Genomic DNA, 84,811 nt, shown 5'->3' with positions numbered 1-84,811 from the left:
CTGTTGTGCTTTTCGGTAACAGTAGGTTCCGTTGACGGAATGCCGTCTGATTTCCCGACTGACGGTGGCGGGATGACAACCGATGTTCTGTGCGATTTGGTTTAGGGGTAGGTTGCGGTAATGTCTGGAAATGTAGTATCTTTGGTGTGAGGTCAGTTGTGTGTAGGCCATATTGCAATCTTTCTTGTCAGGAAAGGCAGTATACTACCGCATACTGGCCTTTTCTGTTATTGGAAATTGCACTTGTTAGGCGAATGTAAGGGCCTTTGTCGATTGTCATCTTTTTGTAAAAATGGTATGTTGCAGAAAAATAACAATAATTCGGAGTTAATGGATGAAGAAAAAAGCATCGCAATATGTTTTGATCGCCCTGCTGGTGTTGGGCTTGGTGGCGAGTTTTCTGTACAGCCCGTCGTGGATGCAGCTTTGCTACGGCTTGGCGTTGTTTCTGCTCGGTATGCAGTGCATTGAAGAAGGCTTGCATAATGTTGCCGGCGGCAAACTGGCCAAATGGATGGAAAAATCCACCGCCACGCCGCTGAAAGGCGCATTGTTCGGCATGGGTGCGACCTTTGTGCTGCAATCTAGCACCTTGGTGTCGCTGCTGACGATTGCGTTTTTAAGTACCGGCATGATTCAGTTGGCGGGCGGTATCGCGATTATTTTGGGCACCAATTTGGGCTCGACCAGTGGTATTTGGCTGCTGGCTTTGGCCGGTCAAAGCGTGAGCTTGAGTCCGGCGGCGATTCCGATGCTGGTGTTCGGCATTGTGATTGGTTTTTTCAACAGCAAAACCAAAGCCATCGGCCGCGTGTTAATCGGCATTGCGCTGATTTTTCTGGGCGTGGACGCGATTAAAGAAGGCTTCCAAGCCTTTGGTGCAGGCATGGATTTCGGCAAAAGCCAAGTCGGTGGCATGGCTGAGCCGCTGATTTTCTTTGTGGTCGGCTTGTTGCTGACGGTGGTGTTGCAATCATCGCACGCCACGCTGATTTTGACGCTGGCGGCTTTGGCGGGCGGACAGGTCAGTCTGATGCAGGCGTTTGCTATTGCGGTAGGTTCCAACGTCGGCAGCAGCACCACCACTGCTTTGGTCGGCATGCTCGGCAGCGACCGCAACGGCCAGCGCTTGGCCTTGGCGCATGTGGTGTTTAATTTGGTGACGGCGGCGTTGTGTTTGCTGCTGTGGTGGCCGCTCACGCGCTTGGTATTGTTGCCCGGCGAATGGTGGGGCATGAGTCCGTTGCTGCAATTGGCGATGTTCCACACCTTATTTAACCTGCTCGGCATTGCCGTATTTTGGAAACTACAAGGCCGTTTTGCGGCGCTGTTGCAACGCTGGTTACCGGATAAAGCGGCGGAAGACGTGTTGCTGCCGGAAAACCAAGCCGTGTTGGCACCGCGCTACCTGCATGAAAACCTGCTGCGCGCCGACGATACCGCTTTGGTGGCGATTGAAAAAGAAGTTTACCATTTGGGTCGCGCCAGTATCGAAGCGATGTGTCATGCGATTTATGTGCCCAACGAGGCGTTTTACAGCGATGAGTCCGATGAGGGTAAAACTTTGTCTGCACCGCCTGCACCACTCGAACTGGATGCCACACAAGTTTACGAACGACAAATCAAACCGCTTTACAGCGCGATTTTGGACTTTGCCGGCAAGATGGATTTGGAAGAGGAAGAACAGCAGAAACAACTTAACCATGCATTCGCCGCTGCTTGGCAGATGGTTGAGATGGTTAAAGAAAGCAAGCACTTACAGAAAAACATGCAGCAGTACTTGACTGCCGGAGGCTCGGCCGCCGAACGCGATTATCTGCGCCTGCGCCGCCATGTATTCAAAACCTTGCGCTTATTCCGCCGCATTGGCGGCATGGAAGCGGGAGCAGAGCGCAATGACTTGATGCAGCAATTAAACGTGCATACCGAAACGCTGGAAACCTTCCGCGGCCGCGTGATGGTGAAGCTGAAAAATGAAGAGTTGAACGGCTGGCAAACGTCTTCGCTGCTGAATGACATCAACTATGCCCGCCGAATTGGTCGCGGCGCTTTGGAAATTTTGAGCCTGCAAAATACGCAGGTCACGGCAGAAAACGTGGCAGATAGGCCGTCTGAAGAATTGGCTGGGTAAATCTGTTTACAATACAACAAGCCGTCTGAAAAACCTTTTTCAGACGGCCTGTTGTTATCTGTTTACCGCTTAAATCTTACACGCACCGCCGACGCAGTTGTCGTCTTCGCTTTCCGCGTCCACACCGCCTTCAACTGCCACGCCGTCGAAGTCGCCGAGTAAATCGTCTAAGTTGTCCAAATCAAAATCTTGTTCGCTCATGGTTGGTCTCTTTATGGGGTGTTAAAAATCAAGTTAGCCATATTATTAGGCCGATGAGTGCAGTTATCAAGCGCACTTATCGGCCTTTACACTTAATGGCCGATAATGTCGGTCGCTTCTGATTTGTCGTGTGTGCCGAAACGGTCGACCAGCGTGCGGCTGGCTTCATTCAAGCCGATGACTTCGACTTCCGCACCGGCTTTGCGGTAACGCAACACCACTTTATCCAAGGCAGACACGGCGGTCACATCCCAGAAGTGGGCGTGGGTCAGGTCGATGGTGACGTTTTTTATGTCGTTGCGGCTGAAATCGAAAGCGGCGTTAAAATCATCGGATGAGGCGAAAAACACCTGTCCAACCACGTCATAACGTAAGGCTTGGCCTTCGCGCGATTCGCGTATGCTCATGTAGCGGCCGATTTTGTTGGCGAAAAACAGCACCGAGAGCAGCACGCCGGCAAACACGCCCAAAGCCAGATTGTGGCTGTACACCACAATGCCGACAGTCGCCAACATCACCACATTGAAGCCAATCGGGTGGGTTTTCAATTCTTTGACCGACTGCCAGTTGAACGTGCCGATCGACACCATAATCATCACCGCCACCAGCGCCGGCATCGGAATCACTTTCAGAATATCACTCAAAAACACCACCATAATCAGCAGGTAAATACCCGCCAGCAGCGTGGATAAGCGCGTGCGGCCGCCGGATTCGACGTTAATCACCGATTGGCCAATCATCGCGCAACCGGCCATGCCGCCGAACAAACCGCTCACAATGTTCGCCACGCCTTGGCCTTTGCACTCGCGGTTTTTGTCGCTTTCGGTTTCGGTCATTTCATCGACAATCGTCGCCGTCATCAGCGATTCGAGTAAGCCCACTGCCGCCAAACTCAAGGAATAAGGCAGGATAATCAATAAGGTATCTAAATTGAGCGGCACATCAGGCAACAGGAACACCGGCAGCGTGTCGGGCAGCTGCCCCATGTCGCCGACGGTGCGCACATCAATGCCGAGCCACACGGTTAAAATGGTCAGGCCGACAATGGTTACCAGCGGCGATGGAATGATTTTGCCCAGCGTCGGAATACGCGGAAACAGATAAATCACCGCCAAACCGGCCGCCACCAGCGCGTAGGTGTGCCAAGTAGTGTTTTGCAGCTCGGGCAGTTGCGCCATGAAAATCAAAATCGCCAGCGCGTTGACAAAGCCGACCACCACCGCCCGTGCCACAAAGCGCATCAGCGAGCCGAGCTTGAGCCAGCCGGCAATGATTTGAATCACACCGGTGAGCAAAGTCGCGGCCAGCATATACTGCAAACCGTGTTCTTTCACCAAACCGGCTAATACCAAGGCCATCGCGCCAGTGGCCGCCGAAATCATCGCCGGACGGCCGCCGGCAAAGCTGATGACTACCGCAATACAAAACGAAGCATACAGGCCGACTTGTGGATCGACACCGGCAATAATCGGAAAAGCAATGGCTTCGGGAATCAAAGCCAGCGCCACCACCAAGCCTGACAGCACGTCTCCGCGGACGTTGCCGAACCATTGTTGCTGCCAAGTGGGGACGGATGAAGAAAGTGTGGTCATGCGTGTTTCCTGTTGATAATTTGAATGAATATGTGAGATCGTCTGAAAGGCCGGTAGGGGGGTGAACCCACCATGATGGTTTGTTGGTTTATCATGCTGCTGTGTAAAGCGAAAAGGTGGGTTGACCCCCCCATACGTTGATGGGTATGGTTTGTTCATCAGGGATGAGTTCACCCGATTTCCGGCAAAACCTAAGGCCGTCTGAAAAGCAAATACTTGTTTTCAGACGGTCTTTATCCGAGGTAAAGCCTTATTTCGCGTCTTTAAAACCGCGTTTCAAATGCACCATCAACAAAGCCACAGCAGCGGGAGTCACACCAGAAATGCGGCCTGCCTGCCCCAGTGTTTCAGGGCGGTGGGCGTTGAGTTTTTGCTGCACTTCCGCCGATAAGCCTTTGACTTTGCTGTAATCAATGTCGTTCGGCAGCTTCAGCGTTTCAATATCGCGGCGGCTGTCGAGTTCTTCGTTTTGGCGGTCGATATAGCCTTGGTATTTCACTTGAATTTCGACTTGTTCCACCACATCGTTGTTTAACGTTTCAGACGGCGTGGCACCTTCCAGCGTCATCAGCGCGGTGTAATCGACATTCGGGCGGCGCAACAAGTCGTGCAGGTTGGCTTCGCGCGAAAGCTTTTGGCCGAACACGCGGATTTGTTCGCTTTCGGCCAGCTTTTGCGGCGTGTACCAAGTGGTTTTCAGGCGTTGGATTTCCTGCTCGATGGCATCGCGTTTCTCGTTGAAGGCACGCCATTGTGCTTCGGTGACCAAGCCGATTTTGTGGCCGTCTTCGGTGAGGCGCATATCGGCGTTGTCTTCGCGAAGCTGCAGGCGGTATTCGGCGCGGCTGGTGAACATGCGGTAAGGCTCGTTCACGCCTTTGGTAATCAAATCGTCGACCAATACGCCCAAGTAGGCTTGCTCGCGGCGCAGCAACAGCGGATCTTTTTCGCGCACATACTGCACGGCGTTGGCACCGGCCAGCAAGCCTTGTGCCGCCGCTTCTTCATAGCCGGTGGTGCCGTTGATTTGGCCGGCAAAGAAGAGGCCGGCAATGGTTTTGGTTTCCAAGCTGGCTTTGAGGTTGCGCGGGTCGAAGTAGTCGTATTCGATGGCGTAACCGGGGCGCAGAATGTGGGCATTTTCCAAACCTTTCATCGAGCGCACAAGGGCGAGCTGGATATCGAAAGGCAGGCTGGTGGAAATGCCGTTGGGGTAGTATTCGTGCGTGGTCAGGCCTTCGGGTTCCAAGAAAATCTGGTGGCTGTCTTTGTCGGCAAAACGGTTGATTTTGTCTTCGATAGAAGGGCAGTAACGCGGGCCCACGCCTTCGATTTTGCCGGTAAACATCGGGCTGCGGTCGAAGCCGGAGCGAATGATGTCGTGGGTTTGAAGGTTGGTGTGGGTAATCCAGCACGACACTTGGCGTGGGTGCAAATCGGTCGAACCGCGCACCGACATCACCGGCACAGGGGTATCGCCCGGCTGCTCGGTGAGTTGGGAAAAATCAATCGTGCGCCCGTCGATACGCGGCGGCGTGCCGGTTTTCAGACGGCCTTGCGGCAGATTCAATTCTTTCAGACGGCCTGACAAACCTTGTGCAGCTGGATCACCTGCACGGCCACCGGCGCAGTTTTCCAAACCGATGTGGATTTTGCCGGCCAGAAACGTGCCCGCCGTCAACACCACCGCGCGTGCTTTAAATTCCACGCCCATGGCGGTCACCACGCCGCTGGCACGTTCGCCGTCGAGCGTGATGTCTTCCACCGCTTGTTGGAACAAATCCAAGTTTTCTTGGTTTTCCAGCATTTCGCGGATGGCGGCTTTGTACAAAATGCGGTCGGCCTGTGCGCGGGTGGCACGCACAGCAGCGCCTTTGGAGGCATTCAAGCGGCGGAATTGAATGCCGGACATATCGGTCGCCAAGGCCATCGCGCCGCCGAGCGCATCGACTTCGCGCACCAAATGGCCTTTGCCGATGCCGCCGATAGACGGGTTGCACGACATTTGGCCGAGTGTTTCAATATTGTGGGTGAGCAGGAGCGTTTGCGCGCCCATGCGTGCGGCAGCAAGCGCGGCTTCCGTACCGGCGTGGCCGCCGCCGACGACGATGACGTCGTAAGTTTTGGGGTAAATCATGTTGGACATAGTAGATTGAGGTTTCAGACGGCCTGATGGAATGAAGGTGTGTGTTTGGGGTTTGCTTATGCGTGAGGCCGTCTGAAAAAGTAATAGAATTTAAAATAAACGTGTGATTGTACGCTGTTTTTCAGTCGGATTAAAGGCCATCTGAAACAGAATTTCAGACGGCCCGAAACCTTTGCAAAATCTTCATCTTTGGCACATTTCTTCGTTATGCGCTGCTCGAAAGCTTGCCTATCTAAGTGATATGTCTGCGCTTTCTGCGCTGCTCTCACTTCGAACTATACTCAAATCTGAAGTTTTGCAAAGGTCTCGGTCTTGAAATGGGTTTTAGCTTTCTCGGCGCAACAAGGCAAAACCTTCTACTTTATTGCGTGGGCGCGCGCCCTGCCAAAGTTTCGTCCAGCCTTGCGGTGCGGCGGTGTTTTGCGGCTGCTGCACCAAGCGGTAGCGGCAGCTTGGGTTGTCGGGTTGCAAATCCCAATTGCTGTATTGCGCCCAAGCGATGCGGCTGCGGTGGTCTTGTTTGTCCACGCTGATGCACTCATGACCTTCGCTGAATTGGTGGCGTAATTCAGGATAAAGCGATAATTCCATTTGTTTGACTACTGGCGCGTAACTCTTGGCGGCATCCAGCCACGGCAGCCATAAGGTCATCAGCAAAGCCCAAGTCAGCGTGACACCGGCTGCCCAGTTGGTCACGGCTTGGCGGCCGCGGATGTGTTTGCGGGTGATCGCCCACAGCCACAAGGGTGTAAACAAGGCTGCTACCGCCATGGGGAACGGGCTGATTTCAGGCAGGTAATACGGGCTGAAATACGCTGCGCGTTCGGCCAGTTTTGCCGGCCAGCCGTAATTCATGGCCGCAAAACCGACCCACATAAAAGCGGCCAGTAAGCCGAAGGCCATGATGCCGAACCAGTTGATAAATGCCGCCGCGCCACGACGTAAGCCGTTTAGTTGTGCCGCACCGAACAGCGCCAATGGCGGCATCAGCCAAATCAAATGGTCTTGGAAACGTTGCGGATTAAAGGCTAACAGCGCGGTCGCCAAAATCAACCATGCCAAACACAAACCACTCCAGCTTTGCGCGTTCATTTTGGTTCGGCTGAACGTCCACACCGCCAACGGCCAAGCGGGTAGGGCAAACCAGAGCAGGTTTTTCAGATAATAAGGCAGGTTAAAGGCCGTCTGAAAATCAACCAGTCCGCCGTAGGTGCCGAACAGATAAGCATCACGCCATGTTTCAAACCATTGCGGCTGCAAATACAACAGCAACAGCGGATACACCACCATCAGTGGCAGGGCGAATGCAAAGGCACCGATGAGGGTCAGGTAATAGCGCTTGAACTGCCATTGCGGATGCAGCACCAAGGCAAATGCCATCACGATTAAGGCCAAAGGCAATAAGAAACCGGCTGTCAGCGACAACAGCGCCCAACCGCCGCCCAACAGCAGCGCACCGACGATCACGCGCTTGTGTGCTAGTGAAAAACCACACAACACCATGCCCAGCGCGGCAAACACGGCCGATATGTCGCTGATAAAGTGCGCCATCTGCAATAAACCGATGCTGCCGATTAAAATCAGCACCACGCTGCGGCCGTGATGACGGCCTAAAAAATTAAAACCGGCAAAACCGCACAACAGTAAACCGATGGCGGTAAAAAACACGCTGGCAAAGCGCGTGGTGGCATACGCATCGGCTGCCCAAGGCGAGAGCAGTGCTTGAAAGGCGCCGGCTACCCATAAATACACCGGCGAAATATGGAAATTCTGCTGCTCGAATACATGCGCCACCAACGGCGAAGCGGTGCCATTGAGCAGGGCTTCGGTGGCGGTGAACAAACCTGATTCGTCGGGGTTCCACAAATCATGCGAAAATACGCCCGGCCACAACCAAGCGAACACCATCAGCAGCAAAAGCCAAGGTTTTTCGTGGGTTTTAGCAGGTTTGCGGGAATCCGGTGGCGTGTAGGTCAGCATGATGCGGCGGTTTCAAAAATCTAAAAGATGCGCTAGTGTAACAAATTACGGCCAAATCGGGGAATGCTTGAATGGAACGGTTTGGGCTATGCTTTCTTTCAGACGGCCTTTTTGAGCATGAGGCCGTCTGAATACAAAAAAGACTGCCAAAGCAGTCTTTTTTTTCATCGGGCAATTAGCGTTTGAACAAGTTGCCGAATTTGTTGTTGAATTTGTCCACGCGACCGGTGGTGTCAACGATTTTTTGTTGGCCGGTGTAGAATGGGTGGCACAAAGAGCAAACTTCGATGTTGAAGTTTTCTTTTTCCATCGCAGATTTGGTCACAAATTTGCTGCCGCAAGAGCAGGTCACGGTGATTTCGTGGTAGTTAGGGTGAATACCTTGTTGCATGTTGTTTCCTTTCGATTAAGCGGGCATAGGGGTTTTACCTATGCTTCAAGACAAGGGTGCGATTATTGCTATTTTTTGCTGCTTCGTCAAGCAGATATTGCGGCATTGGGTGGGTTTTGCAACAGGGCGGTGCGAATATTATCGAATGGCGGGCGAAACTTGTGTGGTATTGTGTGTCTAACTGAAATTGAATTTGGATTGATGATTTTGTAAGGAAATGCAATGAAAGCAAAGCTGTTTTTGGTATTGTTGAGAACACTCGGCAAATGGCTGCCGGCATCGTACAGCAAGCCGTTTGGTAAATTAGCTAAGAAAATCCGCGCGCGCTTGCCCGCCAAATTTCGCCGCATTTGGGCAGCAATATCAATATCGAAAAAGGGGCGTATGTGTTGCGAGACACGGTAGTCGGCGATCATTCGGGCATCGGGGTGGCCTGCGAAATCTGCTACGGCTTGACCATCGGCAACAATGTAATGATGGGGCCTGAATGCCTGTTTTATTCCAACAGCCACAAATTCGATAAAGAAACCAAACAGTTTTCCGGCTATACCGACACCAATCCGATTGTGATTGAAGACGATGTGTGGATTGGCCGCCGCGCCATCATTATGGGCGGCGTGACCATCGGCAAAGGTTCGATTATCGGTGCCGGTGCCGTGGTGACCAAGAGCGTGCCGCCGTATTCTTTGGCTGCGGGTAATCCGGCGGTGGTGAAGAAGAATTTATTGGATTAAATTCAACGACAATACAAAAGGCCGTCTGAACCCTAATATTTTCAGACGGCCTTTGTTTATTTATCAAACTTACTTGGCAACCACGCCGCAGTATTTGCGTGCGCCACCGCCACCCAATGCAGCAGGGTGGTCGCTGTAGTTATCTCCACCGGCGTGAATCATCAGCGAGCGACCTTTGAGCGAGTTGATTTTCTTAATGCGCGGCGCCACAACCGGCTGGATATGGCCGTTGGCATCCACCGCTAAGGCAGGCAAATCGCCCAAGTGGCCGCTGTCATCCCAAGGGCCTTTGTGTGCGCCGGTTTTCTTAGGATCCCAGTGGCCGCCGGCTGCCAAACCTTCTACCAGCTTACCGTCTTTTTCTTTGGCCGCACAGCTTGGGTTTTCATGCACGTGGAAGCCGTAAATGCCTTGTGCCAAACCTTCGATTTTCGGGGTAAACACCGCACCGTATTTGCTCTGGCTGATGCGCACTTCACCCGCCACTTTATCGCCGTTTTGCGCGTCCAGCAGCGACATCGGCACCACAATATCCGCCGGCGCGGCATAGGCGGCAGCGGTCATACTCAATAAAACGGCAGTCAGTAATGTCTTCATCAGTTTCTCCTTAATCTTTGTGAATGCGTATATTGGTTCAATATACTGATTTGATTATAACGGATTCTGTCAACAAGCCAACAGGCCGTCTGAAATTTTTCAGACGGCCTGTTCACGAGATAACGTTTTTAGCGTGTTCCCACACCAAAACGCCGATCCAGCACGCCATACAGCCAACCGGCCAAACCGACCACCACCAGCATACGCAACACATGAAACGCCGTTACCAGCGGCACACCCAGTTGCAACACTTTGGCAGTAATGGTCATTTCCGCCACGCCGCCGGGCGCGAGTCCCAGCCCTAAAGTGGGCAGCGGAATATCCGACCACGCGGCCAACAGTTGGGAGACGCCGGCGGTCAGCAACAAGCTAATGCACACCAACACAGCGGTAACCGACAACAATCGCGGTGCGGCACGGAAAAAATCAGGGCGGAATTTGGTGCCGAGCGACCAGCCGATTAAGAGTTGGCCTGCCCATGACAATTCTTTCGGCATGACCGACAAATGCACACCGCAGACGGTCAGCAACACCGCTGCCGCCAAAGGGCCGAATGTCCACGGGTTTGCCCAGCCGCGCTTTTGAAACAGCCAACCCATGCCGACGCAACAGGCAATCAGCAGCACTAGGCCGCCGTAATGGACGCCGCCTTTGTCGATAATGGACGTATCCAAGCCGTGATAATCCATAAAGCGGTAGAAAAATGGCACGATGGTCACCACCATCAACACCCGCAGCGAGTGTGCAGCCACCACTTTATCCACGCGTGTGCCGTGTTGTTCGGCCAAAGTCGCCATTTCACTCGCGCCGCCGACTGCTGCCGCAAACCACGCGGTTTTGAAATCGACACCGGCAAAACGGTGCAGCAGCAGCGTGCCGAACAGGCTTAAGATTAAAGCAAACAACATACCGGCGCCCAGCCACAGCGCATTGGTGCCAATCATGCCGACCATTTGCGGCGTGAAATACAGCCCCAGCGACATGCCGATGATGCACAAGCCGATTTTGCGACCAGAAGGCAGGGCGCGGATATTGACACCACCGATGGACAAAGTCGCACAAGCGAGCAGAGAGCCGAGCAGCCACGGAATCGGCAGGTTGAGCAGATTGGCCAACAGCGCGCCCGTGAGCGCGGCGGCAAAACCGGGCAGATAAGGAAGAAAACGGTTCATGGTTTGCGGGGGAAATCGTTATGGTTATAGGCCGTCTGAAAGTTTTCAGACGGCCTGAATGTTTTCATGATACCAAGAAAACAGCCACGCTGGATTCAGGCGGCTGTTGTCATGCGTTAGGCAGTTTGTTTGCGGCGACGCAACCAGCGGAAAACCGGCAGCAACACCATCAACAAGGCCAATGCCCACAATACTTTGGTAATTGGGCCATGGAACAACACTCCCAAATCGCCTTGCGAAATCGACAATGCGCGGCGCAGGCTGGACTCCATCAGTTCGCCCAATACATAGCCCAAAATCAAGGCAGATAATGGGAAATTGAGTTTGCGCAGGAAGTAACCCAATACGCCCAAGCCCACCATCAACACCAAGTCAAACGTGGTGCTGTGAATTGCGTATACGCCGACAAAGCTCACGGCAGCGATGGCCGGAATCAGGATGTAATTAGGGATGTTCAACAGCTTGGCGAAGAAGCCGACCAATGGAATGTTGAGCAACAGCAAAATCACGTTACCGATAAACAGCGACGCAATCAAGCCCCATACGATGTCGGGCTGCTCGCTGAAGAGCTGTGGACCCGGCGTGATGTTGTACAAAGTCAGCGCGCCCATCATCACGGCGGTGGTGCCGGAGCCGGGTACGCCCAAGGTCAGCATCGGAATAAACGAACCACAAGCCGAAGCATTGTTGGCCGCTTCAGGTGCAGCTACGCCGCGCAAGTCGCCCTCACCGAATTTGCCCGATGCGCCGGCGAGTTTTTTCTCGTTGGTGTAAGTCATCGCGCTGGCAATGGTGGCACCCGCGCCCAGTAAAATGCCGACCACAAAACCAACCACGCCGCTGCGTACCATGGTGCCGAAGGCAAACAGAAATTCTTTCACGTTAAACAGGGCGCGTTTGCCTTGTTCCAACGCTTTTTGGCCGCGTTCGGTGTGTTCCAGCATAATCAGGATTTCGCTGACGCTGAAGAAACCGATCACGATGGTGGTGAACTGAATGCCGTCTGAAAGGTTGACCGAGTCAAACGTGAAGCGGTACACGCCGGTTACGGCATCCACACCCACGGTGGCCAAAGCCAAACCGATTAAGGCGGCCACAGCAGTTTTAATCGGCTGATCGCCCACTAAGCCGCTCAAGCAGGTAATGGCAAACACCATCAGCACAAAATATTCGGCAGGACCAAACGCAATCGCCCAGTTGGCCAACAGCGGTGCGAACAACACCACGCCCAAAGTGGCGATGATGCTGCCGGTAAACGAGCTGACAGCAGAGAGCGACAAGGCAATGCCGGCTTTACCCTGTTTGGCTAGGGTCATGTCTTTCGGGTTCACGCCGGCAGCTTTGGCCACCATCGCGGTTTGCAGCCAATCTTGACCGCCCACGCTACCACCCGCACCGAAGCTGATGGATTTAGGATCTTTTTTCAGTGCTTCGGCCAAATCGTTCAAATTTTGCAAAGGCGAGTCGGCATTTACCGCCACCATGCCGTAGTCGGTGCCGACAGCCGCCAACCAGCGCACGTCGTTTTCGGTGTATTGACCGAATTTGCCTTGTGCCAAGTTCAACAGCGAACCGGTCGAGAAGGCCACAATCGCATCGCCGTTGGCCGGCTCGTTGGCCACGATTTTATTGTAGGCCACTGCACCCACGCCGCCCGGCATATAGGTTACACGCATTGGTTTTTTCAGTTGGTCGGTGTCTTTCAAGCCGGTTTGTGCCAGCTTACAAGTCAAGTCAAAACCGCCGCCCGGTTTGGCTGGTGCGATACATTCAGGTTTTTTGGTTCGCCCGCTTCAGCAGTGTCTTTGTTACAGCCGCTCAAGGCCAAAGTAGCCAAAGCGGCCAAGCTGATTGCAGCGGTAGTGGATTTGCGGAACATGTAGTCTCTCCTTACATTGAGGTAAAAGCTCGGCAGCGTTATCTTGTTGCGGCTTCTTTGTTGACAATCTTTGCGAAATTAAAAGAATCATCAAGTTTTATCAAGAAGAGATTAAAAATTTTAAGACCATTAAATCCATATAATTCAAAGGGAAATAAAAATTTCGTGCTAGAAAATGAGCAAGTGATTAGGATATTTTAAATCCTGTTAAGATAAAAATTAATGATTTTAATGATGGCTGCGCTGGTGTGATTGAGGCTGCTGTTGTCGCACTTAATGGGAATGGAGTGGATTTTTTATGTTGTTGTTTGTCATTGGTTTATATGGGTGAGATAAAGACATCGATGTCTTTAATGGTTTACCGGTCACAAAATATTAATATTTTGATGATTTCAGCAGAAGATTTGGCAAAATACCATAAAAAAGCTTCGTTTGGCCTGAAAAATATCAGACCAAACGAAGCTTTTCACCAACCGATTGAATCGGGGTCTGTCAGGTTTTAGCCACGGCGCCAAGTAGTCACGCCGGATTTGTCTTCCAGAATAATGTTTTCTGCCGCCAATACATCACGGATGCGGTCGGATTCTGCCCAATTCTTATCGGCGCGCGCCTGTTTGCGGGCTTCGATCAGCGCTTCGATTTCTTCGTTAGACAGGCCGTCTGAAACGCTGCCGCCTTGTAAAAACTCAGTTGGGTCGCGTTGCAACAGGCCGATGGTGCCGCCCAAATGTTTCAGGCAGGCGGCGAGGTCGGCGTTTTGCGTTTTGTTGACTTCATTTGCCAGCTCAAACAACACCGCCATGGCCTGCACGGTGTCGAAATCATCATCCATCGCGGCTTGGAAGCGGCGCACATAATCGTTGTCCGCATTAAAGCTTTCAGACGGCATGGTGTTTTTCAGCGCGGTGTACAAACGCGTCAACGAGCCTTTGGCATCGTCCAAATGCGCATCAGAGTAATTCAGCGGGCTGCGGTAATGCGCGCGCAAAATAAAGAAGCGCACCACTTCGGCATCATAGGCTTTCAACACATCGCGGATGGTGAAGAAATTACCCAGCGATTTCGACATTTTTTCGCCGTCGACACGGATAAAACCATTGTGCAACCAATATTTCACATGGCTTTCAATCGCTTTGCCGCCGTGGTTGTGGCCGCACGAATGACCGTGGGCACCAACGCTTTGGGCGATTTCGTTTTCATGGTGCGGAAACTGCAAATCCGCGCCGCCGCCGTGAATATCGAACGTATCGCCAAAGAGGTTTTCACTCATCGCCGAGCATTCAATATGCCAACCCGGACGGCCTTGACCCCAAGGGCTTTCCCAAGCCGGCTCGCCCGCTTTGGCCGCTTTCCACAACACAAAATCCAACGGATCGCGTTTGAAACCATCCACTTCCACGCGTTCGCCCGCGCGCAAATCATCCAGCGATTTGCCCGACAGCTGGCCGTAAGCGGCAAACTCGCGCACGGCGTAATACACATCGCCATTCTCTGCCGCATACGCCTTGCCCTTGGCAATCAAGCGCTCAATCATCGCAATCATCTGCGGAATATTTTCCGTGGCTTTCGGCTCGACATCCGGACGCAATACGCCCAAAGCCGCCGCATCTTCATTCATCGCTTCAATAAAACGCGCCGTCAACTCGCCGATGGTTTCGCCGTTTTCCGCCGCACGCACAATGATTTTGTCGTCAATATCGGTGATGTTGCGCACATAAGTGAGCGGATAATCACGTTCACGCAGCCAGCGCGCAATCATGTCGAACACCACCATCACACGCGCATGGCCGAGATGGCAATAGTCGTACACGGTCATGCCGCAAACGTACATGCGCACGTTGGCCGGATCGATGGGGGTGAAAGGTTCTTTTTGACGGGTTAGGGTGTTGTAGATGGTTAGCATGGTAAGTCATTAAAATGTAATTCGGGAAAAATCATAACCACGGTCAATAATGAATTCAGAAAACTCATTTTGCTCATTGGCTGCAGGAAATTCTCGTTTAATCTCGCTTCGGATATTTTCAAGTAACGTTTTTGCAATCGGTTGAATGCCGCGCAAAGCCCTTTCATACCATTCAATTAAATCATCTTCAGTAATAATACTTTGGATTTTATTTCTCCAGCCGATTTGACTAAGTAGCGACATAATCACAGGCTGTTCAGCTTTTTTACAAACAATCACAATTTTATCCGCACTAATTGAGCCTACAATATCTTCTGCCAATTCTTCATCTAAAGACAAGTGTTTGACTTGAATAGCCGAGCCAAAGTTTGACCACATGTCCAAACCTCGGTCGGCTGCATTGGTTACGCCTACCCGGTAAATTTTAGCCGGAATTGTCAAATTTTCTCGGTTGAGCGGTATGATTTTTTCGGCAAATTGCTGATATTCCTCCCATAAATGCAATTTTTCTTGTGGGAAACTAACAGTAACCGTTACGCCTAATTCAGCAATCAACGCATCAAATAATGCATAGACAATAATTTCGTAAATTTTATCGATGCTTCTTTTCAGCCCTGGCTCAAACCAAAATAAATTCAAAAAATCAACTAATTGAAAATTTGAACTATCATGAATGTTGCAATATTTAACAGCTTGATTCATTTGTGAAAAACGATTCAAAAAACATTGGTAGATATAACTCTCAACGTCTCCTTTTTCACGATTTAGGTCTGCCAACACAGCTAATTTTTCGGGAGGCATAGCATTATTTTCAAAGAGATTATCTTGGAATTTTGCTGATGATGTTGAAACTCTTCCTAAGAATTTCCTGCATATTTCATCACGCCAACGTTTGGATTGATTGCGATATGTTTCTAAATTCAATATATCCAATCTTTGTATACATCGGTCATGATAAAGAATTTCTGCAATCTGAATAGGCTTGTATAAATGGACTCGGGACTTTTTAATAATATTGTCTAAGGCTTGTTTTGCTTCTTGCTGGGTAACTGACATCATACTGCCTCTAATAAATCTAATTGCCCACGCTTTTCAAATTTACCTGATAAAGCTTGAATCATATTTTCTGCAATTGCTTCGATTACAGGAACAGAAACAGAATTTCCTGCTACTTTTCTGACTTGAGAATAAGGAATATTGATTTTAAAACTATCGGGAAACCCTTGAAGTCTTAACATTTCTCTCCCAGTTAACCTTCGTACGCCGTTAACTACCAAATAATTATAGCTTCCTCCTGCACGCAAAGCGCATGAGTAAGGTAAAGGAGAAATGTTCCCACCGATATTTTCATGCCATACTGACGGTATTGGAGCAGGTTTCTTCAAAGCAGCAAAACGCTTTTGTCTTAAGGATTCAGATAAGAAATAACTGGCATCGACCGTACTTTCTTCTTCTAAAATTTCATTCAACGGTCGATAAAATCCAACCGGTTCAGGAAATTCAAAATAAACATTTTCACGAAATCCGACAATATAAATCCGTTCTCGCTTTTGAGGTAGTCCGAAATCTAAAGTATTCAATACTTGATAATAAACCGTATAACCCAACTGTTTCAATGTAGCTAAAATAACATTAAAAGTACGGCCTGAGTCATGAGTAGTCAATCGTTTGACATTTTCAAGTAAAAATGCACGAGGTTTTTTAGTTCTCAAAATTTCAGCAATGTTGAAAAATAAAGTGCCTCTTGTGTCTTCAAATCCTAACCCTTTTCCGGCAATACTGAACGGCTGGCAAGGAAAACCTGCCAATAAAATGTCATGATCAGGAATTTTATCTGGGGGAATATCATTGATATCACCAAAAGGTATTTCACCGAAATTAGCCTCGTACATCTTTTGTGCATATTTATCCCACTCAGATGAAAAAACATTACTACATCCTTGCTTCTCAAATCCTAAGCGGATTCCACCAATACCTGAAAATAAATCTATAGTGCGATACATTTTATTAACCTTAAACTTTTTCAGATGGCATCAATCTCCGATGCCGTCTGAAACTTTATCACTCTGCCTTAAACACGCTGGTATCGGTTTGCGGCTGATTCTCGGCAATCTCCAACGCGGCTGCTGCTTTTTCTGCGGCGGCTTTTTCTGCGTCCAAACGTTTTTTCTCGTTCAAATACATGCTGATTTGGCGCACCAGGTCTTGTGTGCCTTGGTGTGCCAGGGCGCTGATTTTAAACAGGCGCGGGGTGTTCATGTCGAATTCGAAGCGGTCGTCGGGCGCGGGGTAGTCCCAGCCGATTTGTTCGAGGAACTCGGCGGTGCGGCGCTCGGCTTCTTCGTCATCGAGCATGTCGAATTTGTTCAGCACCAGCCAGCGCGGTTTGGCGTGGAGTTCTTCGTCGTATTTGCGCAATTCGTTGATGATGGCCAAGGCTTCTTCGGCGGGGTTGACGGTTTCATCAAACGGCACCAAATCAACCACATGCAGTAATAAACCGGTACGCGAGAGGTGTTTGAGGAAGCGGTGGCCCAAGCCGGCACCCTCTGCCGCGCCTTCAATCAGGCCGGGAATGTCGGCCATGACGAAGCTGTTGTTTTCGTCCATGCGCACCACGCCCAAGTTGGGGTGTAAGGTGGTGAACGGGTAATCGGCCACTTTCGGGCGGGCAGCGGACACAGCGGAAATCAGCGTAGATTTGCCGGCATTCGGCATACCGAGCAGTCCAACATCGGCCAACACTTTCAATTCCAATTGCAGCGAACGCGCTTCGCCTTCTTCGCCCGGTGTGGCTTGCTTCGGTGCGCGGTTGACCGATGATTTGAAATGGATGTTGCCCAAACCGCCTTTGCCGCCGCGTGCCAAACAAACGCGCTGGCCGTGGTGAGTGAGGTCGGCGACAATTTCGTCGGTATCGATGTCGCGAATCAGGGTGCCGACGGGCATGTGCAGGGTGATGTCGTCCGCGCCAGCGCCGTAACGGTCGGCACCGTGGCCTTTTTCGCCGTTTTTGGCTTGGTAGCGTTTCACAAAACGGTATTCAACCAAGGTATTTAAATTTTCATCGGCTTCAGCCCACACGCTGCCGCCTTTGCCGCCGTCGCCGCCATCGGGGCCGCCGCGCGGCACGAATTTTTCACGGCGGAAACTGGCCGCGCCGTTGCCGCCTTTACCGGCGACCACTTCGATTTTTGCTTCATCAATAAATTTCATTCGGTTCTCAATATTTTTAAAAGTTGTTTGGTGTTTCAGACGGCCTATGGTGAGATTGTTTAAATAAAAAAGCAGGCCGTCTGAAAAAATAATGGGTTGAGAGTTATTATAAAGGATAAGTCAAGGGCTTGTGTGCTTATCTTCAGCGTGCGGTTGGGCTTGCATATTTGTAAATGGAAACTAATATCAATATCATTTAATTAACCACGCACAACTGCACAGAGAAAGGAACGCACATGGCTTACACTTTACCTGAACTGGGCTACGCCTATGATGCTTTGGAGCCGCATTTCGATGAAATGACGATGAACATTCACCACACCAAGCACCATCAGGCTTATGTCAACAATGCCAACGCGGCATTGGAATCGCTACCGGAGTTTGCCGATTTACCGGCGGAAGAGCTGATTGCGCGCTTGAAAGAATTACCGACCGACAAGCAAACCGTGTTGCGCAACAATGCCGGTGGCCATGCCAACCATTCTTTCTTTTGGAAAAATCTAAAAACCGGCACGAGCTTACAAGGCTGTCTGAAAGAAACCATCGAGCGCGATTTTGGTTCGGTGGATGAATTCAAAGCTGAATTTGAAAAAGCTGCTGCCAGCCGTTTCGGTTCGGGCTGGGCATGGCTGGTGTTAGACGGCGACCGCTTGAAAGTGGTGTCGACCGCCAACCAAGATTCGCCGCTGATGGGCGAAGACGTGGCCGGCTGCAAAGGCTACCCGATTATCGGTTTGGACGTGTGGGAACACGCTTATTATCTGCAATACCAAAACCGCCGTCCGGACTACATCAAAGCGTTTTGGAATGTGGTGAACTGGGACGAAGCGGCGAAGCGTTTTGAAGAAAAAGCCTAATCGCTGATGGATTTAAAAAAGCCGAGACCTTTGCAAAATCGCCATCTTTGGCACATTTCTTCGTTATGCGCTGCTCGAAAGCTTGCCTATCTTTGTGATATGTCTGCGCTTTCTGCGCTGCTATAACTTTGAACTGTACTCAAATCTGGGGTTTTACAAAGGTCTCAGGCCGTCTGAAACTTTTGGTTTCAGACGGCCTTTTTATTGTCGCTTACTTCGCCAATTCTTGATCAATTTCTTGATAAAGCTTGTTGAAATCCGGCTCGCCGACGAAAGTTTTGAGGATTTCGCCTTTTTTGTTGATGAGCACGGAAGTGGGGTAAACCTGCGTGCCGAAGGCTTTGCCGACGATACCGTCGTTGTCATACATCACGGTAAACGGCAGACCGTATTCTTTGACGTATTGATGCACGCTCTCAATCGGGTCAATCGGCTCGGCAATGCCCAACACTTGGAAATCTTTGCCCTGATAATCGTTGGCCATTTTGATGACTTTCGGCATTTCGCTCACGCAGCCGGGGCAGGACGGGAACCAGAAATTGATAAAGGTTACCTTACCTTGCAGGCTGGCGTTGTTAACCGTTTGGCCTTGCAAATCGGTCAGGCTGAATGGCGGTGCGGATTTGTTGTCGGGAATCAGGATAAAGGCCAGCAATGCGCCGACAATGGCCACGGCGGCGAGGGTAATCAGTTTTTTCATGCGATAAAGGATTCGAGTGAGGTTAACAGGTTGTCGGGAAAGCGGATGCTGCGGCCGCTGGCGGCATCGACGGGCATCAGCGTGATGTCGGCTTCAATGGTGTTTTTGCCGCTGTGTATCAATTCGATGGTTTGCGTCAGCAGCAGGTGGCGCGCGGTTAATTCTTTGATGTGGCTGTGTACGCGCAATTCGTTGCCGTCAACAGCGGGGCGGCGGTAGCGGATGTCGATACGGGCGACAACCAAATGCACGTTGTCCAGCAGCGATAGTAAACCGCGTTGGTCGAGAAACGTCCAGCGCGCTTCTTCGAGAAACTCAAGATAGCGCGCGTGGTTGACGTGGCCGTAGCTGTCGATGTGGTAATTTCGGACGCGGATATTCATGGGTTTATGAGGCCGTCTGAAAATATAGGCGATGCGGGCTATGTGTTTTCAGACAGCCTATCAAAGAAATTAATTTAAATTCAAGGGTTGAAACGCTTCACGCGCCAATGGTTCGGCTTCCAAGTCGGTGATGACGGTGGAGAGCTGGATATCGAACCATTCGTTGAAAATATCGGCGTGCAAATCCGGCCACTCGCTTTCGTCTTCGCACCAGTCGGCCAGCTCGGCGGCGAAAATGTCTTCAAAGCGCGATTCGATTTCGTCCCACACTTCGTCGGAAGTTTCGCACGGGCGCACGAGATAGGCATTGGCATCGGCCTGTAAATCTTCCAAAGTCAAATCGGCCAGATGGTTGCCGGGCAGGGATTGCAGCCAGTTCCAAAATGGATCGAGCGGCACGAGTAAAAAGACGCTGCGGTTGACTTCGTACATGGTGGTTTCCTTTTGTTGAGTAGAGCGGTTGACCCGGTCTTTTTGCGCTGACCGTAATGGAATAATAGCCCAAAGGTGGTGTCATGCAAAGGTCTCGGCACATTTTTTCGTGATGCGCGGTGTGATGTTGAATGACACTCACATCGGGGTTTATAAAGTATTGAGGCCGTATGAACGCAATATAGGTTTCAGACGGCTCGAGACCTTTGCAAAATCCCTATCTTTGGCACATTTCTTCGTTGTGCGCTGCTACAACGTTGAACTGTACTCAAATCTAGGGTTTTACAAAGGTCTCGGTCTGTAAATCTTACGACAAATTAATCCAAGCGGATCATGTCGCTGTCGGCCGGCTGGAGATTTTCCCAGTCGTCTGTCGGGGCGGCGGTGTCGAGTTCGGCTGCTTCGATAGGCGCGTTTTGTGTGGTGCTGCCGCTGTCGACCAAATCATCGATGTCGATATCTTCGTCGGTACTTTGCACGGCTTGGCCGCCGGTTTGCTGATTGCGCACGCGCATGTATAAATCACGGGTGTAACTGTATTTGTCGATAGCGGCACCTTCCAAGCTGTCGGTCAAATCAAGCAGGCTTTCGCGGGTGTTGACAGCGTTGAGTGCGGTGGTGCTCCAGCGGCCGGCGCTGGTTTCAAACACGGCATTTTTTACCAGATAGGCTACGGTCACAGCGGTGCCTAAGGTGTCGCGCACAGTAGAAGGCCCCATCAGTGGCACAACAAAGTAATTGCTGTTTTTCCAGCCCCATGAAGCCATGGTGTCACCCAAGGAGTTTTTATTGTTCGGCACGCCGCCTGCGCCTGCCACGTCAATCAAACCGCCCAAGCCGAAGGTGGTATTCAGGCCGACACGCACCAAATCTTCGCTGGCGCGTTTGATGTCGAGACGCAATACGTTGCTGCCGAAGCTGACCACGTCACGCAAGTTGTTGAAGAAATTGCTCACGCCGGTGCGCACGGGCTGTGGCGTGACTTTACGGTAGCCGCGGGCAACAGGCGCCATGACATATTGGTCGGCTTTATCGTTAAACTTGGATACGGCGCGGTTGTAGGGCTCGTAAGGGTCGGCCGGATTACGTTCGGCAAAGGCCGGTTGGGCAGCGAATAAGCTGATGAGCAGCAGGGAAGCAGCAGTTTTTCTCATGGGGTCACCCAGTCTTTAATTTCGTACAAATCAGTCAGCGCACGCACTGATTCGGGAATGTGGCGCAGTTCGACGGCTTTGTTTTTTAAACGCAATGCGGTCAGCAGCAGCGACACGCAGGCGGAATCGGCGCGGCTGACATGGCTTAAATCAAGCGCGCTGGTTTCGTTCAGACGGCATTGCTGTTCGAATTGGCGGTAGGCTGAATCGGTGACGGTTTTGACGGTGATGTCACCGCTAAGATACAGCACGTTGTCGCGAAGTTCTGAATTCATGAGGTTTTGAGTCTATGCAGTTTGGCGTAAAAAGGCACGGCCAAAGCCGTGCGCTTAAGGATTATTTGCCGCTGTTTTTGGCTTTTAAGTCGGCAATCAGGCCGTCGATGCCTTTGGCTTTAACGGTTTCGCCGAATTGGTTGCGGTAAACGGTCACCAAGCTCGCGCCTTCAACGGCCACGTTGTACACGCGGTAGCGGTTGCCGCTTTGGTAGGTGGTGAAATCCATGTTGACCGGTTTTTCGCCGGCGGCGCTCACTTCAGCGCGCACGGTGATTTCTTTACCGTTGCGGGCAACCACCGGATTGTCTTTTACATTCACTTTGGCATTTTTGAATTTCATCATGGTGCCGGAGTAGGTGCGGATCAACAGGGTTTGGAATTCTTTGGTCAAAGCCTGTTTTTGCGCATCAGTGGCGGTGCGCCAAGGGTTGCCCACGGCCAGAGCAGTCATGCGTTGGAAATCGAAATAAGGCATGGCGTAGGCTTCGGCTTTGCGGCGGGCGGTGTTGGCATCGCCGCTTTTCAAGATGGTCAGAACCTGAGTCGCGTTTTGGCGGATCTGGTTCACGGCATCGGCAGGCGCGGCAGCCGCTAAGCTGATGCTCAATAAACCAATGCTCAAGGCGCTGAAGAATGCTGATTTTTTCATGATTTGTGTATTCCTAAATTAAAAATATTGTTGTGTTTATGGGGCAGAGTCTGCGTTGGCCGAAGTGGCTGCATCAGAGTCGCCAGATTGTTTTTCGGCAAAGCTGGTCATGAATTTACCGATTAAGTTTTCCAATACCATGGCCGAGCTGGTGACGCTGATGGTGTCGCCTTCGGCCAGATTGTCCATATCGCCGCCTTGCATCAGGCCGATGTATTGTTCACCCAACAGGCCGGAAGTGAGGATTTGGGCGGAAACGTCTGTGCTGAATTCGTATTGTTTGTCGAGATTCAGGGTCACACGTGCTTGATAGCTTTTCGGGTCGAGCGTAATAGCGGACACGCGGCCGACCAATACGCCTGCGGATTTAACCGGCGCATTCGATTTCAAACCGCCGATGTCACTGAAATCGGCATACACGGTGTAGGTTTGCTGCGCACTGCCCATGCCGGAGCCGCCTGCTACGCGGAAGGCCAAAAAGCCGACGGCCACCACGCCCAACAAAACAAACAAACCGACCCAAAATTCTAAAATACTTTTTTTCATTGTCGTTACTCAGTAAACATCCATGCGGTTAAAACAAAATCAATCGCCAAAATGGTTAGGGCGGAAGACACCACCGTGCGCGTGCTGGCGCGTAAAATCCCTTCGGAAGTCGGCACGCAGTGAAAACCTTGGTGCACGGCAATCAGCGTCACGGCGATACCGAAAGTCACTGATTTAATCAGGCCGTTGATGACATCGTAGCTGATGGTCATGTTGCTTTGCATTTGCGACCAGAAAATGCCGCTGTCCAAGCCCAGCCACTGTACGCCGACCAGATAGCCGCCGAAAATGCCGGCCACGTTGAAAATCGAAGCCAGTAGCGGCATGGAAAACACGCCCGCCCAAAAGCGCGGTGCCACCACGCGGGCAACGGGATCGACCGCCATCACATTCATCGCTTCAAGCTGCTCGGTGGTTTTCATCAGGCCGATTTCACTGGTCATCGCGCCACCTGCGCTGCTGGCAAACAAAATCGCCGCCAATACCGGCCCCAATTCACGCAACAGGGAAGCGGCCACCATATAGCCCAATACATCGGCGGCTTTGAATTTTGCCAATTGGGTGTAGCCTTGCAAACCGAGTACCATGCCGACAAATAAGCCCGAAACGGCAATAATCAAGACCGACATCACGCCGGCAAAATAAATCTGACGGATGCTCAGACGTGGGCGGGTAAATGCCGTGGCCGATTTCGCCAGAATTTGCAGCAGAAACAGGGTCACGCTGCCGAGAGATTGGATAAAGCCCAAGGTTTTTGAGCCGACGGATTGGATAAAATTCATATTTTTAAAACAGTTATCTTTCAGACGGCCTATTTATCAGGCCGTCTGAAACCGGAAAAAGGTTTAATGGTCGGGTGCATCGACCACAATGGTTTTCGCCAACATGTCTTCCAGTGAACGGCGGTTGTAGCCGCGCGAAAGCACCAAAAAAGCATTAATCAATATGGGCAGTCCGACCAAGCTGTTGATGGCATAAATCAACAGTTCGCGTTTGAACACATATTGCGCCGCTGTCAGTCGTTCTCCCGTTGCTTCCAACACCGGCAGAATCTTCATCAGCCGCTTGCCGACGGTTTGGCCGTGGCGGCGGATAAAATGAAGCTGCACGCCGAGATAAAACAGCAGCAACAGTAAAAAGGTGCCCAAGTTGATAAACAAAAAGGCATCCGTATTGAGCGTGTATTGGTCAGTCAGGCTGAATACGGCCACCATCACGATAAAACACACCGTTGCAAAAAATTGGTTAATCAACACCGCACCCAAGCGTTTCCATGGGGAAGCCAAGTTCAGGCCGAGTTTGGCAGCGGCTTCGTTGATGGCCACGGCTGTGGTGCCGGGGCGAATTTTATATTGGGTAGAAGGCATTGGCGTCTCCTTATGTTTCAGACGGCCTTCATCATGCATCAGGCCGTCTGAATCGTATTCTTAACCGCCCAATAAATCCTGCTGTAAAGTGGTTTGTGCCGGATAGCGGTAAGCCACCGGCCCGTCGGCCAAGCCGCCGACAAACTGCTGTACCCACGGCGAATCGAGTTCGCGCATTTCGGCAGGCGAGCCGCTGAACATGATTTCGCCGTGTGCCAAAAAAATCACTTGATCGACGATTTGCAGCGATTTTTCAATATCGTGCGTCACCATCACGCTGGTCGAACGCAGCGCGGTATTGGCGCGGCTGATTAAGTGGGCAATTACGCCCAACGAAATCGGGTCGAGGCCGGTAAATGGTTCGTCATACAGCAGGATTTCAGGGTCAAGTGCGATGGTGCGTGCCAAAGCCACACGTCGCGCCATGCCGCCGGAAAGTTCAGACGGCATCAGTTTTTCCACGCCGCGCAGGCCGACGGCATTGAGTTTCAGCAACACCAAATCGCGAATCACCGCTTCAGGCAGCTTGGTTAATTCGCGCATGGGAAATGCCACGTTGTCGAACACGGTCAAATCGGTAAACAGCGCGCCGTGTTGGAATAAAACCCCCATACGGCGGCGGTGTTCGTGTAATTCGGCGGCGGAAAACTTGGCCAAATCGCGGCCTTCAATCAATACCTGCCCCTGCTGCGGATGAATCTGGCCGGTAATTAAGCGCATCAGCGTGGTTTTGCCGCTGCCCGAGCCACCCATCACGGCCGCAAACGCCCCTTGCTCAATCGTGAAATTGATATTGCTCAGAATCGGGCGGTCGCCATAGGCAAAAGCCACGTCTTTCATTTCGATAAAGGGCGTCGGGTTCATAAACAGAATGCGGGTTGGATGTATTTTAATTACCCGCATTTTAATGCTTCTGATAGCTGAGGGCAATTTCAGACGGCCTTAAGGGCTTTAATAATTTGTTAAAACGCGTGAAAAGATAAGGCATTGGCGGATTTCAGCGGGTGGTAATCGTGCAACAGCATACATGAATGTATGTAATTGTGTGTCGGTTTGGTGGGGGTAAACAGTATTTTTTTTCGATGAAGTAAATACCAAAAGGCTGAGACCTTTGCAAAATCCCTATCTTTGGCACATTTCTTCGTTGTGCGCTGCTCGAAAGCTTGCCTATCTTTGTGATATGTCTGTGCTTTCTGCGCTGCTACAACTTTGAAGCATACTCAAATCTAGGGTTTTGCAAAGGTCTCAGGCCGTCTGAAAATATTGACGTTCAGACGGCCTTTTATTATCCGCAATTCAGATCACAAAGTCGCCAAAAAATCCGGTAAAGCAGACAAATCCGGCAAAATCGTCAAATGCGGGCTGGTGCGCAGTTTTTCTTCCGTATGCGCGCCGGTGGTGACCGCAATTGCCGGCGCGCCTGCGTTGGCGGCCATGTCCAAATCATGGGTGGTGTCACCAATAACCACGGTTTCAGACGGCATCAAACCGAGCTCGTCACATAATTTCAACACCATGTCCGGCGCGGGTTTCGACGGCTGTTCGCTGGCGCAGGTGGTGGCCAGCCAAAAGTCGGCGGTGCCGGTTTGGGCGATGGAATTGTCCAAGCCCGTGCGGCCTTTGCCGGTGGCTACGGCCAGCCAATAGTCTTGTGCTTTCAATGTTTCCAAGCAGGGGATGGCATCGGGGAACAGGGTCATGTTGCGGTTGTTTGGGTTTAAGTGATGCGCGGCATAGGTTTCCATGATTTCTTCCTGCTGGCGCAAGTTCAAATCCGGTGCAAGATGGCGCACGATGGTCGGCAGGTTGTAGCCGATAAGTGGACGGATCTGGTCGGCTTCAGGCGCGGCGTGGCCGTTTACGGTAAAACTTTCCTGCACGGTGGCGATAATCGGCAGGGTGGTGTCGGCCAGCGTGCCGTCCCAGTCGAAAATAACGAGTTTTGGTTTCATAATCGGTTCCTTTGTATTTTCAGACGGCCATGAAATCATGGGCAACAAGCATTTAAGGGATGGTGCAGAATGTTCAAGGCCGTCTGAAAAACCAATCCCATTTACTTATATTTTGGTACCGCGCGGCCATATAAACGGCCCAACAAATGGCATAACCGGCAGCATAATCAGGTCGCCGACAATGGCAAATGGCGTCAGAATAATCGTCGAGGTAAGACCTGTAGCAGTTAGCCCGACGTCACCTTTTTGGCTTTCAACACGGACGACTACCGGCGTTTCAAAACGATATTCAGAAGGCAGAGGGGTCTTCATGGCGTATATTTTCCCTTGGGTGCCGTTATAGCAGCGAGGTAAAGCAGTTTTTGCTGTTGTGTGGCAGGGGTGGTGGCAAGCTTGAAGCCTAATTGGGTCAATACTGCCGTTTCGCGTTTTTTCAATGCTGGATTGGTGTTCGGTTCAAAACGGTAAGCCAGACAGATACGCTCCTTGCCATCAACATGATCAGAATAGGCTGAAAAGGTATCAGGGTTTGAGATGTATGAGTATATCCCTAATTTTTTTGGGCGGTTTTCGCGATTGACCACTTCAAACTGTTTGCTCAATTCTGTTGTCCGTAAGACTTTGACCATCTCGTTGTCGGGCGTAATGTCGGTCACATAGGGCTTTTTTTTCGCGAGCATCACCAAGCGATTGGGCGGCAGGTTTTTGCTGTCGGGTTTGGTGAAGCCGAAAGAATAGATGTTTTCATCTGTGATGACGGTTTCAGGCACCGCGTCGATGTTGTCCAATGCGCGGCTGGTTAAGTGGCAGCCGGAAAGGGCAAATGTGGCCAATACAGCGACCGATAGCTTGGATAATGTGGATTTTTTCATGATGCGTCTCCTTTGTCGTGTTTGTTTTGTTCAGACGGCCTGATGCTGATTGTCCAACATCACGATAAATTGCGTCAATTCTTGCGGCAATTCGGCTTTTAAAACCAGCTTTTCGCCCGTGAGCGGATGGTCTAAATGCAGCTCGGAAGCGTGCAGAAACATGCGCTTGAGACCGAGCTTTTGCAGGCGTTTGTTGGCTTGGTAGTCGCCGTAGCGTTCGTCACCGGCGATGGGGCTGTGTTGCGACTGCATGTGCACGCGGATTTGGTGGGTGCGGCCGGTTTTGAGCGTGGCTTCAACCAAGGTCAGCGCAGACAGGCCGACTTGGTGCAGCAGGCCGTCTGAATAGCGTTTGAGCACGCGGAAAATGGTGTGTGCCGATTGGCCGTCGTCACTCACGCGCACCATTTTTTCGCCTTGTGCGCCGGTATATTTGAATAATGGCAGTTTGACGTGGAAACGGTCGTTGTTCAGACGGCCTACACCCAGTGCCAGATAGATTTTTTTCGGATGGTCGTTGCGGATCATTTCGTGCAGTTTCACCAAGGCGCTGCGTTTTTTGGCAATCATGAGCAGGCCGCTGGTGTCTTTATCAAGGCGGTGCACCAGTTCCAGATATTTGGCTTCGGGGCGGGCTTGGCGGATTTGTTCGATCACGCCGAAGCTCACGCCGCTGCCGCCGTGTACCGCCACGCCGGAGGGTTTGTTGATGACCAACAAGGCATCGTCTTCATACACAATCTCAAATTCGCGCGCAGGGGCGGCGGTTGTGTTTTCAGACGGCCTTTGTTTTTCGGCAATGCGGATGGGTGGAATGCGCAAAATTTGGCCGGCTGCGATGCGGGTGTCGGGTTTACAGCGCTTTTTATCCAGCCGCACTTCACCGGCGCGGATAATGCGGTGAATATGGCTTTTCGGCACGCCCTTGAGAATTTTTATCAGATAGTTATCAAGACGTTGGCCTGCTTCGTGTTCGGTAAGGGTGATTTGGCTGACTGAATCTTTGCGTATTGGGTGCATTTTCTCTATAATCCAAACATTCGTTTTCACCGTTTTGTAAACGGGCGCGCGGCATGAAGTTGCAGCCGACGCTGCCGCAGGGAAAATCCCTTTCGGAAAACGGATTTACTGTTAAAAATAGATTTTATATTAAAAACGCACTCTACAAAGCATTTCCTTCTGTTTATGCACAGCCAGTAAACGGAAGAGCGTAATTAAGTTTGAATTGATTTGCCCATCTCACAGAGCATAAGACGAACGGATTTTCAGGGTTTTACCCCGCCGCGCAGCAATCTGAAGAATAACAACAGGCAAACGATGAAGAAGATGACGGCTACCTGATTTATGCGGCTTGATGATGTTCAACCCGCGCTTGATTTTAGGCCTGACATACTGAAAAGATGGTATACAGGCGGCGGTATCTTTTATTTTGCGATACCGAATTGTTCTTTATGACCTTCTTTATCCGAACCCGACCGCACATGACCGTATTTTTTCAGACGGCATGAAACCTTGCGGAAATTCAACTCAAAAACTGATTACATCAGGACAAACAACCTGCTTACCGAGTTTTCAAATAAGCAGCGTGTCCCGCCTCGTGAGTGCCAGCCGGCTGCGTGAGGCCGTCTGAAAAGACGGTGCAGCCCAACGAGGTTACTATCATGAAACGTATGTTATTTAATGCAACGCAAGCCGAAGAGCTGCGCGTTGCGATTGTCGATGGCCAAAATCTGTTGGATTTGGACATCGAAACACTGGGCAAAGAACAGCGTAAGGGCAACATCTACAAAGGTGTGATTACCCGCATCGAGCCGTCGTTGGAAGCGTGTTTCGTGGATTACGGAACCGACCGACACGGCTTTTTGCCGTTTAAAGAAGTGTCGCGTTCGTATTTCCAAGATTACGAAGGCGGTCGCGCCCGCATTCAAGACGTGCTCAAAGAGGGCATGGAAGTCATCGTGCAGGTGGAAAAAGACGAGCGCGGCAACAAAGGTGCAGCCCTGACCACGTTCATCAGCTTGGCCGGACGCTATTTGGTGCTGATGCCGAATAACCCGCGCGGTGGCGGTGTATCGCGCCGTATCGAAGGCGAAGAGCGCGCCGAACTGAAAGCCGCTATGGCCGAATTGGACGTGCCGCGTGGCATGAGCCTGATTGCGCGCACCGCCGGTATCGGCCGCAGCGTGGAAGAATTGCAGTGGGACTTTGATTACCTGCTGAAACTGTGGCGCGCCATTGAAGAAGCGGGCGAAGCGCATAAAGATCCGTATTTGCTGTTTATGGAAAGCTCGCTGCTGATTCGTGCCATCCGCGATTACTACCGCCCCGACATCGGCGAGATTTTGGTCGACAATCAAGAAGTGCACGACCAAGTGTCTGAATTCATGAGCTATGTGATGCCGAACAACGTAGGCCGTCTGAAACTTTACGAAGACCACACGCCTTTGTTCTCGCGTTTCCAAATCGAACACCAAATCGAAAGCGCGTTCTCACGCAGCGTCAGCCTGCCGAGCGGCGGTGCGATTGTGATTGACCACACCGAAGCGCTGGTGTCGATTGACGTCAACTCCGCCCGCGCCACACGCGGTGCCGACATCGAAGACACAGCCTTCAAAACCAATATGGAAGCGGCCGAAGAAGTGGCACGCCAAATGCGTTTGCGCGACTTGGGCGGTTTGGTGGTCATCGACTTCATCGACATGGAAAACCCGAAACATCAACGCGATGTCGAAAACGTGTTGCGTGACGCGCTGAAAAAAGACCGCGCCCGTGTGCAAATGGGCAAATTGTCGCGCTTTGGTCTGCTTGAATTGAGCCGCCAGCGTTTGAAACCGGCTTTGGGCGAAAGCAGCCATGTGGCTTGCCCGCGTTGTGCTGGTACCGGCGTGATTCGCGGCATCGAATCGACCGCGCTGCACGTGTTGCGTATCATTCAAGAAGAAGCCATGAAAGACAACACCGGCGAGGTGCATGCACAAGTGCCGGTGGATGTGGCGACCTTCCTGCTGAACGAAAAACGCGCCGAGCTGTTTGGCTTGGAAGAGCGTTTGGATGTATCTGTATTACTGATTCCAAACATTCATCTGGAAAATCCGCACTACGAAATCAGCCGCATCCGCACCGATGATGTGGAAGAAGACGGCGAGCCGAGCTACAAACGCGTGGCCGAGCCAGCAGAAGACGAAAACGCCAAACCGTTTGGCAGCGAGCGCGCCAAAGCCGCCCGCCCTGAGCCTGCGGTCAAAGGCGTGCAGCACACTCAACCTGCGCCGACCGTAGCCGAGCAAAAGCCGGCCACTTGGTGGGACAACTTCAAAGCGTGGTTGGGCAAAATCTTCGGTGGCGAAACGACCCCTGCCGAGCCTGAAAAACCGGCGGAAGAAAAAGCCGAAAAACGCCAAGCGAACGGCAACCGCAACGGCAACAACAACCGCCGTCAGCAAAACCGCCGCCAAAATCCGCGCCGCAACAAGCGTGACGGCAGCAAGGTAGAAGTGCAAGAAGTCAGCGCCGAAGCCAAAGAAGCCAAAGCCGTTGACAGCAAAGCCGACAACAAGGCCGAAGCTAAAACGGAAGGCAAGGACAACAACCGCAATCGCCGCGAGCGCAACCGTTCGAATAAAGAAGAACGCAACCAAGCCGCTGCTCCAGTTGCCGCTCTGACCGATATGCCGTCTGAAACTGCCGAGCAAGCTGCACCGGCTGCCAACAAACGCAGTCGAAACAACCGCAATGCCAACAAAAACGTAGCCGTTGAAGCTGCAGCAGAAAACGCCGTGGTTGAAAATGCTGCTGTAGAAAACGTGGCAGAGGTTGCTGAAGCTGCACTGTCAACAGAAAAGCAGCCGCGTGAGCGCAACAACCGCAACCAACGCGACCGCAACAACAATCGCAATCTAATAGCTCTTAAGACGCTGTACAAGTTCAAACCTAATAGCTCTTAGAAACGCTGTACAAGTTCAAACCTAATAGCTCTTAGGAACGCTGTACAGGCCAAATCTAATAGCCTATAGGGATTAGGTTCAAGTTCAAACCTAATAGCTCTTAGAAACGCTGTACAGGCTATTAACTAATACCTAAGCCTAATAGCTCTTAGAAACGCTGTACAGGCTATTAACTAATACCTAAGCCTTAATGCTCTTAGAAACGCTGTACAGGCTAAACCTAATAGCTCTTAGGAACGCTGTACAAGTTCAAACCTAATAGCCTATAGGGATTAGTCTTCAATCCACACGGAACACGGTTCACGCTCGAACCGTGACAATATTTCATATTCGGTTTCGACCATGCTGCAGACAATAACCTGTTCAGGCTTTGAACAGGCTGTTAGACCAATTCCAATTCCAATTCCAATTCCAATTACGATTAGAATCAATTTCAATTTCAATTTCAAATTCGATTTCAAACTCATGATTTTCCCTAAAAATAAGCCCTAGGAAGTTATCCCTAGGGGGTTATATGTCTTAATCTTTAGAACGCAGGATTTAAGCCCTATGACGCTGTAAACGCGTATTAACGCCTAGGAGTTAGGAGCTAGGAGCTAGGAGCTAGGAGCTAGGAGCTAGGAGCTAGGAGCTAGGAGCTAGGAGCTAGGAGCTAGAAACTAGGAGCTAGAAACTAGGAGCTAGGAACTATGACGCTGTAAACGCGCATTAATGCCTAGGAACTAACAAGCAAAAAGAAAGCCCTAGGACTCAAATCCTAGGGCTTTATTTACACGGTTAGGCGTGTTCTTCAAGAGCTGCCAAGGCTAAAGGCTTGAAGGTAGCAAACCTAATCTTTAACTCAGGTTCTGTTATATTTGGGCTGTTACACAGGTCCAAGTTAATCATTATATCCACCAATTTCATGTAGGCTGAATTATACGCCAAATGATTTGAGAGAGGGGTTACACCTAACTGCTTCGCTTCTGCCCACAATTCAGCCCGTAGGGCCTTTTCTAGGGCTTGAATCTTGTGATACAAGTCTTGAGCTTCTTGTTTTAATTCCTGCATTTTATTCCTTTCGGGTTTGGTTATAGGGATATTTCAATATTACCCTTACCAAATCCAAAAGGCAAACGCCCGTAGGCGTGATACTCACGAACAGCAACGTAGAACTTACGACGCTGTTCAGCGTCCTTGATTGTAGCCGTGAACGGGTACAAATCTTGTACCGATTTTGGTGACGATTTATAAAAGACTGCAAACGTATCCCGTTCACCAGCTTCCTTTTTCGCCCAATTTAGGGCTTGATTCCAAAGGCGTTTAAATGCCGGATTATACAGACGGTAATTGTTCAGCTCGGCAAGGTAGTCGTTTTGATTAGGTACTGTCAGGCCTAATCTCTTGAATGGGCAATGCTTTGTTCCCTTGACTAAGGAAACCGCTCGGCGTGTTGAAATAAACTTAATCATAATCATTCTCATTTGGTGGGTTGCAAAGGAGCAGGGGAAATCCCCCGCTCTTGTTTTATTCGCCTAAAGATTTCTCATCATCTACCAAGTTTTGGTAGAATTTGATATACTTTTCTAAATTTTCACGCATCATGAGGTCTGCTGAAGTTACCTTGTCTAAGCGGTTTAAAACCGTCTTTAGACTGCTAACCATTTTTTCAAACTCACCTTTAGGCGGTCTGGTTACTTTTTCCGCTTCGAACGGGTTAATCAAGGTTTCGACTAAATTGATGCCGTCTTGGTTCATTTTAGACGATTTGATTGCAAAACCCTTGTCAGCTCGCCAAAGGGTGTTAGCTTTACGGCCGTCGGCCGTTTTTGCTGAAAGCAACGTTTTGAGTGTTACCTCATCGAGACGGGTAAAGCCTTCTGTAACAACCGCTTGCCAGTCTTCAGGGCGGTCTAACAACGCTTCTATTAAAGACGCTTTAAACGCTTCAAACAGCTCGCGACGCTTCTGCTTACGTTGCGCCATCAGCTCTTGTGCAGATTCAGCGATGATTGTTAATGCGTTTGCGGTGTTGACAAATTTTTCAGCGTATAACATAATATATTCACCTTTCAAAAAAAAAGTGTTAGTAAAAATCATGCGAAGGCATCGGTGTGCCTAACATGAGTGAAAAAAATATCACCCTAAACATTTCATCAAGAATGTTTAGGGTGATATTATCGCCCACCTTTAGAGAGCTAAAGGTTACATTACTCCTATAAAGTTCGCACTCTCTCAACGCGCTGACTCGGGAAACTTTACCCGCGCTGTTTTTCCCGCGTAAAACACGGGCAGGCATCGGACAAAGTCATCATGGCGTGATGCCCTTGTCAGGCGTGTATTGAAATATGCGAACTGTTAAAGAGCAAAAGCATGGAACAATTATAACTCAATGAATTGTTAACTTGCGTTAACATTGAGTAAAGCAATGTAAGGGATGGACTCCCTTGCCTTGCCTTGTTTCCATGTATGTATAATACGGCATTACGACTTTCTAAGCAAGAAAAGTATCAGCAATAAAATCAATGACTTAGGAAATAATTTACAAGTCATTGATTCTATTGCTAATAACCTATGGCCTAAGCTGTAGGTTATTATTCCTTTGTCATATGACCTGTAGCCTGTGACGTATATACATTTTTCTGACGTGTAGGCCTGCGCGTTATATAGGTCCCTCTCTAAAAATTTTAGATTTCTCCAATCTTTTTCCATGTCTCATGACATTGACCCACTACCCAAGTCCCTGTATAATAGTCCTAGAACCTAAGACCTAGGACTTACATCTCATGCCCAAACCATTAAAACTTAGTGAAGCGGTCGAACGACTCCGGCTTAAATTCCCCGATATAGAACTTGTGACCTACAGCGGGGCAAGTAAACCTTGCGTCATCCGCTGTAAGACCCACGGCATACAAACTGTGTCCTCGTACTCAGAAATCATGCGTTCGGTAGCAGGGTGCCCGGAATGCGGCACGCTGCACCGACATAAGCAAGCAGGGTATAGGTTTAAGCAAAGGGCAGTAGAATATGAGATGTTGAAAAAGCGAGTCGTGCAATTAGAGGCTGCCCTCGTAAAGCACGGTATCGAATTACCAAGAGTGGATAAGGATTGACAGATGGCTTACACATTTGAACAGGCGCAAGAGCAGCTGACACAAACATTTCCTGATTCAGGGTTTGAGTTGGTAGATTTCCGAGGTATTGCAGAAAAAGTCACCATCCGCTGCCCAAAGCATGGCGAACAGACTGTAGCCAGATTGTCGAACTTACTGAGGTCAGAGAAAGGTTGCCCGGCTTGCGGTGTAGAAAATAAAAAACAGGCTACCATTACCAGAAATAAAAATGACCAAGCCTTTTTAAAATCCTTGCGTGTTCTGGTCGAGGAAAACGCAGACGCGGAAAGTTTCAAAGAAGCCGCCATCCAGTACTTAGGTAACAAGGATAAGCCCAAACGAAGAAGGAGAAAGGCCGCACAACCTGAGATTCGGGTCGTGCATGATGAAGCCTTGGCCGACCGTCTTGTGGCTGAGCGCGTGAGACTTGATTTTTCCAGACAGGAAATTGCAGATAGGTTGGCAATCGAGAAACCGCTGCTTATGGCATATGAAACCGCTACGGAGCTGCTGCCTTCTAATCTTTTGGCTCAGATGGCAGGTTATGGTTACAACATCGATTACATTTTGACCGGTAAAAAGTCCTCGGTGGGGGTGGATCAACCTTTAAGCTCTGTTGCCCAGTCGCTGCAAGGGGATAGTAACAGTCAGGTAGGTGGTGATGTAACGGCGAATCACTACTGACGGAACCGTTTAACTGATAAGGATGTAGGAAATGGCAAAGCTTAAAGTGACGTTTGAAGAAGCGCAGGCGAGATTGGACAATAAATTCCCCGATTCCGGTATTAAACTGTTGACATTTGACGGAATGGATAGGGGTTGTGAACTGGAGCATCCTGAAATCGGGCAGTGTGGATTTACCCGATTTACGTCTGTGCTGGCTTACAGCAGTACGCAGGACTTGCTGTATGCGATGAAGCGTAAGGTGGTGAGGGCGCGAAAGGCTGAGCGTGAGGCAGAGTTGAGAGAAGGACCCCAATTGATGCTGCATTCGCGCAATGAGCCACTGAATGAAGATGATTACGTCGGCTTGAGGTTCTATAAGGATATTAGATTCGCGGCAGGTAGTGGGGCATTTGAGCAGGACGATTATAACGGCTACTATTTGCCATTTGGTAAATCAACGCTGTACCGCGCCGGTGTGAAGGCTTCTAAGGCGGTATGTTTTACGGTGCAGGGTAACAGTATGTGCCCGGCGATGCCTGACGGTACGACTATTGGGGTCGATTTAGATAGCAAAGTGGTGAAGGATGGTCAGGTTTATGCGTTTGTACAGGACGATTTGTTGCGGGTGAAGGTTATCCAAGTGATGCCGGGGCAGCAATTCAGGCTGTATAGTTATAACTCGGTTGAGTATCCTGCTGAAGTGGTCGAGATGTCGGAAATTGATATTGTGGGTAAGGTCTTTTGGTGGAGTGTACTGGTTTGAGTTATCGGGATAATGGGCTTCGGCCTATTATTTCTGTGATTTATCGGCTGTATAACGCGAAGATGCAGCGAGCGTCTAGAAGAAAATTGCTGGAAATGTGTTAAATAAAAATAGGGTGTTTAGCTCAATTGGTTAGAGCAGGGGACTCATAATCCCTTGGTTGTCGGTTCAAGTCCGGCGACACCCACCAAGCGGATATAACTCAAGTGGTAGAGTACCTGCCTTCCAAGCAGGATGTTGCGAGTTCGAGCCTCGTTGTCCGCTCCAAATAAATAAAAAGGGTTGCCTCAGGCAACCCTTTTTTGCTATCGAACTTTAAATGATGAGAAGAACGGAGGTAAAGCAATCCGGCCTTGCGGCAGGTGATGCACCATTTGCGATGCGATGTAGCAGTAGAGTAACGAGTGATGGTAGTGGTCGTTGCCTGAGGTTTTGACCCATGTATAGGAATCAGGTTCGGCGTTGTCGCCATCGCCGGTGAATACGCCGTAGTTGGAGGCTGTACGCTTCATATCCTTTAAGTGGGTGCGGAAGGTCTCCATCTCACTGTTGCGGACGATACCGATGGACCCGTTTCGGATTTCCGACATGAGGGTGTTTAAGGCCACGTTGCGGTTGACGTTGACTTGACGGACATCGAGCAGGGTTTTCTGCTTGTCTTCTTCACGGTCGATGACTTTGAATGCCTCTAAGTTCTTTGAGGTGACGTACACGGAGCCGTATAGATTGTAGATAGATTGCTGCAGTCGGTGAATGGTCTCTACGTAAGGCTGGCTGTCGGCAACGATGGTGGTCGGACGGTACTGCAAGATGTAACGCTGCAGCTCTTCCTCTAATACGGTGTAGTGGATGGTGTGTAGGCCGATGACGGTCATGCGGCCTTGTCCGTCTGTTATCGCTACGGTGAGGTGGCAGACGGTACCCATATCCAAGCCGAATACTTTGAAGCCTTGCAAGGGTTGCTGTCCGACCGATTCCATAATATCTAAGTCTCGGTCGTTGATACCTGTGTCCTCGTCCTCCATGGTTTGACCTAGGTGGTAGTTGACGAAGTTGACTTTGCGGCCAAAACGGGTGGACCAGAGAACTAAGTCGGACATGGAGATGATTTCAGGTGCGTCGGTCGGGTTGATTTGGAAGCCTTCGCCGTCAAAACCTGCGTCCATTGGGTTTTCACAGACCCAACTGCGGTTTTCGATACTTAAATCCGCCGGTTTGTGGCAGTGTGGGCAAAATAAAGTAGCTTCGCGCCAGCGGATTGAGCCGAGGTCGTTCTTAGTAATGGCCAATAAGTCGCCGTCGTAGTCGGGAATACGGACGTGCTGCAGGTAGTCCGGCAGGAACCAGTTGTTACAGTGGGTGCATTTGCAGTAGCTGTAATGGCGTTTGGTCGCGTTAAATTGGGCATCGATGCCGAAATTGGGCACGGTAGGGGTTGAGACGTAGTTCCACCAGCGGTATTTTGAGGCTGTCAGGCGGGATTGAAGTTTTTCTACGTTTTCAATGACAGAGAAATCTAACTCGTCTACGACAATAGCGTCTGCAGGTGTCGAGATTACACCCGCATCTGTATTGGTACCACCTAGGTACAAGAGGCTGTTACCCATTTGTTTGACGCTGGCGTTGTCCAAATTCTTGTTGATTTTGGCTTTAACGTATTCCGAGCCTTGGATTAGGGGGTCGACACGGGTCTTCATGACGCGTTGGGCGAACACGGCTGAAGGCAGGGTGTGGATGATTTTGAATCCGTCAATGATGTCCATTAGTGCCAGATTACGCATCAGCATGAGTTCGGAGATACCAACTTGAGAACATTTCTTCACGGCAATCAAAGGAGCTGTAGACTCTAGGATACGCTCCTGATATTCACGGCCTTTGAAAGAGACCTTACGGCCTCCCAACATAATGTTTTTTTGAATCCATGCGGCGACTTGTTCGATGGAGTAGTCCCCCAGTGCGCCGGATTTGATTCGGTTGTAAGAATCTAATAGGTTAATCATTTTGTGCTTTCCATTTCCATCGCTTTTTGCCGCAGTCGTAAATTCTAAACCAGTTGTTACGGGCGCAGTTTTCTTCTTCGGTCAGATTTGGGTCGTAATTGCTGAAACGTGTCTTCAATCTGCTGTGTTGGAAGTTGGCTTTGTGCAGTCGTTTGACCTTTACTTCGTCCACATAGGTGTAGTCTACGTTTAATTCCTTCTCTTTAACGAATCCGAGTGTTTCATATAACTTGCCGGTAAAGAGGTGGTTCCACGAGAAGCTGACCACTTCTTTGGGGTTATGCTGGCGGATGAAGTGCTTAAACAGTTTGCTGGCTCCGCCGGTGACAGCTTCTCGGCTGGCGAACCTCACCAATTCCCATAAATCCTCTTGGTAAGGGTTTTTCCTGTTGCTGGTCTTGGTTGAGAACGACATACAGGCAACTAACTCGTCTTCATGCCACAGGCCATAAGATACTTCAGGCGGAACGTAGCAGCCTTGGATGTGGTACTGCTCATAGAAGGCTACAGCTTCGGTAGGGTTAACAAGTCGGACTGTACAATTTCGACCATAGATACGACGACTGCTGCCTAGGGTATGACGTAACAGGTTTTTTACTGCACTGTTTCGGTGCCACCACTCGTCTTCATGGATAAATAATACCCGTTTGCCGTACTTTTCCGCTAACTTTAAGCGTTCAAGGTGCTGGTATTTATCCTGATTGAATTGGGTTGAGTGCCAGCGTAGGCCGTTGTACTCAATGTGTAACTTCAATTCGGGGATGTAGCCGTCAGACCGCCAACGACGGTCATCGGTTTGACCAATTCGGACTTCCCTTTTCAAATCAGGTCTCAAACTTTGGATAAAGTCCAACATCTCGTCACAGCTTCGACTTTTACCGTGCAGAACTTTGGCGCAGATAGGGCAACCGTGTCCGTCCAAGTGGTCGTTAGGACGCTGGTAAAACGAACCGTGGTACTGACAAATTATCTCAACGGGTGATTTATTCTGGACGTAATCTACAAGTCTGTAATCATATTTCTTACCATGTAGTGCTTGAGACTTAGCAATGAAGTCACTGGTATCACTTCTTCGGGCATTGGTTATCTTTATATGGGCGCAGCGTGGGCACCCCTGACCTGAGTAATGTTGTGTCAGGACTTGCTGAAATACGCCGTGAGTTGGGCAGATAATGTCCACTTTGGCACTTGCGCCTTTTGTGAAATCAGTCCGGCTGTAGTCATACCGGTCGCCATGTACTTTGACGCAGCGGTCTAACAGTTCGTCAGGTGTTTGTCGATGATAATCTGCTACTCTTAATTTGGCACACTGTGGGCAACCTTGTCCTGCTAGGTGTTTATCGGGGGCTTTCATGAACGACCCGTGCTGTGGGCAAATAATCTCTACTTTTTGAGAGTTATTCACATAAACTACCTTTGAGTAATCATACTTTGTACCATGTACTTCACGGGCCTCTGCAATAAACTGTTCAGTGGTTTTTGCACGTTGAGCTCTAATTTTGTTGCCTTTGCATTTAGGGCAACCTTGCCCTTTCATATGTAATCCTGCTTGCTGGAGAAACTCACCATGTTCGGGACAGATGATGACAACTTTGTCTTGGCGGTGCGTGTAATTGCTCTTGGAATAATCATATAGACCGTTGTGGACGCGGTTCGCCTTTTGGATGAATTCTTCGGTTGTTAAGCTTTTACCCATGTTGGTATCCTTATTAGTACACTAACTGATAGCAGGATAACACTATACATTTACCAAAGCAAGTTAATCTTCTAGGAATTCTTTGAAGGTTGCCAATACGTCTTCAGGGTTGTGAAGGGTTTTTAAGGTTTCTATCATGGCGCGTTCCAGTGTTTTGACACGCTCGATGTTGTATAGCTTCTCTTCCAGTTCGGCCAACTCCATCTTTAGTCGGACTAATTTGTCCAGTGCATTCGTGGCCGCGGACAGCACGGCCGCTGCACCGGCAGTAGCTTGACCTTCTAACAACAACTGCTGCGCTGCTTCGGCGGATTGGTTACATCGCAGGTAGTTCTCTACTAACGCCTTATTCAGGTCAACTTCCTTTACTTCACCTAAACCGGCATAGATGGTGTCGGCAAAGTTTTTTAACTCTTCATTTGTCCAACCTGTTGTATCTATTGTTTTCATGACTAAACCATTTATACATATAGTGTATAATATTATACACAAAAGGCATAAATAATGTTAAGATACTGAATATCTATCAAGCATTGGTTGTGATATGGGTTTAATGGGGAAATTGGGTGCGCCATTTCGAGGTTTGTGGGCTGCTAAGTCTACAGACCGCGTCAGTGCGCCTGAAAACTCTGTACCGAGTAAATTGGTAAAAGCCCAACAATCCCGAGCAAGATACTTTTCTAAATCATCTGCCGGTAGTGGCGACGCTCTGACAAAAACAGAACGCCGTTTGATTAATACAGACATTACGACCTACCGAAGCGGGTCGGATACGGATACGGTTATTCGAGATTTTTCGATTGCTTCTCCGGATTTATCTGCTTCTTTAAATGCTTATATCCGCACTGCGGTTACCGGTAATTATGTTTCAGTGGCCAAGAATCTAGATGGTACGTTTAACGCTGATGCCACGATGGCCTTGCAATCTATTCTGACACGGTTTGACGTGCTGAATAATTATGGGGAAGGGTTTAGCAATACACCTTCTATCCGCGCGCTTGCTGAATCCTTGGCAAGAGAGTTCAGACTTTACGGCGCAGCGGCAGTGGAGTTGGTATTGGATAAACAAAAGAACCCAATCCGTCTGCAACCGGTCTCTGTTTCTACATTGAAATTCGAGTTGGATAAGTCGGGGCAGATTTTCCCGACTCAGGAAATCGACAATACTAAAGTCAGCTTGGATATTCCTACGTTCTTTTACCGCTCTATCGATCAAGACCTGCTGACACCTTATGCGTTAAGTCCAATGGAAGCAGCTTTGCAGCCTGTGCTGTTTATGCAGGAGTTTATGAATGACTTACGCAGAGTGGTAAAACGGGCACTGTTCCCGCGGCTGAATGTTAAATTAAATTCCGCTGAGATATTGGCTGCTATGCCGCCTCAGTATCGGGAAACGCCTGAAAAGACCAATGAATATTTAAGCAGTGTGGTCGCGGATGTGGCAGACCATGTGAACGGACTGTCACCTGAAGACGCAATGGTGTATTTGGATACGCTGGAGATTGATTATCTGTCTCGTGGTAACGTCTCTCTGAATACCGAAATTGATGTGTTACAGAGTTTGATTAACGGTAAAGCTTCGACAGGTTCTAAGACGATGCCGTCTATCTTAGGTCAAGGGTCCTCGTCTAATAATATCGCTTCTACCGAAACGCTGCTGTTTATGAAGTCAGCTGAAGGTGTACAGTTTGCTTTGAATGACCTGTTCAGTCAGGCATTAACATTGGCTGTACGCATTTTAGGTTATGACGTTTTTGTTGAGTTTACCTTTGAGCGAATTGACTTACGGCCTGAAAGTGAGTTGGAAGCTTTCCGTTCGATGAAACAGTCAAGGGTGTTGGAGCTGCTGAGTTTGGGAATGTATTCGGATGCTCAAGCGAGCTTGGAGTTAATCGGGAAAATCCCTGACCCGAATGCACCGAAGCTGTCCGGTACGATGTTTAAGTATGGGTCAACCGATACATCTAACCCATATAGCGGAACATCACAGGGGACATTAAATCAAAATCTGAACTCTGACCAACCGACTAATGCTAAATCTCAAAATGGTGGGAAGAAAGGTAATTGATGAAACTTTATAAAGGGGCAATGTGGGCCGGTACGGAAGAGACACTGTATGCCGCACAAAATGCTTTAGACAAGATTGAAGCCAATCTGACAACTTTTAAACCTGATGAAGTTGATACCGGCAACCCTTTTGTGAAAACAGTAGGTTCAACCGCTATCATCAGCATTAAAGGCCCTTTGCTGAATGCCGATATTCCTGACGAGTTTGCGCGTTTTGTCGGAGTGACAACCTACCCCGGTCTGCAGCGAGCTGTACAGGCTGTTGAAACTGATTCGGACGTATCGCGTGTCATCTTGGATGTTGATTCAGGTGGCGGACAGGTAAAAGGCTTATACGACACACGTCAAGCGTTACTGCGATTAGCTGCCAGCAAACCGGTTGAAACTTTCGCCGGTGAGTGTATCGCCAGCGCGGCTTACTGGTTAGGTAGTTGCGGTAAGAGTATCACCGCATTGCCTGTGACAGTAGCAGGTTCCATCGGGGTAATCGCCGTCCACTACGATGAACGAGACGCTGCACGGGCGGAAGGCTATAAACCTTATGTATTGCGAGCCGGTGCGAAAAAGCACTTAGGTCATTCGATGGAGGAATTTTCTCCTGAGGCACAGGCTGAGATTCAGAAGTCATTGGATTTTACGCATAAGACATTCATGCAGGATGTTGCGGATAGTCGCGGTATGAGTTTGGCGGCTGTTTCCACTACGGTTGGAAACGGTCAAGTATTCTACGGTCAAGAGGCAGTGGATGTGGGTTTGGTTGACAAGCTCGGCTCTTTTGAATCGTTGATGATGAAGCAGAGTCAAAACTCTGTGTTTAATGTAAACCGAAGTGGTTATACCACTGCTGCCCAAGTATCAGATGTAACCGGGCAGGTCAATAACGGAGAATTTACCATGAATTTAGAAGAAGCAATGGTGGAAATTGGCCGTCTGAATGGTGAAGCGGAAACCTCGAAAAACGCGTTAGCGGCGATTGAGGCAAAAGCTGCCACTTTGGAGGCTGAGAAATTACAATTGGAAGTATCTAACAAAGCATTGGCTGCTTCATTGGCTGAAGCGAACAGCGAGAACGAAGGTTTTGCTGATGTTTTGAAAGCCAACATTGAAGCGAAAGCTTGCGCGCTGGGTACTAAAGTATTGATGCCGGAAACTTTGGCAGGATTGAAAACCATGAATGCCCAATTGGAAGGTGAGTTTCAAACCAAATTCCCTTCAGGTGCTGTAGCAGCAATTGCCCAACCTGAAGACAAGGAAGTCGCACAGGTTGAGATTGCTCCTTGGTTGAAACGAGTTAAATTGGAAAAAGGAGTTTAAGTATGGCGCAAGTAAATTTGGGTATCCAGTTGGATGTCAACACCCGTAATAATCAAGGTTGGAAATTGGGTACAAAAGAAAACCGTATCACTGATGCCGACATCCATAAAGCTGTTACCTTGGACGAATCTTTGGAAGGCACTTTGAAGTTGGCTGCTGAGGATGATGAAATCCGTGGTTTCATTGAATCTATCGAACCTGCTTCTGCTGATGGTCAAACTTTTGGTACCGTTGTTCGTCATGCTCCCGGTGTCCGTGTATGGGTAACCGGTTCAGGACTGACCAAGGGTAAAATGGTTGTAGCCGCTAAACAGACTGATGCCGGTGTAGCCAATGCCAAGGCTTTCCCACGTCAAGATTCACGTGGTTTGACCCCTGTAAAAGAAGGCAATCCTGAAACATTTAAATGGCAAGTCATTCGCGTTGTCGGCGCTGATGTCTTCCTGATTGAAGCAATTTAATAAGAGGTGATTATGACAACAGCAATTATTTACGGTAATAAAGGCCGTCAGGAAGTATCGGTTGATGCCAAGATTTATGAGAAAGCCCACGATGCCAAGTGTACCGTTCCTCAATATTTGGAACGTGAATTCGGCGCGGACGTAAACCCTGCCAAACATGGTACTGTTTTCTCACAAATGTTGGCTCAATGTAATATGAACCTTGAGAAAGACCGTGTAACCGGTTTGGGTTCTGCCACATTGCGTAATGTTTTGGACGGTTCTTACGCCCAAGGTATGGACGCGGCGATTACTAAAGAGAGTATCCCTTTGTCACGTATCTTGGCTCCTGCGGCAATCTTGGAATTGTTGGAGCTGAATCGTCGTGAAGACCGCTCTAGCGATGTTGCAGCGTTCAACTCTATGTTGGCGACCGATGTATCTATCAGCGGAAACCGATATGAGCAACCTGTATTTGATACTACAGGCGCTGATTTGCAAGAAGTGAGTCGTATTGGTCAATTGCAAGTGCCGAATATTGTGGGTCAATTGTTTGTGTCTGAACGTAGTGGCTCTATTCCGACTTATTCTTATGGTTTGGAAATTTCTGACGAAGCTGCTAAGAGCATGACCATTGACCAAGTGGCTATCTATTTGGAAGTGATGGCCAATGCTCAGTCGGGTGCTTTGGTTGATGCCCACATCAACGCATTGTTTAATGGCAACCCTGACATTAAACAAGGGCCCTTGGAATCCGTGAAGGCTAAAACGTTTGATGAAGCCGCTTCAGGCAAACTGACCCATCGTGCGTATGTGAAGTGGCTGCGTCAGAACCGCCGTTTGCGCAATATCTCGCATGTATTGTGTGATGAAGAGACTTACTTCAAGATTATTGACCGTGAAGGCCGCCCTACTGCTTCAACCTTGCATGTGGAAGATAAAGAAATTCACGCTTACGATGCCCGTGTGATGAACTACGGTTTTGAGGAGCCGCAAATCTTTATCGTCAATGATGGTGTGATTCCGACTGACACTTTGGTTGGTTTGGATAGCCGTTTTGCCATTGCTAAAGTCCGCAACAGCGAAGCTGATTACCGAGCAACTGAAGAGTTGATTATGCGTAAAGGTACTCAAATGCGCTTTGACGAAGGCAGCGTGGTTTACCGCTTGCATGAAAATGCATGGACAGCATTGGATTTGACCGCTTAATTTTTATTGGGGCGGATTTATACGATTGTATAAATCCGCTTATTAGGAGGTAAGGATGAAAGTTTACGCAGTAAAAGCACTACCCTTGTGGAACCCTGTTGATTGTGTGCTGATTGGCCAAGAGCCTGTTGAAGTTTCAGATAGTCCTTGGATTCGTGCTCAATTGCGCGTAGGGAATTTTGTAGAAGTCGTAGAAGCGGAAGAAGTTACGAAAAAGCCAACACGTACACCTAAGGCCGCCAGTAAATCTTAGGAGTTGAACGATGGCGGATTACCAAACTATCCCAGACCCTGCGGAAATCTTTGAATCAACGGTTGAACCGACCTACATCACCTTGGAGCCTTATGGGCAGTTGACCACGACTGACGAAATCAGGGCCGTATTCGGACTGTCTCAAGTAGAGTTGCCTGATGAAGTTTTGTCCCAACGGGTGTACAGCCGGGCGGCTTACAACAGTATGACGATGTTGGTACCTAGTCTGAACAATTTATGGGGTGAAGGAGAGGTTGCCCAAAACAATCTTCGACCTTTGGTAGAGGATTATGTTTTATACAGTATTGCGAACCAAATTTGCGATGTACTGCCGATTTTGTTGGCACGAACTATCTCCGATTCTAAAGCGACTTTCCAACGGTTTGATACGGATTTGCAGACTGTTATTAATAGTATCCGTCAACGGTTTGCATTGGCTTCAAAGGCATTGGCAGAGGGTGTGGAAACGACCTCAACACCTGCATTGATTCGCCCTACGTTGTTTGGCTCCGGAACCCCTAATTACGACCCTGTAACAGGTGAAGGTTAATGGCTGAATTACATCATGTATCCAATTATTTCGACAGAACACCTATGTGGGATGCCTACACGGGGCAGAAGTTGCGGGCTAAGTGTCAGGTAACACCTTGGGATACGCCGCGCCGTGATGGTATGACGACTATTAGACGAACGTTGTTTGTCAAAGCCGGTACGGTTTTCCCTTATCGGGGTGCAGTGGTGGTTGCCGGTCAGGTTTGGATTATCTCCCGACTGAATAATCCTGATACATGGGGTGAGAATATCGCCAGGGAAGGTTACGTGGCTCAGTATGCCCGAGTTGGTCGCTTGGCGGATACACAGGCGATGATTGATAACACCGGCTACCCTTTATATCTGTCTCGGGTTTGGGTGAAAGACGTGAAGGATATTACGACTACGTCGGAAGCCCAAGGTCAGTATTACATCTACTTCACTCATGCAGAACCTGTCAAGGTTGGTGGGTTTATCTTATCCGATGACCGCTGGCATATTGTCAGAAACATTATCAACGGCACTGCCGGATTGAGGGTGGCGGAGTGCAATGAATTGGAGGAAGACTGCATTGTGGATGTGGCGATTCATCTGGCCGGTGAGTACGACCCTGTCAGTGAGACGTACACCGATTCAGAGAGGGTGAATTTTAAATCCATTCTGATGAATTGGCGTGATGACTACTATCACAGTATGCCTAGTCGGGAGCCTGAACAGGTAGGTGATATGCGCTTAAGGATACCGCCTGAACATACAGACTTAGTCACTGAAGATACCCGACTACATTTGAAGGGGTATGAATGGAAGGTTGTAGAGTCTAGGTTGCATGAAGACGGGTCTGAATCTGCTGTTATTCGGAGAATTTGATGGCACGAACGGTCAAAATTTCGGTATCCACAAAGAAGCGTAACCCTAGAGCGGTGAACTTGTTGGTCAACAGATTGACAAAGAATGCGGAAGATTTAGTTTTGGAGGCTGCTGATGCTGCTATTGAAGCTGCTGTTAACTATACACCTAAGTGGTCTGGCACTGCTACTGCTGGTTGGATATTTACTACCGATAAGAACGAAGCTTATCAGGAAGAGGTAGCGAACGAAGACTTGAACTTTCCAGAAGGTATCAAGGATTTAAAAGCAGCTGCACTAAACCGTATGGTGATTGCTGAGGCAAAATCGCAAGCCAGACAACTGGTTAAAAGTATGTTGAAGAAGGATAAACGGGTTCAGATGTATTTGGTGAATACGGTTGCGCACTCGGAGTACTGGTTGGCAGAAAATCCGCCGATTAACTGGACTTTACGACATGTGAACAGTGATTACTACACGCTGTCTGATATTACCCGGGAAGCCAGCTTGGCTTACAGCTTGAAATCTGCGGATTTGGCTTATAAACGTTTCGGTTGGAGTTAATTCATGAGTGCGAGATTAGAGTTTAGAGACGCTGTTGCCCGTGCTTTTCAGGGCAAGTTTGCTAAGCGGCAGGATATCAGGGTACACCATGAAAATGGGTCGAATGTTGATATGAATAGTACGACTGTCCCTGTGGTGGCGTATGAGATTGTGTACCGTAACAGTCGTCAGGCGGATTTATCGGATAAACCTAGGAAGGTGGATACAGGAGAAATTCTGATAACCGTATTGGTGAAGGAGTTGTCAGGTGTCCGTTCGGCTATTCAATTAAGGGACGAGGCAGCAGAGTTGTTGGAGCGCTCTCGGTTTTCAGGTGCTTCAACCTCCATGGCAAGCTTACTGCCCAACTCTCATGCGGTTAAAGGTTGGGTGGGTTATCGTGCGGTTGTACCGTTTTGGCATTATCATTTTTAAATTAGAAAGGACTAAAGATGTCTATTAATAAGGTTGCATCTACCAGCTATGTACAGATGGCTTATATTCCTGAAATTGTTGCAGGTACAACACCTGATAAGGGTAAAGGTATTAATTTGCGCTTTACAGGGGAATCATTTAATCAGGCACTGACTGCGGAAGTGAGCGCTGAGATTGAGTCTTCACGTCAGACACGTTCACGCTTCCTGACTAACGCTGAAGTTGCCGGTGGTCTGAACTTCGAGCTGTCTGCCGGAGAGTATGACCCGTTCCTTGAAGCCTTGTTGATGGGTTCATGGAGTAAGTTTGGTAACAACGGGGTGTTGACTGCAGGTAAGGTGGTATTTGCTGCTAATGCGAAAACCATCACTTTTGGGAATGCCGTCAGCGGACTTGCGGCGGGTGACTATTTCTCTGTTCACGACGATAAAATTGAAGGCGTGAACCGCGGACCACACCGTGTTAAGTCGATTGACTCTGAGAAGAAGATTATTACCGTTTATGGTGAATTGAAAGACCAGATCGTTGAGGGCAGCAAGATTTATCACGGTAAGTTGGTCAACGGTGTGACTCCTAAATACTTTAGTATTGAAAAACAGTATACCGATGTGAAACAGACAACGGTATTCAGCGGTATGCAAGTTGGTAAGATGTCGGCTAACTTTAATATGCGCGCTGCGATTACAGGGTCGTTTGATTTTGTCGGCCGTTCTATGACAACCGGTACAGGCCGCCTGTTGGGCGACAAGGCTGCTTATACGGCCAGTCAGGACGGTTCGGTTATCGATACTGTATTGGGTATGAAGGATGTTCTGTTTAACGGTAAGACAACCAATGAACAATTGAGCGCGGGTATCACCGAACTGAGTTTGGAATTTGATAATAATTTACAAGGTTTGGGAGCTGTAGGGGTATTGGGAAATGTGGCTACTGTTGCCGGTACCATTAACTGCAGCGGATCGTTGACTATGTACATGAACGATTTGAGCTTGTATAAAAGTGTGCTGAATCAAGAACGCTTCCGTATCGAATGGTCTGTATACGACCGCGAAGGTCACGGTTATGCCTTCGTACTGCCTTCTGTGGAATTGGATTCCCCTGAAGCACAGGTTGGTCAGAAGGATGAAGCAGCCATGATTACGGTGAACTTCAACGCACTGATGGACCCTAAATTATCGAAGACAATGATTATCTACCGCTTCTGATTAAAAACTCCCGAAAGGGAGTTTTTAATCGTCTGACGCTGTAAATTATTTGTACAAATTTATACGGAAACTGTATAATCAAATTTTCCCTAGGAGACTAAAAATGAGTAAGACGAAAGTTAAAGGATTCAGTATTGCCCGTAACTTTAAAAATGATGAAGCTGCGGTGAATCACGGTGTTTGGCGTGATGTTTTTGACGGTTCGGCACGTTTGCTGGTTGCCCGATACAATAATGATGCACACACTGCCTACCTACGTACGGAGCGTGCTAAGGAAGCCAAGCTGTTGGAAAACAGTGAGAGTGATGAAGCTCAGACATTCCTTGAAGACTTGGGTAATCGAGCTTTAGCAAAACATATCTTAAAAGGTTGGGAGGGTATTTTAGATGAAGATGGTAAGACTGAACTTCCATTCTCAGAAGAAACTGCCTACAAGTTATTGACGGAATATGTTGAATTCAGCAACTTGGTATTCAGTTTGTCAATGGAAGTTGACCAATACCGTGCCTATGCAGAAGGTAAAGCTGTAAAAAACTAACCGAATGCCTCTTGTGGGAATCAAAGTGGGCAAGTCGGCTTGAACATTTACAAGCCATGCAAGATGCCGGTATGGAAGTCAGAGCTTTAAAGGAACGTCCTAAACTAAATCCTGACTACTACTGGCTGTATGAAGCTTACCACTTACTGTCCCCAAGTAGGCAACTCGGCTCAGTCGGAGAGTATTACATCCCTTTGACTGAGTATGAGGCTTACTTCAATATCGTCAATTTAACAGATGTGGAACAGCGGTCTTTGCTTGTTTCTGTCATCTCTAAAGTTGATGGTCAACTGCTTCAGGAAAAGTACAAGGAAACCACTAAGAATTAATGTCTTAGTGGTTTTTATGTATAAATTTATACGTAAATCGTATAAAATAGGTATAAATTAATCGGGGCACAGGTATGGACGATTTATACAATTTAAAGTTTAGTGTGGATGGACTGAACGAATCCATCAAAAAGTTGACGGAGTTTAATAAAACCTTAGCTAAGGTCGGTACAGACCAACGGGGTTTAACGGCTTATCAGGGGTCATTAAAAGAGACGGTTAGCAGCCTGAGCCAGTCTGTGGACAAACTGGCTCAGGAATCGTCCCGCATCTCTGACAACACATCTAAAATGATGGCTTCTATGGTCGCACAAGCTGAGGCGGCCGATAAAGCATTGACAAAGGTAACACGAAGCGCAAAGAAAGAGATTCAGGACACACTGAAAAACGTAAACTTTGACCAGTTTATGAATGGTGTCCGCAAGTTGAAAGCCGGAGCTGAGGTAACGACTCAAGAGTTAAATACTTTGGCCAAGACGGCTGCCAAACTAAAGGCTGTACATTTGGCAGTCAAATTCGACCTGTCTGATGAAACCGGAGTATCTAAGCTGCATCACGCGGTAGAAGATATTATGGGTAGTAAGGTCGCTACTTATGTTTCTAACGATGCGATTAGGCAGCACCAACGTTTAATTAATCTTCGCCAACAGGATTTAGAGTTGGCGAAGTTGATTGCTCAGGAAGAAAAAGAACAAGCTGCCTACCTCAAGCGTAATGAGCAGTTGCTCAAGCAGGAAGAGATGGCTCGCGCCCGAATCGCTAAGGCGCGGGAACGTGATGTAGCGCTGGCGTTTAAAGAAGCTGAAGCTAAGGAAAAAGCTCTTTTAAACGAGTTGAAATCGGCAGAAAAGTTAAACCAGTCCAACAACCGTAAAGTTGCCTCTTATGAGAAGCAGCTTAGTACTTTGCAACATGCGCTCAGGTATCAGAAAGGTTCGGCTGAATCTTTAGATAAGCAGTTGATTACCTTGAGAACCATTGAGGCTGAGTATAAACGGATTGCCGCCATGCAAGCCGGTGTATCCAAAAATTATGCCATACAGGAATTTACTAAGTCTCACGGGGTAGCAGCATACAGCGAAAATGAATCCAAACGCCGGAATGAGTTGTTGGCTTTAGGTGCGACCGAGTACAGCCGTCGCATTGACGACGCTAATAAAAAGCTTCAGCAGACTACCAAGTTAAGCCAAAACATTCACGGTATTTGGCGAGGCATTGCTGCGTCCACCGGCAACCTGTGGTTGTCTTGGGGTAACTTTGCCACGATGGCTGCCGGTTTGGCGGTCGGTGGGTCAGTGTTCCAATCCTTGAAGTTTGACCGTCAACTTGGTTGGCAGATGCAGTTGGTTGGGGTCGCTGCCGAGACTTCTGCTGAAGAGGTCAAACGTCTTCAGGATGAGGTCTTGCGACTAGGGTCTTCAGGCTCGCTTTATGGGCCTATTGAGCTGGCTTCTTCTTTACGCGTATTGGCGCAAGCCGGTATGAAAACCCAAGAAGCTCTTGCTGCTCTGCCAACAACTCTGAAACTGTCGCTGGTTGCTGAAGTAGATACTGAGAACTCTGCACTCTTCTTGGCCGGTTTGAAGTCTGCCTTTAACCTGACAGACTCTCAATTGCAGACTGCTGCTGACCAAACTGCCAAAGCTGCTGCCCTATCTCAAACGTCTATTGAACAGATGATGGAGTCGATGAAACAGGCTTCATCAGAGGCAAACAAATTCGGCCTGTCTGTTTCAGACACCTCCGCTGCCCTGGCTTTGCTGGCACGAGTAAACATTACCGGTTCGGCTGCAGGTACTGCAGTGAAGAACTTGCTGACAGACTTGGCAGGTCGTACTGTCCATTCACGCAAAGCTCTGGAAGAGTTAGGTATATCGGTTTACAACTCTAGTGGTATGTTGAAACCGTTCTCTAACATTATCCGAGAGTTGCAAGAACGCTTCCAAGGTATGTCGGACCAACAGAAACAAGGCTGGATGATCTCATTCTTGAACGAGCGTGGTATGCGTGCAGCCAACATTATTTTGAATACCTCGGTTGAGGAATTTGAAAAGTTGGCGGCGAATACAGCACGCGCCGGTGAGAATATGGGTTACACCACAACCCAAGCGGAATTGCTTGGAGAAACCTCTGAGGGTATGTTCCGTGGCATGACTTCGGCTTGGCAGACTCACTTCGCAGAAGTGGGCAACAGTGTGAATGACCCTTATAAACAACTGTTGCAAAGCATGACAGACTTAGCCAACTCTGAGAATCTGAAAGAGTTGACGACTGCGCTGTCAACAGGCTTCATCACGGCTGCGAAAGCTGCGGTAGGATTTACCTCGGCTGTTGCTACTATGGCACCTGTATTGCAGATGGCCGGTGCTTACATGGGGGTTGTAGGTACAGCTTCTGCTTTGAAGTGGGTAGCTGCGGTGAATGCCGGTACAGCTTCAGCAGGGTTGATGGCTTCGGCTTTGGTTAAATTGAGAGCGGTCTCTATGGCTTTGGTTGTCGGCAACCCAGTTATTGCCGCAGCCGGTGCTTTGGCGGCACTCGTTGTAGGGGTGTCTAAGGCGTATGACGCTTTACAACCTAAAGTAGCCAACATTAAAACAGAGTTCCAAAAGATTTCTGACGTGGCAGGTTCTGTCAGCAATAAGGTACTTGAGGATTTCAATACAATCGGTCGCGGTCTGAACATCGATAAGATGTTGGGTATCGGGTTTGATGCTGATAAATTCAACAAGTACAAAGAGTTGCAAGGTTCAATTGAGAGAGTCAGCAAAGAGTATGTATTGGCCATTGCCAGCAGCAATGAAGAGTTCCAAAACAATCTGACGAAGATTAAGACAGTTTCCACTAAAGAGTTGAACGACATCACTGAGTTGGAAAAGAAACTGGCTGAAGACTCCGCTAAAGAGCAAATTGAACAAAAGGTAATGGTACTTGACCGTACCAAATCTATTTTGACAGACCAGTTGGAGAAATTTGACCAACACCACTCTCATGTCAATAAATTGTCTGAAGATTCGATGAAGGTTCGTTTGGCTTTTGAGACCGAACTTCACCGTATTACGAAGGAATTGATGACGCAACGGACGACTTTGGCTATCGAACAGATTCGAGAAACAGCTGCCGAAGCCATCCGCCAACAGTCGGCATTGGAAGGCTTCTTTGGACGCGTAGCCAATACCTTCAACGGTAATGGACACTTTAACCAAAGCATCATGCGGGTATTGAACGCTGCCAAATCCGGCGACTATAAGGGGTTGACCGAGGTTGAGAAACGATCAGCAGGCCGACTGACTTCCGAAGCTGCAACAGGTGGGGCTATCAACTCCCGAAGTGCAGAAGCAGCATTGGTTGCATCAGGCGGAAAATTCAACCTACAAAGTCTGAAAGCCCTCCACAATTCTTTGTCTAACTCCACACAGAATGAGGCTTGGAGGCAGCAGGTCTTAGCGAATCCGCAAAGGGCTGCAATCCATGCCAAACAGGTTGTTGAATCTGCCGAAGCAGCGATTCAACACTTGCAACGGGAAGTTAACGATACTTGGTTCTCTGCGGTTAAACATGCCAAATACCAAGAGATTCAAAAGTTAAAGCAATTAAAAACTGCATTCAATAGCCGTTTGATAGCAGCCAACCAGATTGGCTTAGACCAAGGAGAAGAAGGGCGGGCAAGAAAGGTTGCAACCTCTGACCCTGAGGTCGTTGCACAAGGGTTGCCGGGACAATCAAGTAGAGCGTCCGGTGGACGGTCTGCCACTCAATCCCGAGCTGAGAGACCTGCACCTACTTACAACCCTGTAAATGTACAAAATCGAGAAGTAGCTTATCAAAAACGTTTGGTTCAAGCCCAAGACGCTGAATTGAAGCAACTTGAGTTTAGATTAGAACAGGACAAGTTAAAGAATGGTTTTGCCAGCCAAGAGTTGTTGATTCAGAAGCATCAGGCTGAGACCCGTTTGGCTCAGTTAAAGGTATCTCAAGCTCAAGAAGAGTTGGAGAAAGCCAAACTTCAAGATGAGCAAGCCTTGCTGAAGGCTCAAAAGGCCATGAACAACAGTAAGATGTCTGAAGCGGATAGGGCGAGAGCTGCGGCGGATTATAAAGCGTTGAGTGGACGTTCTTCTTTCGGGGCTTCCGGTTTGCGGTTGAAATCCCGAGAAGCCATTGAAGGCGGAAGAACTAAGGAGGGAACTTATGCGGCAGGGCATTTGTTCCAACGTATGTTTGGTAAAAATCTGGTGCATTTTGCGGCCTTTAATGACGGCTGGCATATGCGTAACCGCCCACGCAGCTACCACAATACAGGTTTGGCCTTAGACTTTACCCTTAAGACCCGACAACAAGGGGAAGAGGCGGTAGCCAAAATCAAGGCCATGATGGAATCCCTTGGGATAGCTGCTAAAGATTACTTTGTACAGTTTGAACGTAAAGGTGAGAAAGGTGCGACTGGTGACCACATTCACTTCCAGTGGCAGTCACTAGCTGCGGCAGCCAGATTTGCTGCTTTGCTGAAGTCAGGTAAAGTAGGTTCTGAGGTTCTTAATATTTTGAGTGGTGTCGGAGGTCAAGGTATCCAACAATCTTATGCAGCAGAAAAGGCACTACAGGCGCAACAGGCTGAATATGAGTTGCAACAGTTGCAGGTGAAGCAAGAGAAGGAGTTGCTGGCTCTGGAGTTGAGCCGTTTTGATGCCTCGACACGGTTAACAAATCAAAGGTCTGCCGAAGGTAGTCACCAGTTGGAAATCCGCAGGTCTTTAGGTTTAATCAGCGAGAAAGAGTACAACGACGAGAAACTCAAATTGCAAGTAGCCGGTATGCGACTTGAATTGGAACGAAAACTGCTGGAGTTAAAGTCCCAAGGTTATGCGGAAAACTCTTTTGAGTACCATCAGACCCAACAAGAGGGGTTGGATAACATCCGCCGTACGGAGGAAAGTGATGCAGCGCGTAGGGCACCTGCTGAGAATTGGCAAGACGGTGTGAGAACCTCGTTTAGAAGGTTGGCCGACGAAGCTGTTAATTACGGCAAGTTTGCCACAGATGCTTTTGAAACCGTCACCGGAGGTGTGACCAACAGTTTGAATGAATTGGCGTTAACCGGAAAACTCAACTTTAAGAGTATGTCGGCCAGCATCTTGTCGGACTTGTCGAAGATTTTCAGCCGAATGGCTGCGATGAAGTTGGTCTCTGCTATTGGCGGCGCGTTTATGAGTGCAGGTGCTTCAGCAGGTGCTTCTAACCCTACATTTGATGCTTTGTTTGCAAAAGGCGGGGTCATCGGGCAGCACGGGGTGATGAAAGCTTATGCGGCAGGTGGTGTGGTAAACAGTCCGACACGTTTTATCCATTCCGGCGGTAGAGGGTTGATGGGAGAAAACGGACCTGAAGGCATTCTGCCACTCAGCAGGCTGCCGAACGGGGATTTGGGCGTGAAAGCAATTGGTGTCGGGAATGCAGGTACTGTGGTTAACGCACCGGTTAATGTGGTTGTAACCGTAAATTCCGATGGAAGCAGTGACAGTGAAGTAAATGCTTCTGACTTCCAACAGTTAGGTAAAACTATTCAAAACACAGTAATACAGGTGTTGAATAAAGAACTTTTACCAGGGGGGGTTATTTATAAATCTATGAGGGGTCGAGCATGACGTTAAGCCAGTTGAAGTGGGATTTGTACTGGGCATATGGTAGAGATACTACTGTGATGTCAAAATGTGGTGACGGAACAGGGAAGTCCGCAGGTGTAGATCTGTATGAGGTAGTGCTGGCCAGTTCGCTACTGAAAAACATGGTAGCGCAACTGCCCAGCGGCGGCGATAAGTTAATCAAGGGTAAGTATGAGAGAGGTTATGAGAATCTAAAGTCTTTGGCCGAACTAATTGCTACCCACTTCGATTTACCCGAGCAAGCTGCCCAACTTTTTCTCTTGCGTTGGTTGGAGCTGCCTCACGAGCAGGAGTTGCAAAGTCTGACGGGCATTTTACAGTGCAGTAAATCTACAGTTACGAAAAAATGTAGAAAAGTATGTGTTTGGTTGGATAATTTGGAAATGAATGCTTTATATGAATTAAGAAGCAAAATCATTGATAATTAATAAGGAAACTGGTAAGATACAATTTGATAAATTAGTATTGTTGTAATAATAGCCTGCGAAAGCGGGCTATTATTTTGTAGAAAGTGTATAAATGAATACGTTTGCATGGATTCCTGATAAAGGCGTGGATAGAGAGCCTGATTTAGCCTTGAAAGAGGTTCAATTCGGTGAGGGTGTCGTGCAGGTGCAGCAAAAGTTTCTCGCTGCTCCAAAACATAAATTTAACCTTACCTTTATCCGAGAAAGCAGTGTAATCAATGAGATATATGATTTTCTGCTGAAGCAGAGGGGGAAGCGGTTTGTCTGGAAGTGTTATGACGGAACGACTTATGTGGTTCGATGTAAAACGATTAAACGCACTGAGACCGGTATTGTGGACACGCTGACGTGTGAGTTTAAAGAGGAGTATATGTAATTATGGCTAATATTCCACAACACACGGCACAAGAAGTGGAACAGTTGGATGTATCCGCCCGAGTTGAGTTGTGGGAACTTGACCTGCGACGAAACGGTGGAAAACTGCTGCGCTTCTGTAACCAACCCAATGAGAAACAGCAGTCTGTGGTTTGGAAGGGGCAGACTTATCAAGCCTATCCCATTCAAGGTGAAGGTTTCTCATTTAAAACAGAAGGGGCAACGGACAGACCTACTTTAATGGTCGCCAACTTACACGGCCTTGTTACTTCTGCGTTGGCGCAAGATGATTTTCTGATTGGCGCAACGGTCACGCGCCGTTTGGTACATGCGAAATTCTTAGATGCAGTTAACTTTACCAACGGCAATCCTTATGCCGACCCGCAGCAGGAAGTGGTGCAATATTTTGTACTGGAGCGTGTGGTATCGCTAACGTATGAATCGGCTACTTTTGAATTAACCATCCCGTCTGAGACGACAGGCGCAAGGCTGCCCAACCGCCGTGTAGTCGCTAATTTATGTGTTTGGCAATACCGTAAAGGGGCTTGCTCTTACTCAGGCGGCGCATGTGCTGATGAAAACGACAAGCCGACCAAGGATATTAATCAGGACAGATGCGGCAAACGTCTGAGCAGTTGCCGTATGCGTTTTGGGAATGACCCGTTGCCGTTTGGCGGATTCCCGGCAGCAGATAAGGTGAATAGCAGATGATTTTGAATGAGACAGTCAAGGCACGTATTTTAGAACATGCATCTGCTGACCCTGAGCGTGAAATCTGTGGTTTGGTAATAGAACATTCAGGCGGCTTGGATTATTTCCCGTGTCGCAATGCGGCGGACAATCCTGCTGAATTTTTTGCCATTGACCCTGATGATTGGATTGCCGCAGAAGAAGCTGCTGATGTGGTTGCGGTAGTTCATTCGCATATCAACGGTAAGCCTTATTTAAGTACGCAAGACCGTGTAAACCAGCTTCAGACGGGTTTGCCTTGGGTGCTGGTTTCAGACGGCCGGATACACGTGTTTGACTGCCGTCCAAAATTACTGGGACGGCCTTTTGTTTATGGGCAAGCTGATTGCTGCACACTGTCTCGTGATGCCTTGCATCTGTGTGGCGTGGATGTTCCAGATTCACACCGTTTCGGACTGGATGAAGATAGTGTGCGGCAGCGAATCATCAAGCACTTAAAGCTTTATGGGTTTGAAAAAGTGTTGGTTGAATCCATTCAGGCCGGAGATGTGGCGGTGTTTTCCATCGGCGGCGAAGCAAATCACGTGGGCTTTTATTTGGGCGACAGTACACTGCTGCACCATTTGACTGACCGACCGAGCCGGAAAGAGCATTTCGGCGGCTACCTGAAAAGTAAACTGCATTCGGTGTGGCGACACCCTGAATTTCAGACGGCCAATATCGAAGCAGCGTGGAATGATGTGGAGTTGTAAAGATGATGACGATTTATCTGCACGGGAACCTGAAGCAATTCGGCTCCCGTTTTGATTTGCATGTTGCTGATTCTGCCGAGGCGGTACGCGCTTTATGCAGCCAATTGCAGGGCTTTCGTAAGGTGCTGCAAGGCGGGCATTTTAAATTGCGCCATGGTAACCAAGTCATTATGCCCGAAGGCTTGGAAAAAACCTTGAGGGAGCAAGGGCATAAGACCTTGCATATCACACCTGTTGTGATGGGTGCAGGCGGTAGAAGCAGCGGTTTGCTGCAAGTTGTGATTGGGGCGGCATTGGTTGTTGCTGCATTTTGGACGGGCGGTTGGTCGTTAACCGGGTTAAGTACACTGGGTACGATAGCTGCCAGCATGGGTTTCTCCCTGATATTGGGCGGCGTGTCGCAAATGTTGACAAAAACGCCCAGTGTTGGCGATGTGAAGGATTCAAAAAACCTACAATCCAGCGCGTTTTCAGGCTTGCAGAATATGGCGGCAAATGGGCAGCCTGTACCGCTTATTTACGGTGAGGTGTTGGTTGGCTCGTTGGTGATTTCGCAGGGTATCACGTCTTATTCGACTCAAAGCGGCAATTCAACTGGGTTTACAACGCCGAAGTGGTTGGTACCAAAGGAACGTAAGGCCGGTGAGGGTGCTGTGGAGCGGACCCGTAAGATAGTTTAAAGAGTTATTAGGAGTTTGATATGGGTGGTAAATCGGGAGGCAAGGCTTACACGCCGATAGAGCATCCAGATAACCTGCAGTCAGCGCAGGTTGCGGAAATCATTGATTTATTGGGTGAAGGTGAAATTGCGCAAGAATTAGATTTGAAGCGTATCTACTTGAACGATACCCCTGTTCAAAATGCTGACGGAACATATAACTTTAAAGGTGTGGAAGTTGTTGCGAATAAGGGTACGCGCGACCAATTGCCGCTTGAAGGTTTTGAAAACACGCTGCGAACAGTGGGTGTTGGCGCACGTGTAAAGAAAGCCAAACCGATTGTGCGCGAAATCACCGACCCGACTGTGACCAGTCTGATTCTAACCTTGGGTGTGTCGGCTTTGGTGAGTACAACAGATAAAGGCGACCGCCTGACCACATCGGTTAGTATGCTGGTGGAATTTATTAAGGGCGGCACAACGGTTTATCTGGAACAGGTAACTTTCGACGGTAAAACAACTTCTCAATACCATGCCGATGATGTTTACGAAAACCTGCCTCAAGTACCGTTTTCTATTCGCGTTTCCCGAGTGGACGAAGATTCGACCAGTGAGCGTTTACAGAACGATACCTATTTTGCGGCTTACACTGAAGTGATTAATTCCAACCTATCTTATCCACACTCAGTGGTAGTAGGTATTAAGTTGGATTCCGCCCAATTCGGCAATCAGATTCCGACACGCAAGTATTTGGTCAAAGGTATGACCATCAGTGTACCTGAAAACTATGACCCTGAAACGCGTACTTATGATGGTATATGGTCGGGTGCATTCAAACCTGCTTGGACGAACAACCCTGCATGGGTGTTCTACGATGCTGTCACCAATGACCGCTACGGCTTAGGCGAAAAACTCAACGGTTTTGAAGTCGATAAGTGGGCACTGTATCAAATTGCCCAATACTGTGACGAGATGGTCGATGACGGTTACGGCGGTAAAGAACCACGAATGACGTGTAACCTGCATATTACAGATGAACGTGATGGGTACGAAGTGCTGAGCGACTTAGCCAGCATTTTCCGTGGCATCAGTATGTGGACGGGCAGTGTGTTAACCGTGTCGAATGACCGTGTGACTGAGCCTGTGGCGATTTACACCAATGCCAATGTGGTTGATGGCACGTTTAGTCGCAGCTTTGTAGCCAAGCGTGCGATGACCAGCGTCGTGCATGTGTCTTATTTGGATAAGCGTGAGATGTTCCGCCAAAAAACGGAATATGTTTCAGACGATGAGTTGGTTAAACGCTACGGGGAAAACGTTAAGTCTGTTGTGGCCTACGGTTGTACGTCACGCGGTCAGGCAGCGCGCTTAGGCCGGTGGATGTTGGAAACGGCAAAACGCGAACGGCAGACTATCACCTTTACCGTTGGTGCAGAGGGTTTGAAACACCTGCCGTTTGATGTGATTCAGGTGTCGGACAAGTATTGGGCTGACGAGATGGTCGGCGGACGTGTTGTGGCCGTTAAGGGTAAAACGGTGACACTGGACGTTGAGGTTAAAAGCGCGGTCGGTGGCACGCTGATTTACATGACTCAGTCAGGTCAGAAAACCTTGAGTATTGTGGGTTTATCAGCAGATAAGAAAACCATCACGGTAGCGGAAACACCTACCGGTTTGGTATCGGAGGCTGTTTGGTCGATGATTCCGTCAACAGGGGTGAAGCCGCAATTATTCCGTTGTTTGGCGATTGAAGAGAATACTGAAGCTGGCACCTACAGTGTGGTTGCTGTGGCGCATGACCCTGACAAAGACGCGATGGTTGATACCGGTGTGAAATTCACCACAGGTGGGCGTACCAGTGCCTACACCATGAAGCCTGAGGTGTATAACCCTACTGTAGAAGTTAACGGTAAAACCATGTCATTTACATTTGATTCAAATGTATCTGGTGGTAATGTCGAGTATGAGTTTACAGTTTACCGTGACGGTAAGATTGTTAAAAGTCCTGTAGTCCAAAGTTCGCCTAAATTTAATATGAGTGGTTTGGCTAATGGTAAATATGTGGTCAAAGTACGGGCTAAAGGCGATTACGGCTACTCGAACTATCTTGAGTATGGGTTCACTGTCGATTACAACATCACCGGTTTACGGGCTATTCCAAAAACTTTGGCGATTGATTTGGTATGGAATTGGCCTAGTATGGTTGTTTCTAACCTTGCGGCACAGATTTGGTATGCGAAGGTTGATGACCCGAACAAAGCCACGCTGTTGGCCACGGTACCGCATCCGCAAAACACTTATACCCTAAGTGGTGTAGGGGTGACTGATACCTATTACTTTTGGGCGCGAGGTGTATCGGAAACGGGAGAATATGGTGAATCTACCCCATCTGTGCGTGGTAGGGCGGACAAGGACCCAGCGCCGATTGTGGCGCAAATGCAGGGGGCAATTACCAAGTCTGCTTTAAGTCAGTCTCTACTTGAGCAGCTCAACAGCGACATGACTGAAGCGGCCGCCGATGCGGTTGCAGGAGAGGCTCAACAGCGTATTCGAGCTCTGAAAGCCGAAGCAGATGCCCGAACCAAGGCTATCAAAGCCGAACAAGCCGCACGGATGGCAGCGGTTAAAGCAGCGTCGGACAAGGCGGCGAGTGATTTGCTGGAGAAAGCTGACCAGTTAGGTACACGCATCACGACAACCGAAAACGTCAACAAAACCCAAGCGCGGCAAATCCGTACCGTTACCGCCGCGCAGGGTAAGACTGCTGCGGGTTTGGAAACGGAAAAGAAAGCCCGTGCAGATGGTATAGTTGCCGAAGCGAAAAAGCGTGAAACGCTGGCCGCGCGCGTGGGTAATGCGGAAGGTGCGATTAATGAAGAAAAGCGCGTACGCGCTGAAGCTAACCGTGTGCAAGCTGAAAAGACTTCACAATTGACATCACGCATTGCCGGTGCGGAAAGTGGTATCACCAAATTGCAAAAGACTGTTTCGGACAACGAGAAAGCCCGTGCGGAAGAGACTAAGCAATTGACTGCTCGGTTTGACAGGATGAACGTCGGTGGACGTAATTACCTTAGAGGTAGTGTAGATGCTGCTAAGTGGTGGTATTACACAAAACCTAAAGGTGATAGCGTTGCGGTAATTACTGATGACTATATCGCCATGACTAATGCAGCAACTTCTAATTACTGGAAGCAATTGCAGCAGTTTGGCTATGCTTTCCGTAATCGTGGTATTAACCCTGCGCTGAATGAGTTGGCAATTGGCGATGATGTGGTTATCAACGGCTATGTGAAAAATACTTCAACTCAATCGGTTACGTTCCATTCGATTCTGCGTTATGACGTGACCTCAGGATCTACTTCTGAAGGTTTAACTATCTCGCAAACTGTGGAAGCTAATAGCGATTGGACTTACTTTGAAATCAAAAGGAAGGTGGGTGGGAGCTTACCGAAAAATTATATAGGCAACCGCTTTATCCTGCTGTGTAGTGATGCATTTGATGGTGAGTTATCCTTTAAAAAGTTGAAAGTTGCTAAAGGCACAGTTGCTTCAGACTGGACACCTGCCCCTGAAGACTTGGAAACCAAAGCTGCTGCAACCGAAGCGGCTTTAACCGAATTTAAATCGGCTCAGGCTACTAAGGATACCGCTACTACCAAGAAAGTTAATGAAGCTATCTCAAAAGTGGGTAACGCTGAAGCCAAGTTGACGCAAACGCAGGAAACGCTTGCAGACACTAAGGGCAAGGTGCAATCCCTTTACACCTTAAAAGCTGAAACGCTAGCAGGTGGCCGAAAAGCAGTATCGGGCTTGATGATGGGGGCGGACGGACAGACTGCTGACAGTCAAATCTTGCTGATGGCGGATAAAGTCGGGTTTGTGCAGCCGCATACCAGCAAGATTATCCCGATGATGACCGTTACGCGTAATGGTATGGCACTCAACGGTGACTTGGTCGCTGACGGCACGATTTTGGGTAGACATATTGCGGCGAAGCAGACGATTAGTGCGCCTATTATTAACGGCGGCAAGGTATCAGCCTCCAGCTTTTTAGGCGGTAACATCAATATCGGCAATGGTAACTTTACTGTCGATTCCAACGGTAATATGACCGCGAAAAACGGTCGCTTTGAAGGGACGGTGAGGGCGGATAGGGTTGAGGGGGTGTTGGTAGAGGGAATTGAGTTTAAAAGGAGAGACCTTGGCGTAGTCCATAGACATTCGGGTATTAAGAACAAAATGCCTTACAAAACTATAGTTGCCCACTCTGAATATACTTTTACTAAGACAGACCCAAGGGAGGCCAGACTAATCTTTGAACCTATTTTTTTGGATTATGAGCACGGTACTACTGAAAGGTCTAAAATATCTTCGTCTGGAGTTGTCTATATTAATGGCGTAATTGCCCCTAAATCTGTAGCCGAATATAGAGGCAGTAATACGTTCTTAGGAGGTAGAGTGCACTTTGCACCCGGGGAGGGGAATCGTAGTTTACGATCCTTAAACCTACCAAAAGGCTACTGCACAATTAGGATATTGGTAGCCGGGGTGCAGGTTAAACAGGCTTACTCATTTAGCACCATTGACGAAATTAAAGACATCACACGCGCTCCTACGGATAATATAATTGACGCACTATTAATCTATAAATACCCTAGCCAGCTCGCAAATGCGGGCATTTTATGACCAAAAGAAAGGAAATTTATGACAACTAAGCAGCAAATGATTATCGGCATCAAGGCCGATGTTGAAGATGTGAACACCGGTGTTCCGGCATCGTTTCATATTATTTCGGGTGTTCACCTTGACTTAACCAACAAATACTACACGGCCACGGTTGACAGCTATTACAACCAAGACTTGTACGACAAGGGTAAGCGCGCATTGGGCAGCGTGTCATTTTCGCTGTCTGAAGATCCGCCGCGTGGCGTGGATGTGATTGATTGGGCACTGACCTCATTGGTTGATAGCGACAATCCCAACCCGCATCAATTTACCGGTGCGGAGTTGGTTAAAGCTGACTTGAGTGAGTAATCAATACAGGCCGTCTGAAATTCAGACGGCCTTACCTTTATGGGAAACCCAATGTCTGAACCTTTAATTACACCTGCTGCCGTTTATACCTTTGGCGGCGTGGTTTCCGCCGGTACGCTGCTGGGTATGCCTGCCGATGCCGTTGCGCTTGGTGCGATTGCTTCGGCGGCTGTAACCATGATTTCAGAGCCGAAAAGCCGCTGGATGGCTATTGCTTACATCATCATTGGCGGCTTGCTTGGTGGTGCGATTGCGCCGTCAATCGTGCATATCTTGGTTGGGCAATATGCCAGCCAATCGCCTGCGCTGATTGAGCAGAAAACAACTTTGGCACAAGTGGCCGCACCTGTGTTTGTCGGCTTGATGTGGCAGCTTGTTATCAAGATTGTGCGTGTGTTGTGGCCAGCTTTTGAAAAGAATGCTGACCGCATTGTGAGTCGCATGCTGGATTTTGTTTTGAACCTGCGAATTAAATCGGGAGGTGATAAATGATGATTTCGATTCTTGCCGCCGCACCCTCGGCGATAGTGGCTTACATGATGATTTGCCGACTAAACGCCAAGAAGCGCCGTTTATCGGACTTAGAAGGTTGGGCATTCCTGCTGCTGCTTGGTGGTGCTGTTTACACGGTTTATGCCGCAATCTCATACGGCAAAATGCCGTCAATGGGTAAGTTGTTTTTAGATTTCGGTATTTGCCTTTACTTTGGCAGTCGCACGACTCGCACGTCGCGATGGCTGAAACGCCGCTTGCCTAATGTTTAATACAGCCGTCTGAAATTCAGGCGGCTTTTATGGGGATTTGAAATGGCTAAATATGGTAGTCGAGGCGCGGATGTACGCGCCTTGCAACACGCTTTAGGTGTATATGTTGACGGCAGCTTTGGCAGCAAAACCAAGCAAGCCGTGATTGCATATCAAATGGAAAACCGACTTGTTGCTGACGGGATTGTCGGCGCGAAAACATGGGAGGTGCTGTTACCGCAATTGAAATCGGTTGAATCACGTAAGGTTAACCGTGATGTGTTCTTCGCTGAATTGCGTAAGTCTTTGTTTAAAGGCGGTTTTAATCAATCGCAGGTTGATGGGATTAATACCCTGATTGATGTATTTGAAAGCAGCAAAATCGGCGTGAACCATTCGGCGTACATGCTGGCAACAACGTATCACGAAACCTCTTACACAATGCAGCCAATTGTTGAGCGTGGCAGTGTGCGCTATTTTGACAAATACGATACAGGCCGCCTTGCCGCCCGACTGGGCAATACGCCTGAAGCTGATGGCGATGGTTATAAATACCGTGGGCACGGCTATGTGCAGCTTACTGGTACGGCTAATTATCGCCGCGCCGGTAATAAACTTGGTATTGATTTGCTAGGCAATCCTGACTTGGCACTTGACCCTGTTCATGCTGCTGGGATTATGGTTTTCGGCATGGTGGAAGGTTGGTTTACAGGTAAAAAATTGTCTGATTATATCGGCGATTACACGGCAAACTATGTCGCTGCTCGCCGCATCATTAATGGTGTGGACAAGCAATACAAAATCGCCGCTGAAGCGGTTGCGTTTGAATTGGCTTTGCGCCGCGCGAAAGGGTAATAGAAATGGATAGGGGTGTAGAGTTTTGCCAGCGTATGATTAAAGAGTGGTCTGAAAAATCCCGACAGGCTAGTGAAGATGCCGATTTAAAGGCGTTTGAACAAGCTGAGTTGGAGTTGAAGAATTACCAAACTATGTTGGCCTATTATGAGAAGGGTTGAACCTTAAAGAAAACCGTACACCTTTAAGGTGTACGGTTTTATCCACCTGAAGGTAGTTGAATCACCCTCAGATTAATCCTGAGTATTGTCATAAAAGCCGTCTGGGTTTCAGACGGCTTTGTTCAATCTATTAATAAATAGAATCATAGTTTCAACACACAGGTTTAAAGTGGCTGCCACTTGGTACTGATAATACTGTTGAAAGATAGTGATGTCAAGACTAAACTTGATTCACCATTTTTGCACCATTTATTTTTTGTTATTTGTAAGTTATTGATAAATATATATAAAATTTAAATGTATATCTTATCGAGCATGGGCGCGACGGAAAGGCGGCGAGTGGGTAGGATGTTTGTGGTCATGTCAAGGTGTTAAGCGGGTGCAAATGGGCATGATTATAACAGAGATGACGGCAGCAAAATGGCTGGCGCTGACGCTATCCGGGCGGAATTGTTTTGTAAGGATAGGTTACCGATTAAGTGAATATTTCAACGAAGTTTGATTTAAAACATGTTTCTTTCTATGTAATCTTATGTAGTTATATAAATATGTTAGTATTTGTCAAAATAAAATATTTATTAAATAATATTATGTTTTATATAGTAAATATTTTAAGTTTTTGAATAAAATTTATTTATATATGCTTGTTTATCTCTTAATATTTGAAAAGGACATGTCATGAAAGCGTTGAAATCGTTTCTGATATGGGGCTTGGTGGTGTTGGCAGGGGTATTTGCTTTCGCCACTTTAGCACTCAGTCGCGGCGAACACGTCAGTGCTATTTGGCTGGTGGTGGCTGCGGTATCGGTATATTGTATTGCCTATCGTTTTTACAGCCTTTATATCTGTAAAAATATTCTGCAGCTCGACCATCGCCGTATGACGCCGGCGGAACGCAACAACAACGGTGTCGATTATGTGCCGACCGATAAAAAAGTATTGTTCGGCCATCACTTTGCTGCAATTGCGGGTGCAGGTCCGTTGGTAGGGCCGGTGTTGGCATCGCAAATGGGTTATCTGCCGGGCACGCTGTGGATTATTTTTGGTGTGGTATTGGCCGGTGCTGTGCAGGATATGATGGTGTTGTTTGTGTCTATGCGCCGCGACGGTAAATCCTTGGGCGACATCATCAAACAAGAATTGGGCACGACTGCCGGCGTGATTGCGTCTATCGGTATTCTGATGATTATGATCATCATCACATCGGTATTGGCCTTGATTGTGGTAAAAGCGCTGACCCATAGCCCTTGGGGTACGTTTACCATTGCTGTGACTGTGCCGATTGCGCTGTTTATGGGTTTCTACGCTCGCTTTATCCGCCCGGGTCATTTGGGTGAAATCGCGATTGTCGGCTTTATCGCCATGATGAGCGCCGTAATCTTCGGTAATCATGTGGCCGAAAGTGCGATTGGCCCTTGGTTTGACTTGAATGGCGTGCAATTGGCCTTCGGCATTATGCTGTATGGCGGTATTTCTTCGCTGCTGCCGGTGTGGTTCTTGATGACACCGCGCGATTATCTGGCGACTTTCCTGAAAATCGGTACCATCATTGCATTGGCCATCGGTATTATTGTGGTTGGTCCGGTGCTGAAAATGCCGGCTGTGACCCACTTTATCGACGGTACCGGTCCGGTGTTCTCCGGTAAGCTGTTCCCGTTCTTATTCATTACCATTGCTTGCGGTGCGGTATCCGGTTTCCATGCGCTGATTTCTTCCGGTACCACCCCTAAAATGATTGAAAACGAAACCCACGTTCGCGCCATCGGTTATGGCGGTATGTTGATGGAAAGTTTCGTGGCCATTATGGCTCTGGCTGCGGCTTGCGTGTTGGAACCAGGCGTGTACTTCGCCATGAACAGCCCTGCGGCTTTGATTGGTACTGACCCTGCAACGGCGGCGCATGCCATCACTACTCATCTGCAAATTCCAGTGGATGCGGCGACTTTGGCCAATACTGCGCGTGAAGTGGGTGAGAATTCGATTCTGTCCCGCGCCGGTGGTGCACCGACTTTAGCTGTCGGTATGGCACACATCATGAGCCAATTGATTCCGGGCGAAGCAATGATGGCCTTCTGGTATCACTTTGCGCTGTTGTTTGAAGCCATGTTTATTTTGACTGCGGTGGACGCAGGTACCCGTACTTCACGCTTTATGGTGCAAGATTTGCTGGGTATTTTTGTGAAACCTTTGGGCACCGGTCAGGGCATGTTCTCGAATTTGGTGGCCACTTTCCTGACCGTTGGCGCATGGGGCTACTTCCTGTATACCGGTGTGACTGATCCATTGGGCGGCATCAATTCGCTGTGGCCTTTATTCGGTATCGGTAACCAAATGCTGGCCGGTATGGCGCTGATTATGGTAGCGGTTGTGTTGGTAAAAATGAAAAAAGAACGTTATGTATGGGTGCCGTTGGTACCGGCCATGGGCTTATTGATTGTGACTGCCGTGGCTTCCATGCAGAAACTGTTTGATTCCGACCCACGTGTCAGCTTCTTGGCACACGCTGCACAATACCGTGAAGCGGCTGCGCGTGGCGAAGTGTTGGCTCCGGCCAAAGACGTGGCGCAAATGGGGCAGATTGTCTTCAACGACTATGTCAACTCAGGTTTGTGCGCAGCATTTATGCTGGTTGTGATTTTCATCGCCATCTACGGCTTGATGACTGCCATGAAAGCGCGTAAAGTGGCTTGGCCGACTGCGAAAGAAGTCCCTGCCGTTTACCGTGACGAGGTTCAAACCAATGAGAAAATTGCTTAATCATCCTTTAATAGGCCGTCTGAAAAAAGCGCATAAGAGCTTTTGTGTCGCTGCCAATTATATGGCCGGTATTCCGGATTACGATCGTTACGTTGCCCAGCAACGCAAATATAATCCGAATACGCCGGTGATGACTCGGGCGCAGTTTATCGAGTATTGCCGAATCAAAAGCGGTGGCGGCTGCTGTTGAAAGATGAAAAAAGCCCTGTATGGTGACATGCAGGGCTTTTTCTTGTGATGTAAGGGATAAACAGGGGCGCTATCTTTCAATGGCCTTTCAATGGCTTAGTGCTGTAAGTGTGATGTTTCGCTTTTGTACGATATTGGCTTCGATTGATACTCAAATTTGAGATTGGCAGCAGTTGTAGTTTTTGATTCATTAAATAAAGGCCGTCTGAAAAAAATTTTCAGACGGCCTTTAAAGACTCATGCTTTATGATTTAGATTTAGGTTGATACAGAAAAATAGCAATACACAATAAAACCGGTAACGCCATTTCAGTAGATTCTTCCAATGATTGAATAATCACCGCCGAACGCTCAGAAAGCGTGATATCAAATAATTTATTTAATTGTGCATTCAAGCGGTCGATAAACTTGCTGGCCACCAGCAACACAAAAGCGAGAATCGTGTAACCATATGCTACCGGCCACGGGCGAGATGATTGGCGCAGCTGCTTGAGGAAGGTTTTGCCCAAATAAAATGCCAGTAATAATAAAAATAAGCAAATTGCAGCACCGAGCAGCTTATCGGATAAAGGAATCATGTCGCTGCGGTAGAAATTGCTTTTTAAAAAGCTCATGCTGAATAAAGATTTGTGTAAATCCATTTCACGCAAGCCAAATAATACCGCTGTGGCCGCAGTAGCCAAGCGGTCAAAACGGTAAAACGGGCGCATAAGCACACAATCGCCAATAAAAACCATAAATAAGGGCTGAAGATTTCAAATGTACCCGATTCGCTGAATAAGAAATTAGCCAAATCCAAAGGCGCAAAAACCGCAACATGTAAAACTAATGCCCAATACACAGCCAGCAGCAAGGTACTGATTAAAAAATGACGAGATAAGTTCATGATGATTTGAATACATATAAGAGTGTACGGCATTGTACGCCACAATGGATGAGACGTGTTAATTTATGCGGATCATATTGTAAAAGAAGAAGCCATCTGAAAAATTAGATAAGTATTTCAGATGGCTTTAAGTCAATTATTAGATTGATTCGTTACGTGATACTCGAAAGCTGATGTTATCGAAGCGCTTAAAACTGCATCTGCCCCCGCAGCCAGAATTGTCGTCCAGGCTCATTAACACGGGTTGTTTGAACCCCAGCTGAGGCATTTCCGGCCTTGTTGACGAATTCAGCATAGGTTTTATTAAACACGTTATCCACTCCGGCTTGAAGAATGGCATTTTTATTGATTTTCCAGCCTGCATTGAGTGACAAAACACCAAAGCCTGCAGAAGCGCCGATATCTTGTCCAATAATATTACCTTGCCCTTTGGCAAAACGCTTTTGTTTATTGACTACGCGCCATAGTGCCCCGGCATTAAATTTACCATTATCCCAGTTAAGTGAGGTTTTCCAGTCTAGTGGAGGTGTTTGAGCTAGAGGGATATTATCGGTACGGTTTTTTCCATAAGTATAGGCAAGGCTGCTGCCTATTGTCCAATTTGGTGCAAAGCGATAATTGAACTCAGCTTCACCGCCAAACCGTTCAGCTCTAATATTACGTGCACCAACCGAATTATCAACAAGAATAAAATTATTAATACGACTGCCAAATAGTGATACAGAGGCACGCCATTTGTCATTTTGCCAAATTACCCCGGTATCTATTTGGTTGTTACGCTCTGGTAATAAATCTTCACTACGGTTACGTTCCCAATAATCCGGAGCACGTTCCGCTGTTCCTAAGCCTAAATAGTATTTGGTATTTCCTGCCTGATGTTCATAGCGTAAAAATCCTGAATTTAAATTATATTTTTGGGTTCTGGCAGTATCATTGAGCGGGTATGCATCATAAATGGCTTTAATTTCGTCATGCCGATAACCGGCGATCCAGTTTTGATGGTCAGTATATGCCCAGTTGGCTTCAGCAAAACCTCCCCAATGTGTGAAATTTTGATTGGGCGTATACGGTTTGCTTGCATAATCTGTACCACTACGCGATGAATGTTTATCACGCATATAATCTATGCCTGTTTGTAATTCAATATTGTTAAAATCAAATGTGGTTTTTAACTGAGCAGTATCGGTTTCACGTTTGGGGTTATTTGCACGTGCCATTCCTGGGCGAACAGGCCGCATGCTGTAATTGTCCATAACATGATCAATAGTACTTTGGCCATAACGGAATTCTGCTTCCGCAAACCAATCATTAATATTGTGTTGTACGCCGCGGACATTCCAAGCGTCACGGTCAAATTTGCTACCATCCATCATTCGGTCTGAATAGGCTGCTTTTGCCCGACTGCGCTCATAAGTTGCTGCCAATAAGGTATCTGGTGAAGGGGTTAGACCTAATTGTAGCATTTGGCTGTTGCGTTCAAAATTAGAATGGGCTTTATTGTTGTCCCCATCTTGGTAATCGTCTGAGGTGTTGTAAGTAGCATTTAGACGCGCATAGCCTAGTTCATTTCCTACAGTCCCATCCACCATCGCATCGTGCCTACCAAAACTACCGATGGTATAGGCTGTATTAAAATGTATATTTTTTTCATGAAATTTTGGTTCTTTGCGTACAAAGCGTGCTGAACCTGCTACTAATCCGGTACCTTGGGTGACGGTCTGTGGCCCCTTGGTAATAACAACCTGATCATAGGAATTGGGAAAAATATAGGCAGTAGGCGGATCCATACGGCCTCCGCAACCGCCATAGATGAATTGATCATCGGCTTGAATGGCTAAACGTGAACCGCCTAAACCACGAAATAAAGGGTCACCAGATGTACCGCCTTTTCGAATGACATTCATATTAGGGACAGACAGTAATAATCCTGCTCCATCGTTTGCGGGTAAGGGCTGGACGGCTCTTTTGGTATTAAACTGCACAATATTTGCACGGTTTTGTGGTGCAGCAGTCACAACAACTGGTTCTAGTTCTTGGTGGAGAGGTGGTAATTCGGTACTACCCCAAGTGGTACTGATAGAGAAACTTAATGGTAGTAAACTTAGAAAAGGAGAAGGTTTCATTTTATGCTTTCGGATAAATGAATAGGGGCTTAGGAAGCAAAATCATCAAAAAACCTGATAAGCTCCTAATTTATTATAACATAACTGCGCAAATTCTAATGCTAGATGAATTCATGTTAATTGATTAAAGTCAATTAACATGAATATTTTAATGTTAATATTTAACCATTTTGCTTAGAGACTATTTTGAAAAAATAAAAAGCCGTCTGAAACGTTCCGATAATACAACGTTTCAGACGGCCTTAATTCAATCAAAGATTGATGTAATTACAGGCTGTAATACATTTCAAATTCCAGCGGATGCGGCGCCATGCGTACGCGGCGGACATCTTCTTCTTTGAAGGCGATGTAGCTTTCGATCCAGTCTTTGCTGAACACGCCGCCGCGGGTCAGGAATTCGTGGTCTTCTTTCAACGCAGCTAAGGCTTCGTCTAAAGAGGCGCACACGGTTGGTACCAAAGCGTCTTCTTCCGGTGGCAAGTCGTAGAGGTTTTTGGTGGCCGGATCGCCCGGGTGGATTTTGTTTTGGATACCGTCCAAACCGGCCATCAGCAAGGCGGCGAAACACAAGTAAGGGTTGGCCATTGGGTCAGGGAAACGCGCTTCGATGCGGCGGGCTTTTACGCTGTTTACCGATGGAATGCGGATAGAGGCCGAACGGTTTTTCGCTGAGTAAGCCAGTTTTACCGGTGCTTCAAAGTGTGGCACTAAGCGTTTGTACGAGTTGGTTGACGGGTTACAAATCGCGTTCAAGGCTTTGGCGTGTTTGATGATGCCGCCGATGTAGTAGAGCGCGGTATCGCTCAAACCTGCGTAGCCGTCGCCGGCAAACAAGTTTTGGCCGTCTTTCCAAATCGATTGGTGCACGTGCATGCCTGAGCCGTTGTCGCCCATAATGGGTTTTGGCATGAAGGTGGCGGTTTTACCGAAGTTGTGTGCCACGTTCCAAATCACGTATTTCATGTCTTGGGTTTGGTCGGCGCGGCGGACTAAGGTGCCGAATTTGGTACCCAGTTCCATTTGCGAGCCGGTGCCCACTTCGCCGTGATGCACTTCGACTTCGATGCCGATTTCTTCCAAAATATTCACCATGGCCGAGCGCAAGTCTTGGCCTTGGTCAACCGGTGCCACAGGCGCGTAGCCGCCTTTAACCATTGGGCGGTGGCCGGTGTTTTGGCCGTCAAGATGCGCGCCGCTTGACCAGGCGCCGCTTTCAGAAGTGATTTCATAGCGAGTTTTGTGCATGGCGGTTTCAAATGCTACGCCGTCAAACACAAAAAATTCAGGCTCGGGGCCGAAGAAAGCGGTGTCGCCAATGCCGGAAGATTTCAAGTAGGCTTCGGCGCGTTTGGCGATGGAACGCGGGTCGCGGTCGTAGCCTTGGCCGTCGGCAGGGTCGATCACGTCGCAGGTAATCACGACGGTGGTGTCATCGTAAAACGGATCGATAAAGGCAGTGGACGCATCGGGGCGCAACTGCATGTCGGAAGCTTGAACGCCTTTCCAGCCGCCCATAGAAGAGCCATCGAAGGCTTGGCCGTTTTCAAACCAATCGTCAGGGTCTTCCAATACGATGCGTGATGGAATGGTAAAGTGGTGTTGTTTACCTTTGGTATCGGTAAAACGCAAATCAACGAAGCGCGCTTCGCTTTCTTCAATCAGTTTTACAACGTCTTTAATAGACATGTTCAAGCTCCTAAATAGGGAAATCAGTCAATCCAAATAAACATGCGACCTAAAATGCTGCATTTGGTTGCCTATTTATTTGGATAAACTGGATGGGCGGGCAGTAAAAATCGGCTGGGCTATTTTATCACGTTTCAGGGCTTGTCAGTAGCCGTTAAAAAATAGCGCGTGAAGGCTTGAGGCCGTCTGAAAAACAGCGGTAAATATAGTGATTGCGCTGTGTTTTAATCGATTCAAACCGATACATGAAATATAATTTCAGATGGCCTGATTGTCAACAATTTACTGCTTCAACGGCGCAATACAGCAACTTGCGGTATTTAACGCAACATCCGCTTTAATCCTGACGAAATCCCGTTATAATAACGCTTTTGCCTGATGAGTGAAGGAAACCAGCCATGAGCAGCAAACCGCGTTACGCCGTATTCGGCAATCCTGTGCAACACAGCAAATCGCCGCAAATCCATCAAGAATTTGCCAAGCAGGAAAACGTTGCCATTGATTACGACCGCATTTACGCCGAAATTGGCGGATTTGCCGAAGCCGCTGCTGCGTTTTTTGCCGAAGGCGGGCAGGGCGCGAATGTGACTGTGCCATTTAAATTGGATGCCTTCAATTTTGTTGACGAACATTCCGAGCGCGCGTTGGCTGCCGGTGCGGTGAACACCATTATTCCCTTGGGCAACGGCAAATTCCGCGGCGACAACAGCGACGGCGTGGGTATGGTGAATGACATCATTCAGGCGCAAGGCGTGCCGGTGACGGGCAAGCGCGTGTTGCTGATTGGTGCAGGCGGTGCGGTGCGTGGTGTGATTCCCGTGTTGCAAGGCCGTCAGCCTGCTGAAATCGTCATCACCAACCGCACTCATGCCAAAGCCGAAGAAGTGGCCGAGCGTTTTGGCATTCGCGCGATTGCCATGAATGAATTACCTGAAAACCATTTCGATATCATCATCAACGGCACATCCGGCGGCTTAAGCGGCGAATTGCCCGACATTGCACCGGCTGTGTTCGGTGCGTGTGCCTTGGCTTATGACATGGTTTACGGTAAAGATTCCGAGCCGTTTTTAAAATTTGCCGCCGAATCGGGCGCGCAAAAAACGGCCGACGGCTTGGGTATGCTGGTCGGGCAGGCCGCGTTTTCTTACCAATTGTGGCGCGGTTTCGAGCCGGACATCAAACCTGTGTTTGAATACATGAAAGACCTGTGATGTTGCGCATTCTCAAATGGCTGATTGCGCTGCCGGTGGCGGGCTTTATTTTGTTCAACGCCTATGTGTATGGCAACATCATCACCTACCGCGCCGTTGCACCGCACCAAACTGCATTCATGAGCATGCGCATGAGCCAGTTTCAGCAAGAAGGGCGCAGCGAAAGGCTGGATTACCGCTGGGTGCCGTATGAACGCATTTCCACTAACTTGAAAAAAGCGTTGATTGCTTCGGAAGACGCCAAATTCGCCGCGCATGACGGCTTTGACTGGAGCGGCATTCAAAACGCCATCAAGCGCAACCAGAAAAGTGGTGAAGTGAAAGCCGGTGGTTCGACCATCAGCCAGCAATTGGCGAAAAACCTGTTTCTCAACGACAGCCGCAGCTACATTCGCAAAGCCGAAGAAGCCGCCATTACTGCGATGATGGAGGCCGTCACCGACAAAGACCGCATTTTCGAGCTGTATCTCAATACCATCGAATGGCATTACGGCGTGTTCGGTGCCGAAGCCGCGTCGCAGTTTTTCTATAAAAAACCGGCCGCCGAGTTGACCAAACAGCAAGCCGCCAAGCTCGCCGCCCGTGTGCCTGCGCCGTTGTTTTATGCGGATAATCCGAAAAGCAAACGCCTACGCGGTAAAACCAACATCATTTTTCGGCGTATGGGTTCGGCAGAATTACCGGTCAGCGACACCGAATAATGACAAATCACTTATTAATGAAAAAGGCCGTCTGAACACTATTTTTCAGACGGCCTTGGTTTTATCATATAGTCACAAAAATAAAAATGATAAGCGTAATGGTTTCATTACGTTTGACCTGTTGACCGACGATTCATTGACTCAAAAGCTTATGGAAAAAATCACACACAGCGCCCACATCAACCTAGCAACCGCGCACAAACTGATTCAGTTCGGCATGGAATACGCCGAACACAAACACCTTCGAATCGCCATCGTCGATGCCGGCGGTCATTTATTGGCCTTTGCCCGCATGGACGAAGCGGCTTTAATTACCATCGATACCGCCATCAATAAAGCCCAAACCGCTGTTTATCTGAAAGCACCATCCACGCAGTTGGCCAACTTCAACAGCCAGATGACATCAAGTCTGGTGAAAACTGATAAGCTCACCGCCCAACAAGGCGGCGTGCCCTTGCTGCACCACGGCCACATGGTCGGTGCCGTGGGGGTGAGTGGTGCTGATGGTGAAAGCGACAACCGTACCGCCGAAATGATTGCCGCTGCATTTGCCGGATAATTGATTGGTGTCTCAAAATAAAACAATCAAACAAGGCCGTCTGAATTTCAGACGGCCTTGTTTATGGCTCGAGACCTTTAAAAATAAAACGTACAATCTCTATTCAAATCAAGCGGCTTTATTTGTATGATAACGGAAAAATACAGTAATAATCACAGAGGAAAAAATGGAGAAGCAGACTGTAGGCATGATTCAGATTACCGTAGCGGCGGTGTGTTGGGGCTCGCTCGGTTTTTTGGGCACTTTACTCAACCGTGCCGGTTTTGACGGTGTGCAGGTGGCGACTTTGCGCATTGTGATTGCGGCGGCGATTTTGTTGCTGTTGCTGCCGTATTTCATGCGCTTTTTGCGTGGCTTGGACATCAAGCGTCTGCCGATACTGACGGCGCAATCGCTGATTGGTGTGTTGGGTATGAGTTTGCTGTATTTTGCGGCGGTGGCCAAAGTCGGCTCGTCGCTGGCGGTGGCGCTGCTCTATACCGCGCCGGTGTGGAGCTTGATTTTCAGCTGCATGCTGTTGGGCGAACCGATTACGCGCAAAGCGGCCATGCTTACGGTGGTGGCCGCATTGGGTGTGGGCTTGACCATGGCAGGCGGCATGAATTTTGATGCGCTCGGGATTATGATTGGGCTGGGCTCGGGGATTTGCTACGCGCTTTATGGCGTGTTGGGCAAAAAAGTCATGACGGGCGCGCCGCCGATGATGTTGCTGTTTACCTCGGTGAGTATTTCCGCGCTGGCTTTGCTGTGTCTGCCTGCTACGCATCAAACTTTGGCTCAATTGGTTGCGTTGGATGTTTCGGTATGGCTGACTGCGTTTGCCTTGTCTTTGGTCGGCACGATTATCGCCTTTGGTTTATTTGTCAAAGGTTTGGAAAAAATGCCTGCCGCCAAAGCCGCTGTGTTCACCGTGTTTGAACCGTTTACTGCGGTGATGTTGGCGGTATTTTTGCTGGGCGAACAATTGGGCGTGTTGCAATCGGTGGGCGTGTTTTTGATTATTGCGGTGGCGGTGTTGAATGCGGTGGGGAAGAAAGAAAAAATGGAACAGGCGCTGGGATAAGTGAAACCAGCAAGCTCATCTTTATATGATAAAAGGCCGTCTGAAATTTCAGACGGCCTTTATCTTTTCATTCAATCTAAATTAAACCTTATTTCGCCATATTCTGAAACACTTCACGCGCGGTGGCGATGGTTTCGTCAATCAGTTCAGGTGTGTGCGCGGCGGAAACGAAACCGGCTTCGTAGGCGGATGGGCCGAAGGCAACGTTGCGTTCCAGCATACCGTGGAAGAAATGTTTGAACGCATCGATGTTGCTGCGTGCCATGTCACCGTAGTTTTGCGGCGTGAGGTCGGCGAAATACAGGCCGAACATGCCGCCCACGCTGTCGGCGGTAAACTGAACACCGTTGTCTTTGGCGGCGGCGGTGAAACCTTGTACCAGTTGCTCGGTGCGGGCGGTCAGGTTTTCATAAAAACCGTCGCGCTGGATGATTTCCAAGGTTTTCAAACCGGCGGCCACGGCCAGCGGGTTGCCGGAAAGGGTGCCGGCTTGATACACGCAGCCGAGCGGGGAAATGCATTCCATGATTTCGCGTTTGCCGCCGAACGCCGCCAACGGCATGCCGCCGCCGATGACTTTGCCCATGGTGGTCAGGTCGGGTTTGACGCCGTGCAGCGATTGCGCGCCGCCGAGCGCCACGCGGAAACCGGTCATCACTTCGTCGTAAATCAATACCGCGCCGTGTTTGGCGGTCAGTTCGCGCAGGGCTTTGACAAAGTTTTCAGACGGCCGCACCAAATTCATATTGCCGACAAACGGCTCCAAAATCACGCAGGCGATGTCGTTGCCGGATTGGGCGAAGGCTTCTTCGAGCTGGGCGACGTTGTTGTATTCCAGCACCAAAGTGTGTTTGGTGAAATCGGCCGGTACACCCGCTGAACTCGGGTTGCCAAAAGTGAGCAGGCCGCTGCCGGCTTTCACCAACAAGCTGTCGGAATGGCCGTGGTAGCAGCCTTCGAATTTGATGATTTTGTCGCGGCCGGTGTAGCCGCGTGCCAAGCGGATGGCGGTCATGGTGGCTTCGGTGCCGGAGCTGACCAAGCGCACTTGTTCGACGCTCGGCACCAGCTTGGCGATTTCTTCGGCGATGACGATTTCGCCTTCGGTCGGTGCGCCGAACGACAAACCGCCCACAGCCGCTTCGCGCACGGCTTCCAGCACTTCAGGGTGGGCGTGGCCGACAATTGCAGGCCCCCATGAGCCGACGTAATCGATGTAGCGGGTGTCGCTTTCATCCCAAACATACGCGCCTTCGGCTTTTTTGATGAAGCGCGGCACGCCGCCGACGCTGCCGAACGCGCGCACCGGTGAATTCACGCCGCCGGGAATGATGGCTTTGGCGCGGTTGAACAAGGTTTCGTTACGGTTCATGCTGGTGTCCTTTAAAAAAGGCCGTCTGAAAGGGTGAGGCCGTCTGAAAAATAAAGTGCCATTCTAACATTGATTTGCGGCTAAGCGGTTTCAGACGGCATGATTCAAGCAGCGAAATGCGCAGCCTGTTTTCAAATCTATGCAGATGAATATGAAAATTATTCTTTAAAAACAATCACTCTATTCATTTTTTATTGGGCTGTGCTATAATCTCGCACCTTAACCAATACTTAGAAAAAAATCATGTTACGCGGATTACTGGCAGCCTGCCTTTTGCTTTGTTCGTCGCTGACTTGGGCGCAGCGCGATGTGCCTACCGATATGAGTGTGGCGGTGTTGAAACAAGTTGAATTGCCGTATGTGAAATTGAGCAGCGGCGGCTTTTCGTGGACGAAACTGCTCACCTTGGGCTTGGTCGACGGCAATGCCGGCCGCTTCCAATTATCCCGATTCGTGCGCATCCGCGATGAAAACGACCGCTTTATCGTATTAGGCCGTCTGAATGCGCAAGTCGGCAAACCCTTGGCCGTCAAACAAGACGGCGCGGGTGTGATTCGTGAAATTTGGGTGCTGACCGAAGGCGAAGTGCAAAACTTTGCCGAGCGCGTCCAAAATCAGGCGCAGTAAGTTTCAGGCCGTCTTAAAACCCATTAAATTCCAAGCACGGCGGCTTTTATATCAACAGCCCAACCGTGTTGATTAAATATATCAAATTGAGAGAACCGCACTTTCAGACGGCCTTTGCAATCTTCAAAGGCCGTCTGAAAGTTTTATAAATCAGCCCCGCGATTACGGGCTACCTGAGAAAGCACAAACCATGAAAAAAGTCTTTATCCGCACGTTCGGTTGTCAAATGAACGAATACGACAGCGAAAAAATGCTGGCCGTTTTGGCGGAAGAACACGGCGGCATTGAGCAAGTTTCGCAAGCCGATCAAGCCGATATTATTTTGTTCAACACTTGCTCTGTGCGCGAAAAAGCGCAGGAAAAAGTATTCTCCGATTTGGGACGCGTTCGCCCGCTCAAAGAAAAAAATCCCGACCTGATTATCGGTGTGGCCGGCTGCGTGGCTTCTCAAGAGGGCGAAGAAATCATCAAGCGCGCACCTTATGTCGATGTAGTGTTTGGCCCGCAAACCTTGCACCGTTTGCCGAAAATGATTGTGGACAAAGAAACGTCCGGCCATTCGCAAGTCGACATTTCTTTCCCCGAAATCGAAAAATTCGACCACCTGCCGCCGGCGCGTGTGGAAGGCGGCAGCGCGTTTATTTCCATCATGGAAGGCTGTTCCAAATATTGCAGCTTCTGCGTGGTGCCTTATACCCGCGGCGAAGAATTTTCACGCCCGTTGAATGACGTGTTGACCGAAATTGCCGGCTTAGCGCAACAAGGCGTGAAAGAAATCAACCTGTTAGGCCAAAATGTGAACGCCTACCGCGGCGAAATGGACGACGGCGAAATTTGCGACTTTGCTACATTGTTGCGCATTGTGCATGAAATTCCGGGCATTGAGCGCATGCGTTTCACCACCAGCCACCCGCGCGAGTTTTCCGATTCGATTATCGAGTGCTACCGCGATTTGCCGAAGCTGGTGTCGCATTTGCACCTGCCGATTCAAAGCGGTTCCGACCGCGTGTTGAGCGCCATGAAACGCGGCTACACCGCCTTGGAATACAAATCCATCATCCGTAAATTGCGCGCCATCCGCCCTGATTTGTGTTTGAGCAGCGACTTTATCGTCGGCTTCCCCGGCGAAACCGAACGTGAATTCGAGCAAACCTTGAAGCTGGTAAAAGACATTGCCTTCGATTTGAGCTATGTGTTCATTTACAGCCCGCGCCCGGGTACACCGGCCGCCAACCTGCCGGACGACACACCGAACGCCGAAAAAGTACGCCGCTTGGAAGCCTTGAATGAAGTGATAGAAGCAGAAACCAAACGCATCAACCAAAGCATGATCGGTTCGGTACAACGCTGCTTGGTGGAAGGCATTTCCAAGAAAGACCCAGACCAGTTGCAAGCACGCACCGCCAACAACCGCGTGGTGATTTTCAACGGCACGCCGGAGATGATTAATCAAATGGTTGATTTGGAAATCACCGATGCTTATACCTTCTCGTTGCGCGGGGTGCCGGTGTCTAAAAATTAATTGAAGTTTTTAAATGCTAAAAGGCCGTCTGAAAATTATGTTTTCAGACGGCCTTTTCATATTCAAATCACCCACTGATAAAGCGCAATCATCAGCGGCATACTCACTACACAAAGTAGGGTGGTGATGCCGTAAATCGCGCTGGCTTTTTGCGCGTTCTTTTGATACAGCACCGCCATCTGTGTGACTGTGGCGGCGGATGAGCTGATGGTGGCCAAAAAGCTGATGAGTACCACGGTTTGGTTGTGGCTGTTTTGCTCGGCGAGGCCGAAGAGTTTGATGATGATCAGCAGCACCAGCGGCATCAGAATCAGGCGCAGGAAGGTGACGAGGTAGATGCGTTTGGAGGCGATGATCTCTTTCAAAGGCAGCGAGGCAATCAGCATGCCGGCAATCATCATGGCAATCGGGCCGATCATGCTGCCGACATTGGCCAGCGCGTTGTCCACCACGCTGGGCAGTTTGATTTGAAAGGCAAACATGAATAAGCCGACGGCAATAGACAAAATATTGACGTTGGTAAAGATTTTTTTGACCGACATTTGGCTGCGTCCGGCAAACATCACGCGCAGGTGTGTCCAGAACAATACGGTTTGCACAATCAAATAGCCTGCGGTGTAAATCAGCCATTCCGCGCCGAATACGGCCAGCACCACCGGAATAATCAGATTGCCCGCGTTGGTGTAAATCACGGCGGCTTGTTCCAGAATATCCAGCTTGAAGATTTTGGCAAACAGTTTGCCCAGCACAATCAGCGAAAAGTTAAACAGCAAAGCGAGCTTCACCGAAAGCCACAAGCCATCGAGAATTTCGGGTGTGTAATCGACTTGGAAAGCGTGAATCATTACCGCCGGGCTGATAAGGTAAAGCGTAATCACGGAAAGCGGATAGCTGTCGGCCGGTTTGAGCAGTTTGAATTTCACTAAGGCAATGCCCATCAGCACAATCAGCGTGAGTTGGGCAATTTTTTCGGCGAGCAGCAGGGAAGTTTCCATGAGAATATTGATAGGATATGAATGGATGAGGATTTTACGCCTTTGTGATGGGGGCGACAAATCGTGTTGCCTTTTTGTATATTGATGAAAGGCCGTCTGAAAATAGAAATGGTTGCAATAAATGCTTTTTCAGACGGCCTGAATCGATTTAATTGCCCGAAGTGCTTGGAATTTCAGTATAATACCGCCCAAATTTTTCCCCAACTTTTAAAGATAAACATGAATACTTCAGATAACAGTATGTTCGAGCGCATTTTTAAATTGCGCGAAAACGGCACCAATGTGCGCACGGAAGTGATGGCGGGTTTAACCACCTTTCTGACCATGTGTTACATCATCATCGTCAATCCCTTGATTTTGGGCGAAGCGGGCATGGATGTCGGCGCGGTGTTCGTCGCCACCTGTATCGCTGCGGCCATCGGCTGCTTTGTGATGGGCTTTGTCGGCAATTATCCGATTGCACTCGCCCCGGGCATGGGCTTGAATGCTTATTTTACTTTTGCCGTGGTGAAGGGCATGGGTGTGCCTTGGCAGGTGGCGTTGGGCGTGGTGTTTATGTCGGGCTTGATTTTCATCTTCTTCAGCTTGTTTAAAGTGCGCGAAATGCTGGTGAACGCGTTACCGATGGGCTTGAAAATGTCGATTGCGTCCGGTATCGGCCTGTTTTTGGCCTTGATTGCGCTAAAAGGCGCGGGCGTGATCGTGGACAATCCGGCCACGCTGGTCGGCATGGGCGATATTCACCAGCCGTCGGTATTGCTGGCGTTGGGTGGTTTTGCGGCTGTGTGCGTGTTGAGCCATTTCCGCATTAAAGGCGCGATTATCATCACTATTTTGGGCATTACCGTGTTGTCCAGCCTGATGGGTTTGAGCGAATTCAAAGGCGTGGTCGGCAGTGTGCCGAGCATTGCGCCGACTTTCATGCAAATGGATTTTGAAGGCTTGTTCACCGTCAGCATGATCAGCGTGATTTTTGTGTTTTTCTTGGTGGACTTGTTCGACAGTACCGGCACTTTGGTCGGTGTATCGCACCGTGCGGGCTTGTTGGTAGATGGCAAACTGCCGCGCTTGAAACGTGCTTTGCTGGCGGATTCGACTGCAATTGTGGCAGGTGCCGCTTTGGGTACGTCGTCAACTACACCTTATATCGAAAGTGCATCGGGTGTGGCTGCGGGTGGCCGCACGGGTTTGACTGCTGTGGTGGTTGGTTTGCTGATGTTGGCGTGTTTGGTGTTCTCGCCGCTGGCACAAAGCGTACCGGCTTTTGCCACCGCGCCGGCTTTGTTATACGTCGGCACGCAGATGTTGCGCAGTGCCACCGAAATCGATTGGGACGACATCACCGAAGCTGCTCCGGCTTTCTTAACCATCGTGTTCATGCCGTTCACTTACTCGATTGCTGACGGTATCGCAGCAGGCTTTATCAGCTATGCGGTGATTAAATTGTTGTGCGGCCGTGCCAAAGAAGTGCCGCCGATGGTGTGGATTGTGGCTGTATTGTGGGCATTGAAATTCTGGTATATGGGCGGTTGATTCGCACTGCTAGAAAATGTTTTAAACAGGCCGTCTGAAAACAATATGTTTCAGACGGCCTGTTTTTATTGTTATAAATAACTGAATAATCGGCTTTGCATGAAAATAATTCAAGTAAAAATGCAGTTTAGAGTAAAAATCCGTCAAATAGGCCGTCTGAAAAATAGTTGCTGATTTCAAGTATTTATTAACGGCATTTAACTGAAAGCAGGTGTGGATTTAAAATCACTCGACAAAAATAACGGATAATTTTTTGAGTTTGGTGAAAAAATTGTTGCTTTTGATTATATGTAAATTAAACATATTTAAATAATAAAATACAATAGATTATGTGTATTTTTAGTTTGTAATCAGCTTGTTTTTGATTAATTTGTTTATTTTTAATCGATAAAAGTTATCAAGTGGATTGAAAAAATATTTGACACACAAAAAATTATGGCTTAGATTTAAATCAAAGAAAAACTACATGAAACTACATCATACAAAGGAACCCACCATGACTTCTCGCGCGATTTTGCCGCTATCTCTTCATTTCCACGAAATATTCTCTTTTTCCGCTGATGCTTTCGGTTTGTTGCCCGTCAAAGCCGTCACGCATTAAACCGGTTTATTCTTTCGCCGTATTTTTCTGTTTTATTTTTAACATCCAAAAAGTAAAAAGCTCGAATAATTTTCAATAAGCGGTGGTCGTGTGTGTTGCGGCTGGTTTAAGTGTAAACGTTAACTGTTTATTGAAAATGATTTTAGTGATGTCAATCAAAGTTTGATTTGACGATGTGATTGATAAGAGGAGAAAAAAGATGACCCAAGCTTCAGCTGGCCTGCGTTTCCGTCAAGCCGTTCAAGAATCTAATCCGTTGGCGGTGGTGGGCTGCGTCAATGCTTATTTTGCCCGTTTGGCCACCCACAGCGGCTTTAAAGCGATTTATCTGTCCGGCGGCGGCGTGGCTGCCTGCTCAAACGGCATTCCGGATTTGGGTATCACCACCATGGAAGACGTGCTGATTGATGCACGCCGCATTACCGATAATGTAGATACGCCTTTGCTGGTAGATATTGATGTGGGTTGGGGCGGTGCATTCAACATCGCGCGCACCATCCGCAATTTCGAGCGCGCCGGTGTGGCGGCGGTACATATTGAAGACCAAGTGGCGCAAAAGCGTTGTGGCCACCGTCCAAACAAAGCCATCGTGTCTAAAGAAGAGATGGTTGACCGCATTAAAGCCGCTGTGGATGCGCGTGTCGATGAAAACTTCGTCATCATGGCGCGTACAGATGCATTGGCGGTAGAAGGTTTGGATGCGGCGATTGAGCGTGCGCAAGCCTGTGTGGAAGCCGGTGCCGATATGATTTTCCCAGAAGCGATGACCGAATTGGGCATGTACAGAAAATTCGTTGATGCGGTGAAAGTGCCGGTATTGGCCAACATCACTGAATTCGGTTCAACGCCGCTCTACACCCAGCAGGAATTGGCTGAAAACGGCGTGCAGCTGGTGCTGTATCCGCTCTCAACCTTCCGCGCAGCCAGCAAAGCAGCATTGAATGTGTATGAAGCGATTATGCGCGACGGCACACAAGCCAATGTGGTTGATACCATGCAGACCCGCGCGGAATTGTACGAACACTTGGGCTACCACGATTTCGAGCAGAAATTAGACCAATTGTTTCAAAAATAAATAAAGCCGTAGAAATAGAAGTTGTTGGATTTTCAGACGGCCTGTTCCCAGCGGAAAGGCCGTCTGAAAAATAATCATATTAAAAAAGCAATCAATAGGAGAAACATCATGACAACCGAAACCCCTACTTTCAAACCGAAAAAATCCGTAGCCCTGTCAGGCGTAGCAGCCGGTAACACCGCGCTGTGTACCGTCGGCAAAACCGGTAACGACTTGAGCTACCGTGGTTACGACATTCTCGATTTAGCCAAGCATTGCGAATTTGAAGAAGTGGCGCACTTACTGATTCATGGCCATCTGCCGAATAAGAGCGAATTGGCAGCTTATAAAGCCAAATTGCAAACCTTGCGTGGCTTGCCGATTCGTGTTCGTAAAATGCTGGAAAACTTGCCGGCACACACCCATCCGATGGACGTTTTGCGTTCGGGCGTGTCTATGATGGGCTGCGTTCACCCTGAGCGTGAAAGCCAACCGGAAAGTGAAGCGCGTGATATCGCCGACAAACTGATTGCCAGCTTGGGCAGCATCTTGCTGTATTGGTATCAATATTCACACAAAGGCAAGAGCATTGACGTTGAGAGCGAAGAAGAGAGCATTGGCGGTCATTTCCTGCACTTGTTGCACGGCAAACGCCCAACGCCTTCGCAAGTTAAAGCCATGCACATTTCCCTGATTTTGTATGCAGAACACGAATTTAACGCATCTACTTTCACCAGTCGTGTGATTGCGGGTACCGGTTCGGATATCTACTCTTGCATTACCGGTGCCATCGGTGCTTTGAAAGGCCCGAAACACGGCGGTGCCAACGAGGTGGCTTACGACATTCAAAAACGCTACCGCAATGCCGACGAAGCGGAAGCAGATATCCGCGAGCGCATCGGCCGCAAAGAAATCGTGATCGGTTTCGGCCATCCGGTGTACACCGTATCTGACCCACGCAACGTGGTGATTAAAGAAGTGGCACGCGATTTGAGTAAAGAAGCCGGCGATATGCGCTTGTTTGACATTGCCGAGCGCTTGGAAAGCGTGATGTGGGAAGAGAAGAAAATGTTCCCGAATCTGGACTGGTTCTCTGCCGTGTCTTACCAAAAACTGGGCGTACCGACTGCGATGTTCACCCCGTTGTTCGTGATTTCGCGTACCACCGGCTGGTCGGCACACGTGTTGGAGCAACGCAAAGACGGCAAGATTATCCGTCCGAGCGCGAATTACACCGGTCCTGACGATATTCCGTTCGTGCCGTTGGACGAACGCTGCTGATGTACTTTTCAGACGGCCTTTATGCTTTCGCATCAGGCCGTCTGAAAAATTTACGATGATGCGTACTTGAATATTAGGGCGTGTCCCTAATTTGAATAAGCCCAAAAGAGCCCTATTTTAACCCTATATTCCAACGAAATATAGGCAAACACAAACAATGGCGAGAACCGCAATAACTGACAACATATGGGAACAATTACAAACAACCATGAAAGCGCACGGCTGTCATCAATGGAAGAACGACCGTAC

The 84,811-nt window shown here is 48.7% G+C and carries 79 protein-coding genes, 2 tRNA genes and 3 pseudogenes; 45 read left to right on the top strand and 39 right to left on the bottom strand.

Annotated features, from left to right (window positions below; all coding sequences use genetic code 11):
• On the bottom strand, positions 1–171 hold a 171-nt coding region (locus CRG49_RS13795), incomplete at its 3' end, for a helix-turn-helix domain-containing protein (protein ID WP_157807888.1).
• Positions 172–334: 163 nt separating this feature from the next.
• Between CRG49_RS13795 and CRG49_RS00840 the strand changes: the two genes are divergently transcribed.
• Positions 335–2,131: a Na/Pi cotransporter family protein gene (locus CRG49_RS00840; RefSeq protein WP_095502995.1), complete on the top strand. Its 1,797-nt coding sequence runs from the start codon at positions 335–337 to the stop codon at positions 2,129–2,131.
• 69 nt (positions 2,132–2,200) lie between these two features.
• On the opposite strand, the gene CRG49_RS13685 is transcribed toward CRG49_RS00840, so the two are convergent.
• The 5 genes from CRG49_RS13685 to rpmE all read right to left on the bottom strand — a co-directional run bounded on the left by CRG49_RS13685 (position 2,201) and on the right by rpmE (position 8,441).
• The gene (locus tag CRG49_RS13685) at positions 2,201–2,332 is read right to left on the bottom strand and encodes a hypothetical protein (RefSeq protein ID WP_255408361.1); all 132 of its coding nucleotides are present in this window, start codon (positions 2,330–2,332) and stop codon (positions 2,201–2,203) included.
• A 92-nt stretch (positions 2,333–2,424) separates the two neighbouring features.
• A complete protein-coding gene (locus CRG49_RS00835; protein WP_095502996.1) occupies positions 2,425–3,924 on the bottom strand; it encodes a SulP family inorganic anion transporter in 1,500 nt (499 codons plus the stop codon).
• A gap of 250 nt (positions 3,925–4,174) precedes the next feature.
• The gene (gene mnmG / locus CRG49_RS00830; RefSeq protein ID WP_095502997.1) at positions 4,175–6,070 is read right to left on the bottom strand and encodes a tRNA uridine-5-carboxymethylaminomethyl(34) synthesis enzyme MnmG; all 1,896 of its coding nucleotides are present in this window, start codon (positions 6,068–6,070) and stop codon (positions 4,175–4,177) included.
• A 324-nt stretch (positions 6,071–6,394) separates the two neighbouring features.
• Entirely contained in the window at positions 6,395–8,050 is a 1,656-nt protein-coding gene (locus CRG49_RS00820) for a hypothetical protein (protein WP_095502999.1), read from the bottom strand.
• Positions 8,051–8,225: 175 nt separating this feature from the next.
• Positions 8,226–8,441 (bottom strand): 50S ribosomal protein L31, encoded by a 216-nt coding sequence (gene rpmE / locus CRG49_RS00815; protein ID WP_095503000.1) that lies wholly within the window; start codon positions 8,439–8,441, stop codon positions 8,226–8,228.
• Between the two features lie 222 nt (positions 8,442–8,663).
• Here rpmE and CRG49_RS13750 point away from each other — a divergent pair.
• Positions 8,664–9,175 (top strand): annotated as a pseudogene (locus tag CRG49_RS13750) (acyltransferase).
• A 69-nt stretch (positions 9,176–9,244) separates the two neighbouring features.
• On the opposite strand, the gene CRG49_RS00805 reads toward CRG49_RS13750, so the two are convergent.
• The 8 genes from CRG49_RS00805 to obgE all read right to left on the bottom strand — a co-directional run bounded on the left by CRG49_RS00805 (position 9,245) and on the right by obgE (position 17,942).
• Entirely contained in the window at positions 9,245–9,772 is a 528-nt protein-coding gene (locus CRG49_RS00805) for a superoxide dismutase family protein (RefSeq protein WP_095503002.1), read from the bottom strand.
• A 128-nt stretch (positions 9,773–9,900) separates the two neighbouring features.
• Positions 9,901–10,944 carry an AbrB family transcriptional regulator gene (locus CRG49_RS00800; protein WP_095503003.1) on the bottom strand — a complete coding sequence of 348 codons (1,044 nt, stop codon included), beginning with the start codon at positions 10,942–10,944 and terminating at the stop codon, positions 9,901–9,903.
• Between the two features lie 116 nt (positions 10,945–11,060).
• A complete protein-coding gene (locus tag CRG49_RS00795; protein WP_154143247.1) occupies positions 11,061–12,677 on the bottom strand; it encodes a tripartite tricarboxylate transporter permease in 1,617 nt (538 codons plus the stop codon).
• Positions 12,674–12,823: a hypothetical protein gene (locus CRG49_RS13445; protein WP_154143248.1), complete on the bottom strand. Its 150-nt coding sequence runs from the start codon at positions 12,821–12,823 to the stop codon at positions 12,674–12,676. The genes CRG49_RS00795 and CRG49_RS13445 overlap by 4 nt, the downstream gene beginning before the upstream one ends.
• A 499-nt stretch (positions 12,824–13,322) precedes the next feature.
• Positions 13,323–14,726 (bottom strand): cysteine--tRNA ligase, encoded by a 1,404-nt coding sequence (cysS, locus tag CRG49_RS00790; RefSeq protein WP_095503004.1) that lies wholly within the window; start codon positions 14,724–14,726, stop codon positions 13,323–13,325.
• A 9-nt stretch (positions 14,727–14,735) separates the two neighbouring features.
• The gene (locus CRG49_RS00785) at positions 14,736–15,785 is read right to left on the bottom strand and encodes a HaeII family restriction endonuclease (RefSeq protein ID WP_229436924.1); all 1,050 of its coding nucleotides are present in this window, start codon (positions 15,783–15,785) and stop codon (positions 14,736–14,738) included.
• Complete coding sequence (locus CRG49_RS00780; RefSeq protein WP_095503006.1) at positions 15,782–16,729, bottom strand: DNA cytosine methyltransferase; 948 nt, start codon at positions 16,727–16,729, stop codon at positions 15,782–15,784. The genes CRG49_RS00785 and CRG49_RS00780 overlap by 4 nt, the downstream gene beginning before the upstream one ends.
• 58 nt (positions 16,730–16,787) lie before the next feature.
• Positions 16,788–17,942, bottom strand: a complete 1,155-nt coding sequence (gene obgE / locus CRG49_RS00775) for a GTPase ObgE (RefSeq protein ID WP_095503007.1) — start codon at positions 17,940–17,942, stop codon at positions 16,788–16,790.
• Between the two features lie 236 nt (positions 17,943–18,178).
• Between obgE and sodA the strand changes: the two genes are divergently transcribed.
• A complete protein-coding gene (sodA, locus tag CRG49_RS00770; RefSeq protein WP_095503008.1) occupies positions 18,179–18,799 on the top strand; it encodes a superoxide dismutase [Mn] in 621 nt (206 codons plus the stop codon).
• A 211-nt stretch (positions 18,800–19,010) separates the two neighbouring features.
• On the opposite strand, the gene CRG49_RS00765 is transcribed toward sodA, so the two are convergent.
• From CRG49_RS00765 to CRG49_RS00700, 14 genes are all read right to left on the bottom strand, one after another.
• Positions 19,011–19,499: a peroxiredoxin gene (locus CRG49_RS00765; RefSeq protein WP_095503009.1), complete on the bottom strand. Its 489-nt coding sequence runs from the start codon at positions 19,497–19,499 to the stop codon at positions 19,011–19,013.
• Positions 19,496–19,882, bottom strand: a complete 387-nt coding sequence (locus CRG49_RS00760; protein WP_095503010.1) for a thioesterase family protein — start codon at positions 19,880–19,882, stop codon at positions 19,496–19,498. Before CRG49_RS00760 ends, CRG49_RS00765 begins: the two co-directional genes overlap by 4 nt.
• 69 nt (positions 19,883–19,951) lie before the next feature.
• Positions 19,952–20,314, bottom strand: a complete 363-nt coding sequence (locus tag CRG49_RS00755; protein WP_095503011.1) for a VacJ — start codon at positions 20,312–20,314, stop codon at positions 19,952–19,954.
• Positions 20,315–20,631: 317 nt separating this feature from the next.
• Positions 20,632–21,468 carry a VacJ family lipoprotein gene (locus tag CRG49_RS00750; protein ID WP_095503012.1) on the bottom strand — a complete coding sequence of 279 codons (837 nt, stop codon included), beginning with the start codon at positions 21,466–21,468 and terminating at the stop codon, positions 20,632–20,634.
• The gene (locus CRG49_RS00745) at positions 21,465–21,743 is read right to left on the bottom strand and encodes a lipid asymmetry maintenance protein MlaB (RefSeq protein WP_095503013.1); all 279 of its coding nucleotides are present in this window, start codon (positions 21,741–21,743) and stop codon (positions 21,465–21,467) included. The genes CRG49_RS00750 and CRG49_RS00745 overlap by 4 nt, the downstream gene beginning before the upstream one ends.
• A 61-nt stretch (positions 21,744–21,804) precedes the next feature.
• Positions 21,805–22,395 carry a phospholipid-binding protein MlaC gene (locus CRG49_RS00740; RefSeq protein WP_095503014.1) on the bottom strand — a complete coding sequence of 197 codons (591 nt, stop codon included), beginning with the start codon at positions 22,393–22,395 and terminating at the stop codon, positions 21,805–21,807.
• Between the two features lie 36 nt (positions 22,396–22,431).
• Positions 22,432–22,941: an outer membrane lipid asymmetry maintenance protein MlaD gene (mlaD, locus tag CRG49_RS00735; protein WP_095503015.1), complete on the bottom strand. Its 510-nt coding sequence runs from the start codon at positions 22,939–22,941 to the stop codon at positions 22,432–22,434.
• A gap of 5 nt (positions 22,942–22,946) precedes the next feature.
• Positions 22,947–23,723, bottom strand: coding sequence for a lipid asymmetry maintenance ABC transporter permease subunit MlaE (gene mlaE / locus CRG49_RS00730; protein WP_095503016.1), 777 nt, complete (start codon positions 23,721–23,723; stop codon positions 22,947–22,949).
• A 63-nt stretch (positions 23,724–23,786) separates the two neighbouring features.
• Complete coding sequence (locus CRG49_RS00725) at positions 23,787–24,308, bottom strand: RDD family protein (RefSeq protein WP_157807887.1); 522 nt, start codon at positions 24,306–24,308, stop codon at positions 23,787–23,789.
• Positions 24,309–24,368: 60 nt separating this feature from the next.
• Complete coding sequence (locus CRG49_RS00720) at positions 24,369–25,172, bottom strand: ABC transporter ATP-binding protein (protein WP_095503018.1); 804 nt, start codon at positions 25,170–25,172, stop codon at positions 24,369–24,371.
• A gap of 437 nt (positions 25,173–25,609) precedes the next feature.
• Complete coding sequence (locus tag CRG49_RS00715; protein ID WP_195690083.1) at positions 25,610–26,263, bottom strand: HAD-IA family hydrolase; 654 nt, start codon at positions 26,261–26,263, stop codon at positions 25,610–25,612.
• Between the two features lie 102 nt (positions 26,264–26,365).
• On the bottom strand, positions 26,366–26,572 hold the full coding sequence (locus CRG49_RS00710) for a hypothetical protein (protein ID WP_095503020.1): 207 nt from the start codon (positions 26,570–26,572) through the stop codon (positions 26,366–26,368).
• The gene (locus CRG49_RS00705; protein ID WP_095503021.1) at positions 26,569–27,132 is read right to left on the bottom strand and encodes a hypothetical protein; all 564 of its coding nucleotides are present in this window, start codon (positions 27,130–27,132) and stop codon (positions 26,569–26,571) included. Before CRG49_RS00705 ends, CRG49_RS00710 begins: the two co-directional genes overlap by 4 nt.
• Before the next feature lie 30 nt (positions 27,133–27,162).
• Entirely contained in the window at positions 27,163–28,152 is a 990-nt protein-coding gene (locus CRG49_RS00700) for an RluA family pseudouridine synthase (RefSeq protein WP_095503022.1), read from the bottom strand.
• 641 nt (positions 28,153–28,793) lie between these two features.
• Between CRG49_RS00700 and CRG49_RS00695 the strand changes: the two are divergent.
• Positions 28,794–30,753: pseudogene (locus CRG49_RS00695) on the top strand (ribonuclease E/G); the annotation flags it as partial.
• 1,100 nt (positions 30,754–31,853) lie between these two features.
• Here the strand turns inward: CRG49_RS00695 and CRG49_RS00690 are convergent.
• From CRG49_RS00690 to CRG49_RS00680, 3 genes are read right to left on the bottom strand one after another with little or no spacing between them, the layout of a single operon-like run.
• Positions 31,854–32,126 carry a hypothetical protein gene (locus CRG49_RS00690; protein WP_095502960.1) on the bottom strand — a complete coding sequence of 91 codons (273 nt, stop codon included), beginning with the start codon at positions 32,124–32,126 and terminating at the stop codon, positions 31,854–31,856.
• 20 nt (positions 32,127–32,146) lie between these two features.
• A complete protein-coding gene (locus CRG49_RS00685; RefSeq protein ID WP_095502961.1) occupies positions 32,147–32,527 on the bottom strand; it encodes a hypothetical protein in 381 nt (126 codons plus the stop codon).
• Positions 32,528–32,582: 55 nt separating this feature from the next.
• A complete protein-coding gene (locus CRG49_RS00680; RefSeq protein WP_157807886.1) occupies positions 32,583–33,113 on the bottom strand; it encodes a hypothetical protein in 531 nt (176 codons plus the stop codon).
• A gap of 728 nt (positions 33,114–33,841) precedes the next feature.
• On the opposite strand from CRG49_RS00680, the gene CRG49_RS13790 reads away from it, so the two are divergent.
• From CRG49_RS13790 to CRG49_RS00655, 5 genes are all read left to right on the top strand, one after another.
• Positions 33,842–34,168 (top strand): DUF723 domain-containing protein, encoded by a 327-nt coding sequence (locus CRG49_RS13790; protein WP_095502963.1) that lies wholly within the window; start codon positions 33,842–33,844, stop codon positions 34,166–34,168.
• Between the two features lie 3 nt (positions 34,169–34,171).
• Complete coding sequence (locus CRG49_RS00670; protein WP_095502964.1) at positions 34,172–34,852, top strand: DUF723 domain-containing protein; 681 nt, start codon at positions 34,172–34,174, stop codon at positions 34,850–34,852.
• A gap of 31 nt (positions 34,853–34,883) precedes the next feature.
• On the top strand, positions 34,884–35,597 hold the full coding sequence (locus CRG49_RS00665; RefSeq protein ID WP_095502965.1) for a S24 family peptidase: 714 nt from the start codon (positions 34,884–34,886) through the stop codon (positions 35,595–35,597).
• A 113-nt stretch (positions 35,598–35,710) separates the two neighbouring features.
• A tRNA-Ile gene (locus tag CRG49_RS00660) sits at positions 35,711–35,787 on the top strand.
• A gap of 1 nt (position 35,788) precedes the next feature.
• Positions 35,789–35,864: transfer RNA gene (locus CRG49_RS00655), tRNA-Gly, on the top strand.
• 38 nt (positions 35,865–35,902) lie between these two features.
• On the opposite strand, the gene CRG49_RS00650 is transcribed toward CRG49_RS00655, so the two are convergent.
• The 3 genes from CRG49_RS00650 to CRG49_RS00640 all read right to left on the bottom strand — a co-directional run bounded on the left by CRG49_RS00650 (position 35,903) and on the right by CRG49_RS00640 (position 39,743).
• Complete coding sequence (locus tag CRG49_RS00650; RefSeq protein WP_255408362.1) at positions 35,903–37,501, bottom strand: phage terminase large subunit family protein; 1,599 nt, start codon at positions 37,499–37,501, stop codon at positions 35,903–35,905.
• Between the two features lie 88 nt (positions 37,502–37,589).
• Positions 37,590–39,293 (bottom strand): hypothetical protein, encoded by a 1,704-nt coding sequence (locus CRG49_RS00645; protein ID WP_095502967.1) that lies wholly within the window; start codon positions 39,291–39,293, stop codon positions 37,590–37,592.
• A gap of 63 nt (positions 39,294–39,356) precedes the next feature.
• The gene (locus CRG49_RS00640) at positions 39,357–39,743 is read right to left on the bottom strand and encodes a hypothetical protein (protein WP_095502968.1); all 387 of its coding nucleotides are present in this window, start codon (positions 39,741–39,743) and stop codon (positions 39,357–39,359) included.
• Between the two features lie 94 nt (positions 39,744–39,837).
• Here CRG49_RS00640 and CRG49_RS00635 point away from each other — a divergent pair, with 94 nt between their 5' ends.
• The 26 genes from CRG49_RS00635 to CRG49_RS00515 all read left to right on the top strand — a co-directional run bounded on the left by CRG49_RS00635 (position 39,838) and on the right by CRG49_RS00515 (position 67,350).
• Positions 39,838–41,361 (top strand): hypothetical protein, encoded by a 1,524-nt coding sequence (locus CRG49_RS00635; RefSeq protein WP_095502969.1) that lies wholly within the window; start codon positions 39,838–39,840, stop codon positions 41,359–41,361.
• Positions 41,361–42,674 carry a S49 family peptidase gene (locus CRG49_RS00630; RefSeq protein ID WP_095502970.1) on the top strand — a complete coding sequence of 438 codons (1,314 nt, stop codon included), beginning with the start codon at positions 41,361–41,363 and terminating at the stop codon, positions 42,672–42,674. Before CRG49_RS00635 ends, CRG49_RS00630 begins: the two co-directional genes overlap by 1 nt.
• A gap of 2 nt (positions 42,675–42,676) precedes the next feature.
• Positions 42,677–43,135, top strand: coding sequence for a hypothetical protein (locus CRG49_RS00625; protein WP_095502971.1), 459 nt, complete (start codon positions 42,677–42,679; stop codon positions 43,133–43,135).
• A gap of 12 nt (positions 43,136–43,147) precedes the next feature.
• Entirely contained in the window at positions 43,148–44,323 is a 1,176-nt protein-coding gene (locus CRG49_RS00620) for a hypothetical protein (protein ID WP_097784570.1), read from the top strand.
• A 55-nt stretch (positions 44,324–44,378) separates the two neighbouring features.
• Complete coding sequence (locus CRG49_RS00615) at positions 44,379–44,576, top strand: hypothetical protein (RefSeq protein ID WP_095502760.1); 198 nt, start codon at positions 44,379–44,381, stop codon at positions 44,574–44,576.
• 10 nt (positions 44,577–44,586) lie between these two features.
• Positions 44,587–45,126 carry a hypothetical protein gene (locus CRG49_RS00610; protein WP_095502761.1) on the top strand — a complete coding sequence of 180 codons (540 nt, stop codon included), beginning with the start codon at positions 44,587–44,589 and terminating at the stop codon, positions 45,124–45,126.
• Positions 45,126–45,974: a hypothetical protein gene (locus CRG49_RS00605; protein WP_095502762.1), complete on the top strand. Its 849-nt coding sequence runs from the start codon at positions 45,126–45,128 to the stop codon at positions 45,972–45,974. The genes CRG49_RS00610 and CRG49_RS00605 overlap by 1 nt, the downstream gene beginning before the upstream one ends.
• Positions 45,974–46,516, top strand: a complete 543-nt coding sequence (locus CRG49_RS00600; RefSeq protein WP_095502763.1) for a hypothetical protein — start codon at positions 45,974–45,976, stop codon at positions 46,514–46,516. The genes CRG49_RS00605 and CRG49_RS00600 overlap by 1 nt, the downstream gene beginning before the upstream one ends.
• A gap of 3 nt (positions 46,517–46,519) precedes the next feature.
• Complete coding sequence (locus CRG49_RS00595) at positions 46,520–46,930, top strand: hypothetical protein (protein WP_095502764.1); 411 nt, start codon at positions 46,520–46,522, stop codon at positions 46,928–46,930.
• Between the two features lie 17 nt (positions 46,931–46,947).
• On the top strand, positions 46,948–48,135 hold the full coding sequence (locus CRG49_RS00590) for a phage tail tube protein (RefSeq protein WP_095502765.1): 1,188 nt from the start codon (positions 46,948–46,950) through the stop codon (positions 48,133–48,135).
• 103 nt (positions 48,136–48,238) lie between these two features.
• The gene (locus tag CRG49_RS00585) at positions 48,239–48,673 is read left to right on the top strand and encodes a hypothetical protein (protein ID WP_095502766.1); all 435 of its coding nucleotides are present in this window, start codon (positions 48,239–48,241) and stop codon (positions 48,671–48,673) included.
• A gap of 11 nt (positions 48,674–48,684) precedes the next feature.
• Complete coding sequence (locus tag CRG49_RS00580; RefSeq protein ID WP_095502767.1) at positions 48,685–49,002, top strand: hypothetical protein; 318 nt, start codon at positions 48,685–48,687, stop codon at positions 49,000–49,002.
• 74 nt (positions 49,003–49,076) lie between these two features.
• Positions 49,077–54,647 carry a phage tail tape measure protein gene (locus tag CRG49_RS00575; protein ID WP_095502768.1) on the top strand — a complete coding sequence of 1,857 codons (5,571 nt, stop codon included), beginning with the start codon at positions 49,077–49,079 and terminating at the stop codon, positions 54,645–54,647.
• Positions 54,644–55,093: a hypothetical protein gene (locus CRG49_RS00570; protein WP_095502769.1), complete on the top strand. Its 450-nt coding sequence runs from the start codon at positions 54,644–54,646 to the stop codon at positions 55,091–55,093. The genes CRG49_RS00575 and CRG49_RS00570 overlap by 4 nt, the downstream gene beginning before the upstream one ends.
• Before the next feature lie 91 nt (positions 55,094–55,184).
• Positions 55,185–55,508 (top strand): phage tail protein, encoded by a 324-nt coding sequence (locus CRG49_RS00565; protein ID WP_095502770.1) that lies wholly within the window; start codon positions 55,185–55,187, stop codon positions 55,506–55,508.
• Between the two features lie 2 nt (positions 55,509–55,510).
• Positions 55,511–56,218: a phage minor tail protein L gene (locus CRG49_RS00560; protein WP_095502771.1), complete on the top strand. Its 708-nt coding sequence runs from the start codon at positions 55,511–55,513 to the stop codon at positions 56,216–56,218.
• Positions 56,215–56,949, top strand: coding sequence for a C40 family peptidase (locus CRG49_RS00555; protein ID WP_095502772.1), 735 nt, complete (start codon positions 56,215–56,217; stop codon positions 56,947–56,949). Before CRG49_RS00560 ends, CRG49_RS00555 begins: the two co-directional genes overlap by 4 nt.
• Positions 56,950–56,951: 2 nt before the next feature.
• A complete protein-coding gene (locus CRG49_RS00550; RefSeq protein ID WP_154143266.1) occupies positions 56,952–57,629 on the top strand; it encodes a tail assembly protein in 678 nt (225 codons plus the stop codon).
• A gap of 20 nt (positions 57,630–57,649) precedes the next feature.
• On the top strand, positions 57,650–62,296 hold the full coding sequence (locus CRG49_RS00545) for a phage tail protein (protein WP_095502773.1): 4,647 nt from the start codon (positions 57,650–57,652) through the stop codon (positions 62,294–62,296).
• A gap of 18 nt (positions 62,297–62,314) precedes the next feature.
• Positions 62,315–62,644, top strand: a complete 330-nt coding sequence (locus CRG49_RS00540; RefSeq protein ID WP_095502774.1) for a hypothetical protein — start codon at positions 62,315–62,317, stop codon at positions 62,642–62,644.
• A gap of 51 nt (positions 62,645–62,695) precedes the next feature.
• Entirely contained in the window at positions 62,696–63,136 is a 441-nt protein-coding gene (locus tag CRG49_RS00535; RefSeq protein ID WP_095502775.1) for a hypothetical protein, read from the top strand.
• The gene (locus tag CRG49_RS00530) at positions 63,133–63,408 is read left to right on the top strand and encodes a hypothetical protein (RefSeq protein ID WP_095502776.1); all 276 of its coding nucleotides are present in this window, start codon (positions 63,133–63,135) and stop codon (positions 63,406–63,408) included. The genes CRG49_RS00535 and CRG49_RS00530 overlap by 4 nt, the downstream gene beginning before the upstream one ends.
• 42 nt (positions 63,409–63,450) lie before the next feature.
• Complete coding sequence (locus CRG49_RS00525; RefSeq protein WP_095502777.1) at positions 63,451–64,242, top strand: peptidoglycan-binding protein; 792 nt, start codon at positions 63,451–63,453, stop codon at positions 64,240–64,242.
• 5 nt (positions 64,243–64,247) lie between these two features.
• The gene (locus CRG49_RS13225) at positions 64,248–64,403 is read left to right on the top strand and encodes a hypothetical protein (protein WP_095502778.1); all 156 of its coding nucleotides are present in this window, start codon (positions 64,248–64,250) and stop codon (positions 64,401–64,403) included.
• 678 nt (positions 64,404–65,081) lie between these two features.
• Positions 65,082–67,160, top strand: coding sequence for a carbon starvation CstA family protein (locus tag CRG49_RS00520; RefSeq protein WP_095502779.1), 2,079 nt, complete (start codon positions 65,082–65,084; stop codon positions 67,158–67,160).
• Positions 67,144–67,350 (top strand): CstA-like transporter-associated (seleno)protein, encoded by a 207-nt coding sequence (locus CRG49_RS00515; RefSeq protein WP_095502780.1) that lies wholly within the window; start codon positions 67,144–67,146, stop codon positions 67,348–67,350. Before CRG49_RS00520 ends, CRG49_RS00515 begins: the two co-directional genes overlap by 17 nt.
• A 243-nt stretch (positions 67,351–67,593) precedes the next feature.
• Here the strand turns inward: CRG49_RS00515 and CRG49_RS00510 are convergent, their stop codons facing one another.
• The 3 genes from CRG49_RS00510 to glnA all read right to left on the bottom strand — a co-directional run bounded on the left by CRG49_RS00510 (position 67,594) and on the right by glnA (position 72,043).
• Positions 67,594–68,058, bottom strand: a complete 465-nt coding sequence (locus CRG49_RS00510; protein WP_157807884.1) for a hypothetical protein — start codon at positions 68,056–68,058, stop codon at positions 67,594–67,596.
• A gap of 364 nt (positions 68,059–68,422) precedes the next feature.
• The gene (locus tag CRG49_RS00505) at positions 68,423–70,357 is read right to left on the bottom strand and encodes a TonB-dependent copper receptor (protein WP_095502782.1); all 1,935 of its coding nucleotides are present in this window, start codon (positions 70,355–70,357) and stop codon (positions 68,423–68,425) included.
• Between the two features lie 267 nt (positions 70,358–70,624).
• Complete coding sequence (glnA, locus tag CRG49_RS00500) at positions 70,625–72,043, bottom strand: type I glutamate--ammonia ligase (RefSeq protein ID WP_095502783.1); 1,419 nt, start codon at positions 72,041–72,043, stop codon at positions 70,625–70,627.
• A gap of 398 nt (positions 72,044–72,441) precedes the next feature.
• On the opposite strand from glnA, the gene aroE reads away from it, so the two are divergent.
• The 4 genes from aroE to CRG49_RS00480 all read left to right on the top strand — a co-directional run bounded on the left by aroE (position 72,442) and on the right by CRG49_RS00480 (position 75,577).
• Positions 72,442–73,254 carry a shikimate dehydrogenase gene (gene aroE / locus CRG49_RS00495; protein WP_095502784.1) on the top strand — a complete coding sequence of 271 codons (813 nt, stop codon included), beginning with the start codon at positions 72,442–72,444 and terminating at the stop codon, positions 73,252–73,254.
• Entirely contained in the window at positions 73,254–73,955 is a 702-nt protein-coding gene (mtgA, locus tag CRG49_RS00490) for a monofunctional biosynthetic peptidoglycan transglycosylase (protein ID WP_095502785.1), read from the top strand. The genes aroE and mtgA overlap by 1 nt, the downstream gene beginning before the upstream one ends.
• 151 nt (positions 73,956–74,106) lie before the next feature.
• Positions 74,107–74,514, top strand: a complete 408-nt coding sequence (locus tag CRG49_RS13070; RefSeq protein WP_157798108.1) for a heme-binding protein — start codon at positions 74,107–74,109, stop codon at positions 74,512–74,514.
• Positions 74,515–74,680: 166 nt separating this feature from the next.
• Positions 74,681–75,577 carry a DMT family transporter gene (locus tag CRG49_RS00480; protein ID WP_095502787.1) on the top strand — a complete coding sequence of 299 codons (897 nt, stop codon included), beginning with the start codon at positions 74,681–74,683 and terminating at the stop codon, positions 75,575–75,577.
• An 88-nt stretch (positions 75,578–75,665) separates the two neighbouring features.
• Here CRG49_RS00480 and hemL read toward each other — a convergent pair whose 3' ends face one another.
• The gene (gene hemL, locus CRG49_RS00475) at positions 75,666–76,949 is read right to left on the bottom strand and encodes a glutamate-1-semialdehyde 2,1-aminomutase (protein ID WP_095502788.1); all 1,284 of its coding nucleotides are present in this window, start codon (positions 76,947–76,949) and stop codon (positions 75,666–75,668) included.
• 243 nt (positions 76,950–77,192) lie between these two features.
• On the opposite strand from hemL, the gene CRG49_RS00470 reads away from it, so the two are divergent.
• Together CRG49_RS00470 and miaB are read left to right on the top strand one after the other, a co-directional pair.
• A complete protein-coding gene (locus CRG49_RS00470; RefSeq protein ID WP_095502789.1) occupies positions 77,193–77,576 on the top strand; it encodes a hypothetical protein in 384 nt (127 codons plus the stop codon).
• Between the two features lie 190 nt (positions 77,577–77,766).
• Positions 77,767–79,098 (top strand): tRNA (N6-isopentenyl adenosine(37)-C2)-methylthiotransferase MiaB, encoded by a 1,332-nt coding sequence (miaB, locus tag CRG49_RS00465; RefSeq protein ID WP_095502790.1) that lies wholly within the window; start codon positions 77,767–77,769, stop codon positions 79,096–79,098.
• Between the two features lie 62 nt (positions 79,099–79,160).
• Here miaB and CRG49_RS00460 read toward each other — a convergent pair whose 3' ends face one another.
• Positions 79,161–80,093: an AEC family transporter gene (locus CRG49_RS00460; protein ID WP_095502791.1), complete on the bottom strand. Its 933-nt coding sequence runs from the start codon at positions 80,091–80,093 to the stop codon at positions 79,161–79,163.
• 219 nt (positions 80,094–80,312) lie between these two features.
• Here CRG49_RS00460 and CRG49_RS00455 point away from each other — a divergent pair, with 219 nt between their 5' ends.
• The 4 genes and pseudogenes from CRG49_RS00455 to CRG49_RS00440 form a co-directional block, all read left to right on the top strand.
• On the top strand, positions 80,313–81,626 hold the full coding sequence (locus CRG49_RS00455; protein ID WP_095502792.1) for an NCS2 family permease: 1,314 nt from the start codon (positions 80,313–80,315) through the stop codon (positions 81,624–81,626).
• An 800-nt stretch (positions 81,627–82,426) separates the two neighbouring features.
• Positions 82,427–83,302, top strand: coding sequence for a methylisocitrate lyase (gene prpB / locus CRG49_RS00450; RefSeq protein WP_095502793.1), 876 nt, complete (start codon positions 82,427–82,429; stop codon positions 83,300–83,302).
• A 108-nt stretch (positions 83,303–83,410) separates the two neighbouring features.
• Complete coding sequence (gene prpC / locus CRG49_RS00445; RefSeq protein ID WP_095502794.1) at positions 83,411–84,562, top strand: 2-methylcitrate synthase; 1,152 nt, start codon at positions 83,411–83,413, stop codon at positions 84,560–84,562.
• A 157-nt stretch (positions 84,563–84,719) separates the two neighbouring features.
• A pseudogene (locus tag CRG49_RS00440) lies at positions 84,720–84,811 on the top strand (IS5/IS1182 family transposase); the annotation flags it as partial.

This window comes from Neisseria sp. N95_16, assembly GCF_002551535.2.
Taxonomy (GTDB): domain Bacteria; phylum Pseudomonadota; class Gammaproteobacteria; order Burkholderiales; family Neisseriaceae; genus Neisseria; species Neisseria brasiliensis.
Note: the sequence above shows the minus strand (reverse complement) of the source record. Positions and strands in the feature narration are given on the sequence as shown.

What these genes read in the sequence shown, in the direction of transcription:
- mlaD (WP_095503015.1), bottom strand. Translation starts at nt 22,941, where the DNA reads ATGAAAAAAAGTATTTTAGAATTTTGGGTCGGTTTGTTTGTTTTGTTG.
- CRG49_RS00625 (WP_095502971.1), top strand. Translation starts at nt 42,677, where the DNA reads ATGGCGCAAGTAAATTTGGGTATCCAGTTGGATGTCAACACCCGTAAT.
- mnmG (WP_095502997.1), bottom strand. Translation starts at nt 6,070, where the DNA reads ATGTCCAACATGATTTACCCCAAAACTTACGACGTCATCGTCGTCGGC.
- CRG49_RS00820 (WP_095502999.1), bottom strand. Translation starts at nt 8,050, where the DNA reads ATGCTGACCTACACGCCACCGGATTCCCGCAAACCTGCTAAAACCCAC.
- CRG49_RS00600 (WP_095502763.1), top strand. Translation starts at nt 45,974, where the DNA reads ATGGCACGAACGGTCAAAATTTCGGTATCCACAAAGAAGCGTAACCCT.
- cysS (WP_095503004.1), bottom strand. Translation starts at nt 14,726, where the DNA reads ATGCTAACCATCTACAACACCCTAACCCGTCAAAAAGAACCTTTCACC.
- CRG49_RS00700 (WP_095503022.1), bottom strand. Translation starts at nt 28,152, where the DNA reads ATGCACCCAATACGCAAAGATTCAGTCAGCCAAATCACCCTTACCGAA.
- miaB (WP_095502790.1), top strand. Translation starts at nt 77,767, where the DNA reads ATGAAAAAAGTCTTTATCCGCACGTTCGGTTGTCAAATGAACGAATAC.
- CRG49_RS00670 (WP_095502964.1), top strand. Translation starts at nt 34,172, where the DNA reads ATGGCTTACACATTTGAACAGGCGCAAGAGCAGCTGACACAAACATTT.
- prpC (WP_095502794.1), top strand. Translation starts at nt 83,411, where the DNA reads ATGACAACCGAAACCCCTACTTTCAAACCGAAAAAATCCGTAGCCCTG.
- CRG49_RS00755 (WP_095503011.1), bottom strand. Translation starts at nt 20,314, where the DNA reads ATGTACGAAGTCAACCGCAGCGTCTTTTTACTCGTGCCGCTCGATCCA.
- CRG49_RS00620 (WP_097784570.1), top strand. Translation starts at nt 43,148, where the DNA reads ATGACAACAGCAATTATTTACGGTAATAAAGGCCGTCAGGAAGTATCG.
- CRG49_RS00680 (WP_157807886.1), bottom strand. Translation starts at nt 33,113, where the DNA reads ATGTTATACGCTGAAAAATTTGTCAACACCGCAAACGCATTAACAATC.
- CRG49_RS00780 (WP_095503006.1), bottom strand. Translation starts at nt 16,729, where the DNA reads ATGTATCGCACTATAGATTTATTTTCAGGTATTGGTGGAATCCGCTTA.
- rpmE (WP_095503000.1), bottom strand. Translation starts at nt 8,441, where the DNA reads ATGCAACAAGGTATTCACCCTAACTACCACGAAATCACCGTGACCTGC.
- CRG49_RS00510 (WP_157807884.1), bottom strand. Translation starts at nt 68,058, where the DNA reads ATGCGCCCGTTTTACCGTTTTGACCGCTTGGCTACTGCGGCCACAGCG.
- glnA (WP_095502783.1), bottom strand. Translation starts at nt 72,043, where the DNA reads ATGTCTATTAAAGACGTTGTAAAACTGATTGAAGAAAGCGAAGCGCGC.
- CRG49_RS00470 (WP_095502789.1), top strand. Translation starts at nt 77,193, where the DNA reads ATGTTACGCGGATTACTGGCAGCCTGCCTTTTGCTTTGTTCGTCGCTG.
- CRG49_RS00585 (WP_095502766.1), top strand. Translation starts at nt 48,239, where the DNA reads ATGAGTAAGACGAAAGTTAAAGGATTCAGTATTGCCCGTAACTTTAAA.
- CRG49_RS00480 (WP_095502787.1), top strand. Translation starts at nt 74,681, where the DNA reads ATGGAGAAGCAGACTGTAGGCATGATTCAGATTACCGTAGCGGCGGTG.
- CRG49_RS00570 (WP_095502769.1), top strand. Translation starts at nt 54,644, where the DNA reads ATGACGTTAAGCCAGTTGAAGTGGGATTTGTACTGGGCATATGGTAGA.
- hemL (WP_095502788.1), bottom strand. Translation starts at nt 76,949, where the DNA reads ATGAACCGTAACGAAACCTTGTTCAACCGCGCCAAAGCCATCATTCCC.
- CRG49_RS00760 (WP_095503010.1), bottom strand. Translation starts at nt 19,882, where the DNA reads ATGAATATCCGCGTCCGAAATTACCACATCGACAGCTACGGCCACGTC.
- CRG49_RS00785 (WP_229436924.1), bottom strand. Translation starts at nt 15,785, where the DNA reads ATGATGTCAGTTACCCAGCAAGAAGCAAAACAAGCCTTAGACAATATT.
- CRG49_RS00745 (WP_095503013.1), bottom strand. Translation starts at nt 21,743, where the DNA reads ATGAATTCAGAACTTCGCGACAACGTGCTGTATCTTAGCGGTGACATC.
- CRG49_RS00835 (WP_095502996.1), bottom strand. Translation starts at nt 3,924, where the DNA reads ATGACCACACTTTCTTCATCCGTCCCCACTTGGCAGCAACAATGGTTC.
- CRG49_RS00840 (WP_095502995.1), top strand. Translation starts at nt 335, where the DNA reads ATGAAGAAAAAAGCATCGCAATATGTTTTGATCGCCCTGCTGGTGTTG.
- CRG49_RS00545 (WP_095502773.1), top strand. Translation starts at nt 57,650, where the DNA reads ATGGGTGGTAAATCGGGAGGCAAGGCTTACACGCCGATAGAGCATCCA.
- CRG49_RS13445 (WP_154143248.1), bottom strand. Translation starts at nt 12,823, where the DNA reads ATGTTCCGCAAATCCACTACCGCTGCAATCAGCTTGGCCGCTTTGGCT.
- CRG49_RS00605 (WP_095502762.1), top strand. Translation starts at nt 45,126, where the DNA reads ATGGCTGAATTACATCATGTATCCAATTATTTCGACAGAACACCTATG.
- CRG49_RS00765 (WP_095503009.1), bottom strand. Translation starts at nt 19,499, where the DNA reads ATGAAAAAACTGATTACCCTCGCCGCCGTGGCCATTGTCGGCGCATTG.
- CRG49_RS13685 (WP_255408361.1), bottom strand. Translation starts at nt 2,332, where the DNA reads ATGAGCGAACAAGATTTTGATTTGGACAACTTAGACGATTTACTCGGC.
- CRG49_RS00650 (WP_255408362.1), bottom strand. Translation starts at nt 37,501, where the DNA reads ATGTTGGGAGGCCGTAAGGTCTCTTTCAAAGGCCGTGAATATCAGGAG.
- CRG49_RS00665 (WP_095502965.1), top strand. Translation starts at nt 34,884, where the DNA reads ATGGCAAAGCTTAAAGTGACGTTTGAAGAAGCGCAGGCGAGATTGGAC.
- CRG49_RS00520 (WP_095502779.1), top strand. Translation starts at nt 65,082, where the DNA reads ATGAAAGCGTTGAAATCGTTTCTGATATGGGGCTTGGTGGTGTTGGCA.
- CRG49_RS00555 (WP_095502772.1), top strand. Translation starts at nt 56,215, where the DNA reads ATGATTTTGAATGAGACAGTCAAGGCACGTATTTTAGAACATGCATCT.
- CRG49_RS13225 (WP_095502778.1), top strand. Translation starts at nt 64,248, where the DNA reads ATGGATAGGGGTGTAGAGTTTTGCCAGCGTATGATTAAAGAGTGGTCT.
- CRG49_RS00505 (WP_095502782.1), bottom strand. Translation starts at nt 70,357, where the DNA reads ATGAAACCTTCTCCTTTTCTAAGTTTACTACCATTAAGTTTCTCTATC.
- CRG49_RS13790 (WP_095502963.1), top strand. Translation starts at nt 33,842, where the DNA reads ATGCCCAAACCATTAAAACTTAGTGAAGCGGTCGAACGACTCCGGCTT.
- CRG49_RS00515 (WP_095502780.1), top strand. Translation starts at nt 67,144, where the DNA reads ATGAGAAAATTGCTTAATCATCCTTTAATAGGCCGTCTGAAAAAAGCG.
- CRG49_RS00565 (WP_095502770.1), top strand. Translation starts at nt 55,185, where the DNA reads ATGAATACGTTTGCATGGATTCCTGATAAAGGCGTGGATAGAGAGCCT.
- prpB (WP_095502793.1), top strand. Translation starts at nt 82,427, where the DNA reads ATGACCCAAGCTTCAGCTGGCCTGCGTTTCCGTCAAGCCGTTCAAGAA.
- CRG49_RS00705 (WP_095503021.1), bottom strand. Translation starts at nt 27,132, where the DNA reads ATGAAAAAATCCACATTATCCAAGCTATCGGTCGCTGTATTGGCCACA.
- CRG49_RS00640 (WP_095502968.1), bottom strand. Translation starts at nt 39,743, where the DNA reads ATGAAAACAATAGATACAACAGGTTGGACAAATGAAGAGTTAAAAAAC.
- CRG49_RS00805 (WP_095503002.1), bottom strand. Translation starts at nt 9,772, where the DNA reads ATGAAGACATTACTGACTGCCGTTTTATTGAGTATGACCGCTGCCGCC.
- CRG49_RS00530 (WP_095502776.1), top strand. Translation starts at nt 63,133, where the DNA reads ATGATGATTTCGATTCTTGCCGCCGCACCCTCGGCGATAGTGGCTTAC.
- CRG49_RS00550 (WP_154143266.1), top strand. Translation starts at nt 56,952, where the DNA reads ATGATGACGATTTATCTGCACGGGAACCTGAAGCAATTCGGCTCCCGT.
- CRG49_RS00455 (WP_095502792.1), top strand. Translation starts at nt 80,313, where the DNA reads ATGAATACTTCAGATAACAGTATGTTCGAGCGCATTTTTAAATTGCGC.
- CRG49_RS00590 (WP_095502765.1), top strand. Translation starts at nt 46,948, where the DNA reads ATGTCTATTAATAAGGTTGCATCTACCAGCTATGTACAGATGGCTTAT.
- CRG49_RS00800 (WP_095503003.1), bottom strand. Translation starts at nt 10,944, where the DNA reads ATGAACCGTTTTCTTCCTTATCTGCCCGGTTTTGCCGCCGCGCTCACG.
- CRG49_RS00740 (WP_095503014.1), bottom strand. Translation starts at nt 22,395, where the DNA reads ATGAAAAAATCAGCATTCTTCAGCGCCTTGAGCATTGGTTTATTGAGC.
- CRG49_RS00725 (WP_157807887.1), bottom strand. Translation starts at nt 24,308, where the DNA reads ATGCCTTCTACCCAATATAAAATTCGCCCCGGCACCACAGCCGTGGCC.
- CRG49_RS00525 (WP_095502777.1), top strand. Translation starts at nt 63,451, where the DNA reads ATGGCTAAATATGGTAGTCGAGGCGCGGATGTACGCGCCTTGCAACAC.
- CRG49_RS13070 (WP_157798108.1), top strand. Translation starts at nt 74,107, where the DNA reads ATGGAAAAAATCACACACAGCGCCCACATCAACCTAGCAACCGCGCAC.
- CRG49_RS00750 (WP_095503012.1), bottom strand. Translation starts at nt 21,468, where the DNA reads ATGAGAAAAACTGCTGCTTCCCTGCTGCTCATCAGCTTATTCGCTGCC.
- CRG49_RS00610 (WP_095502761.1), top strand. Translation starts at nt 44,587, where the DNA reads ATGGCGGATTACCAAACTATCCCAGACCCTGCGGAAATCTTTGAATCA.
- obgE (WP_095503007.1), bottom strand. Translation starts at nt 17,942, where the DNA reads ATGAAATTTATTGATGAAGCAAAAATCGAAGTGGTCGCCGGTAAAGGC.
- CRG49_RS00460 (WP_095502791.1), bottom strand. Translation starts at nt 80,093, where the DNA reads ATGGAAACTTCCCTGCTGCTCGCCGAAAAAATTGCCCAACTCACGCTG.
- CRG49_RS00720 (WP_095503018.1), bottom strand. Translation starts at nt 25,172, where the DNA reads ATGAACCCGACGCCCTTTATCGAAATGAAAGACGTGGCTTTTGCCTAT.
- CRG49_RS00645 (WP_095502967.1), bottom strand. Translation starts at nt 39,293, where the DNA reads ATGGGTAAAAGCTTAACAACCGAAGAATTCATCCAAAAGGCGAACCGC.
- CRG49_RS00560 (WP_095502771.1), top strand. Translation starts at nt 55,511, where the DNA reads ATGGCTAATATTCCACAACACACGGCACAAGAAGTGGAACAGTTGGAT.
- CRG49_RS00710 (WP_095503020.1), bottom strand. Translation starts at nt 26,572, where the DNA reads ATGAAGACCCCTCTGCCTTCTGAATATCGTTTTGAAACGCCGGTAGTC.
- CRG49_RS00540 (WP_095502774.1), top strand. Translation starts at nt 62,315, where the DNA reads ATGACAACTAAGCAGCAAATGATTATCGGCATCAAGGCCGATGTTGAA.
- CRG49_RS00595 (WP_095502764.1), top strand. Translation starts at nt 46,520, where the DNA reads ATGAGTGCGAGATTAGAGTTTAGAGACGCTGTTGCCCGTGCTTTTCAG.
- mlaE (WP_095503016.1), bottom strand. Translation starts at nt 23,723, where the DNA reads ATGAATTTTATCCAATCCGTCGGCTCAAAAACCTTGGGCTTTATCCAA.
- CRG49_RS00635 (WP_095502969.1), top strand. Translation starts at nt 39,838, where the DNA reads ATGGGTTTAATGGGGAAATTGGGTGCGCCATTTCGAGGTTTGTGGGCT.
- sodA (WP_095503008.1), top strand. Translation starts at nt 18,179, where the DNA reads ATGGCTTACACTTTACCTGAACTGGGCTACGCCTATGATGCTTTGGAG.
- mtgA (WP_095502785.1), top strand. Translation starts at nt 73,254, where the DNA reads ATGTTGCGCATTCTCAAATGGCTGATTGCGCTGCCGGTGGCGGGCTTT.
- CRG49_RS00615 (WP_095502760.1), top strand. Translation starts at nt 44,379, where the DNA reads ATGAAAGTTTACGCAGTAAAAGCACTACCCTTGTGGAACCCTGTTGAT.
- aroE (WP_095502784.1), top strand. Translation starts at nt 72,442, where the DNA reads ATGAGCAGCAAACCGCGTTACGCCGTATTCGGCAATCCTGTGCAACAC.
- CRG49_RS00685 (WP_095502961.1), bottom strand. Translation starts at nt 32,527, where the DNA reads ATGATTAAGTTTATTTCAACACGCCGAGCGGTTTCCTTAGTCAAGGGA.
- CRG49_RS00535 (WP_095502775.1), top strand. Translation starts at nt 62,696, where the DNA reads ATGTCTGAACCTTTAATTACACCTGCTGCCGTTTATACCTTTGGCGGC.
- CRG49_RS00690 (WP_095502960.1), bottom strand. Translation starts at nt 32,126, where the DNA reads ATGCAGGAATTAAAACAAGAAGCTCAAGACTTGTATCACAAGATTCAA.
- CRG49_RS00630 (WP_095502970.1), top strand. Translation starts at nt 41,361, where the DNA reads ATGAAACTTTATAAAGGGGCAATGTGGGCCGGTACGGAAGAGACACTG.
- CRG49_RS00575 (WP_095502768.1), top strand. Translation starts at nt 49,077, where the DNA reads ATGGACGATTTATACAATTTAAAGTTTAGTGTGGATGGACTGAACGAA.